Annotated in this window: 114 protein-coding genes and 1 riboswitch (2 of these 115 only partly in view); of the genes, 19 read left to right on the top strand and 95 right to left on the bottom strand. The window is 41.5% G+C overall.

Features of this window, described 5'->3' with window-relative positions:
- From mtnK to AC1DSK_RS01670, 5 genes are all read right to left on the bottom strand, one after another.
- Window positions 1-1,047 carry the 5' portion of an S-methyl-5-thioribose kinase gene (mtnK, locus tag AC1DSK_RS01690; RefSeq protein WP_477546464.1) on the bottom strand. Its footprint begins 168 nt before the window's first position, so 1,047 of the gene's 1,215 nt are visible here — the first part of the coding sequence; its start codon is at window positions 1,045-1,047; its stop codon lies beyond the left edge, outside the window.
- A gap of 390 nt (window positions 1,048-1,437) precedes the next feature.
- Complete coding sequence (locus AC1DSK_RS01685) at window positions 1,438-5,226, bottom strand: S8 family serine peptidase (protein ID WP_477546315.1); 3,789 nt, start codon at window positions 5,224-5,226, stop codon at window positions 1,438-1,440.
- 1,693 nt (window positions 5,227-6,919) lie between these two features.
- A complete protein-coding gene (locus AC1DSK_RS01680) occupies window positions 6,920-8,212 on the bottom strand; it encodes an efflux RND transporter periplasmic adaptor subunit (protein ID WP_477546314.1) in 1,293 nt (430 codons plus the stop codon).
- A complete protein-coding gene (locus AC1DSK_RS01675; protein WP_477598010.1) occupies window positions 8,209-8,898 on the bottom strand; it encodes a hypothetical protein in 690 nt (229 codons plus the stop codon). The genes AC1DSK_RS01680 and AC1DSK_RS01675 overlap by 4 nt, the downstream gene beginning before the upstream one ends.
- A 1,223-nt stretch (window positions 8,899-10,121) precedes the next feature.
- Window positions 10,122-10,556, bottom strand: a complete 435-nt coding sequence (locus tag AC1DSK_RS01670) for a hypothetical protein (RefSeq protein ID WP_016428233.1) — start codon at window positions 10,554-10,556, stop codon at window positions 10,122-10,124.
- A 632-nt stretch (window positions 10,557-11,188) separates the two neighbouring features.
- Between AC1DSK_RS01670 and AC1DSK_RS01665 the strand changes: the two genes are divergently transcribed.
- The 3 genes from AC1DSK_RS01665 (at window position 11,189) to AC1DSK_RS01655 (ending at window position 15,974) form a co-directional block, all read left to right on the top strand.
- Entirely contained in the window at window positions 11,189-11,446 is a 258-nt protein-coding gene (locus AC1DSK_RS01665) for a helix-turn-helix domain-containing protein (RefSeq protein ID WP_477546311.1), read from the top strand.
- A 248-nt stretch (window positions 11,447-11,694) separates the two neighbouring features.
- Window positions 11,695-13,245: an SWIM zinc finger family protein gene (locus AC1DSK_RS01660; RefSeq protein WP_477546310.1), complete on the top strand. Its 1,551-nt coding sequence runs from the start codon at window positions 11,695-11,697 to the stop codon at window positions 13,243-13,245.
- Window positions 13,242-15,974 (top strand): DEAD/DEAH box helicase, encoded by a 2,733-nt coding sequence (locus AC1DSK_RS01655; protein ID WP_477546463.1) that lies wholly within the window; start codon window positions 13,242-13,244, stop codon window positions 15,972-15,974. Before AC1DSK_RS01660 ends, AC1DSK_RS01655 begins: the two co-directional genes overlap by 4 nt.
- A gap of 581 nt (window positions 15,975-16,555) precedes the next feature.
- On the opposite strand, the gene AC1DSK_RS01650 is transcribed toward AC1DSK_RS01655, so the two are convergent.
- Window positions 16,556-16,699, bottom strand: coding sequence for a hypothetical protein (locus tag AC1DSK_RS01650; RefSeq protein WP_016428237.1), 144 nt, complete (start codon window positions 16,697-16,699; stop codon window positions 16,556-16,558).
- Window positions 16,700-16,774: 75 nt separating this feature from the next.
- A complete protein-coding gene (locus AC1DSK_RS01645; protein ID WP_477546309.1) occupies window positions 16,775-17,194 on the bottom strand; it encodes a single-stranded DNA-binding protein in 420 nt (139 codons plus the stop codon).
- Between the two features lie 264 nt (window positions 17,195-17,458).
- Here AC1DSK_RS01645 and AC1DSK_RS01640 point away from each other — a divergent pair, with 264 nt between their 5' ends.
- Window positions 17,459-17,896, top strand: coding sequence for a YwpF family protein (locus AC1DSK_RS01640; RefSeq protein WP_477546308.1), 438 nt, complete (start codon window positions 17,459-17,461; stop codon window positions 17,894-17,896).
- A gap of 119 nt (window positions 17,897-18,015) precedes the next feature.
- On the opposite strand, the gene AC1DSK_RS01635 is transcribed toward AC1DSK_RS01640, so the two are convergent.
- The 32 genes from AC1DSK_RS01635 to AC1DSK_RS01480 form a co-directional block, all read right to left on the bottom strand.
- A complete protein-coding gene (locus AC1DSK_RS01635) occupies window positions 18,016-18,357 on the bottom strand; it encodes a hypothetical protein (RefSeq protein ID WP_477546307.1) in 342 nt (113 codons plus the stop codon).
- 85 nt (window positions 18,358-18,442) lie between these two features.
- A complete protein-coding gene (locus tag AC1DSK_RS01630; RefSeq protein WP_477546306.1) occupies window positions 18,443-18,829 on the bottom strand; it encodes a hypothetical protein in 387 nt (128 codons plus the stop codon).
- Window positions 18,830-18,915: 86 nt separating this feature from the next.
- A complete protein-coding gene (fabZ, locus tag AC1DSK_RS01625; RefSeq protein WP_016428242.1) occupies window positions 18,916-19,359 on the bottom strand; it encodes a 3-hydroxyacyl-ACP dehydratase FabZ in 444 nt (147 codons plus the stop codon).
- Window positions 19,360-19,554: 195 nt separating this feature from the next.
- Window positions 19,555-19,854 carry a DNA-directed RNA polymerase subunit beta gene (locus tag AC1DSK_RS01620; RefSeq protein WP_477546305.1) on the bottom strand — a complete coding sequence of 100 codons (300 nt, stop codon included), beginning with the start codon at window positions 19,852-19,854 and terminating at the stop codon, window positions 19,555-19,557.
- A 53-nt stretch (window positions 19,855-19,907) separates the two neighbouring features.
- A complete protein-coding gene (gene mreB / locus AC1DSK_RS01615) occupies window positions 19,908-20,903 on the bottom strand; it encodes a rod shape-determining protein MreB (protein WP_477546304.1) in 996 nt (331 codons plus the stop codon).
- 182 nt (window positions 20,904-21,085) lie between these two features.
- Window positions 21,086-21,358: a sporulation transcriptional regulator SpoIIID gene (locus AC1DSK_RS01610; RefSeq protein WP_016428245.1), complete on the bottom strand. Its 273-nt coding sequence runs from the start codon at window positions 21,356-21,358 to the stop codon at window positions 21,086-21,088.
- Between the two features lie 55 nt (window positions 21,359-21,413).
- Window positions 21,414-22,067, bottom strand: a complete 654-nt coding sequence (locus AC1DSK_RS01605; protein ID WP_477546303.1) for a peptidoglycan DD-metalloendopeptidase family protein — start codon at window positions 22,065-22,067, stop codon at window positions 21,414-21,416.
- 34 nt (window positions 22,068-22,101) lie between these two features.
- Window positions 22,102-23,079, bottom strand: coding sequence for a stage II sporulation protein D (gene spoIID, locus AC1DSK_RS01600; protein ID WP_477598008.1), 978 nt, complete (start codon window positions 23,077-23,079; stop codon window positions 22,102-22,104).
- Between the two features lie 507 nt (window positions 23,080-23,586).
- Complete coding sequence (murA, locus tag AC1DSK_RS01595) at window positions 23,587-24,888, bottom strand: UDP-N-acetylglucosamine 1-carboxyvinyltransferase (RefSeq protein ID WP_477546301.1); 1,302 nt, start codon at window positions 24,886-24,888, stop codon at window positions 23,587-23,589.
- A gap of 370 nt (window positions 24,889-25,258) precedes the next feature.
- A complete protein-coding gene (locus AC1DSK_RS01590) occupies window positions 25,259-25,495 on the bottom strand; it encodes a DUF1146 family protein (protein ID WP_016428250.1) in 237 nt (78 codons plus the stop codon).
- Between the two features lie 319 nt (window positions 25,496-25,814).
- Window positions 25,815-26,222: a F0F1 ATP synthase subunit epsilon gene (locus tag AC1DSK_RS01585; protein ID WP_016428251.1), complete on the bottom strand. Its 408-nt coding sequence runs from the start codon at window positions 26,220-26,222 to the stop codon at window positions 25,815-25,817.
- 24 nt (window positions 26,223-26,246) lie between these two features.
- Window positions 26,247-27,662 (bottom strand): F0F1 ATP synthase subunit beta, encoded by a 1,416-nt coding sequence (gene atpD, locus AC1DSK_RS01580; protein ID WP_016428252.1) that lies wholly within the window; start codon window positions 27,660-27,662, stop codon window positions 26,247-26,249.
- A 30-nt stretch (window positions 27,663-27,692) separates the two neighbouring features.
- Window positions 27,693-28,550, bottom strand: coding sequence for an ATP synthase F1 subunit gamma (atpG, locus tag AC1DSK_RS01575; RefSeq protein ID WP_477530878.1), 858 nt, complete (start codon window positions 28,548-28,550; stop codon window positions 27,693-27,695).
- Window positions 28,551-28,592: 42 nt separating this feature from the next.
- Window positions 28,593-30,101: a F0F1 ATP synthase subunit alpha gene (atpA, locus tag AC1DSK_RS01570; RefSeq protein ID WP_016428254.1), complete on the bottom strand. Its 1,509-nt coding sequence runs from the start codon at window positions 30,099-30,101 to the stop codon at window positions 28,593-28,595.
- A 27-nt stretch (window positions 30,102-30,128) separates the two neighbouring features.
- A complete protein-coding gene (locus AC1DSK_RS01565) occupies window positions 30,129-30,665 on the bottom strand; it encodes a F0F1 ATP synthase subunit delta (RefSeq protein WP_477546300.1) in 537 nt (178 codons plus the stop codon).
- The gene (gene atpF / locus AC1DSK_RS01560) at window positions 30,662-31,195 is read right to left on the bottom strand and encodes a F0F1 ATP synthase subunit B (protein WP_016428256.1); all 534 of its coding nucleotides are present in this window, start codon (window positions 31,193-31,195) and stop codon (window positions 30,662-30,664) included. Before atpF ends, AC1DSK_RS01565 begins: the two co-directional genes overlap by 4 nt.
- A gap of 150 nt (window positions 31,196-31,345) precedes the next feature.
- On the bottom strand, window positions 31,346-31,570 hold the full coding sequence (gene atpE / locus AC1DSK_RS01555) for a F0F1 ATP synthase subunit C (RefSeq protein WP_477546299.1): 225 nt from the start codon (window positions 31,568-31,570) through the stop codon (window positions 31,346-31,348).
- Between the two features lie 59 nt (window positions 31,571-31,629).
- Window positions 31,630-32,340: a F0F1 ATP synthase subunit A gene (gene atpB / locus AC1DSK_RS01550; RefSeq protein WP_477546462.1), complete on the bottom strand. Its 711-nt coding sequence runs from the start codon at window positions 32,338-32,340 to the stop codon at window positions 31,630-31,632.
- 240 nt (window positions 32,341-32,580) lie between these two features.
- Window positions 32,581-32,793 (bottom strand): AtpZ/AtpI family protein, encoded by a 213-nt coding sequence (locus tag AC1DSK_RS01545; RefSeq protein WP_477546298.1) that lies wholly within the window; start codon window positions 32,791-32,793, stop codon window positions 32,581-32,583.
- Window positions 32,794-33,267: 474 nt separating this feature from the next.
- A complete protein-coding gene (gene wecB / locus AC1DSK_RS01540) occupies window positions 33,268-34,383 on the bottom strand; it encodes a non-hydrolyzing UDP-N-acetylglucosamine 2-epimerase (protein WP_477546297.1) in 1,116 nt (371 codons plus the stop codon).
- Window positions 34,384-34,402: 19 nt separating this feature from the next.
- On the bottom strand, window positions 34,403-35,032 hold the full coding sequence (upp, locus tag AC1DSK_RS01535; RefSeq protein ID WP_016428261.1) for a uracil phosphoribosyltransferase: 630 nt from the start codon (window positions 35,030-35,032) through the stop codon (window positions 34,403-34,405).
- A gap of 391 nt (window positions 35,033-35,423) precedes the next feature.
- The gene (locus AC1DSK_RS01530; RefSeq protein ID WP_477546296.1) at window positions 35,424-36,809 is read right to left on the bottom strand and encodes an amino acid permease; all 1,386 of its coding nucleotides are present in this window, start codon (window positions 36,807-36,809) and stop codon (window positions 35,424-35,426) included.
- Between the two features lie 398 nt (window positions 36,810-37,207).
- Complete coding sequence (gene glyA / locus AC1DSK_RS01525) at window positions 37,208-38,446, bottom strand: serine hydroxymethyltransferase (protein WP_016428263.1); 1,239 nt, start codon at window positions 38,444-38,446, stop codon at window positions 37,208-37,210.
- 21 nt (window positions 38,447-38,467) lie between these two features.
- A complete protein-coding gene (locus AC1DSK_RS01520; protein WP_477546295.1) occupies window positions 38,468-39,019 on the bottom strand; it encodes a TIGR01440 family protein in 552 nt (183 codons plus the stop codon).
- 14 nt (window positions 39,020-39,033) lie between these two features.
- Window positions 39,034-39,474, bottom strand: a complete 441-nt coding sequence (rpiB, locus tag AC1DSK_RS01515) for a ribose 5-phosphate isomerase B (RefSeq protein WP_016428265.1) — start codon at window positions 39,472-39,474, stop codon at window positions 39,034-39,036.
- A 419-nt stretch (window positions 39,475-39,893) separates the two neighbouring features.
- Window positions 39,894-40,337 (bottom strand): low molecular weight protein arginine phosphatase, encoded by a 444-nt coding sequence (locus AC1DSK_RS01510; RefSeq protein WP_016428266.1) that lies wholly within the window; start codon window positions 40,335-40,337, stop codon window positions 39,894-39,896.
- A gap of 9 nt (window positions 40,338-40,346) precedes the next feature.
- Window positions 40,347-40,838 carry a manganese efflux pump gene (locus tag AC1DSK_RS01505; protein WP_477546294.1) on the bottom strand — a complete coding sequence of 164 codons (492 nt, stop codon included), beginning with the start codon at window positions 40,836-40,838 and terminating at the stop codon, window positions 40,347-40,349.
- 57 nt (window positions 40,839-40,895) lie between these two features.
- On the bottom strand, window positions 40,896-41,930 hold the full coding sequence (locus AC1DSK_RS01500) for an L-threonylcarbamoyladenylate synthase (protein WP_477546293.1): 1,035 nt from the start codon (window positions 41,928-41,930) through the stop codon (window positions 40,896-40,898).
- 85 nt (window positions 41,931-42,015) lie between these two features.
- Window positions 42,016-42,588: a stage II sporulation protein R gene (locus AC1DSK_RS01495; protein WP_477598006.1), complete on the bottom strand. Its 573-nt coding sequence runs from the start codon at window positions 42,586-42,588 to the stop codon at window positions 42,016-42,018.
- Between the two features lie 44 nt (window positions 42,589-42,632).
- Complete coding sequence (prmC, locus tag AC1DSK_RS01490; protein ID WP_477546291.1) at window positions 42,633-43,499, bottom strand: peptide chain release factor N(5)-glutamine methyltransferase; 867 nt, start codon at window positions 43,497-43,499, stop codon at window positions 42,633-42,635.
- Entirely contained in the window at window positions 43,483-44,562 is a 1,080-nt protein-coding gene (prfA, locus tag AC1DSK_RS01485) for a peptide chain release factor 1 (RefSeq protein WP_477546290.1), read from the bottom strand. Before prfA ends, prmC begins: the two co-directional genes overlap by 17 nt.
- A 564-nt stretch (window positions 44,563-45,126) precedes the next feature.
- Entirely contained in the window at window positions 45,127-45,741 is a 615-nt protein-coding gene (locus AC1DSK_RS01480; protein ID WP_477546289.1) for a thymidine kinase, read from the bottom strand.
- 325 nt (window positions 45,742-46,066) lie between these two features.
- On the opposite strand from AC1DSK_RS01480, the gene AC1DSK_RS01475 reads away from it, so the two are divergent.
- Window positions 46,067-46,222, top strand: a complete 156-nt coding sequence (locus tag AC1DSK_RS01475; RefSeq protein WP_477546288.1) for a DUF1540 domain-containing protein — start codon at window positions 46,067-46,069, stop codon at window positions 46,220-46,222.
- A gap of 224 nt (window positions 46,223-46,446) precedes the next feature.
- On the opposite strand, the gene AC1DSK_RS01470 is transcribed toward AC1DSK_RS01475, so the two are convergent.
- The 11 genes from AC1DSK_RS01470 to AC1DSK_RS01420 form a co-directional block, all read right to left on the bottom strand.
- The gene (locus AC1DSK_RS01470) at window positions 46,447-47,448 is read right to left on the bottom strand and encodes a YeiH family protein (protein ID WP_477546287.1); all 1,002 of its coding nucleotides are present in this window, start codon (window positions 47,446-47,448) and stop codon (window positions 46,447-46,449) included.
- Between the two features lie 242 nt (window positions 47,449-47,690).
- Window positions 47,691-47,906, bottom strand: coding sequence for a 50S ribosomal protein L31 (rpmE, locus tag AC1DSK_RS01465; protein WP_016428276.1), 216 nt, complete (start codon window positions 47,904-47,906; stop codon window positions 47,691-47,693).
- Between the two features lie 181 nt (window positions 47,907-48,087).
- Window positions 48,088-49,371, bottom strand: coding sequence for a transcription termination factor Rho (gene rho / locus AC1DSK_RS01460; protein WP_016428277.1), 1,284 nt, complete (start codon window positions 49,369-49,371; stop codon window positions 48,088-48,090).
- Window positions 49,372-49,498: 127 nt separating this feature from the next.
- Window positions 49,499-50,467 carry a class II fructose-bisphosphatase gene (gene glpX, locus AC1DSK_RS01455; RefSeq protein ID WP_016428278.1) on the bottom strand — a complete coding sequence of 323 codons (969 nt, stop codon included), beginning with the start codon at window positions 50,465-50,467 and terminating at the stop codon, window positions 49,499-49,501.
- A gap of 86 nt (window positions 50,468-50,553) precedes the next feature.
- Window positions 50,554-51,849 (bottom strand): UDP-N-acetylglucosamine 1-carboxyvinyltransferase, encoded by a 1,296-nt coding sequence (locus AC1DSK_RS01450; protein WP_477546286.1) that lies wholly within the window; start codon window positions 51,847-51,849, stop codon window positions 50,554-50,556.
- A 32-nt stretch (window positions 51,850-51,881) separates the two neighbouring features.
- Entirely contained in the window at window positions 51,882-52,532 is a 651-nt protein-coding gene (gene fsa, locus AC1DSK_RS01445; RefSeq protein WP_269927676.1) for a fructose-6-phosphate aldolase, read from the bottom strand.
- A gap of 93 nt (window positions 52,533-52,625) precedes the next feature.
- Window positions 52,626-53,483 carry a class II fructose-bisphosphate aldolase gene (locus AC1DSK_RS01440; RefSeq protein ID WP_016428281.1) on the bottom strand — a complete coding sequence of 286 codons (858 nt, stop codon included), beginning with the start codon at window positions 53,481-53,483 and terminating at the stop codon, window positions 52,626-52,628.
- A 93-nt stretch (window positions 53,484-53,576) separates the two neighbouring features.
- Window positions 53,577-53,936: a response regulator gene (locus AC1DSK_RS01435; RefSeq protein ID WP_036659477.1), complete on the bottom strand. Its 360-nt coding sequence runs from the start codon at window positions 53,934-53,936 to the stop codon at window positions 53,577-53,579.
- Window positions 53,937-54,180: 244 nt separating this feature from the next.
- Window positions 54,181-55,776 carry a CTP synthase gene (locus tag AC1DSK_RS01430; protein ID WP_016428283.1) on the bottom strand — a complete coding sequence of 532 codons (1,596 nt, stop codon included), beginning with the start codon at window positions 55,774-55,776 and terminating at the stop codon, window positions 54,181-54,183.
- Between the two features lie 295 nt (window positions 55,777-56,071).
- Window positions 56,072-56,617, bottom strand: a complete 546-nt coding sequence (rpoE, locus tag AC1DSK_RS01425) for a DNA-directed RNA polymerase subunit delta (RefSeq protein ID WP_477546285.1) — start codon at window positions 56,615-56,617, stop codon at window positions 56,072-56,074.
- Window positions 56,618-56,683: 66 nt separating this feature from the next.
- A complete protein-coding gene (locus AC1DSK_RS01420) occupies window positions 56,684-56,848 on the bottom strand; it encodes a hypothetical protein (RefSeq protein ID WP_477546284.1) in 165 nt (54 codons plus the stop codon).
- 403 nt (window positions 56,849-57,251) lie between these two features.
- Between AC1DSK_RS01420 and AC1DSK_RS01415 the strand changes: the two genes are divergently transcribed.
- Window positions 57,252-58,739 carry a hypothetical protein gene (locus AC1DSK_RS01415; protein WP_477546283.1) on the top strand — a complete coding sequence of 496 codons (1,488 nt, stop codon included), beginning with the start codon at window positions 57,252-57,254 and terminating at the stop codon, window positions 58,737-58,739.
- 572 nt (window positions 58,740-59,311) lie between these two features.
- On the opposite strand, the gene icmF is transcribed toward AC1DSK_RS01415, so the two are convergent.
- From icmF to AC1DSK_RS01305, 22 genes are all read right to left on the bottom strand, one after another.
- Window positions 59,312-62,572 carry a fused isobutyryl-CoA mutase/GTPase IcmF gene (gene icmF / locus AC1DSK_RS01410; protein WP_477546282.1) on the bottom strand — a complete coding sequence of 1,087 codons (3,261 nt, stop codon included), beginning with the start codon at window positions 62,570-62,572 and terminating at the stop codon, window positions 59,312-59,314.
- The gene (locus AC1DSK_RS01405) at window positions 62,569-63,201 is read right to left on the bottom strand and encodes a TetR/AcrR family transcriptional regulator (RefSeq protein ID WP_477546281.1); all 633 of its coding nucleotides are present in this window, start codon (window positions 63,199-63,201) and stop codon (window positions 62,569-62,571) included. The genes icmF and AC1DSK_RS01405 overlap by 4 nt, the downstream gene beginning before the upstream one ends.
- Window positions 63,202-63,213: 12 nt before the next feature.
- Entirely contained in the window at window positions 63,214-64,353 is a 1,140-nt protein-coding gene (locus tag AC1DSK_RS01400; RefSeq protein WP_477546280.1) for an acyl-CoA dehydrogenase, read from the bottom strand.
- Between the two features lie 169 nt (window positions 64,354-64,522).
- Window positions 64,523-65,659: an acyl-CoA dehydrogenase gene (locus AC1DSK_RS01395; protein ID WP_477546279.1), complete on the bottom strand. Its 1,137-nt coding sequence runs from the start codon at window positions 65,657-65,659 to the stop codon at window positions 64,523-64,525.
- 12 nt (window positions 65,660-65,671) lie between these two features.
- Window positions 65,672-66,523 (bottom strand): 3-hydroxybutyryl-CoA dehydrogenase, encoded by an 852-nt coding sequence (locus AC1DSK_RS01390; protein WP_477546278.1) that lies wholly within the window; start codon window positions 66,521-66,523, stop codon window positions 65,672-65,674.
- A gap of 36 nt (window positions 66,524-66,559) precedes the next feature.
- Window positions 66,560-67,753 carry an acetyl-CoA C-acetyltransferase gene (locus AC1DSK_RS01385; RefSeq protein WP_477546277.1) on the bottom strand — a complete coding sequence of 398 codons (1,194 nt, stop codon included), beginning with the start codon at window positions 67,751-67,753 and terminating at the stop codon, window positions 66,560-66,562.
- A gap of 270 nt (window positions 67,754-68,023) precedes the next feature.
- Complete coding sequence (locus AC1DSK_RS01380; RefSeq protein WP_477546276.1) at window positions 68,024-70,171, bottom strand: (Fe-S)-binding protein; 2,148 nt, start codon at window positions 70,169-70,171, stop codon at window positions 68,024-68,026.
- 274 nt (window positions 70,172-70,445) lie between these two features.
- Window positions 70,446-71,126: a hypothetical protein gene (locus AC1DSK_RS01375; protein ID WP_477546275.1), complete on the bottom strand. Its 681-nt coding sequence runs from the start codon at window positions 71,124-71,126 to the stop codon at window positions 70,446-70,448.
- Entirely contained in the window at window positions 71,123-71,602 is a 480-nt protein-coding gene (locus AC1DSK_RS01370; protein ID WP_477546274.1) for an ECF transporter S component, read from the bottom strand. The genes AC1DSK_RS01375 and AC1DSK_RS01370 overlap by 4 nt, the downstream gene beginning before the upstream one ends.
- A 3-nt stretch (window positions 71,603-71,605) precedes the next feature.
- Complete coding sequence (locus AC1DSK_RS01365; protein ID WP_477546273.1) at window positions 71,606-72,196, bottom strand: cob(I)yrinic acid a,c-diamide adenosyltransferase; 591 nt, start codon at window positions 72,194-72,196, stop codon at window positions 71,606-71,608.
- A 32-nt stretch (window positions 72,197-72,228) separates the two neighbouring features.
- The gene (locus AC1DSK_RS01360; protein ID WP_477546272.1) at window positions 72,229-72,627 is read right to left on the bottom strand and encodes a bifunctional adenosylcobinamide kinase/adenosylcobinamide-phosphate guanylyltransferase; all 399 of its coding nucleotides are present in this window, start codon (window positions 72,625-72,627) and stop codon (window positions 72,229-72,231) included.
- Complete coding sequence (locus AC1DSK_RS01355) at window positions 72,567-73,175, bottom strand: histidine phosphatase family protein (RefSeq protein ID WP_477546271.1); 609 nt, start codon at window positions 73,173-73,175, stop codon at window positions 72,567-72,569. Before AC1DSK_RS01355 ends, AC1DSK_RS01360 begins: the two co-directional genes overlap by 61 nt.
- Window positions 73,148-73,903 (bottom strand): adenosylcobinamide-GDP ribazoletransferase, encoded by a 756-nt coding sequence (cobS, locus tag AC1DSK_RS01350; protein WP_477546270.1) that lies wholly within the window; start codon window positions 73,901-73,903, stop codon window positions 73,148-73,150. Before cobS ends, AC1DSK_RS01355 begins: the two co-directional genes overlap by 28 nt.
- The gene (locus AC1DSK_RS01345) at window positions 73,900-74,733 is read right to left on the bottom strand and encodes a cobyric acid synthase (protein ID WP_477546269.1); all 834 of its coding nucleotides are present in this window, start codon (window positions 74,731-74,733) and stop codon (window positions 73,900-73,902) included. The genes cobS and AC1DSK_RS01345 overlap by 4 nt, the downstream gene beginning before the upstream one ends.
- 12 nt (window positions 74,734-74,745) lie before the next feature.
- Entirely contained in the window at window positions 74,746-75,312 is a 567-nt protein-coding gene (locus tag AC1DSK_RS01340) for a bifunctional adenosylcobinamide kinase/adenosylcobinamide-phosphate guanylyltransferase (protein WP_477546268.1), read from the bottom strand.
- Window positions 75,294-76,364, bottom strand: a complete 1,071-nt coding sequence (locus AC1DSK_RS01335) for a pyridoxal phosphate-dependent aminotransferase (protein ID WP_477546267.1) — start codon at window positions 76,362-76,364, stop codon at window positions 75,294-75,296. The genes AC1DSK_RS01340 and AC1DSK_RS01335 overlap by 19 nt, the downstream gene beginning before the upstream one ends.
- A complete protein-coding gene (gene cbiB, locus AC1DSK_RS01330) occupies window positions 76,351-77,307 on the bottom strand; it encodes an adenosylcobinamide-phosphate synthase CbiB (RefSeq protein ID WP_477546266.1) in 957 nt (318 codons plus the stop codon). Before cbiB ends, AC1DSK_RS01335 begins: the two co-directional genes overlap by 14 nt.
- A gap of 2 nt (window positions 77,308-77,309) precedes the next feature.
- A complete protein-coding gene (locus AC1DSK_RS01325; RefSeq protein ID WP_477546265.1) occupies window positions 77,310-78,776 on the bottom strand; it encodes an adenosylcobinamide amidohydrolase in 1,467 nt (488 codons plus the stop codon).
- Between the two features lie 2 nt (window positions 78,777-78,778).
- On the bottom strand, window positions 78,779-79,774 hold the full coding sequence (locus AC1DSK_RS01320) for a FecCD family ABC transporter permease (RefSeq protein WP_477546264.1): 996 nt from the start codon (window positions 79,772-79,774) through the stop codon (window positions 78,779-78,781).
- Window positions 79,767-80,735: an ABC transporter substrate-binding protein gene (locus AC1DSK_RS01315; RefSeq protein WP_477546263.1), complete on the bottom strand. Its 969-nt coding sequence runs from the start codon at window positions 80,733-80,735 to the stop codon at window positions 79,767-79,769. The genes AC1DSK_RS01320 and AC1DSK_RS01315 overlap by 8 nt, the downstream gene beginning before the upstream one ends.
- Before the next feature lie 151 nt (window positions 80,736-80,886).
- A riboswitch (cobalamin riboswitch) is annotated at window positions 80,887-81,075 on the bottom strand.
- Between the two features lie 275 nt (window positions 81,076-81,350).
- The gene (gene argS, locus AC1DSK_RS01310; RefSeq protein WP_477546262.1) at window positions 81,351-83,018 is read right to left on the bottom strand and encodes an arginine--tRNA ligase; all 1,668 of its coding nucleotides are present in this window, start codon (window positions 83,016-83,018) and stop codon (window positions 81,351-81,353) included.
- Window positions 83,015-83,437 carry a YwiB family protein gene (locus AC1DSK_RS01305; RefSeq protein WP_477546261.1) on the bottom strand — a complete coding sequence of 141 codons (423 nt, stop codon included), beginning with the start codon at window positions 83,435-83,437 and terminating at the stop codon, window positions 83,015-83,017. Before AC1DSK_RS01305 ends, argS begins: the two co-directional genes overlap by 4 nt.
- Window positions 83,438-83,769: 332 nt before the next feature.
- On the opposite strand from AC1DSK_RS01305, the gene AC1DSK_RS01300 reads away from it, so the two are divergent.
- Window positions 83,770-84,861 (top strand): diguanylate cyclase, encoded by a 1,092-nt coding sequence (locus tag AC1DSK_RS01300; protein WP_477546260.1) that lies wholly within the window; start codon window positions 83,770-83,772, stop codon window positions 84,859-84,861.
- 209 nt (window positions 84,862-85,070) lie between these two features.
- Here the strand turns inward: AC1DSK_RS01300 and speB are convergent, their stop codons facing one another.
- Both speB and speE read right to left on the bottom strand, forming a co-directional pair.
- Window positions 85,071-85,943, bottom strand: a complete 873-nt coding sequence (gene speB, locus AC1DSK_RS01295; protein ID WP_477546259.1) for an agmatinase — start codon at window positions 85,941-85,943, stop codon at window positions 85,071-85,073.
- Between the two features lie 3 nt (window positions 85,944-85,946).
- Window positions 85,947-86,780 (bottom strand): spermidine synthase, encoded by an 834-nt coding sequence (gene speE, locus AC1DSK_RS01290; RefSeq protein ID WP_016428311.1) that lies wholly within the window; start codon window positions 86,778-86,780, stop codon window positions 85,947-85,949.
- A 287-nt stretch (window positions 86,781-87,067) separates the two neighbouring features.
- On the opposite strand from speE, the gene AC1DSK_RS01285 reads away from it, so the two are divergent.
- A complete protein-coding gene (locus AC1DSK_RS01285; protein ID WP_477546258.1) occupies window positions 87,068-89,185 on the top strand; it encodes a transglycosylase domain-containing protein in 2,118 nt (705 codons plus the stop codon).
- Between the two features lie 384 nt (window positions 89,186-89,569).
- Here the strand turns inward: AC1DSK_RS01285 and AC1DSK_RS01280 are convergent, their stop codons facing one another.
- Entirely contained in the window at window positions 89,570-90,085 is a 516-nt protein-coding gene (locus AC1DSK_RS01280) for a YwhD family protein (RefSeq protein ID WP_477546257.1), read from the bottom strand.
- A 67-nt stretch (window positions 90,086-90,152) separates the two neighbouring features.
- Between AC1DSK_RS01280 and AC1DSK_RS01275 the strand changes: the two genes are divergently transcribed.
- Window positions 90,153-90,338: a 2-hydroxymuconate tautomerase gene (locus AC1DSK_RS01275; protein WP_016428314.1), complete on the top strand. Its 186-nt coding sequence runs from the start codon at window positions 90,153-90,155 to the stop codon at window positions 90,336-90,338.
- A 151-nt stretch (window positions 90,339-90,489) separates the two neighbouring features.
- Here AC1DSK_RS01275 and AC1DSK_RS01270 read toward each other — a convergent pair whose 3' ends face one another.
- The 4 genes from AC1DSK_RS01270 to AC1DSK_RS01255 form a co-directional block, all read right to left on the bottom strand.
- Window positions 90,490-91,041 carry a GNAT family N-acetyltransferase gene (locus AC1DSK_RS01270; RefSeq protein WP_477546256.1) on the bottom strand — a complete coding sequence of 184 codons (552 nt, stop codon included), beginning with the start codon at window positions 91,039-91,041 and terminating at the stop codon, window positions 90,490-90,492.
- A gap of 127 nt (window positions 91,042-91,168) precedes the next feature.
- Window positions 91,169-91,672, bottom strand: a complete 504-nt coding sequence (locus AC1DSK_RS01265) for a YwgA family protein (RefSeq protein ID WP_477546255.1) — start codon at window positions 91,670-91,672, stop codon at window positions 91,169-91,171.
- A gap of 18 nt (window positions 91,673-91,690) precedes the next feature.
- A complete protein-coding gene (locus tag AC1DSK_RS01260; protein WP_477546254.1) occupies window positions 91,691-92,995 on the bottom strand; it encodes an HD domain-containing protein in 1,305 nt (434 codons plus the stop codon).
- 541 nt (window positions 92,996-93,536) lie between these two features.
- Window positions 93,537-93,761 (bottom strand): YuzB family protein, encoded by a 225-nt coding sequence (locus AC1DSK_RS01255; protein ID WP_477546253.1) that lies wholly within the window; start codon window positions 93,759-93,761, stop codon window positions 93,537-93,539.
- Between the two features lie 165 nt (window positions 93,762-93,926).
- Between AC1DSK_RS01255 and AC1DSK_RS01250 the strand changes: the two genes are divergently transcribed.
- Entirely contained in the window at window positions 93,927-94,559 is a 633-nt protein-coding gene (locus tag AC1DSK_RS01250; RefSeq protein ID WP_016428319.1) for an RsfA family transcriptional regulator, read from the top strand.
- A gap of 140 nt (window positions 94,560-94,699) precedes the next feature.
- Here AC1DSK_RS01250 and lipL read toward each other — a convergent pair whose 3' ends face one another.
- Window positions 94,700-95,548: an octanoyl-[GcvH]:protein N-octanoyltransferase gene (lipL, locus tag AC1DSK_RS01245; RefSeq protein WP_477546252.1), complete on the bottom strand. Its 849-nt coding sequence runs from the start codon at window positions 95,546-95,548 to the stop codon at window positions 94,700-94,702.
- Between the two features lie 2 nt (window positions 95,549-95,550).
- The gene (gene pta / locus AC1DSK_RS01240) at window positions 95,551-96,534 is read right to left on the bottom strand and encodes a phosphate acetyltransferase (protein ID WP_477546251.1); all 984 of its coding nucleotides are present in this window, start codon (window positions 96,532-96,534) and stop codon (window positions 95,551-95,553) included.
- Window positions 96,535-96,937: 403 nt separating this feature from the next.
- Between pta and hemQ the strand changes: the two genes are divergently transcribed.
- From hemQ to gerQ, 3 genes are all read left to right on the top strand, one after another.
- Window positions 96,938-97,687: a hydrogen peroxide-dependent heme synthase gene (gene hemQ, locus AC1DSK_RS01235; RefSeq protein ID WP_477546250.1), complete on the top strand. Its 750-nt coding sequence runs from the start codon at window positions 96,938-96,940 to the stop codon at window positions 97,685-97,687.
- A gap of 85 nt (window positions 97,688-97,772) precedes the next feature.
- Window positions 97,773-98,192 (top strand): cell wall hydrolase, encoded by a 420-nt coding sequence (locus AC1DSK_RS01230; protein ID WP_016428323.1) that lies wholly within the window; start codon window positions 97,773-97,775, stop codon window positions 98,190-98,192.
- 18 nt (window positions 98,193-98,210) lie between these two features.
- Window positions 98,211-98,591 carry a spore coat protein GerQ gene (gene gerQ, locus AC1DSK_RS01225; RefSeq protein ID WP_477546249.1) on the top strand — a complete coding sequence of 127 codons (381 nt, stop codon included), beginning with the start codon at window positions 98,211-98,213 and terminating at the stop codon, window positions 98,589-98,591.
- 252 nt (window positions 98,592-98,843) lie between these two features.
- Here the strand turns inward: gerQ and AC1DSK_RS01220 are convergent, their stop codons facing one another.
- The 4 genes from AC1DSK_RS01220 to AC1DSK_RS01205 form a co-directional block, all read right to left on the bottom strand.
- Window positions 98,844-99,224 (bottom strand): DUF423 domain-containing protein, encoded by a 381-nt coding sequence (locus AC1DSK_RS01220; protein WP_477546461.1) that lies wholly within the window; start codon window positions 99,222-99,224, stop codon window positions 98,844-98,846.
- A gap of 168 nt (window positions 99,225-99,392) precedes the next feature.
- Complete coding sequence (locus tag AC1DSK_RS01215; RefSeq protein WP_477546248.1) at window positions 99,393-99,680, bottom strand: YwdI family protein; 288 nt, start codon at window positions 99,678-99,680, stop codon at window positions 99,393-99,395.
- A gap of 57 nt (window positions 99,681-99,737) precedes the next feature.
- Window positions 99,738-100,412, bottom strand: coding sequence for a uracil-DNA glycosylase (locus AC1DSK_RS01210; protein ID WP_477546247.1), 675 nt, complete (start codon window positions 100,410-100,412; stop codon window positions 99,738-99,740).
- A 5-nt stretch (window positions 100,413-100,417) separates the two neighbouring features.
- Window positions 100,418-101,164, bottom strand: coding sequence for a DUF4230 domain-containing protein (locus AC1DSK_RS01205; protein ID WP_477546246.1), 747 nt, complete (start codon window positions 101,162-101,164; stop codon window positions 100,418-100,420).
- A gap of 116 nt (window positions 101,165-101,280) precedes the next feature.
- On the opposite strand from AC1DSK_RS01205, the gene AC1DSK_RS01200 reads away from it, so the two are divergent.
- Together AC1DSK_RS01200 and pdxK are read left to right on the top strand one after the other, a co-directional pair.
- Window positions 101,281-101,541, top strand: a complete 261-nt coding sequence (locus AC1DSK_RS01200; RefSeq protein WP_477546245.1) for a hypothetical protein — start codon at window positions 101,281-101,283, stop codon at window positions 101,539-101,541.
- A gap of 64 nt (window positions 101,542-101,605) precedes the next feature.
- Window positions 101,606-102,439, top strand: coding sequence for a pyridoxine/pyridoxal/pyridoxamine kinase (pdxK, locus tag AC1DSK_RS01195; protein ID WP_016428331.1), 834 nt, complete (start codon window positions 101,606-101,608; stop codon window positions 102,437-102,439).
- Between the two features lie 307 nt (window positions 102,440-102,746).
- Here pdxK and AC1DSK_RS01190 read toward each other — a convergent pair whose 3' ends face one another.
- The 6 genes from AC1DSK_RS01190 to AC1DSK_RS01165 all read right to left on the bottom strand — a co-directional run bounded on the left by AC1DSK_RS01190 (window position 102,747) and on the right by AC1DSK_RS01165 (window position 107,710).
- Entirely contained in the window at window positions 102,747-103,406 is a 660-nt protein-coding gene (locus AC1DSK_RS01190) for an anti-sigma factor (RefSeq protein ID WP_477546244.1), read from the bottom strand.
- A 59-nt stretch (window positions 103,407-103,465) separates the two neighbouring features.
- Complete coding sequence (locus tag AC1DSK_RS01185) at window positions 103,466-104,011, bottom strand: RNA polymerase sigma factor (RefSeq protein WP_477546243.1); 546 nt, start codon at window positions 104,009-104,011, stop codon at window positions 103,466-103,468.
- 96 nt (window positions 104,012-104,107) lie between these two features.
- Window positions 104,108-104,596 carry a COG4315 family predicted lipoprotein gene (locus AC1DSK_RS01180; protein ID WP_477546242.1) on the bottom strand — a complete coding sequence of 163 codons (489 nt, stop codon included), beginning with the start codon at window positions 104,594-104,596 and terminating at the stop codon, window positions 104,108-104,110.
- Window positions 104,597-104,635: 39 nt separating this feature from the next.
- Window positions 104,636-105,439: an extracellular solute-binding protein gene (locus AC1DSK_RS01175; RefSeq protein WP_477546241.1), complete on the bottom strand. Its 804-nt coding sequence runs from the start codon at window positions 105,437-105,439 to the stop codon at window positions 104,636-104,638.
- A 364-nt stretch (window positions 105,440-105,803) separates the two neighbouring features.
- The gene (locus AC1DSK_RS01170; protein WP_477546240.1) at window positions 105,804-106,826 is read right to left on the bottom strand and encodes an ABC transporter permease; all 1,023 of its coding nucleotides are present in this window, start codon (window positions 106,824-106,826) and stop codon (window positions 105,804-105,806) included.
- Window positions 106,823-107,710, bottom strand: a complete 888-nt coding sequence (locus AC1DSK_RS01165) for an ABC transporter permease subunit (RefSeq protein ID WP_477546239.1) — start codon at window positions 107,708-107,710, stop codon at window positions 106,823-106,825. The genes AC1DSK_RS01170 and AC1DSK_RS01165 overlap by 4 nt, the downstream gene beginning before the upstream one ends.
- Window positions 107,711-108,455: 745 nt before the next feature.
- Between AC1DSK_RS01165 and AC1DSK_RS01160 the strand changes: the two genes are divergently transcribed.
- The 3 genes from AC1DSK_RS01160 (at window position 108,456) to AC1DSK_RS01150 (ending at window position 111,058) form a co-directional block, all read left to right on the top strand.
- Window positions 108,456-108,806: a YojF family protein gene (locus AC1DSK_RS01160; protein ID WP_342542209.1), complete on the top strand. Its 351-nt coding sequence runs from the start codon at window positions 108,456-108,458 to the stop codon at window positions 108,804-108,806.
- 15 nt (window positions 108,807-108,821) lie between these two features.
- Window positions 108,822-109,517: a bacillithiol biosynthesis deacetylase BshB2 gene (gene bshB2, locus AC1DSK_RS01155; RefSeq protein ID WP_477546238.1), complete on the top strand. Its 696-nt coding sequence runs from the start codon at window positions 108,822-108,824 to the stop codon at window positions 109,515-109,517.
- 185 nt (window positions 109,518-109,702) lie between these two features.
- Window positions 109,703-111,058: a YjiH family protein gene (locus AC1DSK_RS01150; RefSeq protein ID WP_477546237.1), complete on the top strand. Its 1,356-nt coding sequence runs from the start codon at window positions 109,703-109,705 to the stop codon at window positions 111,056-111,058.
- 175 nt (window positions 111,059-111,233) lie between these two features.
- On the opposite strand, the gene AC1DSK_RS01145 is transcribed toward AC1DSK_RS01150, so the two are convergent.
- A complete protein-coding gene (locus AC1DSK_RS01145) occupies window positions 111,234-111,401 on the bottom strand; it encodes an AMP-binding enzyme (protein WP_477546236.1) in 168 nt (55 codons plus the stop codon).
- Between the two features lie 212 nt (window positions 111,402-111,613).
- The gene (locus AC1DSK_RS01140) at window positions 111,614-112,555 is read right to left on the bottom strand and encodes an L-threonine 3-dehydrogenase (RefSeq protein ID WP_477546235.1); all 942 of its coding nucleotides are present in this window, start codon (window positions 112,553-112,555) and stop codon (window positions 111,614-111,616) included.
- 234 nt (window positions 112,556-112,789) lie between these two features.
- Between AC1DSK_RS01140 and AC1DSK_RS01135 the strand changes: the two genes are divergently transcribed.
- Window positions 112,790-113,410, top strand: coding sequence for a hypothetical protein (locus AC1DSK_RS01135; RefSeq protein ID WP_477546234.1), 621 nt, complete (start codon window positions 112,790-112,792; stop codon window positions 113,408-113,410).
- A 166-nt stretch (window positions 113,411-113,576) separates the two neighbouring features.
- Here AC1DSK_RS01135 and AC1DSK_RS01130 read toward each other — a convergent pair whose 3' ends face one another.
- Window positions 113,577-114,281 (bottom strand): DNA alkylation repair protein, encoded by a 705-nt coding sequence (locus AC1DSK_RS01130; RefSeq protein ID WP_477546233.1) that lies wholly within the window; start codon window positions 114,279-114,281, stop codon window positions 113,577-113,579.
- Between the two features lie 99 nt (window positions 114,282-114,380).
- Window positions 114,381-115,343, bottom strand: the 3' portion of a protein-coding gene (locus tag AC1DSK_RS01125; protein WP_016428344.1) for a glycine C-acetyltransferase. It continues 228 nt past the right edge of the window; only the last 963 of its 1,191 coding nucleotides appear in the window; its start codon lies beyond the right edge, outside the window — the gene reads right to left on this strand; its stop codon occupies window positions 114,381-114,383.

Raw genomic sequence — 115,343 nt, 5'->3', positions numbered from 1 at the left:
TAAGCCCACGATGCGACGAGCTAGTTCAAGTCCAGCCATGCCTGCCGTATCTTTCAGGATATTTTGGAAGTAATGTTCTTTGAAATCTGCGTTTTTAGCGACGAGTTCCGTTGCGTGGTCGTCCCAAGCAGTGCGGAATTTCTTGTCGAATAAGTCCATTACGTCGAATAATGTATTTTCAACCCACTCAGTGAATTCTTTGTTTTGGTATGCACGACCGCGAGCGAATGCAAAAATCAGGTTGGCCATGACGTTACCGATATCGTAGCCCATAGGTCCGAAGAATGCGAACTCGGGATCGATGACTTTTGTGTCGTTCTGGTCGATGAAAATCGAGCCCGTATGTAAGTCCCCATGAATGAGTGATTGACTGTTGTTCATAAACTGGAACTTCAATTTCGCTACTTCCAAGTGAAGCGCTTCGTTTTCGTAAAGGTGCATCTGGACAAATTGTTCATTCCCCGGTGTCACTTCGTTACGGCTAAAGTTGTTGTGGAATGGCTCCGTGAACACGAGGTCTTCCGAAATTTCACAAAGCTCTGGATTCGTGAATTTTGCGACCAGTTCTTTCTTATCTTTATGGTTCAGGACAACGTCACTTGTGCGCAGCAATGTGTTCACGAGGAAGTCGGTGATATGTTCCGCGAAATGAGGGAACGTCTCGAAATTTGTCAGCGCTGTGCGCATGATTGTCAGATGCGACAAGTCCTCCATGACGCAGCAGCTCATCGTTTCATCCAACAGATAAATTTCGGGAACCAGTCCCGGTGCCAGCGTATGTTGCAGTTGAAGTGCTTCGGTCTCGATTTTGTTACGGCTAGTCGACAGGACGAATTCGTCTGAAATGCGTGCAGTCGTGCCCGCTTGTTTGACGATGACCGATTCTTTCGTTTCCTCGTTGAAGACGCGGTACACATAGTTCAAGTTGCCGTCACCAATTTCTTTGCAAGTAATCTGTTGTGCATTTTGGAATGACTCTATTTTGGCTTTCACATATTGAATGACGTCATCGGTATTCATCAGGAAGTATTGTTCAAAAGTATGCATAGGTGTTTGCATCTGCAACCGCTCCTTTGAAAATAGGTTTTTTTCTATCATAGCAAATTTCTTGTGAGAGTATTCTAGTTAATGAGAATTTGGTTGTATTTTCCCAACGGCCGGTGGGGGTTATGGCGATTTCGAGTGGGGTTATTACTAATTCGCTCTGCGTTATAGCGAATTCGGACAAATTTATAGCGGGTTGGCGGGGATATCTCGATTTCACAGGTGGATATCGAGAATTGGATGATGGATTCTTGATTTCGTAAGTGGATATCTCCATTTCATGGACATATATCTATAATTCATGTCTGTTTATCTAAAATTCACCTTTTACGTACAATTATGCACAAAACCCTTTCTCCTATTTAAAGAGAAAGGGTTTTGTAGCTAGTTCGGTTATTTTTTTTGTTTTGAAACTTTGATTGTTTGGGTTGCTTCATGGCCAACCAAGTCCACTACTTTCAACTCGAACGTGTTGTTGCCTTTTACCAATGGAAGTTCCACATCAACTGTTTGGCTGTAGCCGTTCATTGCATATGGTTCTGAAATTGGTTTGTAGAATACTTCACTGTCGTTTACATAAAGACGGATTTCATCGAAGTTGTCGCCGACTTTTACTTGGATGATCGGGTTAGCTTCGTTCGATTTTACCGTTTTAGGTACTTTTATCGCTGCTACTGTTGGTTTTGTCGTGTCCACGAAAATGCGGCGTGTGATGCCCATATCATTTCCGAACTCGTCGATTGCTTCCACATTGACTTGTTGCACACCGTCAGCCAGTGTAAGCGTGTGTGTAAAGTTTTTGCCGTCAAATGATGTCGGCGTTTGCCCATTTACTTTCAATGAAGCGATGTTGGAATCGTCTTCAACAGAACCTGCTACCACTACTTGTGATGTTTTATGGTGGCTGAAGAAATCAGGTGTGTTGATGAAGATTACTGGCTCAGTTGTTTCAGGCTCGTTCGGTGCTGACGTATCGTCATCAGACCCGCCGTCACCAGGTGTTGTTCCTGGTTCTTCGCCTGGTTTTTCCACGTCTTCTTTATAATCAGCACTTGTTGTTTTGATTGCAAAGGTTTGTTCTTTTACGTTCCCAGCAATATCCCAAACTTTAAGTGTGACTTTGTCGCCTTTTTTCACATTTTTCACTTCATATTCTTTTGCAAGTTCAGCAAGTTCTTCACGTTCAACACCGTTTACATATACTTCTACTCGATCAAGACCAATTCCAGCATCTTGGAGTGTGTTTGTCGAAATGATGTTTTTCTTTTGGTCGAATTTATATTTAGCTTCAGGTGCTTTCGTATCCACATAAATCGGGAACTCAACAGACTGCCATTCTGCACCCTCGAAATCAATTACACCACGCACTTGAATGAAGTACTGGCCATCCGCAGCGAGTTTGCCATTGATCATACCGTCCCATGCGTTAGCTGAATTTAACTTGTACGCAGGGTTTTTAGCTGAATCAATATAGTTTTTCGTCATGTTCGTTTCCGTACGGATTGTGCGAACTTTTTTACCGTTGGCATCCAATACGTTGACTTCCAGGTTTTTCGCATTGCGTATCAACGAGTAAACTGGAGTGGCTGAATCGATGTTACCATCGCCATTTGGAGAGAATGCAAATTTCGAAGGATCGAAGTTCTCACCTAATGATGGTCCTTTAATATAGTTCCCTTCTTCATCCACCAAACCTTGGTAGCCCCAGTAAGTAGATGATTCCCAAGCACTGCCGTCAAAAATTGATGCATCATCCCATGAACCGTTGAAGCCAAAGAACGGAACTGTCAAAGGTACATTTCCTGATGTTTCTTCGTTTGAATCTTCAAGTGTAACGAAACCGTCAATGAAGAATCCGTTTACGAATGTTTCGAAACCTGCCGTGTCTTTTAACAATGAAGCATCGACAGATACTTGGATTTCTGCTTCGCCATTTGCAGCGATTTCTACAGTTTTAGGGGCTTGAACATCCACTAAATCCGTCACGATATTTGAACCTGCAACGTTCGGTACAACTACGTCATATCCAGATTTTTTTAATGCATAGTCAGTTTGAAGCTGAACATCAAGATTGAAGTTTTTCGCTTCATCTGAGAAGTTTTTCGCCTTCAATGTGAATTTGAATTTGCCATCTTTGATTTCCTTCAAGGCTACTTTCGCTTCGCCTGTTGCTTTGTTTGTTACCATTACATCTGTTTCCAAAGCGTTTGCAAGCTGCATGATGCCAGCCCCTTGACGACGTGGTGATACATATTCTTTCATACCATCGTATTCAGCAAAAACTACTGGTTTAGCTGTGTTCATCATCAAGTTTTTCGCAAACTGCACGCGCTCCGAACCAGTTAGTCCGAACTCTTCATTCACTCGTTCCATCACTAACGCAGTACCGCCCGCTACGTGTGGAGCTGCCATTGACGTACCGCTCATCAAACCGTAAGAATCATTGTTTAAGGTCGAGAAGATATTTCCACCGGGAGCCGTGATTTCCGGTTTGAAGTCCAAGTTTGGTGTAGGACCCCAAGACGTGAATGAACTCATTTTGCCTGCAGTTGGACTTGGTGCATCGATATATTTTCCGTCAAACCCGACATTTACGACTTGCCCTGCGTCAAGACTAGCTTTCATTGCCAGTCCATCTGCTTGAAGTGTGGACATGAAAGGAATCTTGATGGCTGGATCAGATGCCATATTGATGGTACCTGCAGCGTTATTGTAAACGATGATTCCTTCAGCGCCCGCAGCTTGTGCATTCACTCCTTTTTCAACGAATGAAATTCCTCCGCGAGATACAAGTGCGAATTTGCCTTTTAAGTCTTTACCAGAGAAATCGGCAACTGTACCAAAACCTGCAAATTCGATTTCATATTGATCTTCCGGTAGGTCGTTCGGATCTTGGTCATTTGCAAGTAGGAATAATGAACGTCCTGCTTCCGCTCCATTAACTTCATATTTGAAACTAGAAGCTGTGATCATGTTATTTTCAAATGATGCTACACCAAATGAATCTTCAGAAACAGAAGGTGAACCAGTCAAACCGTAATCCTGGTTATTCGCCATTGGGTAGAATGTACCTGACCCAAACATATCCGAATTCCCAGCAGAAATTGCTACCAACAAACCGTTGTCTTGTGCGCGGGACACTGCTTGCTGTTCAGGACTTGTGTTATCGACATAACCTGCTGTCGAACCAAGTGACATGTTAATGACGTCTGCTCCAAGTTTAATTGCATCGTCCATCGCTTTTACGTAAATGTCTCCAAACGTTGATGGGTATAATGGATCGTTCCCGAACACTTTAAGTGCTAATAATTGAGCCTCCGGAGCTACCCCTTTAATTCCACCGTTTTCTTCGTCACCGTTTGCGCCAACTGTTCCTGAAACGTGCATACCGTGCATGGATGCATCCGGACCTAAATCACGGATTTCCTGGTTGCCGTCCATGTAGTTATAGCCATAAGGAACTTTATCTGTGAAGTATTTACCTGGCTCGATTTCTCCACCAGCTAACAATCCATTTACTTCATCTGCCGTAATGTCTTCATCCGTTTCTGTAGAAAGAACCATGTCGCGGTGGCTTGGATCGATACCTGTATCGATGACACCCACGACCATGCCTTCACCTTTGAACGAATATTTTTCCCATGCAAGTTGAGCTTGAACCAATTCTTTGGAATGAACCATATTCGGTTCTTCGCTTGGTCTTGTATATTCGTTCGTTTCATAGATGGCTTTTACGCCTTCCGTTTGTGCGATGCCCGCAACGTCGCCAGCTTCTACTTCAGCAGAGAAACCATTGAAGACTGCATTGAACTCTTCTTTAAACTGAACATTTTTGGCTTTATCTTTTACTTTATCTTTTACTTTCTTTTGATCTGCTTTGATTGCTGCTTCTACATTTTTTCGTTCCGACTTCGTAAGGTCTTTATAGAGCTTGCCTTTCTTTGTAGCAGTTTCAATTGCCGGTGCTTTTTCAAGTTCCACGATAATGCGAACTTTTTCGCTCGGGTTCTGAGGAACCGCTAAACGTTCTGGTATTTTCAACGCTGGTTTTTGCAAGTTAAGCGTCGGAATTTGTTTTGCTAATTGTGTCGCTGCTGTTGGAGCCGGCGCACCGAAAGATGCAGTGCTAAGTGCTAATGTGGTTGCAAGTGCAATAAACATACTTTTCTTTTTCATACTCAATCTAGTTTCCTCCCTAATTGTGTTTCTTCTATTTCTGACAAATATTTCAGAAACGTGACAATCTTGTCGAATTAATTAACAATTTGAAATTTAACATATATTAAGAACCTTGAAAACCTTATTTTATTTACCATAATTACTAAAATGATTACATTTTTTGTAATTTATAGTTTTTTAGATATATAGTTACTCATCCTTGAAACTTTAGTAGGTTATATGAATCTGTTAACTTTATTCAAGAGTAGGTCTTTTGGTTTTACGAATAACAATTTAGATAATTCTTTTTACTCATTTTTATTGATTGGTGGGGATTCTATATTTTTGAAGATGATGCGGGAATGTTGATTTACCAAGGGTAGAGTGGGGTTCCTTATTTTTTACTATTAGAAACAATCACTGAAAACTAGATTAGTATTCACGAATTCAATGATTGTTATAGCCAATTCATGAGTAGGTATAGCGAATTTGCGTGGATATCTAGCATTCATAATGAGATATCTCGATTTCATATTTGGATATCTGCATTTCGACAGTAGTTATCTGTAATTTGCCACTACTTATCTAAAATTCATCTTTTACGCACAATTCCCTTAGATCTGTATTTGGTGGCTGACGGCTGGCGCCTGCCACTTTTCTGTTAGTACCTCAAGGTGTCACTAACAGAAAAATTGCCAGTTGGGTGGTCAACTGGCAACACTAATATCGCATTTATTGTGATATCTGGAATTCGTGAGTGAATATCAAGATTTCAATGGAGGATATCTCGTTTTCGTGAATGGATATCTTTGTGTCGATAGTCGTTATCTATAATTCGTGACTACTTATCTAAAATTCATCTTTTACGCACAATTCCCTCAGATCTGTATTTGGTGACTGACGGCTTGCGCCTGCCACTTTTCTGTTAGTACCTCAAGGTGTCACTAACAGAAAAATTGCCAGTTGGGTGGTCAACTGGCAACACTAATATCGCATTTATTGTGATATCTGGAATTCGTGAGTGAATATCAAGAATTCAATGGAAGATATCTCGATTTCGTGGATGGATATCTTTGTGTCGATAGTCGTTATCTGGAATTCGCGACTACTCATCTAAAATTCATCTTTTACGCACAATTCCCTCAGATCTGTATTTGGTGGCTGAAGGCTGACGCCTGCCACTTTTCTGTTAGTACTTCAAGGTGTCACTAACAGAAAAATTGCCAGTTGGGGTGGTCAACTGGCACCACTAATATCGCATTTATTGTGATATCTGGAATTCGTGAGTGGATATCGAGAATTCAATGGAAGATATCTCGATTTCGTGGATGGATATCTTTGTGTCGACAGTTGTTATCTGTAATTCGCGACTACTTATCTAAAATTCATCTTTTACGCACAATTCATTCAGACCTGTATTTGGCGGCTGACGGCTTGCGCCTGCCACTATTCTGTTAGTACTTCAAGGTGTCACTAACAGAAAAATTGCCAGTTGGGTGGTCAACTGGCAACACTAATATCGCATTTATTGTGATATCTGGAATTCGTGAGTGGATATCAAGATTTCAATGGAAGATATCTCGATTTCGTGGATGGATATCTTTGTGTCGACAGTTGTTATCTGTAATTCGCGACTACTTATCTAAAATTCATCTTTTACGCACAATTCATTCGCAAACAAAAATGACCTCTTCCATCGCTGGGAGAGGTCATTTCTCTATCGTACTAAGTATTTAAGGTAGTTTTTCCATCCGAATGCTTTTACTGATTCCCATGAAGGTGAATCCATTGGCATTGGGTAGAAGATAGCTGGTGCATATCGGTAGTCGTTGATTTGTGGTTCGTATACAACGACTGACCCAGCTTTAAGTCCTTCGCTGATAATTGAGCGTGTTTTCAAGTCAAACGCGATGGGGACCGGTGTTTTTACTGCGTAGCCGTATTTATTAACGACATGTGCACTTGCTGACCCATCGAAGCGATTGTCTAACCAAGCGGTCTGAACAGAGACAGCTTTTTGTGCTTCGTTTATTAGCACCATAGCGTTCGTCTTGTTACCGAAAGGCAAGTCTGTGATTGGTTCTTTCGGTTGAATACGAACTTCATAGTATGCCAGCGGGTTCTTATGGTCTTTTGGATCGAGCGCTTTATAGGCAGTCAGAAATTCGGAGTCTTTAGCAGGAACTTGGGAAACTTCTGTTACCGTTCCTTCTATTGATCGATCGATTCCATCCGCTTGTAGGCGAACACGGTCGTTGACTTTCACGTCCTGCCATTGTTCATCTGTTGCATACGTAACAATGATTTTTTCGATGCTGTAAATTTCGATTGCCAAGCGATCATTGTTGTCTCGAATCGCGGATACTACGCCTTCTACCGGACTAAGGATGGCAGTCGCTCCTTCTTGAGCAAGCTGTGCATCGACGACTTGCAATTGCTGATTGACTTCAGATAGTTTTTGTTCCGCTTCAGCAATCGCTTGTGCGAAAGCACCATCTTGAGAAACGTCCACGCCGACATCAACATTTATACCAATATTAACCTTTTTATCATCGGTGTTTTCAGTGACGTTGTCTGTCGCGTTTTCTGTCGAATTACTTGAACTCTGCGCGGTCGCGCGGTCAGATTGTAAGGACTTTATTGTTGCGTTGGTTTCAGTCACTTGACGTTCAAGTGCTTCCTTTTCCGATTCCCATACTTCACGTTGCTCGTCAGCCGTTGATGTGTTAAGCGTAGCGAGTTCGTCTCCTGCTTTGACTACAGCACCTTCTTTGACCAACCAGTCTTGAATCGTATCTTCACTTTCCACATATACCGTTGTCGTGTCAAGCGGTGCAACAAGTGATTCTTTCGGTAAGGATTGTACAAAGTCCCCTGTTGCGAGACGTTCGTATTCATTTACGTACACATCTTTAGAAATTACGCTTTTTTCGCTGAACAAGAGAATCGCGTTGGCTGCAATGAACGTAGAAACTGCAATGGATATACCAATCGTTAACCATTTATTCATTTGACGGCACCTCCTTCAACAAAACGTCCGTACCATTCTTCGAGTGGAAGAATGCCAGCTGCCGAAGTAATGAGTGCCATACCGATATGTATTCCAATAATAATCAGTAAAATCATGCGCGGGTTCATATCCGTGAATGCACGGATGAATCGAACCTGTAATGCAATGATAAGGGCAGTAAAGATGGATAATTGATTAAAGAAAAATACCAGGAATGGATGATCGAACACCGTTGCTGCCAGTGGACCGAATGAAAACAGGGACACCGGAGTGGTTGCACCGGTCATCAGAAAGATGATAAACAGTAATGCTTTTTCAAGTAGCAGGATTCCTACCACATACAGTTGCAACACGGCCAGTTTAGGTAAATCAATGCCCGTGATGCGGTTCAATAGAAATGCAATGCCGAAAAAGTGAAAGGCCATATAAAGAACTGCCCATAGAATGATTCCGACAAGTGAGACAAGACGTGCCAGTGTATACAAGTCATTGCCACCAAATGCGTATACGGATGTAAGGTGCTGTGTGTTCATTCCCCACAGTTCTTGTGTAACAAATAAGAGTAATCCGAACAGACCAACCATCCATACGCGTTTTTTAAAATCGCGCATCGTGGCAGAATCGAGATTATCTATTAATTCTTGCTGGTTTGCTAGATATCGCCAAAATCGAAAGTCAAATATCATATTTTCAAAAATCCTTCCCGTAACTATCAGTAGCTATTAATCTTCCTTTACTTTACCAAAATTCGACATCAATTGTAACGTACGAAGGGTACAGATAAAGAAAAATTGGTGAAAAAGTTGTGGAGTTTGGAAAGAGATTCATAGGTTTATGCAGTTTTCCAGAAAATTTGTCATATGATTGTCATTTTTAGTTATTTTTGGAAACTACGAACAATATTTGCGCAACGTTAAAAGTGCGAGTACCCAAATTTGCTCACACTTTTAACGTCAATTTGATTAAAGATTTAGGCCCCCGCCTAAACAGGTCGACTGGTCATACAGCCCGAAAGCTTAAGTGCATGCGGTGTAGGAATGAGGTGAGATTTCCGCAACGCTATGTATACAATCATTCGTCCTCTATCTCCCCTTCCCCAAAAGGTTCAATAGCTTCATTTAAGTGTAAATGGCTATTGTCAAGATGGAAACCTTTGCCCCCAAATTTGAATTTTGCCCACCTACTAACCTTACAAAAATAAATTTTGTCTTCGAAAAGCGTCTCAAAATTGAATTTTATAAATTGAAAATCTGAAATTCACATGAAATTGAATAAATTTTCCCAACAAAACCTAAACTTTATATAACCTATCAAAGGAAAATTTCTACATATATTAACTTTATCGTATTTCCTGCGATACGTTTGGACAGGCAAGGCGCCATGCCGCTTCCATTAAATCAATTAGCAGAGAAAAAAGTAGAGAGGATGTGGTAGATGTGAAATTTAATAAAATTCTTGAATTAACTGCTGTCGATATATTGTTCGGCGTCATCGGCTCGAGTGTATCTGTCATAATATTGTATATGTTGACTTCAATTTAGGAGCGTGATGTATGTACAGGTACTACTAGAACCCTTCCCCGATCGTGTTATATTCGGAGAAGGGTTTTTAATTTTGCTTTTTAACAGTAGCGCAGCGAAAACCAATTTGCCCACTATCACTTCGTTTTCGGGGTTTTTCTTGTAGGAAATACTGGGTGGACTGGAATAAACATTGGTCGAAGAGGAATAAACGGGTTGTCAAACGGAATAAAGTGCACTCGCGAAGGAACAAACATATCATGAGAATGAAGAAATCAACACGAAAGGGAGTAAACATGAATCCCTAAAAAACCACATAAAAACACCTCCCTCATTTCATAGGCAGGTGTTTCTAACTTTTATTGATTTCCATGGTTATCCTCCAACGGTTAATGTGTCAATCGATCAAATAGACTTTGATCTCGCATTTGAAGTGCGTAGTCAATCATCCGGCTGCGATTTGCTTGCTCGAGTAACGAAATAAATTCGTTTGCCTCTTTTTTTACATCGCTGGCTGGTTCTCTGTCTTCCGGCTCGCCATGTTGTAATATGGTTTGCAAATGCATATGAATATCAGACACTAACAACAATTGATAGAGTGGTAAGCGGATGAAGCGATTGCCTTTTTGAAAGACGAAGACTTCGGATAAGTTTTCGACTTGGTACGTATTCATATTGACGATAATTTCTTTTCCTTCCACAGGAATGAAGTGAAATAGTTCGTCATCTTTTTTAATTGAGAAATATTGATAGGCAAATACCAGTTTCATCTTCTGGCCTTCCAATTTCGAATAAAATGGCTTCATAAGTTGTACGTGTAACATTGTGTTCCCCTCCTTTTTTATCAAAATATTCTGATTACTACTAGTGTATCACAATCCCGTATGTTTCGTGCATGACAAATCCGAAAAAAATGCTACCAGTATTAGGTAGCATCGACGTCTTTATTCCTTCTTTTTCTGTATGTGAAAAAAGCGATCGATTGCTTGTGATACTGAATAAAGAACCCGAGAAGTATGTTTTGGATGTTTGAAACGACTTCCGTTCCAAGGTGGTTTTCATTGTATGTAAATGAGCATTTATTGTTCAAAAAATCAATGTGCAAATCTTCAATTTCAAATGAATCAAAAGTCAGGCGTTCGATGAATGCCTTTCCAATTTTATTGGATACAATAATTGCAGCTTTCCGCTCCCCGTTTGGCGTAACGTAGAGAAAGTATTCTTGGTCTCTTTGTTTACATTTGGTACTCTTCAACCTTGGCAATACGATTTCATATGTTGGGCAAATGAGTCAACAACCTTTCCTGCTTTAATTTATCTTGAATTTGGTTCTTTTTTATTTAAATGGGATAATATATATTTAACGTTACTAAATATTCAGTTTTCAATAAAATGAATATTTCCATTATGAAACCACGTTTCAAAAATAGGATATCTACAACCAAAGGAGTTAAAATTGTCTACACTACCTGCAACTAAGGTGGTGTTGATTTTGCATGAACTTATTACAGAGTCACGAATTCTAGCTCAATTAACTCAAAAAGAAGCTGCAAAACTACTGAATATTTCAGCCAGCACGTTATCGCGTTATGAAACGAATCCACAGAGCATTTCTCTACCTGAATTTCGAGCGATGTGTGAACTCTATGGAATCCCAAGAGATATAAGCACGAGGTCATCTATCATTCATCCACAATTTCTCGTAAAAAATTGAGTGTAAAAGAATCGGTGGACGATTATGGTGATGAATCTTTGAACCCTGTCTACCATACATATAAAGCCGATCCTACTTTTTTTCAACTATTCCAGGAGTTTTATAGGAAACTAACTCCTGAAAAAGAAAAATTCAAAGAATTTTTGAAAGCCTATCTGCATTTAAAATCTTAAATCTTTCCTTTCACTTACGGTTTTCCGCGAAAAGCCGTATAATGAAAGGAAAGATTTTTTTTGGAGATGTTGTTGTTGAGCCATTCTTTATTTAATATTGCCGTACGCTACCAATCCCATATCCAACAATGGATGGAGACGATTTCGGAAGATTTGCATCCCTCCCTTCAAGAGGATGAGGAGCTTGTCCGACGTGCTTCGTTTTCAGTTCGTAACGGAGCGGTACGTGCGCTTTCATATGATCCGTACGAACATTTACTCGAAGCAAAAGTGCAAGATGTGAGTCCTTGCATTGTGACGCTTCATTTAGTCGACGAACAAGTTACGTGTTCTTGTCCAGAAAAACGTCTATGTCGTCATTGCTTAGCCGTTTTATTCAGTTTATATATGCAGAAGTTTTCTTTATCCGAGTGGCTCCAGGAATGGCGCTTGAAGAAGTCGGAGCAACTTTCGTTACTTGCCAATGAACGTACACCGGAAAGCTGGAACGCAATCGTTCAATCGACGTTCAATGCTGTTTCTGGTGATTGGTCTTGGAAAGAGCGATACTTTATCGACAACTCGATTATTCAAATGAAACAGAAATTGAAGAAGTTCATGCCTTTTGAACGTGAATGGCAACCTCTTTACGATGTCTATACCAAAACTATGCTGCTTCGTTTGTTGTTTGATGTCAGCGAAGATATGAATGAAAACATGTTCCGCGCTACCATCCAGACTGATATTGAAGATATCCAGCATCAGCTGCTGAATCTCTCGAGCAAACCACGTTTGTTCTCAGCTGATCCTTTTTATGATGCACTTGTGCTGCATGTTCGTCATATCGTTTATGAGTTGGAAACGATGGCTGATCTTCGTTTTAATTTGTTTCACGCATATTGGGTCATACTGTTAACGGAAAAAGGTCGTCGTGAACAAGAGTTTGCTTATTTACAGGAAAACAAAAGTCTAAATAACGACCTGTTTCGGGCTTTATTTTGCTTATTGCTAAAAAAACCGGATGAATTGAAACTCATTACGGACCGTATTCACCCAAGTGATATGCCAGAATGGATGCATTTGGCGAAACTTGCAAAAGAGCAGGAAGATCTGCCGTCGCTGACGATTATATTGCATGCGATGCGTCCACATATTTTTGATTATGTGAACAGTCATCTGTCTGCATGGAACCGTTCCGTGTTCGTTTCGAAATTATATGCGTTGTATAAATTCATCGAAATGCCGGATGCTGAACGTGAGCAGCTGTTCTGGCAATTTGGTTCATTTGGCGTCCGTGCCTATTCCGATTTCCTGATTGATCAACACCGATATAAAGATTGGGTGGCTCTGCATCACCGATTCGGGTCAACGCTCGATTATGCGGAATCATGTGGTATGAAGACTGTCCTCCAGGAAGCACCTGAAACAGTGTTGCCGCTTTATCATGTACTTGCACTGACCGAAGTGCGAGAGCGCAATCGCCATAACTATAAACAAGCCGTTCGCATTTGGAAAAAAATGAAATCGGCTGCGAAGAAAAGTGGCAAAACCGAATATTGGAACAGCTACGTAAGCGAACTTCAAGCGAAATATCGTCGATTGCGCGCTCTCCAAGAAGAGATACAGAAAGGAAACTTGCCTTTATGACTTCCCGTGTATCGCCCTTTATGAAAAATTTAATACTGTCATTCGATCAAATGGATGATGGATTTACAACCGTGCATGCCTACAATGATGAAGGCATGCGTTTATTTACGGAACAATGGATATCTTTTATCTCATTCCAACATGAACCCTCTTTTTACGGCTTGAATCATGATGAAGAAACTCGGTTTTCTTCACTTGAATTAGTGGAACTGTTCTCACCCATCGTTAAACACCCTTACGTGCACGTTAGTGGCTATGCACAGGAAGACGAGTTGACGATATCAACCATTCAACAAGCTGCAAACTTATGGAGTGCGCCAACTCTTTGGAATGATATTGAGTTTGAAGAAGGCTCACTAGTACTGACAACTGAAGAAGTCCCACCTGCTGCAAAAGTGATGCTTACTTCTGCCATTCAGCAGAAACTGTATGGCGCAGGGTTGACGTTATCGGATATTCCTACGTTACTTCCCTTTTTCAAACAAGGCGGTTGGCCTCTGCAAGCTCAAAGCGGACATTCTGATATCATTGTGGCACTGCGGCTTAGTGAGCCTGAATCCTTCTCGGATGAATGGCTATTGGAAACAGTGGTTCGCGGCAAGAAAAGTTCCGTTCACTGGACTCCCGCTTTTCGGAAGAAAGATTCTTCAATCGCTAATGCGCTACCTGATAAATGGAAAGTTCATGCTCCTTATGTGTATGAAACGCAATCCAATATGCTGGAATTAATGAATATGGAATCGGATGCGGATCGGTTTTTATCTAGTTCATTAAGTGATTTGGACGTCCGCCATTTCTTGCGTGACGATGCAGCACGCCTGCAAGCTCTTGGTTTTGAAGTGATTTTGCCAGGTTGGTTAAAAGCGGTGAAAGAATCCAAACTGCGCGTCAAGTCGAATGCCAAGACCGCTTCGTTTAAAACAACAGCCGGTCTGAATGAAATTTTAACTTTTGATTGGCACTTCTCGTTAAATGGTCAAGCGATTACTGAAGATCAATTCAAACAAATGGTTGAAGAAAATCGTGAGTACATACGTGCCGGTAACGAATGGTTCCGCATCGATTCACACTGGATGCATGAAATCCGCCAGTTGATGGAACAAACGGAAGCTGAAGACTGGACCGTGAAAGAATTATTGTTCCGTGAACTGCCTGAAGCACTCGTACTAGATGAAGATAATTTGGAAGAAGAGGACGATCCTTTATTCCAGTTCGAACTGAATCAATCCCTTCAAAAGTATTTGGAGCAGCTACAGGATAAGAAAGGTCTGCCTACTACGACTGTTTCCCCTCATTTGTTGACGGAACTGCGTCCTTATCAGCAACAGGGCTTTGACTGGCTTGTGTTTATGCGTGAACAAGGATTCGGCGTATGTTTAGCGGATGATATGGGTCTCGGAAAAACAGTACAGCTGATTACGTACTTGCTCCATGTACATCGCACAAATCAAACGGATAAGCCATCGTTTATCATTTGCCCTACTTCCGTTTTAGGAAACTGGCAAAAAGAGCTGGCACGATTTGCGCCTGATTTAGACGTCCATGTGCATTACGGGCAAACACGTTCCAAAGATGAATCTCTGGCTACTGAACTCATTTCCATGAAACCGGATGTCGTATTGACGACTTTTGGTACGGCTTCTCAGGATGCTGAAGCGTTAAGTGAAATCGAATGGGCCAGTGTGACTCTGGATGAAGCTCAGAACATCAAAAACATGCACACGAAGCAAAGTCGTGCGATTCGTAAGTTACGCGGTGAACATCATTTGGCATTGACAGGAACACCAGTTGAAAATCGTTTGTCTGAGTTATGGGCCATTTTCGATTTCATTTATAAAGGCTATTTAGGTAGCTTCCGTAAGTTCCAGGATAACTTTATTGCACCCATAGAACGCGATGAGTCGGAAAATCATAAACAAAAACTTCGAAACAAAATCCGTCCTTTCTTGTTGAGACGTACGAAGCAGGATCCAGACTTGCTGTTGAACCTGCCGGACAAACAAGAACAGCGTGAGTATTGCCCATTGACGACGGAGCAAGCAGCACTCTATGAAAGCTTGATTCAGGAGACGCTGTTCAAACTCGAAACATTGACCGGCTTTGAGAAAAAAGGACTTATTTTAAAAATGTTGAGCAAGCTGAAGCAATTGTGTAATCACCCAGCCCTTTATCTGAAGGAGGGGTTTGGTGAAGCGGAGTATATGATGGAGCGTTCTGAAAAACTGGCGCGCATCGTCACTTTGGCAGCAGAAATTGCCGCTCGTGGTGAGCAATGTCTCATTTTCACCCAGTACATTGGAATGGGTCATCTGCTGCAGCATTGCTTAAGCGAGCTGCACGGCATCGATCCGCCCTTCTTAACTGGCAGTATGCCAAAAGCACAGCGTGACCGTCTGGTTGAAGCCTTCCAGGAAAAAGAATTCCCTGTGTTTATTTTGTCACTGAAAGCTGGCGGAACGGGACTTAACTTAACTGCTGCCAATCATGTATTGCATGCCGATCGTTGGTGGAATCCAGCGGTTGAAAATCAAGCAACTGACCGTGCCTACCGCATTGGTCAAACGCGTTTTGTCCATGTGCATAAATTCGTGACAATTGGTACGATTGAAGAGAAAATCGACAAATTGCTAGCTGATAAACAAGCGTTGTCGGAAGACTTGATCCAATCCAGCCAGTGGATTACTGAACTAGCGGATGATGATTTAAAAGAACTTCTTACATTAGGTTAACGTTTATATGGATGCCTGCCGGATTCCCGGCAGGCATTTTATTTTTTAAAAATTAGACTCGGCTCCCTTTCCGCGTACGAACTTGCTAGCCTCCTCGGGCCAACAGGATGTTTGCTAATAAACGGTGGATGCGCCTGTTCCATTTGCAACGTCGTAGTAGGTATATCATGACCTGCTGCGCTTTTCTATATGTCTAGTTCCGCAGGTCAGTCCGTACCTCCATTTCACTGTCTCATTCGAAAACAGGTTTTCGAGTCGCCTACTTCTGCGGTTACTCGTCGCAAAGGGAACCTTAGTTTCAACGTCGGAGTCGGTCTATCTTGGCCAGCTACACTTTTCTTATGTCCAGCTTCAAGCACCAGCTCACACCTAAGCTTGGGCCCACAGGATGTGGGTCATGAAGGCGTTCGGACACGATGTCCGGATCTTAGCCTCCCCTCCCAAATTCATGCGAAAGCGTGCTTTCGCTTCTTGCCTTCCAGCGGCTGTGTTGAGCAAGAGTGGTGCTTTCCGCTTTTCTATGTACAAGACCGACCGTGCTTCACGCGGCCGGTTTCCTCTCTTGCCAATCTAGTAAAATCTTATTTGCCCACTACGCGTAATGCGGGTTCGGTTAATTTGTGTTCGAGCACTTGAATTCGCTCATTCAAATTCGCAATCATACGAATTAGTTGTTCCATATGTAGTTCCATTCGAATGAGATGATCAGATGATGAAGCTTTCATTGGGTGAATTCCTTTCTCTTGGATTGAGAAATCTTGTGTACTAACCAACGGTGCGGTCTACCGTGGAAAACAAAGTTACACAACCGGTAATTCTTTGTGCTCTTCCTCAGAGAATATAAAGTCTTCTTTCGCTTGCGACTCTTTATTCATATGAGGAATTTCTGAAGATTGTCCTGCTTTCGGTTTCGTTTGTAAAAATTGAACTTCTTCAACGATGACTTCGGTTACGAAGACACGATTGCCATCTTCTTTTTGGTAGGATCTCGAGTGGATATGTCCACTGATTCCTACAAGCGAGCCTTTTCCACAATACTTCACTGTGTGTTCAGCAAGTTTCCCCCATACAGTACATAATACAAAATCTGCTTCATCCGATTTTGCGCTTTTGTAAGTACGTTGTACAGCCAACACGAAACTTGCTTGCACCCTTCCTTCAGACAATTGCCGGAATACTGGATCTTTTGTCATGCGGCCAATCATCCCGATTTGATTCATTTATTCACCTCCTTTCAGGTTACTGAATTTATTGTACAAAGCACATTTAATTGTGTGCAAAGGTCCAAAAATTAATTTTGCCCTCTTTTGAGCCTGTAAAAATTTAATTTTGCAAGTACCACATATTAACAAAGGCCTTCTTATACCATGTGGCTCTAAGTGTGAAGCATTTCTTTAAAATGCGGTTTTGGCTAGTTCTCTAAGATTTTTGAAGTCTATGATATAATAGAGTCAATTAAACTTTTCGGAAAGGCTGTGAGCTTATTGAAAACCTTTAAAATGTTGTCTATGACATTGGTTCAAGGGGACCAAACCATTGCGATTCCTCTCGTAGATGGCATCATCATCAATCAAGAAAACAGCCACCGATCATGGATATTAGAAATGTATGTCGATAAAAAAGACAGTACGATATTTGAGCAATACAATGGTTCTGGGGAATTGGTTGAAGTGAAAGTCGTCATTTCGTATCCTGAAAATGAACCTGCAAGCTTTGAAGTTGCAGTATATGCTGTCAAAGAAATTGGAGATTATGTTTCGGTACTGTTGAAAGGGATGTTAATTCGCACCCGTCGTAAGTATGCCTTGCAACTTTTGACAGAACTCGTCCAAGATGGATTAACAGGTGAAAATCTTATTACTCGCTTTGAAAACGATATGCGACAACGACCTCATTTAAAAAAAGACTCGGCTGAAGTTTAGCCGAGTCTTTTTTGTATTTTTTTAAAGCGTGCCCAATTCGCATCTTAGCTTCAGAAACTCAATCAAATTTTCGATTCATTTCGTCCGGGAAAGACATTCGGGCTTCTTCAAATACAGCATTATTCGTCTTTGTTATCCGCGTCACGTCTATCCATGTCATCTTCAAGGATTTCTTCTTGATCTGTATTCGCGTCTTTCATCATGTCTTTATCATTATCTTTGTTTTGATCTTCGTTTGTTGGATCCACATGATTTTTACCTTCAGTACCAGGCACTAAATCTTGGGTATCTTCACGTACGTCATTTACGTCGTCCTTTACGTTGTCATTTACGTCATTTACGTTGTCCTTTACATCGTTTTCCATTGGGGTTTCGTTTCCTGGTACTTTGTCTTTATTCATGTTACATCCGACAAGTAAAAGTGCACTCATCCCAAAGACCATCGTTGCTTTTTTCCACATAAAAAATTCCCTCCTTTCCGGCAATTGTTCACCACAATTAATGTGATTCACTGTAGGTTGCCCGGGAAAGGAAGGAACTATCCGACTATGCGTTTTGTTTTTCTTTTAAAATGGATTCGACGTATGCCGCTTCCGCTTTACACGCATAATCATAATGAGTGTTGAGTTGTTCTTGCATGATTTCAATTTTTGCAACTTGTTCTTCAGACGGTGGCTCATTCAAAATTTTATCAATCGCTTGATTCATTTTTTTGGCAATTTCTTCGTGAAATGCTGGATCTTGCTTACATTCTTCAGAAATCTTGTCTTCCCATGTTGCACTTTCACTTATATATATACGCCAAGCTTGAATGAAGTCTTCCATACTGAAACGATTTTCCGACCATTCAATCGAAGCCATATAATGTTCAAAAACGGTTTTGATGGAGCGTGTAATGCTACTTTTTACTCCGGTTGGTAATTCTTTATACATGAAGCGGAAAACCTCCTACTTGAAAGGCTACACCGTCTGTTTTATTATTCCCTCAGACGATTAGCATTAAACATGTTGAATAGTGATTATTCTTTTTCAACAATTGGTCCAAGTGCAAATAAAATATCTGTTTCGCACGCGATTTCGCCGTCTACTGTCGCGATGGCATGACCTTTGCCCATTGCCCCGCGAAGTTTTACGAATTCCACTTCCAAGCGAAGTTGATCGCCAGGTACGACTTGTCGTTTGAAACGGCAGTTATCTACGCCTGTCAAAAATGCAAGACGTCCTTTGTTTTCTTCTTTGTTCAATAACGCTACTCCACCTACTTGTGCCAATGCTTCGATAATTAAAACACCTGGCATTACAGGATATCCCGGGAAATGCCCATTGAAGAAATCTTCGTTAATTGAAACGTTTTTCAGACCAACTGCACGTTTGCCGTCTTCAATTTCAGTAATTCGATCGACCAATAAAAATGGATAACGATGTGGTAAAATTGCTTGAATTTGTTGAGCTGATAATGTCACTGTAAAACCTCCATAAGAAAAGCGTAAAGCGCCACTTCAGATCGACTCCGACAGTGGAAGAAACGCATCGAAAATCTGTTTTCGAATTGTTTCGGTATAAAGGCTAGTGTCCCACATCCTGTGTACCTAACCGGAGGTGCGAGCTGGCGCTTGTAGCTAGACAATATTTTTACTAAAGACGTGCAAAGAGTCGATTTACTTCTCTTTCCCGTTTAAAATGTCCAAAATGTGTTGCCATGTTTCCCACTTAAGTGCATCTTTTGGTTCACCATCTCCGATGTAACCATAGCCAATAACTAATCCTGCTGCAATTGCAGCAACGACAAGAGCTAAAACCAAAATAATACGAAGCCAAATCGGGAAAAGACGTATTTGAACCCACCAAGTTTTCTTTTGACCCTTAGCTTCGGCTTTTTCAGCTTTGTGCTGTTTTCGGTTAGAAGCAACTGGCTGCGTTTTTACCTGTTGTTGTTCGTCTTTTACTTCATTCGTCATTCGCCGTTCTCCTTATCGTCCATCAATTGTGCATGTATATTTGTTGGTAATCTTTACAGTCGAGTGGAAGCTTTGCCAATATTGTTCAGTAAAATACCTGTACCGATGGCTACACAGTCCATTGGGTTTTCGGCTATTAAAACCGGAACTTTCAATTCCTGTGCAAGCAAGAAATCAATGCCGTGCATCAGTGCGCCGCCACCTGTTAAAATCACGCCACGGTCGATAATATCTGCAGATAATTCTGGAGGTGTCTTTTCCAGAACATTTTTCGAAGCCTGCACGATCATGGCAATGGATTCTCGCAAACATTTTTCGATTTCCTCAGAAGTGATTAGAATAGTTCGTGGCAAGCCTGTAACCATATCTCGGCCGCGGATTTCCATTTCTTCATTGCGTCCACCAGCAAATACCGTACCGATTCTTATTTTAATATCTTCAGACGTACGTTCGCCAATCAATAACTTATATTCGCGTTTTATGTACTGTAAAATATCATTATCAAACACATCGCCGGCTACTTTAATCGATTCGGACGTTACAATGTCACCCATCGAAAGGACCGCGATATCTGTTGTTCCCCCACCAATATCAACGACCATATTTCCGCTTGGCTGGAAAATATCCATGCCCGCTCCAATCGCCGCCACTTTTGGTTCTTCTTCGAGGAAAACTTTTTTGCCGCCAGATTTCTCCGCCGCTTCACGAATCGCTTTTTGTTCCACACTTGTGATATTCGTTGGGCAACAAATTAAGATACGTGGCTTTGATAAAAATCCTTTTACATCCAGTTTATTAATAAAGTGTTTTAGCATCGCTTCAGTCACATCAAAATCAGCGATTACTCCGTCTTTTAGCGGACGAATCGCCACTATATTTCCGGGAGTACGCCCTACCATTTTACGTGCCTCTTCGCCTACTGCCAACACACGTTTCGTTTTGCGATCCATTGCTACTACTGAAGGCTCGTTTAATACAATGCCTTTACCTTTTACATGTATTAAAACGTTAGCCGTTCCAAGGTCAATTCCAATATCTTTAGCAAACATGAACCTTGTTTCCCCTTCCTACAAATCCCATAATAGTTGACTTTCTCTATCTTTGTCTCTACTAACTGACTATTCTATCATAGAGAGCAAATAATTACATCTTTTTTCAGTAAATAGTCCTGTTCTGAAAACGAACTTCGGTGTTCTTTTACCACATGAAAAAACGCCATGACGAGTAATCGTCATGACGTTTCTTCTGTGTGTTCCTCTTTAAGTTTCCACATCTGTTTCGTTGCTTCCCCGCCCCGGATATGTCGAATCGACTTATGATAGGCAAGGATTTCACTAACTTCTTTGGCCAGTGCTTCATTTACTAGTTTTAAACGTTCTGTTAAATCTTTGTGCACCGTGCTTTTCGAGTAGCCCGTTTTCTTTGCAACCGCGCGTACCGTTAAGCCCGTTTCATGCACCAATACGCCAAGCTCTAGGCAACGTTTCCGGATCTGTTCGTGCAAGACCGCATCCTTCCGTACCGAACGTTTCCTATACCGTATGCCTTAAAGTTGGGAATTAGAACGCTAAGTACGTACGTGGATTAATTGCTTCTCCATTGTCATACACTTCAAACTGTAAATGAACACCAGCTGTTGGGTTGAATTCATTTTCAGTAGCAGTTGCCATAGGTTGACCTTGTTGTACATGGTCACCGGCTTTCACTGAAATTTCTTTTACGGAACGGTATTGTGTAAGTAGGCCGTCTTCATGTTCTAGAACGATTTCGTCCCCAAGGAATGGATCAAGATTTACTTCTTTTACTGTACCACTCATTGCGGCTAAAATTTCAAACGGTTCGCCTTCAATTGAGATGGTCACACCGCTACTTGTTTCGTAAGTTTGGTTGAATACAAGAAGAGAATTTTCTTGTGATTCGTCCGTTGCAGTAGGATCATAGAAATCTTGCAGAATTGTCATTTGGTCAAGCATCGCTTCGTCAAATGGGAATTTCATTGACTCTTTTTGAGACGTTACAGCAACTTCTTTTGCTCCCGTGTCTTCAGTTCGTGGACCTTTTGCGACATTATCAGAATCAATAAACGCATTGTACCCCCAGATCATGCCGACAAATAGCAGCGAAAACCCTACGTAAATCGCTGGCCATAGCCACGTTTGTTTTTTACTTGGTTTTTTTGGTAGAGAAGGATTATTAGATTTTTCCTCTCGCATATTCATCACCTCTGATGCTAGTGTTGTCAGCGATTCAAGGTTTTAAACATCCTGGTTGAATAGATTGGAAATTTTTTATTTCCGTCTTCGGATAGTAGTGTTTCAAAATCTCCTCTACCTTACTCCCTTCCTGCGCCATAGCGTTTGCTCCGTATTGACTCATCCCGACTCCATGCCCGTATCCTTTCGTTGATACGGTGATAAGATTTGGATTGGATGCATCAATTTCGAAATCCGTTGAGGGGAGCCCTAAAATATCCCTTATTTCACGGCCTGTCCATTCGTGCTGTGTGGTCGTCATTTGTTTGACTCGTTGTGATTCATTTGGCGTCAGCACCAGTGTCTTGAAGTGATCGGCTGTCCAATTAAAGCCGAATGCTTCGTTCCATTCTTTCAGGGTGAATGTTTTCGTGTTGTTGAACTTCGGAGATATGGTATCCCCCAGGCTATCCGTGATGACTAAATATGGAATGTCGTTGCCACTATACCCTTTCGCGCTTTCCGTTTTCCCATTGCTCGTGGAGAAAAACATGGCTGTGATGAGTTCATTGTTATAGGTAAGAATTTGTGAGGCAGTTTCCGTGATTGCTTGTGCGATGTTTGGAGGGGATATGCGTTCACTCGGTGAGATGAACGCTTGGTGTGAAGTAGTTGGTTTAATAGATTTTGAACCAAAATTGGTTGTTTTGAGTGCGAATGTTCGTGCGGCAATTGCTTGCGCTTTTAAGGCCTCTAGCTTGAACGTAGCTGGCATTTCTGCTTGTACGACACCTTTGATATAGTCCTCTAATGGAAACGGCTCAGCATGCCCTTCCACGCGAATTAGTATAGGTTCACAAGCTACAACATTGTCGGTTTCGGGTTCGGGTGCTGACACTTGCCCTTGTTGCGGTAGTTTCTTAATTATTTGCAGTGGCAGGAGGAATAAACAGAGACAGGTGATGACAATGGCTAAGTATCTCATGGTGGAATATATGATGATAGAGTAAAGAATATGAATTACAGAGAGCATTAGAATTTATCTGAATTAATGGGAATAAATCTAGATTTCAAAATGGGTTTCTTCATATGGTATGTCGAGACCTCCCATCAGCAGCGCAGCGTAAACAAAACCATTTTACACTTCTAAGGATAATTTTTAAAAGTAACTGGGTGAAATGGAATAGTGCGAAAGGGAATAAAATACTCGCGAGAGGGATTAAACGTATCCTTAATAGGAACAAATCTTGAAAGGGAAAAAAATTCCCTCCCGTTAATATTGCCACACTTCTAACAGGAGCAAAGCGTAAATAAACCAACTTGCCCCCTCCCACTTCATTCTGAGAGGTATTACTGTTACGGATTAATATAAACAAAGTGAGCTTCCCGAATAGGAACAAATAAAAAAGGAATGGCATAAACTAAATATCCCCCTACCCCCTCTTCCCAAAACTGAGTATTAACGGGAATAAAATTTTCCACAAAAAAACCGACATCTTGGGTATAAGATGTCGGTTTTTGGAATAGGATAGGATAGGGATTAAACGGTTTGTTGCATTACTATTTCATCAGAAGATTCAGATGAAACGCGTTCAATGTCTGCTCCAAGTGCTTGTAGTTTCAAGTGGAAGTTCACATATCCACGGTCAAGATGGTAAAGTTCCGTAACGCGTGTTACGCCTTCTGAAGCCAAGCCCGCTAAAATTAATGCTGCAGCTGCACGTAGGTCAGTTGCTGCCACTTCTGCGCCTTGAAGTTCAGATGGTCCTTGCATAATAACCGAGCGACCTTCAATTTTTACGTTCCCGTTCATGCGACGGAATTCTTCTACGTGCATAAAGCGGTTTTCAAATACCGTTTCAGTCAACATTCCCGAGCCAGTTGCCGTTAACATCAATGCCATCATTTGTGATTGCATGTCAGTCGGGAAGCCAGGATGCGGCATTGTTTTAATATCCACTGATTTCAATGTTTCAGTTGCACGGATACGAAGTCCGTCTTCTTCTTCATTGATATGAACACCCATTTCTTCCATTTTGGAAATTAACGCTGCCATATGCTCAGGAACTGCGTTTTCGATTGTTACATCACCTTTTGTGATGGCAGCTGCCACCATGAATGTACCTGCTTCAATACGGTCAGGAATGATATGGTGAAGTGTACCTTCTAATTCCTCTACACCCTCGATGCGAATCGTGTCGGTACCAGCCCCGATAACACGTCCACCCATTTCGTTGATGAAGTTCGCCAAATCTACAATTTCCGGCTCTCTTGCAGCATTTTCAAGAATTGTCGTTCCTTCTGCCAATGCTGCTGCCGTCATGATGTTTTCAGTTGCGCCAACACTTGGGAAGTCCATATAAATTTTAGCACCTTTTAGGCGACCTTCTGTTCTTGCCTCAACAAATCCATGACCAAATGAGATTTCAGCGCCCATCGCTTCAAAACCTTTTAAATGCTGATCGATTGGACGAGAACCGATTGCACAACCCCCTGGAAGTGCTACACGCGCAAAGCCGTTACGAGCTAAAATCGGTCCCATTACTAAGATCGATGCACGCATTTTACGAACGTATTCGAATTGAGCTTCACTTGATAATGCAGCTGAAGAATCGATAATGACTTCGTTTTGTTTTGGGAAATATTGCACTGTTGCACCTAAACTTTTCAATACTTCATTTATCGTGTAAACATCTGCTAAGTTCGCTACGTCACGAATGATGTTTTTTCCTTTTGATGCTAAAAGAGCTGCTGCCAATACCGGTAGTACCGCATTTTTTGCACCCTCTACTCTTACTTTCCCTGTTAACCTATGGCCGCCTCTTACAATAATTTTATCCAATGTTGACCCTCCATGTTTTATATAATGATTTTTCTCTATGTGTCGATTTAACTCGTATGATGTCATTTATTAGGAATAAAAACATTACTCATATTACAGACATTTCTCGTATAACACAAGTACCCATTCCCTCATTTTTTGTGAACTTTTTGACAAGTAACTGTTTTATATGATACGTAAGTCACAAGTTCTTTGTGTCGGTCAAAATGGAACTCTTTTAAACTCTTTTTTGTTAAGTTATTCTACCTACTAATTCCCTTCGACACTAGGATTAAACCATCCTTCGACAATTTATTTCCCGGGTAATATTTGTTCTCTCCATGGCCATAGCTACGAAACTCGTTCATCTTTATGGACATAAAGAGACTCTTTATGAAAAGAGGAACGGAATCTGTTTCGACCAAGTCGACATGTGCAGAAAGAAGTTCGACACTGAAGAACCGATTGCAATGCTCAAAAGGATGTATAGTAGTTGCACTTGAAAAACATGTTGCTTTTTGACAACTTTTTCGATCATGACAGCACGAAGTGCAAAGAATGTAATTCCGATAAAAAATGTATGCGATAAAATGCCAAGGATTGCTTGTTGCCCAATTTGTGTATACATGGTGATTGCTCCTTTTTGTTTGAAAAGTGGTCGAATTAAGTAAGGAAAACACTTTTGTTAAGATGTTGTCTGGCAGCATACGAACGAATGTGAAAAATTAAGTTAATAAACTTATCACGTTCGAATTGTGTAGAAAAATGAAATTGGAGATTGAAAACCCATTTCCAGAAATACATTCGTTACATTCAGATATAACATTGAGCATTGTAAATAAACAACAATGAATCCTCTATATCGATCTGTGAAATAGAGAGACCCCCACCTATCAAATAAAAAAACGAGTCGAGGAGAATACTACTCCTCGACTCGCCATCTTTTATTAGATGTTACCCTCATTAACGTTGATACGATTCATTGCGCGTTTCAATGATAGTTCCGCACGTTTGAAATCGACGTCGTCTTGTTTTGATAAGTTCAGACGTTCTTCAGCACGTTTCATTGCTTCTTTCGCACGATTGATATCAATTGTGCTAGCTACTTCAGCTGATGGAGCTAGAATGGATACTTGGTCAGGTCGGACTTCCAAGAAACCGCCGCTTACTGCTACGATTTCAGTTGTTCCTTCCTTTTTCAGACGAATGGCACCCACTTTAAGTGGAGCAACCATTGGAATGTGTCCAGGTAGCACACCAATTTCACCAGTTGTTGTAGAGGCAATGATCATGTTGACTTCAGAATCGTATACCGGGCCGTCGGGAGTGACAATATTGACTTTGATGGTCTTCATTTTTTCCCCTCCTGGTCCCTGTTATTAAACTTCAACGCCCATGCTTTTCGCTTTTTCAATAACCTCTTCAATGCGTCCAACTAAACGGAATGCATCTTCAGGTAGGTGATCATATTTACCATCAAGAATTTGTCTGAATCCTTGAACTGTTTCTTTAACCGGTACGTATGAACCTTTTTGGCCAGTGAATTGCTCAGCTACGTGGAAGTTTTGAGATAAGTAGAACTGAATACGACGAGCACGGTTAACCGTTAACTTGTCATCATCAGATAACTCATCCATACCAAGAATCGCAATGATATCTTGAAGTTCTTTGTAGCGTTGAAGTGTTGATTGTACTTGACGAGCAACTGAGTAGTGCTCTTCGCCAACGATTTCAGGTGACAATGCACGAGAAGTTGAAGCCAAAGGATCTACCGCTGGGTAAATACCCATCTCAGAAAGTTTACGTTCTAAGTTTGTTGTTGCATCTAAGTGAGCAAATGTTGTTGCTGGAGCTGGATCCGTATAGTCATCGGCAGGTACGTAAATCGCTTGAATCGATGTTACAGAACCTACGTTAGTAGACGTGATACGCTCTTGCAATTGACCCATTTCAGTAGCAAGTGTTGGTTGGTAACCAACGGCTGATGGCATACGACCTAGAAGGGCTGATACCTCAGAACCTGCTTGAGTGAAACGGAAGATATTATCGATGAACAATAGTACGTCTGCACCTTGCTCATCACGGAAATACTCAGCCATTGTCAAACCAGTCAAGGCAACACGCATACGTGCACCAGGCGGCTCGTTCATTTGACCGAATACCATTGCTGTTTTCTTGATTACGCCAGAATCGCTCATCTCGTGGAATAAGTCATTTCCTTCACGCGTACGCTCACCAACACCTGCGAATACCGAGATACCGCCGTGTTCTTGTGCGATGTTATTGATTAATTCTTGAATAAGTACAGTTTTACCTACACCGGCACCACCGAAAAGACCGATTTTACCACCTTTGATATAAGGAGCTAATAAGTCTACTACTTTGATTCCTGTTTCAAGAATTTCAACTTCCGTTGAAAGGTGTTCGAACGTTGGTGCAAGACGGTGAATCGGGTCACGGCGTAATTCAGCCGGGATCTCTTCGCCTAAGTCAATTACTTCACCAAGTACGTTGAATACACGACCTAATGTGATGTCACCAACTGGAACTGTAATTGCTGATCCAGCGTCTGTAACTTCCGCACCACGTTTCAAGCCATCTGTAGATGACATAGCTACTGTACGGACAGAGTCGTCACCAAGGTGTAACGCAACTTCAAGAGTTAACGTTGTTGGCTCTTGGTTTGGACGTTCAATCGCAACTGTCAATGCGTTATAGATTGCTGGTAACTGGCCGTTGTTGAACTTAACGTCAACAACTGGACCCATTACTTGAAGAACGTGTCCTATGTTCATACTTGTTCCCTCCTGTCTTACTTACTTCTTCTATTCTAGAGCCGCTACGCCGCCGACGATTTCCGTAATTTCTTGGGTAATCGCAGCTTGACGTGCACGGTTGAATTGTAATGTCAATGAACTGATTAGTTCACTTGCGTTATCGGTTGCGCTCTTCATTGCTGTCATACGTGCAGCATGTTCACTTGCTTTGCCGTCTAGTAAAGCACCGTAGATCAAGCTTTCCGCATATTGTGGAAGCAGTACTTCAAGAATTGCTTCGCCTGAAGGCTCGAATTCATATGAAGCAGCCGTGCTTGTCATAGCGATGTCCGTTAACGGAAGCACCTTTTTCTCTGTAACGTCTTGTTGAATGGCGCTAACAAAATGGTTGTAGTACATATAAAGTTCATCATACATACCTTCTGTGAACATACCAACAGCCTTGCGCGCTATTTCCTTAATATCAGCAAATGAAGGCTGATCCGGTAAACCGACTGCACTTTCAATTACTGTAATGCCGCGTTTCGTGAAGAAATCACGACCGATACGTCCAACTGCAAAGACTACAAATTGATCATTTGATGTGTGACGTTCACGAATTGCATTCGTTACAGCACGTAACACGTTACTGTTGTATGCACCCGCAAGTCCACGGTCAGCAGTGATGACGAGGTAAGCAGTTTTCGCTACTGGACGAGATTTGAGCATTGCATGCCCATTATCGCTAGTTCCTGAAGCGATTGCTCCTACGACATCTTCAATTTTCGCCATGTAAGGAACGAATGATTTCGCATTCAATTCTGCACGGTTCAATTTCGAAGCCGACACCATTTGCATCGCTTTTGTAATCTGGCTCGTTTTCTTTGTCGATGTTATTCGGCTTTTAATGTCGCGTAATGATGCCACTGGTATTTCACCACCTTATCGTTTTTTATTCATCCAAAAAGATTACTCTGATTTAGCAAATGTCTTTTTAAACGCTGAGATCGCGTTTACTAAGTCTTCGTCAGCAGGAAGATCTTTTGTTGTACGGATGTGATCTAAAACGTTTGTGTGGTTTGAATCTAACCAGCTGTGCAATTCGTTCTCGAAACGAACGATATCTTGAACTGGAATATCATCTAAGTGACCACGTGTAAGAGCGTAAAGAATAATAACTTGTTTTTCAACCTTAAGCGGTTTGTTCAAGTCTTGTTTCAATACTTCTACTGTACGTGCACCACGGTTTAATTTGGATTGAGTTATTTTATCAAGGTCAGAACCGAATTGAGCGAATGCTTCAAGTTCACGGAATGCAGCTAAGTCAAGACGTAGTGTACCCGCAACTTTTTTCATGGCTTTAATTTGAGCTGAACCACCAACACGTGATACTGAAAGACCCGCGTTGATTGCTGGACGAACACCTGAGAAGAATAGGTCAGATTGTAAGAAGATCTGTCCATCCGTAATCGAAATTACGTTTGTTGGAATATAAGCAGAGATATCTCCAGCTTGTGTCTCAACGAATGGAAGAGCTGTAATTGACCCTGAACCAAGTGTTTCATTCAACTTAGCAGCACGCTCTAACAAGCGGCTATGTAAGTAGAATACATCCCCTGGATATGCTTCACGACCCGGAGGACGACGAAGTAATAATGAAAGTTCGCGGTAAGCAGCAGCTTGTTTAGATAAATCATCATAAACAATTAGTACATGCTTGCCATCAAACATGAATTCTTCCGCCATTGTAATACCTGTGTAAGGAGCTAGGTACAATAATGGAGCTGGTTGAGATGCTGATGCAGTAACAACGATTGTGTATTCTAATGCGCCGTTTTTACGAAGCGTTTCAACTACGTTACGAACAGTCGATTCTTTTTGACCGATTGCTACGTAAATACAAATCATGTTTTGGTCAGCTTGGTTAAGGATTGTATCGATCGCAACAGCTGTTTTACCTGTTTGACGGTCACCGATGATTAACTCACGTTGACCACGGCCGATTGGCACTAGTGCGTCAATCGCTTTGATCCCAGTTTGCAATGGTTCATGAACCGATTTACGGGCCATAACACCTTGTGCTGGGCTTTCGATTGGACGAGTTTTTGTTGTGTTGATTGGGCCTAAGCCATCAACTGGTTGGCCTAGTGGATTGACAACACGGCCAATCAATTCTGGTCCAACTGGTACTTCCATAATACGGCCTGTACGACGTACTTCATCGCCTTCTTTGATATCTGCATATGGTCCTAGAATAACGATACCTACGTTGTTCGCTTCTAAGTTTTGTGCCATACCCATAACACCGGTAGAGAATTCCAATAACTCTCCAGCCATGACGTTGTCGAGACCATGAGCACGAGCGATACCATCACCAATTTGGATAACTGTACCAACATCGCTAACTTTCATCTCAGATTGATAATTTTCAATCTGCTGTTTAATCAAGACACTGATTTCTTCAGCTTTGATGCTCATGTATGTCACCTCTTTCGTTTCATAATATTAACCAATAAGTTGTTTTTTCAAGCGGTCTAGCTTAGCGCTTACGCTGCTATCGAAAATACGATTCCCGATTTGAAGACGAATGCCACCAATCAATGATGGATCAATTTCGTTTTCAATGCGTAAAGATTGTACCCCTACTTTGTGTGCAAATGCAGACGAAATCGCCGCACGCTCATCATCAGTCAAAGGACGTGTAGAGAATACTTTCGCGTCAGCAATACCTTGTGCTTCGTTTGAAAGTGTTTCAAATTCAGTAGCTACTGTCACTACTTCATTGATTCGTTTACGGTCAATCAACACTTGCAGTGTATTCACTACGAATGGATTAGCTTTACCGAATAACTCACGAATCAACTCTTTTTTACGGTCTAAAGAAAGCTTTGGAGAAGCAAGCATAACCTGCAATTCACGATTTTCTTTAAATACCACTTTCACTTCACGGAAATCTTCTTCCACGTGAGCTAGTTGGTTATGTTGTTGTGCTAGTTGAAACAATGCTAGGGCATAACGTTTCGCTGCAGTTGATTGACTCACACTACATCGCCTGCCTTCGCAATCGTTTCTTCGATTAACGCACGGTTATCTTCTTCAGAAATTTGTTTTCCAAGAACTTTAGATGCTGCAAGAACAGATAGAGATACAACTTCTTCGCGTACTGCTGCGATAGCTTTTTCTTTTTCTGTTTCAATCTCACGGACAGCTGATTCTTTCAAACGGCCTGCTTCAGCGCGTGCAGTTGTGATGATTTCTTCACGTTGTGCATCGCCTTGTTGCTTCGCGTTTTCAACAATCGCTTGTGCTTCTGTGCGTGCTTCTTTTAATAAGGCACGTTGTTCTTCAAGTAATTGATGTGATTCTTGGCGGCTTTTTTCAGCTGCTTCGATTTCACTAACAATTAACTCTTCACGTTGCTTCATTACTCCCATCAACGGACCCCATGCGAATTTCTTCAATAGGACCATTAAAAGGATGAAAACGATTAAAGTAGCAAAAATGTCACCAGTGTTAAGTGCTTTTACAGCATGTTCTGTAGTGGCATTTAGGACGAGGTAATCCAAAAACACGATTGTTTCACTCCCTTCAAGAGCTTCAAGTCTTTATCTGAATCTAAACAGATGGATTTTCTATGTTTAAAAACGACCAATATTCATAAGAGAATGACGAAGAATCGTCAAAGATCAACTTCGCCATTACCATTTGTGAGTATATATATATTATTTATTTAAAACGATGAACGCGATAACTACTGCGATGATAGGAAGGGCTTCTACTAATGCAACCCCGATGTACATTGTTGTTTGTAATAATCCACGTGCTTCAGGTTGGCGAGCCATACCTTCGATTGTTTTTGATACGATTAATCCGTTACCGATACCTGCTCCTAGAGCTCCTAAACCGATTGCGATTGCTGCTGCTAATACTCCAATTGAACCTTCCATGTGTGTGTTGCCTCCTTGAAATTTGTTTTTTCTTTGTTCAAGTATTGAACAAGTTATACTTAATGATCATGACTCACTTTGTGAGACATATAAACCATTGTTAAAATGACGAAGATGAACGATTGAATCGTTCCGACGAAAATCGAGAAACCTTGCCAAGCTAATGTTGGAATCAATGCTCCTGCAAAACCAAAAATACTTGCGCCACCAATACCTGCTAGTAACCCTAGCAATACTTCCCCTGCATAAATGTTCCCGTAAAGTCGAAGACCAAGTGTCACCGTATTGGCGAACTCTTCTACAATCTTAAGGGGCAGAAGGAACGGTAGAGGTTTTAAGAAATCTTTTCCGTACTCGGAAAGACCTTTTAACTTGATGCCATAGTAATGAGTTAATATCATGACCATAACCGCTAACGTCATCGTTACGATTGGATCTGCGGTTGGAGATTTCCACCACAATTCACCATTGATAACGATTGAAAATGGTAGACCTAACATGTTCGCTACAAAGATGAACATGATAAGAGTAATACCTAGAACATGGAATCGTCCACCTGTATTCCAGTCCATATTGCTTTTGATAATCCCTTTTACGAAGTCCATTAACCACTCCATAAAATTTTGCATACCAGTTGGCTTTAAACTTAAGTTCCGAGTAGAAACTACTGCGATTAATAGAACGATAAGTGCCGTTACTGTTAGCATCATAACGTTTGATAGGTTGAACGTAAGCCCAAGCCATACCACCGTCGGGTTCTCATGATGCACGTGCATTCACCTCTCTTTCACAATTCGGTATAGAGTTTTTCATGTATATAATCCTGTCCACTATTAATAGAAGACAATCGAGATTACTAAATTCATGCTTCTTCCTGATTTCGACATTCTTCATGTCAAACCGAAAGAAATTGTTGCAAAGGGTGTTTAAACGGAAAGTTGTTTCTATGTATGGTCTTACTGTTGAAACTGTTATATGAGTTTCTTCCTATACATAAATAACGGTCTAAATCATGATTCACTCTTTCGAATGGTCAAGATCATGGCTGTTACACCGACTGCAAGGCCAATGAACAGAAAAAGCACTAAAAATATCGGGGTGGTGTCTATTTTGTCATCGAGCCACATTCCAGTGAAAACTCCTATTAAAATAGAACCAACAAGTTGTGAGAGAATAGCTGAATAAAGGGCCATTTCTTGTAAAGGACGTCTCGTTTGACGCATGGTGATCCTCACGTTTTTGCATGACTTTGTAAAAATCGCGAATCTGATAGAAAGCAGATACGACAAGGTTTCAACGTGAATTATACACATGAAAGCCCTCTCATTCATACCCTTTGTAAGCATACAATAGGGGTAAAATGATGTCAATTGATTCCCGTGAAAAACTTCACAAAGTCGCCTCAATCGACATATTGTCGACAAATTTGCAAACAGCAGGCTGAGTTGTTATGAAATAACTCTATTTTGGTGCTGGTGCAGATTGGTTAGTAGTGGTTATCTCGAGGTTATCTCGTATTCGAAGAAGGTTATCTGCATTTTGTGTGGTGATATCTTCAATTCGAGTAGCGTTATCTAGATTTCACCTACGTTTATCTAGAATTCGGACAACTATATCTAAAATTCACGTTTTCGGATTCAATTCCCTAACAATGTCATAGTGAAAGGGACTGCCGAGGCTGTCCCTTTTCCTTTTTGCTACTTATTTAAATAGACTTTCAGCGCTTCAACGATTCGACTTGATGCTTCACCGTCACCATACGGGTTGGATGCATGAGACATTGATGCATAAGCTTCTTCGTTCGTAAGCAATTCTTTTGCTAAACCATAAATTGTTTCTTCGTCCGTACCCGCTAGCTTCAATGTTCCTGCCGCGATTCCTTCTGGACGTTCAGTCGTATCGCGCAATACAAGAACCGGTTTCCCTAAAGAAGGTGCTTCTTCCTGCACGCCGCCTGAATCAGTCAATATAATGAAAGAACGTGCTGCGAAGTTATGGAAATCGAGTACTTCTAGAGGCTCGATCAAGTGAATACGTGGATCATTTCCAAGGACTTCATTTGCTACTTCACGTACAGCAGGGTTCATATGAACTGGGTAGACAACTTGTACGTCGTCATGTTCTTCAATCAAACGTTTGATTGCACGGAACATGTTGCGCATCGGTTCACCCAAGTTTTCACGACGGTGTGCCGTCAATAAAATCATGCGGTCTGAGCCGATTTGTTCCAGTACAGGATGCGAGTACTCTTCGCGAACCGTTGTTTTCAACGCGTCAATCGCCGTGTTGCCTGTTACGACAATGCGATCTTCCGGTTTGTTTTCACGGCGAAGGTTATCTGCAGATACTTCCGTCGGTGAGAAATGAAGGTCTGCCATAACACCAGTTAATTGGCGGTTCATTTCCTCAGGGTATGGTGAGTATTTATTAAATGTACGAAGTCCCGCTTCTACGTGACCAACTGCGATTTGGTTATAGAAAGCTGCTAAGCTTGCAATGAAAGTCGTTGTCGTATCGCCATGTACCAAGACGATGTCCGGCTTCGCTTCTTTCATGACTGCATCCAATCCTTCAAGTCCACGTGTTGTCACGTCGATTAAAGTTTGTCGGTCTTTCATAATGTTCAAATCGAAGTCGGGTGTGATGCCGAATGTGTCCAATACTTGGTCAAGCATTTGGCGATGTTGCGCCGTTACCGTCACGATGGATTCGATTTCGTCTGTATGTTTTTCTAGTTCCAATACGAGTGGTGCCATTTTAATTGCTTCTGGGCGTGTCCCAAAAATCGTCATGACTTTCCATTTTTTCGTCAAGGTCAAAGCACTTCCTTACTTATTTTGTTCCGAACAAACGGTCACCTGCATCGCCAAGTCCTGGCACGATGTAACCGTGGTCGTCCAATTTTTCGTCAAGGGCAGCAATGTAGATATCAACATCAGGGTGCGCTTGTTGAAGAACCTCTACACCTTCTGGAGCAGCGATTAAGCACATAAATTTAATGCTTTTTGCACCGCGGTTTTTCAAAGCATTGATTGCAACAAGTGCAGATCCACCCGTTGCAAGCATTGGGTCAACTAATATAAAATCACGCTCTTCAACGTCCGCTGGGAGCTTCACATAATATTCGATAGGCTGTAAAGTTTCTGGATCACGGTATAAGCCAATGTGTCCGACTTTAGCCGCTGGGATTAATGTTAAAATACCGTCTACCATACCGATACCGGCACGCAAAATTGGCACGATGCCTAATTTTTTACCAGATAAAACTTTTGCTTTAGCTGTTGTTACTGGAGTTTCTACTTCAACATCATCAAGAGGCATATCGCGTGTAATTTCAAAAGCCATCAATGTTGCTACTTCATCTACCAATTCGCGAAATTCTTTCGTACCCGTCTTCTTGTCACGGATGTATGTTAATTTATGTTGGATCAATGGATGATCAAATACGTATACTTTTCCCATTTTGTCCTCTCCTTTACGTTCAAACTTTATCTATTATAGCAGAAAAAAACGGTTACGCTCGACTCCCTTCATATTTACATTTTTAAGAAAGTTTCGTTTATATGACAAGATGATTGATTGAAAGGTTCCTTTCCGATTGGAGAGGAGTGTTTATTCCCTCTCATTTTGATTTGTTCCCTTTCGCATTTATTCCTTTTCGCACCATGTTTGTTCCCTTTCATCCAGTTATCCCCACAAAAACACCCCGAACACGAAGTGTGAGGGGCTAATAAGTTTGGTGGTACTTTCCCAAAATCTACGGAAGACCATCTTGTTCACATCATGTCTGTCAAAAAAATAAGAAAAGCACCACAGACTTATCGTCCATGGTGCCTTAAAATTCCACACTAGTTTACTTCGAGTGATGGGCTCGGTTCTTTTTGTGGAACCCTTTTCCATAATAATAAACTGTTAAGAAAACTAGCCATAGTGGCCCAACAACAAGTGCGATCCTTGTGTCCGGGGAATATGCCATTACAACGATAACAAACACTAGGAAAGCAAGTGCAATATAAGATGTGATCGGGAAGAAAGGAACTTTGTATTTCAGTTTTGCTTTCTCCGCCGGTCTTAGTCTCTTACGGAATTGGATTTGAGAAACCAAAATAATCCCCCACGTCCAGATAGCACCGAAAGTTGCGATGCTCGTTACCCATGTAAATACTTTAGCCGGCACTATATAATTCAAAATTACCCCAACCAATAAAACCGTTGCTGTTGCAATAACGGCTTTTCCTGGGACACCGTTTCTTGTTAGGTTTGCAAATTTCTTTGGAGCTTCACCGTGTTCTGCCAAGTTAAACAACATTCTTCCCGTACTGAAAATCCCACTGTTACAAGAAGATAGTGCTGCTGTCAAAATAACGAAGTTGATGATACCAGCTGCGCCCGGAATACCGATTTGTTCAAATGCCATTACAAACGGGCTTCCTTTTGATCCGATTTCCTCCCATGGATAAATGGACATGATGACAAATAGTGCCCCTACATAGAAAATTAGAATGCGCCAGAAAACCGAATCAATCGCTCTTGCAAGCGATTTCTCTGGATTTTTGACTTCTCCAGCTGTTACACCAATCATTTCAATTCCAAGGAAAGCAAACATAACCATTTGCAGAGATAATAAAAGCCCTTCAATTCCGTTCGGGAAGAAGCCCCCGTGTTCCCATAAATTACTGATACCGGTTGCGATGCCCCCGTTACCAATACCAAATACGATCATGCCTGCCCCAATAAAGATCATCGCGATAATCGTGACGATTTTAATTAAAGCAAACCAGAACTCCAATTCACCATACGCTTTGACTGCTAAAAAGTTAATCGAAGCCATTGCAACTAATGCTGCTAAAGCCCAGATCCATCGCGGCGTGTCTGGATACCAGTATTCCATATAAATACCAACAGCCGTGATTTCGGCCATACAAGTTACGACCCATAAGAACCAATAATTCCATCCAGTTATGTATCCTGCCAACGGTCCTAAGTAATCACGTGCGTATTTACTAAACGAACCCGCTACTGGTTTGTGAATAGCCATTTCCCCAAGTGCTCTCATAATAAAGAACATCATCATCCCGGCGAATGCATATCCAAATAAAATACTCGGTCCTGCTAACTTTATTGCCGTTGCAGACCCAAGAAACAGCCCTACTCCGATGGCTGCTCCTAAAGACATCAGTGTTATATGCCTTTCTTCAAGCCCCCGTTGAAGACCTTTTGGTTGCGTCTTGCCTTTCATATTGAAATCCCCCTTAGTTCTTCTGTACTTCGTGATGAAAAATAGTTTTTCAATTTATAATACTCTTTTAAAATAAGTATTATATAAATATAAAACATTTCTAATAGTTTGACTAGTTACATATGTGCTAGTAGTAAGCGACGATTTTACTATTCAAAATAGATGAATTTGCTCCCAACACTAAATTTTGGTAATTATTTTCCAATCTTTACTATCTTGAAGTAATGGTAGGAATACCCCAATATCACTCGGCTAAACATTATTCTATCCAAAATAATTTCTAATATTGAATTACTATTATAGTATTTCAATATTAGAAATGGAATGATTTTCCATAAAAAAGAAGGGCTTCTCCAAATGGGAGAAGTCCTTCAATAATTATGCATAAATCAATTCTTCTATACCTGATAAAGAGGGAACTTAGAAGTAAGTTCTGCTACTCGTTCAGCCGCTTCTTTATGAACTGCTTCGTCTTCATGGTTTTTCAATAATTTCGACATGATTGACGCGATTTCTTTCATTTCTGGTTCTTTGAAACCACGAGATGTTACAGCTGGTGTTCCAATTCGGATACCTGAAGTAACGAATGGGCTTTCTTTATCGAAAGGAATCGTATTTTTGTTCACTGTAATGCCAACCTCGTCCAATAACTTTTCTGCTACTTTACCAGTTAAGTTCAAAGACTTTAAGTTAACGAGCAGTAAGTGATTGTCCGTGCCGCCTGAAACAACATCAATGCCTTCATCAATTAAGCAGTTAGATAATGCTTTCGCATTTTTGACCACTTGTTGAATATACGTTTTGAATTCAGGTTGTTGTGCTTCTCCAAATGCTACTGCTTTCGAAGCGATTACATGCATCAATGGACCACCTTGAATCCCTGGGAAAATTGTTTTATCAATTTTCTTCGCAAATTCTTCGGTTGTAAGAATCAAGCCACCACGTGGACCACGAAGTGTTTTGTGTGTCGTTGACGTTACAAAATGAGCATGAGGTACTGGATTTGGATGCTCTCCAGCTGCTACTAAGCCAGCAATGTGAGCCATATCAACCATTAAGTACGCTCCGACTTCATCTGCAATTTCACGGAATTTAGCAAAATCAAGTGTACGTGAATACGCGCTTGCTCCAGCAACAATCATTTTTGGTTTATGTTGCAAGGCTTTTTCGCGCACATCCGAGTAATCGATTGTTTCAGTCATTTCGTCCACACCGTATTCAACGAATTTATATTGAATCCCGCTGAAGTTGACTGAAGAACCATGAGTCAAGTGACCGCCATGGGATAAATTCATTCCCAAAACCGTGTCGCCTTGCTCAAGTACAGTCATGTAAACCGCCATATTTGCTTGAGAGCCAGAATGTGGTTGCACGTTAGCATGTTCCGCTCCAAATATTTCTTTCAAACGGTCACGCGCAATGTTTTCCACTACGTCTACGTGTTCACAGCCACCATAATATCGTTTTCCTGGGTAGCCTTCTGCATATTTATTCGTTAATACAGATCCTTGAGCTTCCATTACTGCTTCTGAAACAAAGTTTTCAGATGCAATTAATTCGATATTCCCTTGTTGACGTGTTTTTTCAGCAGTCATTGCTTCAAAAATGGCTTTGTCTTGCTCAGCAATCTTCTTCATGTGTCCATATCCCCTTTATGTCTACTTGATTTTATATACTGCTCGCTCTCCGCCGATGAGTTTCGGACGGGTAGTAGCGAGTGTGACAATCGCTTCACCAATTTGTTTTACAGATGTTCGGATCGGCACTGCTACAGGTTTGATGTGCATGCCGATCAAAGTTTGTCCAATATCGATGCCACCATGGGCTTTTACTTGCTCGACCACAACCGGATCATTGAAATGTGTATAGGCGTAGGCAGACATGGAACCTCCCGCTTTTTGAACTGGAATGACATTTACCGGTTCTAGACCGTAGGTATGTGCCGTTTGTCTTTCCATCGTTAGCGCTCGGTTAATATGTTCGCATCCTTGAAAAGCTAAATGAATCTCATGCTTGTTTGCAAATGCTTGCAACGGTTCGAATAAGCTTTCCGCCACTTCAAGCCCTCCTGCCGAGCCAATTCGTTTTCCAACAATCTCAGAGGTCGAGCAACCGATAACAATGATTTGCCCTGGTGTGAACGTGACTTGTGTCGCAAACTCACTGAGCAATTGTTCGAGTTGCGGCTGCCACATTGTGTGTGCATCCATATGACCAAACTCCTCTATTTGTTTTCGAGTTCTGAAAGTTTTGCGACGCGACGTTCGTGACGTCCACCTTCAAATTCGCTTTCCAACCATGTTTTCACAATTTCACGAGCCAGGCCGCCACCAATTACGCGTTCGCCCATTGCTAATATATTGGAATCATTATGGCCACGTGTCGCTTTTGCGCTGAACACATCATGAACCAATGCACAACGGATTCCTTTGATTTTATTGGCTGCAATTGACATGCCAATACCTGTACCGCAAATTAAGATGCCTCGGTCAAATTTCCCAGTAGCAACCCCCTCTGAAACAGGTCCTGCATAGTCCGGATAATCGACTGAATCGCTCGTTTGTGGACCGAAATCCTGATATGTGTGTCCCAGTTCGTCAAGTAAAGAAGTAATTTCTTTACGCAAAGTATTGCCCCCGTGATCGGAAGATATCGCGATATTCATTTCAGTCCCTCATTTCTATTCATATTCGCTTTTATCTTACCATCTTTACTAAGAAAAGCGCAAAGTGCCTTTCTAGCCATTCTTTGATTTGGGTTATCTTGAATTCATAAGGGGATATGGAGGAATCAGAGGTGGTTTTCTTTATTTCATTGGCGCATATCTCCATTTCGAAGTTGTTTATCTAGAAATGAAGCCTGCCGTCTCCTTAAGTTAACTTGCCAACGAGACTTGTTTGAGCGATAAATCTCTAGACTGATCGATAAACAAGCCAGTTTGAGCGTTAAATTTTTCACAAACGGAAAAGACAGCAACAAACTGTCTCACAAGTCTACTTGTTGTGAGATATCACTTCTTCAAAACAGGAGCGTAGCGAAAACAAAACTATTAAAATAAAAACAGCTCCCAATCATTAAGAGCCGTCATTGTTCTTCATTTAATTTTGAATGTAATTCATTCGTCAGTTGAGTGAGCTCCTGGAAAGTTTGACGGTACATGTACACGTCACCGCCAAATGGATCGGACACGTCGTGGGAACCGTATGGGCGTACGTATTCTTTCAAGGTGAATATTTTGTCTGCAGCAAAAGGAAAAGCCTGCATGATTAGTTGCTTATGTGCAGAGGTCATGGTCAATACAAGGTCTGCCCAGCGTACATCCTCTCCACTTACCTGACGGGAATAGTGTGTGAAATCAATGCCAGCTTCACGAATAACTTGTTTGGCATTTTCCGAAATGTCACCATCGTCCATTGCATAGATTCCTGCTGAACGTACGTGCATTCCTTCTTTATTATGAGATTGGAATATTGCTTCCGCCATCGGACTGCGGCAAGTATTTCCAGTACATATGAAATAGATGTTCACGTGAATCCCTCATTTATTTAGCAAAGTGAGCAATCCCATCAACATGAGACATACTCCTGATATGCGTGTTAGCAATGGTCCTTTGATCAGTTTGCTTTTTAGCGCAACATATGAAAACGCTAAAGCGAAAAAGCCGGCACTGAATAAGAAAAACCACTTTTGTAATTGAAGCATACCAAAAGAAAGGCTAACTGAAAAGGTATCAATGCTGACAACAATGGCAAGAAAAATGGGGGGAATGAGTGTAGATTTTGGTTTTTGTTGATATAAGCATAAATGAACACCTGTAAGAAATAAAAGAATACTGGAGATGAGACGTCCACCTTCAACGATGAACGAGGTAATCCACTCTCCTGCTAGAAACCCGATGAGCGGGAAAATCATATGTAAAATTCCTGTCCAAATGGAAAGGATGAGCGGGAAGCGGATTTTTGGTAATACACTATAAAGTGCGACGACATCCAGTGCGGTAAGTAGCCCCGCAAGCATTTCTGTAGACAATGAAAAAATCTCCCCCCTCTATTGCATTGCTTCTAGCATATGCAAAAAAGGAAGAGATTAGGAGTGCCACCAGTTGCCATCGGCTGCTTTTTCCAAACGATTGAAAATGGCTGCACCAACACCTGTTTTTTCAGGTACCGTAACGAGTATCATATCAGCCGTTGTTTCATCGCACGAACGTAAATGCGCGTATAAATGTTGTGCAGAAGTTTCGAGATTTTGTTGATCGCCGAGCGAAAAGAACCAGTCTGCCCCGCCTTGACTGAATTCGTCTGTAGCGAGTAAAGCAACTTTTTGCTGTTTCATATGTATGGTCTGAATGGCTTTCTTTACCGCGTTCACATCTGGTTGAATTAAATACACTGGCGCATCAGGTGCGTAATGTGCATATTTCATGCCAGGTGCCCGTGGTACGGATGCTCCATCCACTTTGGTTGTTTCTGGTTCAATTACTTCGCCAATAACTTCCCGTAGCATGTGCGCTGTAACGCCGCCTGGACGCAGGATCACGGGTGGATCAACAGTAAAATCCACAACGGTTGATTCAAGTCCGATTCCGGTAGCCCCTCCATCTAAGATGAGAGGAATTCGTCCGTTCAAATCTTTCTCCACATGCAGAGCAGTCGTTGGGCTTGGTTTTCCGCTGCGGTTTGCACTTGGTGCGGCAACGGGGTAATTAAGCATGGTCAGTAATTCCAGTGCAACTGGATGATCAGGCATGCGTAACCCTACTGTTGATAAGCCAGCGGTTACATTCGGAGCGAAAGTATTTGGTTTTGCATCTAAAATCAGTGTTAATGGACCTGGCCAAAACGCTTTGATGCACGCATCTGCTTTTTCTGGAACAGTAGTGACGTATTTTAAGATGTCGTAAGCTTTACCAACATGAACAATCAATGGGTTATCGGAAGGTCTGCCTTTTGCCTCGAAGATTTTCGCGACTGCTTGTTCATCCGTAGCAATGGCTCCCAAACCGTAAACTGTTTCAGTAGGAAATGCGACAACTTCACCAGCCATTAATTTTTCCACAGCTTGTGAATAAACTTCGATTTTATTCACATCGTTATCCACAATGAGTTTTTTCGTTTCCATGCGATATTTCTCCTTTCTATGAGGATAATGTTTTAGTTATGCACATGTTGTTGATAACTAGGTGTGTAAATGTGTATAACTCTTATCAAAACTTACTTTTTATCCACTCCCATGTCCAAAACTTCACGGGCTCTTCTTCTATCACTTCTTCTTCTTCTTCTTGAAAACATACCTTTGGAAATAATGCGCACCACCAGTTGTCACCTTTGCCACTTCCAATTTTCACAACAAGTGATTGGTGAAAATCTTGTGCATAAAAGTAAGTGCCATCTGTTTTTGGTGGAATCAATGCTTTTGCCAAGCTGATATGGATTGCCTGTTTTGTGATATCTTGTGCTTTTAACGTGATTTCCGCAGATAGCTCATTCAATTCTTTTTCAAGTTGTGCCGTTGTTTGAACGCTGGCAGCTGCTTTTTCAAGAAGTGGTTGAATTTCTTGCTGAATTAACGATTTGATCTGTTGATCTTCGCTTGTGTTGCTGTTTGCCACAATTCTTATTTGAATAGCGTCTGCTGGTACTGCCTCGGCTGCACCGCTAATAACTGGCAATAAAAATAGTAATGTTTGAATGAGTAAGAGCGACAGGATGAGTTCAATCCATGGAGACCGCTTCGTTTGCTGTTCTTCGTTTCTGAAAATCTCGTAATCTTGTATCACTGTTCATTCCCCCTTGACATCATTGTGGACAAGGTGTTGATAGTTTATTCACGAATCTCACAAAAAATCATTCTTTCTTTTCCGTTTATATCTTTTACTATATCAACTTGAGCAGTTGGAAACGATTTTTGGAAGAAAGATTGGACAGCGGGACCTTGCGCATAGCCGATTTCCAGGCCAATCAGTGCAGGTCGATTAATGATAGCAGGGAGTTCTTCAGCTAATCTTTTATATAACTGTAGACCTTCCTCATCAGCAAAAAGAGCACTATGAGGTTCATAGTTTAATACAGTATCTGATAGAGTCGTAGCTTCTTCGTGTGCAATATAGGGAGGGTTCGATAATACGATATCCCACATTTCATTCGCAATAGGAGCGGTTAAATCACCAAGCTTGAATGTGATGTCTGCATCAAGTTCAGCTGCGTTTGCTTGTGCCACTTTCAGTGCCTGTGGGGATAAATCGGTTGCTGTGACTTGTAAAGCAGGAACTTCAGCCTTCATTGTAATGGCGATTGCCCCACTGCCTGTCCCAATATCCGCAAGATTTAACTCCGTTTTATTGTTGAACAAACGCTTTATACGGGCAGTCGTTTCCACAATAAGTTCTTCCGTCTCAGGGCGTGGAATAAGAACATGTTCATTGACAGAGAACGTTCGACCATAAAATTCTTCCGACCCGATAATGTATTGAACAGGCTTTCCGTCTTTATGCTGTTCAATGAGTGACCAATACTGATTGAATTGGATGTCTGAAATTTCTTCACGCATATCCATGAGTAACTGGACGTGTGTTTTATTTAAAACATGTTGTAGCAACATACGCGCGACTGGTTCTTCTCGACCGTTTTCTATTAAAAAAGACGAGGCTCGCGCGAGAGCCTCGTATACATATTTACACATTGGTTTCATTCATGCGCTCAAGTCTCTCGGATTGGTCCGTCATTATGAGAACATTCACGATTTCATCGAGTTTACCTTCCATGATTTGATCCAATTTTTGAATGGTCAATCCAACTCGGTGGTCGGTCACGCGATTTTGTGGATAGTTGTATGTGCGAATGCGTTCTGAGCGGTCTCCTGAACCAACTGCAGATTTACGGACAGCGTCATACTCAGCCTGTGCCTCTTGACGGAATTTATCTGCAACACGTGCGCGAAGAACCGTCATGGCTTTAGCTTTGTTTTTAATTTGTGATTTTTCATCTTGGCAAGTTACTACTGTGCCAGTCGGAATATGTGTTAGACGAACAGCTGACATTGTTGTATTAACGGACTGACCGCCGGCACCTGAAGATGCATACGTATCTGTACGAATATCATTTTCATGAATTTCTACATCTACTTCTTCAACTTCTGGAAGACATGCAACGGTTGCTGTCGAGGTATGAATGCGTCCACCAGACTCCGTTTCAGGAACACGTTGAACACGGTGAGCACCGTTTTCATATTTCATTTTCGAGTACGCTCCGTTACCGTTAATCATGAAGATCACTTCTTTATAGCCACCAATTCCAGTAGGAGAAGCATCCATAATTTCAATTTTCCAGCCTTGCGTGTCTGCGTAGCGGCTGTACATGCGGAATAAGTTCCCTGCAAATAGAGCAGCTTCGTCTCCACCGGCAGCTCCACGAATTTCCATGATTACGTTCTTTTCATCATTCGGGTCTTTCGGAATCAATAACAGTTTCAAACGTTCTTCCAGCTCTTCAATTTGAGCCGCCAATTCGTTCATTTCTTCTTTCACCATTTCACGCATATCTGCATCGAGCTTATCGTCAAGCATGGCTCTCGCATCAGCATGCTGCTCTTTTACTTGTTTGTATTCACGGTATGCATTGACCGTATCTTGTAAGTCCGACTGTTCTTTCGAAAGCGTACGTAGTTTATTCATATCATTAACAATCTCAGGGTCACTGAGCAATTCATTTAAGCGGTCATATCGGTCTTCTACCGATTGTAAGCGATCAAACATACTTTCACCTCATCCGTTCATGTGATTAACAGTATAATTATATAGAAAAAGAGGCGAAATTGCCACTACAGCTTAGCTGGATATAACGTAAAGGAATCTGCTCCCTTTCCACGGACGAACCGGCGAGCCTCCTCGCGGGGTCTCTCCAACCCGTTTTTCCGCAGGAAAGAATTGGGACAACGCTGATTTGTCCCTATTCTTTGCGACGAAGCTAGCGTAGCGATGCAGGAGCAGATGTTTTTCGCAGATTCCTTTACTATCCAAACTCAAAATAATTAAGTATAAGCTACGTAAAAGAATTCTGTTGATATTGAAAAACAAACGAAAGAGTATTTTCGTCTAGTCTGCCGCAAGAAAGAATATGGTCAAAGGTAGTTTGACCATATTCTTTGAGACGAGTAACCGCAGGAGCAATCTTCTTTGCGACGAGTAACCGCAGGAGCACCACTTCGAAGAGTGAGATTCACAATTTAGTTTTCATACTTGTGGGCTCATGCGAACATGCGGCCAGCACAAAAGAACAGTATTGTTTTACAAAGCCAAAAAGAAAAAGAGCAGCAATCGCTACTCTTTCTCGTACACTAATGAAGTTTGATGAGTAACGCCTGCTGGTACTTCGTGGTGGTGACGGCAACGGGGTTCGTAAGCTTCTGTTGCTCCAATCAAAATAATTGGATCCTCATAGCCAGCTGGCTCTCCGTTAATAAGGCGTTGCGTTCGACTTGCAGGTGAACCGCACACTTGGCAAACAGCCTGCAATTTCGTTACTTGTTCAGCACCTGCCATTAGTTTTGGCATTGGTCCAAATGGTTCCCCTCGGAAATCTTGATCCAGACCGGCAACAATAACGCGGAATCCATGATTCGCTAGACGTTCCACGACATCTACAATTCCTTCGTCAAAGAATTGGGCTTCATCGATTCCAATGACATCATATTCATCTGAAATATTCGCCCATATATCTTTTGATCGCTCAACTGGCATTGCAATCACTTTCGTGCCATTGTGGCTTACGACTTCTTCTTCACTGTAACGATTATCTATACGTGGTTTGAACACGGCAATTTTTTGTTTCGCAAATTGCACGCGTCGTACACGACGAATTAATTCTTCTGATTTCCCAGAAAACATACTTCCGCAAATGACTTCTACCCAGCCAGTTTGTGACATCACGTACATGGAAGTCACTCCTTTCAAAAACTCTCTATTCCCTATCATACAGAAAATCATGTTGCATTTCCCGTCTTTTTTTTCGTAAAGTTATGTGATAAAGAGGAAAATATTTATTCTAAAATATCAGTCATCATTCTATCAATTGTCTTCTCAAATAGAAACACCCACTAAGCATCAGCGTGTGGCGCAATTCAAAGGTTTTAAAAACGGGGCTATCCACGCCTTTTGCTTAACTTTTAATACATACAGTAAGAATATCACTACACTTATATAAAAAAAGTATCAGTCACCTCAAATTTGCTAATAATAACAAAATAGGAGGTGTGATACTATGGCTCAAGGTGTTCTGTGTGAAGTAAATAACTGTAAACATTGGGATTCTGGAAACAAATGTAAAGCGGATTCTATTTATGTAGTCAGTCATAAGGGCAAAAAGGCATCCAATAGTGAAGAAACGGATTGCAAAACATTTGTAACAAAAGCTTAAACTTTTGAGGGTAACCATCATTTTGGTTGCCCTTTAATATTTATAGTAATGATGATGATAATTATCTTTTTCATTCAAGTTTATGAAATTTTTTTCTATCTGCTTTGAAAAAGAATGGAGTGAAAATATTTTATTTCAGCTGTGTTATGCTGAGGTACCCCAAGAGGAACTCAAAAACGGCACATCCTTGAATTTGCTGGGCATGGCCGTTTTTTTATGTAAGCTTACAATAAAATAAAAATCAATAATAGAGCAAATACAATCTGGAATAGACCGATTCCCCCGGCATAAGCTGATAACTTCCAGCCGTGAAGTGTAAGGTCTTTTATTTTCACACTCATTCCAATCCCCGCCAAAGCGATGATTTCCAAATAGTTTCCGAACCCCTTAATTGAATGTGTAACTGTTGCAGGGAAATATAAAATACTATTCAAACAACATAATATGAAAAAGCCCCCGACATACCATGGAACGATTGTACGCCATTGAAATGACTCCTGCGTTTTTGGATGTTCTCCATTATTAAGTTTGATCTGTTTCAAAACAAAAACAACAGCTACCAGAAAGATAATTCGACTGATTTTAAAGACGGCTGCTTGATCCTTTACCGCTTCACCAACAATGCTCCCACTAGCTACTACTTGTCCAACAGATTGTAATGTTCCACCTATTAATGCAGACGACTGCAATACATCGTTATGAAAAATCGCACTTGTTATCACTGGTAACAAGATCATCAAAACCGTACCCAGCAGATTGACAATCGTAATAGAAACAGCCACATCAGATTCTTTAGCCTGGATAGCTGGTGCAGTCGACGCAATCGCAGATGAACCACAGACCGCATTTCCACTTGCCATCAGCAAACCAAAATCTTCACCGAATCGCAGTTTCTTTCCTAACCAAATAACAAACATAATCGTTCCTGCCATTTGAATGAGAATATAAGCAAGACCTAACATTCCAATTTCAAATAATGAATTGAATGTTAAGGTTGCTCCTAATAAAACAATGGAAAAGTACAGTAAAGTACTTCCCGAAAACTTTTCCCCCGGCTTTAATATGGAATAAGAACCTATTTTTAAATTACCAATTAATATGCCAATTAGTATTGCAAATAAACCACTCCCTAAATTAGGGAAAAATCTTCCGAGTGCTATACCTATCATTGCAATTGCAATACAAACCAGTAGTCCAGGTAAAATGTAAACAATTTTTCTCGTCATTTCTCTACCTCACCAAATAGTTTTCTTCCGTTCACGCCCAAAGATTATTTTAACATAGATTTCCACTTGATCTATTTTGGGAACAGTCTAGAATAATACAAACAACAGTAAGATTGTATTCCTTTATCAACTAAGGAGTACTTAGTTGAAGAACCGACTGCCTCTATAGGGTAGCTTTTCTCACCTTAAATAAAATAAAAAATACCCGCATAGAGTCGAAGCTCTAAGCGGGTATTTTGTGATTATTCGTTGATTTCTTCTTTAAGACCGTATTTTTTGTTGAAACGATCAACACGGCCATCCGCTGCTGCGAATTTCTGACGGCCAGTATAGAATGGATGACATTCTGAGCAAAACTCAACTTTGATGTCTTCTTTTACTGATCCTGTTTCGAACGAGTTACCACATGAACATGTAACTGTAGCTGTTTTGTAATCGGGATGAATTCCTGGTTTCATCTTAAATCTCCTCTCGCCCTGAACCATCTGGAACAGAGTGGGTTATTTAACTGTCACCTTACACGACCCGTTCAGTTCAGCCGTATATGTCACAGAGTATGGTAAATCTACCGAACTAAATTATAGCAAAAAGGACTTACGAAATCAACCCTTTTGTTTAAATAAGGAACTACACTTTATCTTATAGCAGTCCCTTGCCACCACGATGAGCTTTCATATCGTCATTGAGCTGGTTGAAGAAATCTTCGTTTGATTTCGATTGACGCAATTTTTTTAGGAAGCGTTCGCCGAAATCGTGCGAATCCGAAAATGTTTTGCGAATTGCCCATAGTTTTTCGAGTTGATTTGAAGGAATAAGTAGTTCTTCTTTTCGTGTTCCCGAGCGACGGATGTCGAGTGCCGGGAAAATACGACGCTCTGCCAAATTGCGGTCTAGGTGAAGCTCCAAGTTTCCTGTTCCTTTAAATTCTTCGTAAATCACTTCATCCATACGTGATCCTGTATCAACTAGAGCTGTTGCAAGAATTGTTAAGCTTCCGCCTTCTTCAATGTTACGTGCTGCACCGAAGAAACGTTTTGGACGATGGAATGCAGCAGGGTCAATACCACCAGATAATGTACGACCACTTGGTGGAATCACTAAGTTGTATGCACGAGCCAGTCGTGTAATAGAGTCCATCAGGATGATGACGTCACGTTTGTGTTCAACTAAACGCATCGCACGATCAAGAACCAATTCCGCAACTTTTACGTGATTTTCTGGTACTTCGTCAAACGTTGAGCTTACAACATCGGCATTCACAGAACGCTCGATATCCGTAACTTCCTCTGGACGTTCGTCAATTAGCAAGACAATCAGTTCTGCATCCGGATAGTTTGTCGTAATCGAGTTTGCCACTTCTTTTAGTAACATCGTTTTACCCGCTTTTGGCGGTGCCACGATTAAGCCACGTTGACCGAATCCGACAGGTGCTACTAAATCCATGATGCGGGTTGATAGTTTGTTTGACTCTGTTTCAAGCTTGATGTGACGATCTGGATATAACGGTGTGAGTGCCGGGAAATGCACACGTTCTTTTGCAGAATCCGGGTCTTCACCATTTACTAATTCTACGTGCAATAGGCCATAGTATCGTTCATTTTCTTTTGGTGGGCGTACTTTTCCTGTTACTTTATCTCCGTTACGTAAGTCGAAACGGCGAATTTGAGATGCGGAAATATAGATATCTTCTGAACTTGGAGAATAGTTGATGGGGCGCAAGAAACCGAACCCTTCAGATTGAATAATTTCCAGGACACCTTCCATGAAGAAGTAGCCTTCTTGTTCTGCGCGTGTTTTTAATATCGCAAAAATAAGTTCTTTTTTCGTTAGTTTGCTGTAGTACGAGATTTTGAACTGGCGTGCAAGTGCATACAGTTCTTTTAACGTCATACTTTCTAGTTCAGCAATCTTTAAGGTTGTCATAAAATGGCACCACTCTTTTACATATTTTGTTGTGTCGATTCAAGTTGAAGGTAGGATTGGTTCTGCAATGAATTGATTTTAGTAGAAGATGCCCGGCCAAGTTATGGCCAGGCACATATTTTTGAAGTTAGTCTTCCATCATAAGATGAGGTTTTTTCTTCAAGCTGTGACGCCCTTCTACGAAACGGACTGTGCCTGATTTCGCACGCATAACTAATGAATGAGACTCTGCATATGATCCCTTGAATTGTACACCACGCAGAAGTTCTCCATCCGTTACCCCCGTTGCCGCAAAGATTGCGTCGTCACCTTTTACAAGGTCTTCCATACGGAATACACGGTTTACATCAAGTCCCATACGGATACAACGTTGTAATTCTTGTTCGTTGGTAGGAACTAATTTACCTTGTATTTCGCCACCTAGACATTTCAAGCCAACTGCAGCAATAACGCCCTCTGGCGCTCCGCCCAGTCCAAATAAAATATCTACGCCTGTTTCATCGAATGCTGTGTTGATTGCACCTGCAACGTCGCCATCATTGATCAATTTAATTCGAGCACCTGATGCACGAATCTCATCAATGATTTTTTGGTGACGTGGGCGGTTTAAAATCGTTGCCACAACGTCTTCGATGTCTTTGTTTTTAGCACGGGCAACCGCACGTAAGTTATCTGTTACAGAAGCGTTGATGTCCACTTGACCTCTTGCTTCAGGTCCTACTGCCAATTTGTCCATATACATATCCGGTGCATTCAGCAGGTTGCCTCTGTCTGCGATTGCAAGAACTGCAAGCGCATTCCATCCGCCTGAAGCCACGATATTCGTTCCCTCGAGAGGGTCAACTGCGATATCCACTTCCGGACCGCCAATGCCAAGACCTAGTTCTTCACCGATATATAGCATCGGTGCTTCATCCATTTCACCTTCGCCTATTACGACGACCCCTTGCATCGGGATAGAGTTAAAAACGTTTCGCATAGCTGTAGTCGCTGCGTCATCCGCTTCATTTTTCAAACCTCGGCCCATCCAACGTGCCGAAGCGATTGCTGCTGCTTCTGTTACACGCACTAACTCCATTGATAAACTGCGTTCCATTTTGTGTGTTCCTCCCGTTATCCGGTCATTTATTTGCGTCATTCTTCCACTTGTCATTGTACCATACGTGACAAGTGGTCAGATTTCTATTTTTCGTTGTCTTCTGTGTTGGAATGTTCGTGTTCATCTTCGATAGTTTCGCGGCGAATATCCGCACCGAGCCCATGCAATTTATCAATTAAAGAGCTGTATCCTCTTTCGATATGATAAATATCGCGAATTTCAGTTTCTCCTTCGGCAATCAATCCAGCCAATACCAAGGCTGCTCCTGCACGCAAATCTGATGCGCGAACTGAAGCGGATTCCAATTTCGTCGGACCTGAAATAATCGCTGTACGCCCTTCTACACGTGCACTGGCATTCATGCGTTTCAACTCATCGATATGTTTGAAACGGGCTGAATAAATGGTGTCTGTAATGACCGATGAACCTTTGGCCTGAGTCATTAAAAGAGAGAACGGTTGCTGTAAATCCGTTGGGAAACCAGGATACACCAGTGTTTTCACATCCACTGCCTGTAAGTTCTCTGATTTCGGAATGAAGATACTTTCTTCGCCTTCTTCGATCTTAACGCCCATTTCCCGCAGTTTTGCAGTCAGCGCTTCAACATGGAATGGGATGACATTGTCAATTGTAACACCATCACCAGCCACTGCAGCCATAATCATGAATGTTCCTGCTTCAATTCGATCGGGGATAATCGTGTGGTTCGTCCCATGAAGTTCATCAACACCATCGATTCGAATGACGTTCGTTCCTGCACCCTTGATTTTCGCTCCCATGTTTGTTAACAAAGTCGCTACATCAATGATTTCAGGTTCTTTCGCAGCATTTTCAATGGTCGTTTGCCCTTTAGCCATTACGGCAGCCAGCATGATGTTGATGGTGGCACCAACACTGACAACGTCTAAATAAATTTTAGCTCCACGTAATTCATCCGCACGCAAATAAATGGCACCATGTTCGTTCGTCACTTTGGCACCAAGCGCCTCAAAGCCTTTGATGTGTTGATCGATCGGACGAGGTCCTAAGAAACAGCCTCCTGGCAAGCCAATGACCGCTTTTTTAAAGCGACCTAGCATGGCACCCATCAAGTAATAGGATGCTCGAAGTTTTTTAACGTTGCCGTTTGGCAAAGGCATGCCTTGCATTTTAGTAGGATCAATGTTCATTGTGCCGTCGTCGAAAGATACATCCCCACCGATTTCCTCTAGCAACTCTTTCAGTGTCCAAGCATCCGAGATTTCCGGTAATCCTTCAATCGTGACAGGAGAATTGGCTAAAATGGATGCCGGTATTAAAGCAACTGCGCTGTTTTTGGCACCGCTCACTTTAATTGTTCCTTGTAAACGTTTTTGCCCATTAATTTTATACACTTCCATGTAATTCACCTACAATCAATTCAAGAGTTAACTTATTCTGCACTTAAACGGTTATTCCAATCCGCTAAAAATGCATCAATTCCTTTATCCGTTAATGGATGTTTGAACATTTGTTTCATTACGTTTATCGGCATTGTTCCAATGTGTGCTCCGTGAAGCGCAGCGTCTGTCACGTGTTGTGGATGACGAATTGATGCAGCAATGATTTCTGTATCAATATTGTGCAATTCAAAAATTTGTGCGATCGTACCGACTAAATCCATGCCGTTATGACCGATATCGTCCAAACGCCCAAGGAATGGTGATACATAAGTTGCTCCAGCACGTGCTGCAAGCAAAGCTTGGTTTGCGCTGAAAATCAACGTGATATTTGTTTTAATGCCTTCTTTTGAAAATACTGAACATGCTGCCAGACCGTCTGGTGTCATTGGTAATTTCACTGTGATATTTGGTGCAATTGCCGCTAGTTCACGACCTTCTTTAATCATTCCTTCAGCATCCAAAGCAATTACTTCTGCACTGACTGAACCATCTACTAGTGAAGTGATTTCACGTAAACGATCGTGGAAAGAAATATTTTCTTTTGCCACAAGTGATGGATTTGTAGTTACGCCTGACAAAATACCCCAAGCGTGTGCTTCTTTAATTTCTTCAAAGTTTGCTGTATCGATAAAAAATTTCATTTTTAGTTGCCTCCATATGATGGAAAAAGAGGAGAAGGCCGTTTTCGACACTTCTCCTTACATTCTCTGATTGTTTTATTTATGCTATTTTATTTATGCTTTTCCAGAACTTCCGAAATCGCGCATTTTTCCTTGTACAGTGTTTTTGATTGCGTCACGAGCAGGAATTAAGTATTTACGTGGATCGTAAACATCCGCATCGCTATTCAAGAAATCACGAATTGCTTTTGTAGCTGCAATTTGATTTTCAGTATTAACATTGATTTTCGCTGTTCCCAGTGAAATCGAACGTTGAATATCTTTTACAGGAATTCCGGTTCCACCGTGCAATACAAGTGGAAGATCTGATAATTTCGAGATTTCTTCCATTTCAGCAAAACCTAAATTCGGTTCTCCTTTGTAAGGACCATGAACAGAACCCAGCGCAGGTGCCAAGCAATCGATATCAGTGCGTGAAACCAGTTCAGCACATTCTTTTGGATCTGCATAAATGACGCCTTCTGCGATAATATCATCTTCTTGTCCACCCACAGTTCCAAGCTCAGCTTCAACAGACACACCATGAGCGTGTGCATATTCCACTACTTGAGACGTGGTTGAAATGTTTTCTTCTAATGGATGATGTGATGCATCAATCATGACTGATGTGAATCCAGCATCAATTGCTTCTTTACATTTTTCAAAACTTGAACCATGGTCTAAATGAATCGCTACAGGAACCGTAATCTTATAGTCGTGCATCAATCCTTTAACCATGTGAACAACGGTTGTGAAACCGCCCATATATTTAGCTGCCCCTTCAGAAACGCCTAAGATTACTGGGGATTTTTCTGCTTCTGCTGCTTGTAAAATGGCTTGCGTGAACTCCAAGTTGTTGATATTGAATTGTCCGATTGCATAGCCTTCTTTTTTCCCTTTGATCATCATGTCTTTCATCGATACTAAAGCCATTGAGGAATCCTCCGTTTCATGAATAGGAAATATTGCTTTTAACCATCTTTTATAATAACAAAAACAGGCAGTGTTTGCCACTGCCTGCTTATGTCAGTCTTTTAACATTCCGTTTACAGCATCGCGCACTTCATAAATATCAAAGGGCTTTGTAAAATAATGTGAAGCACCCAAATCCATTGCTTCTTTGATTAAATCAAGTTCCCCATATGCCGTCATCATGACGACCGGCAAGTCAGGAGTGCGCGCTTTGATACGTTTCAAAATTTCTATTCCATCCATCCCCGGTATCTTCATATCTAGGAGCACACCGTCTGGCTTAACTCTCTCAGCTAGTTCTAATGCTTCAATTCCATTCGCAGCCAAAAATGTCGTGTAACCTTCACGTTTAAACACTTCATTTAATAACAAACGAATCCCCTGTTGATCATCCACAATCAGTAACTGTTTCATAAAAACGTTCCCCTTTGCTTGCACTGGTACTATTTCTAATAATTCTACAATCTTTTCCATAATCCTGCATAAAAAAGATATTTTTCAATAATAATTTGCTTTTATGAAGGAGAAAATGTAATCCCTTTATTATAATACAGGATATTCCATAACTGTAGTGCCCTTTTTAAAAAAATATCTAATTTTATCCATCAATAGCAAAAGCCCGTTCCTTCATTTTCAAAGGAACGGACTTTCGGTTAAATTATTCCCCTACTGCCGCTTTGATGAACTCGCGGAATAGTGGTTGTGGACGTTGTGGACGCGAGATAAATTCTGGGTGGAACTGAGATGCGACGAAGAATGGGTGATTTGGAATTTCAATCACTTCAATTAATCGACCATCTGGGCTCGTACCAGAGAAAATGAAGCCAGCTGCTTCAAATTGCTCGCGGTATTCGTTGTTGAACTCGTAACGGTGACGGTGACGTTCGTACACTAACTCTTGTCCGTAAGCTTCATATGCTTTTGAACCAGGAATTAGTTTACATGGTTGAAGTCCTAAACGCAGTGTACCACCTAAATCTTCAATATCTTTTTGTTCTGGTAACAAATCGATAATCGGGTATGGTGTAGCAGGATTTAATTCAGCAGAATGAGCGTCTTTTAAATCAAGAATGTTACGTGCAAATTCAACTGTTGCCAATTGCATTCCTAAACAAATACCAAGGAACGGTACGTTGTTTTCACGTGCATAAGCAGTTGCAGCAATTTTCCCTTCAACTCCTCGGTCACCGAAGCCACCTGGAACCAATACGCCGTCTACATCGCTTAACCATTCTGCAACGTTTTCTTCGTTTACGTGCTCAGCGTTAATCCATTTCACTTCAATGTCCGCATCGAATGCAAAACCTGCATGTTTCATAGCTTCTACAACTGAGATGTACGCATCTTGTAATTCTACATATTTACCAACTAAGCCAATACGAACTTTTTTCGACAAATTTTTCACACGGTCAACTAAAGCTGTCCAATCCGTCATATCCGCTTCAGGCGCATTAATGCCGAAGTGATCTAGGACGATTTGGTCCATATGCTGTTCTTGAAGAGCTAACGGTACTTCATATAAAGACTCAGCATCACGCGCTTCAATTACTTCGCTCGCTTTAATGTCACAGAATAACGCAATTTTATCTTTCATATCTTGTGGTACTTCATGTTCGGTACGCACCACGATGATGTTTGGCTGAATCCCTAAACTGCGCAATTCTTTTACGCTATGTTGCGTTGGTTTTGTTTTCATCTCACCTGCAGCACGGATGTAAGGAATTAACGTACAGTGAATGTACATAACATTTTCTGCACCGAAGTCGCCTTTCATTTGGCGGATTGCTTCTAGGAATGGCAGTGACTCGATGTCCCCTACTGTTCCACCGATTTCAGTGATGACCACGTCTGCATGTGTTTCTTTTGCAGAACGAACTAAACGTTCTTTAATTTCATTCGTGATATGTGGAATAACTTGTACAGTTCCGCCCAAGTAGTCGCCACGACGTTCTTTTTTCAAGACCGCAGAATATACTTTCCCTGTTGTTACGTTTGAGAATTTGCTGACGTTAATGTCAATGAAACGCTCGTAGTGACCAAGATCCAAGTCTGCTTCGGCACCGTCGTCCGTCACGTAAACTTCCCCATGTTGGTACGGGCTCATTGTACCTGGGTCTACGTTAATGTATGGATCGAATTTTTGAATCGCTACGTTAAGTCCACGATTCTTCAGTAAACGGCCGAGTGAAGCCGCGGTAATTCCCTTACCAAGTGAAGAAACTACGCCACCTGTTACGAAAATATATTTAGTCAAAGATAACTCCTCCTATTATGGTGTATTTGAAATGAAGTTGGGTGAGGCGTGCTGTTAAAAAGTTCAAGATCGTTTCAAGCTTCGGCTCGATTGTAAGTTTTGAAACTTAGTAAAAACGAGTTTTCATGCTATTTTCGACAACTCTGAACTAATGTTGCGCTTTACACTTGTAAAAACAAAAAAAGCGCCCTCCCTGCAGTGTTTGCAGGGGGAGCGCATTATATAAGCGTTCAATCTCCCTTTTAGGGAGCCCAAGTAAAAGAGTAATCTGAATGACCAAAGAAGTCAAGGGTTATTATACTTCTTCTTCTTCTTCTTCCTCATCATCTTCGTCCACGATTTCAAATTCATCGTCTGTATCAAGAAGTTCTTCAGCAGCCACTTCTTCGATTTCTTCTTCATCGTCGTCCTCGTCCAAGTCGAAGTCTTCTTCTTCGCCATCTACGTCTTCAACAAATTCATCGAAGTCCTCTTCGAATGCGATTTCATCATCATCTGAATCATCTTCAAGATCATCTTCATCCACATCAGCTTTTGCTTTTTTCTTGCGAACTTTTACAGTAGGTGCTGTTTCTTCTTCAATTTGTTCAACAGGGTACCACTCGCGTAGACCCCAACGGTTTTCAGAAATCGCCAGGAAGCGACCATCGATGTTCATATCTGTATAGTACTGAAGCATACGTTCTTTCATTTGAGCTTCAGTAAATTTATTTAATTTTTTGATTTCATCTAGTAATTCTTGTAAAGTCAGAGATTCGTGTTTTTCTTCCAATATTGCATATCCCAAATCGATAAACGATTCTTCACTTAGTTGTTCTGTTGTCATTTCACGAAATTTCAAATCGTGCACGTCCTTTCTACATACGTTGGCATAATAACCATTATATACAAACCTCATTGAAATATGCTACCGTGATTTGTTGTTTTTTGTTTCCCTTATCTTATTCCACCCGTAATAAAACAAGTAAATCGATAATATCAGTAAGGGAATCGACCCCATTTGCTTGTTATACAAGAAAAATGTCCCGATAAGGCATGCCAAAATCACGACAATATGTATGCTTTTTTTCATTGTGACATCCTCCCTATTCCTCTTGTTCTATTATACCCAATTAAGTTAATAAGTTTATCTTTTTAAAATGGGATTTATGAATATTTTTAATTTTGGAATTGTAAACTTTTATTTGTACTTTTTTAATAAGAGTGGAAAACGGCTCTCATATAACATTACCTTTAAAAAAGAGTTTATGTTCATGAGACTCACAATTATGCATTTTCTTACTAGTTGGCTCATACGTAACCTGCGGCTCTAGCGCAAATGTATGATAAATAGTTATATTTTTCGAATAAGCCCAATTGTTAATATTTATCCGATTGGAAAACTATGCCATACTAGTAGGAAATACATCTTTGATGCAAAGGACCCTATGATGACCAGAAAACTCAAATTATACACCTTAGGACTCCTACTCCTATTGATAGGTTCCCAATACTGGGTTAACTTGAATGAGCAAAAAGCGCCACCTTCTCCTGAATGGAGCCGATCATTTCCTACTGATGAACAGGCAAGTGATTATATAAAGCTTCAAAGTGTACCGACTGAAAATGGCTATGCAGTCAGCTTGCTTAATTTTAGACAACTGGATTTATATGAATGTTCATTGACTATGGATTGTGAGAAGGCATGGTCGAATTCAGATTTAAATGCCAAGAAAAATACATGGAGCGATGGTAAAACTTCTTATACTATCGTTGAAGATTCGCTAATCTACTCTACTGAATACGGTAATAATGAAATGATTGCTGACCAGATTGAGGATTTCACAAAGTCCGACGATACGCTTGTTTATTGGACAACTGATCAAAAAGTGTTCGTTCAGCAAGGTGATGGTGCGGTGATGCCTTTCACCACTGAGAAGCCAGTTTTCACAGTCAAAGTTTTGGATGATCATATTTTCATCGTGACTCGTGACGTTCTCACTAACCGGTTCACGCTTTACGAAGCTGGCAGTGAATTGGAAGAATTGTTCCAGTTCACCACGAATTCAAGTGAAATCATACAATCGATGACGCTTTTCTCGAAGCCAAACAATCTTTTCGGTATGCTGTTGGATATAGAAATCAATTCCGGTGGTTCTCGACAAAAGTCTATAAGAACGGCCACGTTTGAGTTAACGGAGCAAGAGACGCCTTCTTTCTCACAACTTGCTTTTTTCGATAAGAATACCGGAATCAAACTAACAGATGTCCGTTTTCCAAGTATTTTTCTGACCGAAGCCGATACATATATTTCTTTCACCGCTTCGCATTATGATTCAACTGGCAAAAAAGTGAATCAGGCTTATGTTGGACTTGCTGACAATGAACGCATTGAAGCGGCAGCTGCAACGAAAATTGGAGATCTTTATACCAATCCAATCTTACTTAATGTAGATACCCTTGCTTATTTCCAGTCAAACGGAACCGTCCAAAAACTCATGTATTCTTCAACTACGGAAGAAAAACGTGCACAGAGTTTAGACGGTCTGGAAGGCGACAATAAAGAAGCACTTTATGCCATGTTAACGATCTTGTTTAACGGCTTCGTGATGATGTTGCTGTCTTTCGCCTGGCTTGTTCCGGCACTAAGTATTGGCTATGGCGCACTTGCTTTACTTCATAAATTGCGTAGATCCAATGCCTACTTCATAGCCTTATTAGTGAATACAGTCGCTTTGGTTGTCAGCCAACTTGTCTTGTTCGCAACCGTCTTCAATCCGGAAAAAATCGTTCAGAAAGCTCCTTATTTAACGGAGCTCTGGCAAGTATCGGCAGTAATTATTGTGGCAGGAATAGTATGTTTATTGCCAGTTTTCCTTTCGCGTACAAAAGTATCGGAAGACAATGGTAATACGCTGATATTGTATACGACAGCAGTTAATTTCATGATTTTATTCTTCCTGATCGGCCCGTATTTTTTATAGGTTATAGGCGATGGTTATAGGTATGATTTATACGAGTTAAATGAAAATCCCGCTTCCCTGGCGTTGTGCCACGGCGGGATTTCATATATAGCAAGCTTCTGTCACAGAAAAGAGCCAATGCAGCGATTTAGCGAAATGGCTCCCATTCAGGTCTAAAAGATTAATGGTTTTGTTTTCGCTGCGCTCCTGTTTGAAAGAAGTGATTTCTTACAGCTAGTATACTTGGGAGTGAAACGGTTTTGTGCGGTCTTTTTAGTTTGTGAAAAATTTATCGCTCAAACTGTGTTGTTTATGGCTCAAATTAGCGATTTATCGCCCAGACTAGAAATTTATCAATCAAACTGAAGAGTTTATCGCTCAAACACGTCTCACTTCCTAGTAAACTTGGAGAAACGTATAGGACCCTTCTCTCACAGAAAAGAGCCAATGCAGCGATTTAGCGAAATGGCTCCCATTCAGGTTTAAGAATTTATGGTTTTTTTCGCTGCGCTCCTGTTGGGTCGCCGTAACACCCTATTCTTCATATTCCCAAACAGAAAAGCGACCCACCAATGTGGGTCGCTTGTTTCGGTTTACATATTACGACGGTATTGTCCGCCTACTTCGTATAAAGCATTAGTAATTTGACCAAGTGAGGCCACTTTTACTGTGTCCATCAGCTGTTCGAAGATGTTGCCGCCTGTTACTGCTACTTCTTTCAGGCGTTTCAGCGCAGCTTCTGCTTCTGCAGAATTGAGTTTTTGGAAGGCACGCAAGTTGAGAATTTGCGTTTCTTTTTCCTCTGTTGTTGCACGGGCAATTTCCATGTTGTCAATGCTTTCCGCTGACGGCGGGTTTGGGTTCAAGTATGTGTTCACACCGATAATCGGTAGTTCTCCCGTATGTTTCAGCATTTCGTAATGCATGGATTCTTCCTGGATTTTTCCACGTTGGTACTGTGTTTCCATGGCACCAAGTACGCCACCACGATCGTTGATTCGATCAAATTCAGAAAGTACCGCTTCTTCCACTAAGTCGGTCATTTCTTCAATAATAAATGCACCTTGTAGCGGGTTTTCATTTTTCGCAAGACCGTGTTCTTTTGTAATGATCATTTGAATCGCCATTGCACGACGAACAGATTCTTCCGTTGGTGTTGTAATCGCTTCGTCATAAGCATTTGTGTGAAGTGAGTTACAGTTATCCTGCAACGCCATCAATGCTTGAAGTGTTGTACGGATATCGTTGAAATCGATTTCTTGTGCATGCAAGCTTCGACCTGAAGTTTGTACATGGTACTTCAATTTTTGACTACGGTCATTGGCACCGTATTTATCACGCATTACAACTGCCCAAATACGACGAGCCACACGGCCGATTACTGTATATTCAGGATCCAAACCATTCGAGAAGAAGAATGATAAGTTTGGTGCGAAATCATCAATGTTCATTCCGCGGCTCAAGTAATACTCAACATATGTGAAGCCGTTTGCAAGCGTAAACGCCAATTGCGAAATCGGGTTCGCTCCAGCTTCTGCAATATGGTAGCCAGAAATCGATACAGAATAATAATTGCGTACTTTTGAATCGATAAAGTACTGTTGGATATCGCCCATCATGCGAAGTGCGAATTCCGTTGAGAAAATACATGTATTTTGCCCTTGGTCTTCTTTTAAAATATCCGCTTGAACAGTCCCACGAACGACTTGCATTGTTTTTTCACGTACTTCGGTGAATTCTTCAACCGTTAGCGTACGACCCAATTTTTCTTCGTTCAACTTCACTTGCTGGTCAATTGCCGTGTTCATGAACATCGCCAAAATGATTGGAGCAGGTCCATTGATTGTCATTGACACAGAAGTAGAAGGTGCGCATAAATCAAAGCCATCGTATAGTTTCTTCATATCATCTAGTGTACAAATACTAACGCCTGATTCTCCGACTTTCCCGAAAATATCCGGACGCTCATCTGGGTCTTCTCCGTAAAGAGTTACCGAATCGAAAGCTGTTGATAAACGTTTCGCATCGTCATCTTTTGATAAGTAATGGAAACGGCGGTTTGTACGTTCCGGTGTTCCTTCACCAGCAAACTGACGTTTTGGATCTTCCCCTTCACGTTTGAATGGGAATACGCCCGCTGTATATGGGAATGAACCTGGTACGTTTTCTTTATAAACCCAGCGTAAAATTTCACCGTAATCCATGAACTTCGGCAATACGACTTTCGGAATTTTCAGACCACTAAGGCTTTCTGTACGTAAGATCGTACGGATTTCTTTGTCACGTACTTGAGTAACGAATTCATCACCAGCATATGCTTCTTTGAGCGCTTTCCAGTTGTCTAAAATGCGTTTTGATTCCGCAGTCAATTCGTCGCGAACGCCTTGCGCAAGTGAAGTCAATGACTCGACTAATGCATCGTTCGGTGCTTTTTCGTTAACCGCTACAATCGCACCTTCTAATTGGAACAAACGACGTGCAAATTCCACTTGTTGATCGGACTTTTTGTGGTAGCCACGTACCGCATCCGTGATTTCGCGCAAGTAGTAACGACGGTCATTCGGAATAATAACGTTTTGCTTTTGCGTTTTCACAAATTGCTCATACGACGTTTCCCAGTTCGTTCCGCAAACTTCATTTACGCGTGACACTAAAGCTGCGAATAATGAGTTCGTGCCTTTATCGTTGAATTGACTAGCAATCGTGCCGTAAACAGGCATTGTATCAATACTAGCATCCCATAAGCCGCGGCTACGTTGATATTGTTTTTGTACTTGGCGAAGCGCGTCTTCAGAACCTTTGCGCTCGTATTTATTGATGACAATCAAGTCAGCGTAATCAATCATATCGATTTTTTCAAGTTGAGAAGGAGCTCCGAATTCACTTGTCATGACGTACATAGAAACGTCTGCTACGTTTGTGATTTCTGCATCCCCTTGCCCGATTCCACTCGTTTCCACGATGATTAAATCGTAGCCAGCCACTCTGACAACATCCAGTACGTCGCCAATGGCACCTGATAATTCAGTACGAGAACCACGTGTTGCCAAACTCCGCATGAAGACACGTTTGTTGAAGATTGCATTCATACGAATACGGTCGCCAAGCAATGCCCCACCTGTTTTTTGTTTTGTCGGATCAATAGATAGAACCGCAATTTTTTTATCCGGTAATTCCGATAAGAAACGACGAATCAATTCATCCGTCAAAGAAGATTTACCAGCTCCACCTGTACCTGTGATCCCGAGTACTGGCGTTCCTTTAGAAAGTCCGCGCGCTTTTTCTACTAATGCTTTTGCTTCCGCATTTTCGTTGTTTGCGCCATCTTCTGCCACACTGATTAAATGTGCCAACACTTCAGGATGGTCTGTATCCACTTGAGCCAATTGCTCTACAGCGTTCTTTGCTTCAACAGCTTTATCACAGTCTTCTACCATGCGATTGATCATACCTTGAAGACCTAGTGTTCGGCCGTCTTCTGGTGAGAAAATCCACGCGATGCCGTAATCATGAAGTTCCTTGATTTCTTTTGGAATGATTACACCACCACCACCGCCGTAAATGCGGATATGTGGAGCTCCTCTTTCAGCAAGTAAATCGTACATGTATTTAAAATATTCAACATGTCCACCTTGATAAGATGAAATCGCAATACCGTGCGCATCTTCTTGAATTGCTGCGTTCACGACTTCTTCCACCGAGCGGTTGTGCCCTAAATGAATGACTTCAGCACCTGTTGATTGTAGGATGCGACGCATAATGTTGATTGACGCATCATGCCCATCAAATAGACTTGAAGCCGTCACGAAACGTACGTGGTTTTTTGGACGATAAATTTCCACTGTTGCTGTCATGCTGTTCCCCCATTCCCTTGTATCCCTTGTAAGAAAAATGTTGTTTGCTGATCAATGAACTGTTCGATGGTAAGATCACGGTGAGCCCAACGTCTGAAAGACCACATCTGACCTTGAACCACGATATGGTGCGCTGCCAATTTCACGGCATCTTGAGACAGTTGAAGTTCCCCTGATTTGCGGCAAGCGTGAAGGATGTCTTCAAAGATGGCCACCATCTCGAGTTCTTTTTTCAATACATATTGCAGTGCATCTTTTGGCAGAGATTTTGATTCCTGGTACATAACCATGAATTCATCCTGCATTTCATCAATAAGCAAGTAATAGTGACGGATGGCTGTTTTCAAGCCATCCAGTGTACCGGCTTGCGTTGGAAAAGCTGTAAGACGTTCCTGCACTTTTTCGTAAATGCTATCACACACTAAATACAACACGTCTTCTTTCGTACGGATGTATTCATAAAGTGTGCCGATGCTGAATCCTGCTTCTTTTGCGATTTCACGAGTCGTGGTGCGATGAAAGCCCTTTTGTTTAAAGAGCGCGACAGCTCCATGAATCATTTGATTCCGGCGTTTAGAAATTAGGCTTTCATCTTTCACGGACGACTGGACTTCGCGCTTGGGCTTCATTTGCGTCACGACTTACTTCGTCAACATACGAGAAATAACAAGACGTTGAATTTCTTGAGTTCCCTCGTAGATTTGTGTGATTTTCGCGTCGCGCATGTAACGTTCCACTGGATAGTCTTTCGTATATCCGTAGCCACCGAATACTTGAACAGCTTCCACTGTTACTTTCATCGCTGTATCCCCTGCCATTAATTTCGCCATCGCTGATTCTTTCCCATACGAATGACCGTTTGATTCCAACCAAGCTGCTTGGTACGTCAATAAACGTGAAGCTTCGATTGATGTTGCCATGTCAGCCAATTTGAAAGATACCCCTTGGTTCGCTGCGATTGGTTTACCGAATTGAACGCGTTCTTTCGCATATTCTACTGAAGCGTCGAGTGCACCTTGAGCGATACCTACAGCTTGTGCTGCAATTCCGTTACGTCCGCCATCAAGCGTCTTCATTGCGATGATGAATCCTTCGCCTTCTTCACCTAGCAAGTTTTCTTTCGGGATGCGGCAGTTGTCGAAAATGATTTCCGTTGTTGGTGATGAACGGATGCCGAGTTTCTTTTCTTTCTTCCCAACTGAGAAGCCTTCGAAATCAGCTTCAACGATGAATGCACTTGTACCTTTATGTTTTGAAGTTGGATCCGTCACAGCAAATACTACATAAATGTCAGCAATTCCACCGTTTGTGATGAAGATTTTCGAACCATTCAACACATAGTGATCGCCATCGAGTTTAGCGGTTGTTTTCATGCCGCCAGCATCAGAACCTGAACCAGCTTCTGTTAAACCGTAGCCGCCAATTTTTGTTCCTTCAGCCATTGGACGAAGGTATTTTTGTTTTTGTTCTTCGTTACCGTATTTGAAAATCGGCCATCCAGCTAAAGATGTATGAGCTGAAAGCGTTACACCCGTTGATGCACAAACTCGTGAAAGTTCTTCAACAGCGATACAGTAAGCAAGGTAATCCGAACCGATTCCGCCGTACTCTTCAGGCCAAGGAATCCCTGTTAATCCAAGCTCAGCCATTTTGTCGAAAATCTCACGGTCAAAGCGTTCTTCTTCATCACGCTCTGCAGCAGTTGGTGCTACTTCTTTCGTCGCGAAGTCACGCACCATTTTACGAATCATTTCATGTTCTTCTGTTAGTTTGAAGTTCATTTTCTATTCCCCTTTTCGTGAAATTAATATATAAGATTTGTTAACTATAAGTTGATTTTTTATCAAAACGAGGGAATCTGCTCCCTTTCCGACTAGTAACCGCAGGAGCACAAGCTTGTCGTAGATTCCTTTACTATCAACAAAATAATCGCCAATATTTTAGTAGTCTTTATTTCAGTAAGTGCTTCCCGATTACTAGTCGCTGGATTTCAGATGTGCCTTCGTAAATTTCGGTTACTTTTGCGTCACGGAAATAGCGTTCTACTGGATAGTCTTCTGTGTAGCCATAACCACCAAATACTTGAACTGCTTCGATGGATGTTTCCACTGCGGTTTTAGAAGCGAATAGTTTTGCCATTGACGCTTCTTTTCCACAATTTATGCCGCGTGAACGTAAATCTGCTGCGCGATAGACAAGTAGTTTTGAAGCTTCAACAGCTGTTGCCATATCAGCTAATTTAAATCCAACGCCTTGTTGTGCTGCTATCGGTTTACCAAATTGAACGCGCTCTTTTGCATATCCAACTGCAGCCTCATATGCTGCTTCCGCAATCCCTAATGCCTGTGCTGCGATACCGATTCGACCGACATCCAAGTTTGCCAAGGCAATTTTAAAGCCTTCGCCTTCTTGACCTAATAAGTTTTCAACCGGAACTCTCATATCTTCAAATGTTAGCTGAACTGTACGTGAGCCGTGCAAGCCCATTTTGTGTTCATCTTTACCGATAATCAAGCCCGGTGTGTCTTTATCGACGATGAAAGCAGATATCCCTCTTGAACCTTGCGTCGCATCCGTTGAAGCAAACACAATATAAACGTCAGCTTCTCCACCGTTTGTGATGAAAACTTTTGAACCGTTAATTTTATAATGTTCCCCATCTTTAACTGCTTTTGTTTTCATAGAGCCTACGTCTGATCCTGCTGATGGTTCAGTTAAGCAAAATGCTCCTAAATATTCTCCAGCCGCTAATTTCGGAATATACTTTTGTTTTTGCTCTTCGTTACCGAAATACAAAATCGGATTCGTCCCAACAGATGTATGAACTGATAAGATAACGCCAATTACAGCACTCACTTTTGATAATTCATGAATCGCAATTATGTAGCTTGTAAAGTCCATTTCAGATCCACCGTACTGTTCTGGAATGGTGATTCCCATCAAGCCTAACTCCGCCATTTTATTTAAAACTTCACGTGGAAATTCACCTTGTTCCATTCTTTCAATGAATGGTTGGATTTCCGTTTTTGCAAAGTCACGTACCATATTGCGCATCATTAATTGTTCTTCTGTAAATTTCAATTCCATTGATGAAACCCCCTATTCGTACTCGTAAAAACCGCGACCTGTTTTCTTACCTAACCAGCCAGCTTTTACATATTTTCGAAGCAATGGACACGGACGATATTTACTGTCGCCGAAGCCGTCATGCAGGATTTCCATAATGTACAAACAAGTATCAAGACCAATGAAATCAGCTAATTGCAGAGGTCCCATTGGATGATTCATTCCAAGTTTCATGACATCGTCAATGGCTTCTTTCGTAGCCACACCTTCGTACAATGTATAAATCGCTTCGTTGATCATTGGCATAAGAATGCGGTTAGAAACGAATCCTGGGAAGTCGTTTACTTCAACAGGCACTTTATTGAGTTTTTTCGTCATTTCCTCAATGCTTGTGTAAACTTCGTCCGTAGTTGCAAGTCCACGAATGATTTCAACCAGTTTCATAACTGGTACCGGATTCATGAAGTGCATACCGATTACTTGTGCCGGACGGTTTGTCGCTGCAGCGATTTCCGTGATTGGTAGGGATGATGTATTTGAAGCCAAAATTGCATGCTTCGGTGTAATTTCATCAAGTTGTTTGAAAATCTTTTGTTTGATTTCCATGTTTTCGACCGCCGCTTCAATCACTAAATCAACGTCCGATGCATCATTTAAGTCTAGTGACTTTGTGATACGAGAAAGTACTTGCTCCTTCTCACCTTCTGTCATGCGTCCTTTTTCAACATTACGTGATAAGTTCTTCGTGATTGTCATAAGACCGCGTTGGAAAAATTCTTCTTTCATGTCATTCAGTTTTACGTCGAAGCCAGCTTGTGCACACACTTGTGCAATTCCTGACCCCATTTGACCTGCTCCGATTACGAGTACTTTTTGAATTGTCATCTTGTTGTCCTCCTCTATACGTTCACACTGTTTAAATTAAGCTTTAGGAACTTCAATCATGATGGCATCGCCTTGACCGCCACCAGAACAAATAGCTGCGATTCCGATTCCGCCACCGCGGCGTTTCAACTCGTAAGCCAAAGTTAAGATAATACGAGCTCCACTCGCTCCGATTGGGTGTCCAAGTGCTACTGCTCCACCATTTACATTGACTTTCGTTTCATCCAGGTTCGCGATTTGTGAAGATGCCAAAGCTACTGCTGCAAATGCTTCGTTGATTTCGAACAAGTCTATGTCTTCTATTGATTTGCCTGTTTTTTCTAAGATTGCATTGATAACAAGACCCGGTGTTTGTGGGAAGTTTTCTGGCTCAATTGCAACTTCCGCGTGACCTATGACGTAAGCAAGAGGTGTCTTGCCTTCCGCCTTCGCTTTATCTTCGCTCATCAACACAAGTGCCGCAGCTCCATCATTTACGCCAGGTGCGTTACCTGCTGTGATGCTACCCTCTTTGCCAAATACCGGTTTTAATTTTGATAAAGAGTCGACTGATGTATCACGACGGGGTGCTTCGTCTTGTTCAATTTTCAACGTGTCACCTTTACGTTGTGGAACTTCCACTGGCGTAATTTCTTCAGCGAATGTTCCGTTGTCGATTGCTTTCAACGCTAAATCATGACTGCGGAATGACCATGCATCTTGCGCTTCGCGAGACAACTCGAATTGCTCAGCTGTTGTATTGCCGTAGGTGCCCATGTGTACACGCTTCGGGTTGAATGAACATGAAAGTCCGTCATATATCATGCCGTCTACCATTTGTGCATCGCCCATGCGTAACCCAAATCGACCTTTAGGCAAATAATACGGAGCGTTTGACATGGATTCCATGCCGCCTGCAACGATTGTTTCTTCTTCACCTAAACGGATTAATTGATCTGCTAACGTTACTGCGCGCATACCTGATGCACACACTTTGTTGATTGTTTCTGTTTTAACGCTCCAAGGAAGGCCTGCTTTTGTAGCTGCCTGACGAGAAGGAATTTGCCCTTGCCCAGCTTGCAAAACCGTACCCATGATGACTTCATCCACTGATTCTGGTGCAACGCCTGCACGGTTCAATGCTTCTTTGATGGCTACTCCACCTAAATCGCTTGCAGTAAGTGAAGCGAGTGCGCCTCCCATTTTCCCGAATGCTGTACGTGCGCCATCTAAAATAACTGTTTTTGTCATGATTGTTGCCTCCTTTGAATGTATACGCTTACAGTTTTGTTTTTTTAAAGAATTGCGATAATTTATTGTGTGGATCTGTTGGTTATTTTTGGTTTCGTCCATTCGTGATGAGTTTCTGTCCATTCGGCTTTTTCTGGATATCGTCGCAAATAAAAAACTCTTCGAGTTTTTTATTGACTGAACGCTCGCTCGACTTTACTTCAAACAAAAAGGGAGTGCTACGACTCCCTCTTTGATTTTATTGTATCGAATATTTACTAATTTATCAATCTATTGAAGGATTGGTTCTTCTTCTTCCACTTCTACTGGAGGCATGTAGTCTCCAAGTACAGAACGTTCTAGTAATTCGGCGATGTCGTATGTGCCTACTGTTTCTTCTACTTCTTTAGCTTTCGTTCCATCGGATAGCATTGTTAAGCAGTAAGGACATCCGGATGAAATCATGGTTGGGTTGACGGCAATTGCTTGCTCTGTTCGTGCAACGTTTACACGATTACCAACATGTTCTTCCATCCACATCATGCCGCCTCCTGCTCCACAGCACATACCTGTTTCGCGATTACGTTCCATTTCCACAAGCTTCACGCCTGGTATTGCACGCAAGATTTCACGTGGTGGATCGTAGACATCATTGTAGCGGCCTAAGTAACATGAATCGTGGAACGTGATCGTTTCATTGATAGCATGTTGAGGTTTCAAGCGTCCTTGTTGTACTAAATCAAACAACATTTCAGTATGGTGAAGGACTTCTCCATTCCATCCGAAGTCTGGGTATTCGTTTTTAAAGATATTGTATGCATGCGGATCGATTGTGACAATCTTCGTTACGCCTGCTTTTTCGAACTCGGAAATATTTGATCCAGCAAGTTCCTGGAATAAGAATTCATTTCCTAAACGACGTGGTGTATCGCCAGAGTTCTTTTCTTTGTTTCCTAGAATAGCGAATTTCACGCCTGCTTCGTTCATTAAACGAGCGAAGGCCAAGGCGATTTTTTGTGAACGGTTGTCAAATGAACCCATCGAGCCCACCCAGAACAAGTATTCAAATTCTTCGCCAGCTTTAGAAACTTCTTTCACTGTTGGAATGTGCACGTCTGGACGTGCTTCACGCCAGTTTTCTTTTTCTTTACGGTTAAGCCCCCATGGATTTCCTTGGCGTTCGATGTTTGTCATCGCACGTTGAGCATCTCCGTCCATACGGCCTTCTGTCATGACTAAGTAACGGCGAAGGTCAATGATGTGCGATACGTGTTCGATCATAACTGGACATTGGTCTTCACAGTTACGACAAGTAGTACACGCCCAAAGCTCTTCTTCTGTAATAACGTCCCCGATCAATGCCGGGTTATAAATATCTTCGATGACTGCTCCATCCACACGAGCTGCCACTGCCAATTGATTTCCTTGCGTATTGGCGAAGGCCATTGCAGGAACCCATGGTTTTTGTTGCGTCAATACAGCACCTGTATTTGTTAAATGGTTACGTAGTTTTGTAATTAAGTCCATCGGTGAAAGCATTTTGCCTGTTCCTGTAGCTGGACACATATTCGTACAACGTCCACATTCTACACAAGCATATAAGTCGATCAACTGCTTTTGTGATAAGTCTTGAATTTTACCAACACCGAATGACGCTTCCTCTTCCGATTCTTCATCTTCAGCTTCTTCAAAATTAATTGGACGAAGTTTTCCGACGTTATCCGTACGGTTGAAGTACGTATTTGCAGGTCCTGTAATCAAGTGGAAATGCTTCGATTGAGGCACGTACACTAAGAATGTAAGCAGGAATAGCAAGTGAACCCACCACATGATATAGAAAATCGTAATGGCAGCTGTTTCAGGCAGGAATCCAAAAATAGTTGCGATAGAAGATGCAACTGGCTCCGCCCATGTCGCTGCGTGATCATGCCAGATCATACCCATGCCGTTTCCGACTAATACGGAAACCATCAAACCGCCGATGAATATAAGAACTAGTCCTGATTTCCATCCACGTTTCAAACGCACCAATTTTTCTATGTAGCGACGGTAGAATGCCCACACGACCGCAACAAGAATCATCAGTGTGACGATTTCCTGGAAGAATGTGAATGCAGGATACAATGGCCCTAAAGGTAAATGTGACCCAGGCTTCAAGCCTTTCCAGATGAAATCGATTGCCCCAAATTGTACAAGAAGAAATCCGTAGAAGAACATCACATGGATGATTCCGCTTTTCTTATCCTTCAATAATTTCTTTTGACCAAATACATTGACCATGATTTTTCGCATACGCTCTTTGAAGTTATCTTCAAACTCCTCTTTCTTGCCGAGTTTGATGTATTCATAGCGTGTCTTCAGCAAATAAGTAAAAAGACCAACTGCGTAAGCGGTTACAACTAAGAATAAAAACCAGTTTGCAATTAATAACGGGTTCATCGCTCTCTCCCCTTCCCTTTGTTAAACAATAGTTAATCTTTCTAATGACATAGTTTAGTAGATTGATGGATTATTGTCGATGTTAAGTTACAGTTTAAAACTGAATGAGCATTCAGTCAATAGGAAATATTAGAAGTTTTCAGTGAAATGAATATCCTCCAAATCTAAAAATGAGGTGTCACCATTCATTAGCAGAACATACAAAGTAGCTATTTCTTAGCTTTCTCTTGCGAAAAACTGGAAAGAAAAAAATCCTTCAGCTGTGTCTGAAGGATTAATGCTTTATCGTTAATTCTCTCAATTCATTACCAAAATGAATTGATGCTCGCTCGATTGATTCTTTTTTGACACCAACTAAAACGACAGTACAAGGTCCGGCTGACTTTTTGACATCAACATCCGAATGAACAAATAGTTTATCATTGGCAAACAGAATCCTGACCTCTTCCTGAATCCCTTTTGATCCGACTGGCCAGATAGACGTCACAAAACCATCATCTATTGCTAACTTCACTTTTTTCAAGTCAGCTATGACTTTAGAATTCTCAAGTACTTCATTACCCACAAAGGGTTGGCCATAAATAAACCAAGTAACATCACTCTTAAAAACTTCTCTGCAATGACCAATCATTGTAACTGACATAGCGGATTGTAAAAGGTCCATATTGGTTTCACTACTGCCTGTTACTAAAATACGCTCTAAATCTAAGTCTTTCAGGATTCGATTAACACCTTGAACATAACCTTGCCATGCAGCTTCACCTGAAAAGTTGTGGATAATTACAGATTCCACTTGGGCATTTGCAGCCCACTGTTCGAGTAATGCTACACGAGCTGCAAAATAACTGACGACATCATTTGGTGCAAATACAAGATCGGCTTGTTTTTCACCTATACCTCCAGAGTTATCAGTTGTAACGACAAATCCGTTAGCCAATTTCAGCGCATTTCTCATTTAACAACGACTCTCTGGTATAGTCGCTTCATTACTGGTTCTAATAAAAATGCAATGACTGCATTTAAACATGAAGCAAGTAATAATGATGGCACAGCTCCATAGAAAAAAGCAGGACTAATCAAAAAGTAAAATGGTAGCGGAGCAATTACGCTATTAGCTAAAATGAAAAAAAGCCATTTCCATCTAACCCATCCTTTTTGATGAAGAACTGCAAAAATCCACAGTATCCCAAACATTTCTACTGCAATTAATGCATGAAATGGTCCTAATGGCATTCCTATTGATAAAGCAGACACTAAATGACCGACCGAAGCAGCTATTCCTGAAAATACAGGTGGTAAAATTGCAATGGAAACTAAAGCAGGCACTGCGTCTAAAGCTGCCGAACCGATTCCCACAGGTAATTTGACGAGCGCACCAATCGCACATAAAGTTGCAACCATAGCGGTTACTGTTATTAAACGAACATTCATCGATTATTCCTCCACTTTTTTCGCTCGTCCACCATTTCTAAAAACTTTTGCAGAACGCACGTATTCGTTGTCTGGTACGTTGACCCGAGAGTTGGCTACTCGTGAAGCAGCAAATAAATAGTCTGACAAGCGATTCAAATAACGTTGCACTACATTAGGTATGTCTTCTTCTACTTTCATCAATGTCACCATTTGTCTTTCAGCACGACGTGTTACAGTTCTCGCGATATGCAGAGTTGCGGCAGCTGGAGATCCTCCTGGTAAAATAAATCGTTCGAGCATTGGCGGTTCTTCCATTAGTTCATCAATTCGTTTCTCTAATACTTCTACTGGCTCTTGTGTCATTTTATATGTTCGATTTGGCTTGACGTTTGCTAAATCTCCGCCACAATCGAATAATTCATTTTGAATTGCTTCTAAGTCTGTAAGCAAGTCCTTGAAAATGGTTGGATCTAGTTCTGTCATTGCTTTGCCAATAAACGAATTCACTTCATCAATTGTTCCATAAGTTTCAACTCGTGGATCATCTTTATCTGCGCGTGCCCCTATTAAACTTGTTTGTCCTTTGTCTCCAGTTCGAGTATATATTCTCAACTTGATTGTCCCCCTTGAAGTGATTTAAAGAGCTATTTTAATGATTCTGTTAAGCCATACCAAATACGTGTAACGTTTGTTGCTTCCTTGAAAATCTGTTGGCATAACCTGCCACATCGATCTCGAAGTTCACGTGTTTCGGCTTCGATTGGTACTATTCCACGTCCGTTTTCTGTCACAATCACTATGACATCACTTTGTGCGCGATATGTATTTAATGTTTTCATGAAATCTTGAATTACCCGTTCTTCTGGATTGTTTATATGATGCTCAACAAAAGCTTCCACCCCAGCAAGAACGACTGTCTGAGCATTCGCTTTTGGCAAGTCCTTATTATCTGCACATTCAATCCATTGCACTTCTTGTTCAACTACGAGTTGTCTGACATACGCTCGCTTGCCGTTATACGCTCCACCGATATAGACTTGCATCTTCTTTCCTCCTCAAAGCTTTTACGACTGTCCCAGTGTAATGTCCATTTGTCCCCGTGTTTGACATCCCTTGACCAAAAATCACGCACATCAGGTGCAAACTTATGGAGCACAAAACGAATAGGTCCACCATGTGTTACTACAACTGGATGATTGCAAGGAATACTTTTTAGACCAATTAGAACGCGTGTAGCCATCTGGTGTAAAAACTCACCGTTTGGAGGGGATATCTCATCTGGATTAGACACCCACTTTTGATAGTTGGCATCTTCCTTTAAGTCCTCATAAGTCTTTAGCTCCCAGTCACCAAAGGACATCTCACGAAAATCTGGTGAACTTTGGTAGGATGATTTAGGATAAAAAATGGAAGCCGTTTGATGGCACCGTTTTAGGTCACTTCCGTAAATAATCTCCGGGGACAAAATCCCTTGAATATCTACATATGACAACTGGTTAATTGATTCGTCACTCCAACCGATGTAACGTCTTTCAACATTCGCTAAGGTAGGCAGATGCCGTATTAAAGTAAGACGAAAATCAACAGCCATAATATCACTTCCATCCCTTCAACGAAAGCACCTGAGACATCTCCCGTGACTCCTCCGAAATGTTTTTTCGTCCAAAGTTTATATGCATGTGCACAAATGAATAGTGCAACTAAAGTGGTGATGGCAACTAACACATCTCCTCCAACAATAACGATAAATCCAACAGCTATAGCAATCGAGATCCAGATGGCTATGAGTAACGCTTGACTGTGAAAACGTTTTTTAAAGAAAGCTGCCAATCCTTTATCCTTTGCTTCAGGTGTAATTAGAAAGTAGCAAACCATTGTTGCTCTCGCTAAAAACGGGATAACCACTAACCACTCCCACTTCATCCCGTTTTGCGTAATTATTTCTGCAAGCAATACGATTTTTCCCACAATAAGAAATAGTAAAGCCATAGTGCCAAAAGCACCTATCCGTGGATCGTCTAATATTTCATGGCGTTTATCTTGGTTACGATAAGAAAAAAAGGCATCACTCGTATCAGCAAATCCATCCAGATGCAGTCCACCTGAAAGCACAATACCGATTAACACGATGGTAAATGCTAAAAAAAGAGGACTTACATCAAAATACAACCAAACAATTGAAGTGATCAGTCCGAATGCTCCCCCTATCCAGGGGAGAGTGGCAAACATCATCGTTATTGAGTTCCGATTCATATTCAGCTCTTTATTAATTGGGATAATGGTAAAAAATTGTAGAGCAAGCAATACCCCGTGGATCATGGGAGCTTCACCAAATTCTTTATTTTTTCCCAATCTAAATGGGATGCAACATGAAGAGCCCATTCATCATATTTATCTTCACCAGACTTGTTTGCAATTGAATCATGTTGAGTAATATAAGAATCTTCCTCTTCAATTTCGTGGTTATCCATAAATGGAATAACGCCGAGAACTGGAATTTTTGTGTAGGACTCAATAAATGTTACCCCCTCCTGAAACAATTCCTTATCTCCACGAAACTTATTAATAATGATCCCCTTTACTCTATTCCGATGATTTGAAGACAATAATTCCAGAGTTCCAACGATTGTTGCAAAAACTCCACCACGTTCAATATCAGCAACAAGCAATACTGGCACATCTGCTAAATCAGCGATTTTCATATTGACAAGTTCTCGGTCAGTTAAGTTTACTTCTACTGGACTTCCCGCTCCTTCTAACACAACTACATCATAGTTCTCACTCACAAACGAAAGCGATTGTTTGATAACTGTCAAACCATGATCATAAAAAGATTCACGATAAGCTACCCCGGACATTTCCTCCACTTTTCCACCTAACAACCATACTTCAGAAGACATATGTCCAGAGGGCTTTAATAAAATAGGGTTCATTTGTGGAAGAGGTTGAACTTTTGCCGCTTCTGCCTGTGCAAATTGAGCGGTACTGATTTCTAATCCATTACCTATTTTTGTAGAAAAGGTCGACATATTTTGAGATTTAAATGGTGCTACATGAAAACCCTCATTTGCAAATAACCGGCAAAGTGCTGTACAGATCATGCTCTTTCCGACGTTAGAAGCTGTCCCTTGTATCATAATACCGTTCATATGTATTCCCCCTTACTTCCACTTCTTTGCTAGTCCATATGTAAGTTCATATGCATAATCACTCTCTTTGACGAGCCACTGGTGGAGCATTCCCAGCCATTGCTGATACATTACTACATCTGGAATTTTCGACATAGGCTCATCTAATACTTCATTGGAAATGACGACTACGGTTGTCCCGTTTTTTAGCAATGAATTAATCGTTTCATGGAAACGTCTCTCTTTTTCATGCATACAGTTTTCACGTTTAAAACAAGGGTCATCCATTGCCCATCCTTCGTACAATTCATTGGCTAACCACGTAGTGATGCAGTCAATCAGAACCCCGTCACCAGGTCGGATGGATGGCAGAATTTCTTCTATTTGACGAGGTTTTTCAATTGTCAGCCAGTTGTTTTTATAGTCTTTCCGATCCTGTTGATGGCGTTTGATGCGCTGTTCCATTTCACTGTCGTTGGCAACGCCAGTCGCGAGATAGATTAGTCGCGAACACGAGCGATTCATTAGCCATTCTTCAGCAAAACCCGTTTTTCCACTTCGTACACCGCCAGAGATAAATGTTAGCGTGCCTCGAACCATACTGTTAACTCCTTTTTAAGGATTTCCATATCTTCTACGGTCTTCATACCAATTCTGTACCAATGCCCGTCAAGTCCTTGAAAATTCTCGGTATGTCTTAAAACCAACCCTTGTCTTAAAAAGTATTGGAAAAATTCACTGTCTGGTTGTTGTAACTTAAACAATAAAAAGTTGGCTTGTGATTGTGTTACTTCGCAACCTTTTGCTTTTAGAAAAGCACTCATGTCGAGCAGCATGTTTTTGCTATGGAGAATTGATTTCTGCCGGAACTCTTCATCTTTTAATACGAGAGAACCAATTTCAGTTGCTATCCTATTCACATTCCAATGTGGTGCCAGTTGTTGAATTTCTTTGACTATGGAAGGAGCTGTTGCCATGTATCCTAGCCTTAGACCAGGCATTGCGTACATTTTTGTCATTGAGCGAACAATAATCAAATGACTAAAATTCATGTCAGAAATTAATGATGATTGTTCTGAAATGAAATCAATGAAGGCTTCGTCCAACACGATGTCACAATTTACTTTTTTCGCGTATTCTACTAAATCCACTAACACTTTGCGTTTTGGCAATGTGCCAGTTGGGTTATTCGGCGTACATAAGTAAAGGACATCGGCTTGATGCATATGCATTTTCATTTCATCAATCGGGTATTCACCCGTAACGATATTAGTCATGTGCAAGTTGACAATTTCCACATCGCGTGCTCTTAAAGTCGTTTCATATTCAGAGAAAGTTGGGTGAACGATTATTGCTAGCTTGCCTCTGTACCTTTGTGCAAGCAATGAAAATATCTCCGCGGCTCCATTTGCAACGAAAATGGAGTAAGGCGAGATGTTGTGATACTCAGCGATTGCTGTTCGAAAAGGTTCACCAAGTGGATCTGGATACCCCATCATAAACGGTTGGAATTTGTACCAGTCAGTTTGTATTGAGGTAGGGGGACCGAAAGGATTGACGTTTTCACTAAAGTCTATCATTCGTTCGGGAGGATTAATTCCCAAACTTTTATATAGATGATGTGGATTTGCACCATGGTTAGGTAATGCCACTTAAAACACCCCCGATAACCATCATCATTACCCAAAACAGAAATATAGCGACATGCATTTGACGGATTGTATATAAAATATGAATTACTCGAAGCGGGTTTTCTGAAATTCCCATACGTGGACGGTTAGAAGGAATTCCTTTATACATATTAAGCCCCCCCAGTTGCACGCCAAGTTGATAGGCAGTCGCAGCTTCCAAGTACCCACTATTTGGGCTTGGATGCTTTTTGGCATCTTTCCACCAATTAGCTAATCGTGTGCGAAGGGTTTGTTTACTGAAATTTTTTGTCCATGTAAGGATGATATAGCCTGTGACTCTGCTCGGAATATAGTTCAACACATCATCCATTTTGGCAGAAGCATAACCAAAGTCTTGAAACTTCTCATTTTCGTGACCCACCATCGAATCTAAGGTATTTACTGCTTTATATAACCAAAGCCCAGGTGCCCCGAAAAGAAATGCAAAGAAAAGTGGAGCTGTTATCCCGTCACTCGTATTTTCCGAGACAGTTTCTACCACAGCTCGTGTAATTTCTGACTCGGATAACTTTTCAGTATCGCGACCGACAATCCATGATAGTTTCATTCTAGCTTCTTTCAAGTCACCATTAACTAGTGGTTGATAAACGGACATCGCTGCGTCTTTCAAGCTTTTTTGGGCAAACCCTATTGCACACAATATACTTTCAACAACGATTCCAAAAACAAAGTGAATCTCGTATGCTGTGAACACCAAGGCAAATACGCTAGCGAATGTAACCGCAACAACCGATATCAAAAGGATTATACCTTTGATTTTACGATGACGGCCTTTATTCAACAAAGTAGTTAATTTTGTTATTAATCTACCAATCCATCGAACCGGGTGTGTCCAATTGGGTGGATCGCCTATTATTCGATCAAGGAGTAAGCCAAAAGTAAGCGCGATGATATGAGCAGACATACTTACATTCCTTTCGCTACTTTATAACGTTTGATAGCTAGTGTAGTACACTCAAAAACGCCTCGCCCAATGCATTTCCCTAGCTCTGTAATAGGTCCAGCATACGGTAAAAGTTCCCCTTTTTGAGTAGCCGCTATAAGTAAACTGTCCGTGGATGTTCCAGTTGCAAGTGTATTTGTTATAGAGTCTCTTACATCTTCGTTTTGAAGAGCTTTTGTTTTTGCTTCTGTCGCTGTAATCATGGCTTGAATGAATGCTTCGTCAGATAATTTCCCATTCACAATTATCCAGGTATTAATCGTGCCAACATAAAGTTCATCTTCGCGTTCAAATGCTTTTGACACATCCACTGCATTTCCTACGCCCGCTGTAACGGCAATGATAATGGATCCGAAAGTTCCATCATACTCTTCAATGACCACATGTTTCGTTTGAACAGCCGTCATCATTCCCACTGTATCTGTTGTCGGAAATCCTTGTGCTTGCAGATAATCAAACATCTCGTTTGTGCTATCATCACATTCATAATCAGCTTTCACATGACGATTAACAAACGTACGGTACCAACCAAACCCTGGATTTACAACTGCTGATGATACTGTTTTTAATGGGAAGTTTGCTTGCATGACCACATACTCATTTGACACTGAAAAATGGTCTTTCTTAATGATGTGCTCTTCCTGCAATTCACTCAAATTTGGCAATAATGTAATTTGTGGTTTCGGTTGTTCTGGATGTGGGTGGCTTCTTACCCGAGCTTTGTAGACACTTTCTAGCTGTTTTTGTTTTAGTACCGCATGCGGTTCACCAATTATTTTCACTTCTCCATCTTCCATTAATAACAACCGGTCGCAATACAAGGAAGCTAAATTTATGTCATGAAATACTGAGATAATTGTTAATCCATTCTTAGTGGCTTGCATTCTAATCGTGTCCAACAATTGTTGTTGATGTGCAATGTCTAAATGGTTTGTTGGCTCATCCAGTAATAACACTTTTGCTTGCTGTGCAAGTGCTTGCGCCACAAAAACACGTTGTTGTTCTCCTCCAGAAAGCTGATCGAGATAGACATGCTCATACATTTTCACGTCGGTTAGCTGCATTGCATCTTGAATTGCTTGCTCATCTTTCTCAGACCAAGATGAAAAGAATCCACTTTGATGAGGATATCTCCCAAGAGAAATCGTGTCTCGCGCTGTATATGAAAAAGCATGTGCGTGTAATTGAGGTAACACAGCCATATGCTTAGCGAGTTCTTTTGTAGTATATGTTTCGATTGGTTTGCTACCTAATTTGACCGTACCTGCTGTCAAAGGAAGTACACCACTAATGATTTTCAGTAGGGTCGACTTTCCACTCCCATTTGGACCTAATATCCCAAGAACTTCCCCTTTAACAACATGAAAAGAAACGTCTTTTACAACCGGTGAGTCGTGATAACCACCTGTTAATCCTTCGACTTTTAGCATGATTACGCACCCACCTTTCTTCGTTGTTTCCAAAAAATAAACGCAAACACTGGTGCACCAATAAAGGCTGTAATTACGCCTATTGGTAGCTCAGACGGTGAAATTATGGTTCGTGACACTAAGTCACAAATAATGAGTAATGAAGCACCATTTATAAATGATAAGGGTAATACATGACGATGATCCGATCCCCACAACATACGTGTCATATGTGGAACGACGAGACCAACAAAGCCAATGGTTCCAGAAACCGATACCGCAGCACCAGTTAAAATCGAACCTCCTGTTAAAATCATCATTTTACGTCGTTTCACATTTACACCTAAATGCATGGCACGTTCCTCGCCAAAAACTAATGCATTAAGCTCGCGTCGATTTAGCCATAATAGTAAAAAACCGATCGTCATAAACGGTAATGCCATTGTGACATAGGGCCAACCTCGCATTGACACACTACCAAGCAACCAGCCAATAATTTGACGGAGCTCTTCACCTGAAAGTGAAATCATAAGAGAGATGACAGATCCCAAAAATGCACTAAATATTATTCCTGTGAGAATGATCGTTTCCATCTTCATCGCGCGGTCTATGAGCTTGGCAAAACTCATAACAGCAACCATCGTTAAAAAAGCGCCGAGCATACTGAAGACTGGCAATGTGAACAAGCCTAGAAAGGGTACAGAAATTCCGAAAAAGAGTGTCACCACGGCGCCAACTGAGGCACCGGACGACACTCCTAACGTATATGGATCCGCTAATGGATTTTTCAACAATCCTTGGAAAGCTGCTCCCGCTATAGCAAGTGATGCACCAACTAAACCAGCTAGCACAACACGAGGTATGCGAATATTCCAAAGTATGTTTGATGCAGCTTCATCCATGTCAGGATTCCACAAGACTTGCATAGGAATCGAAACCGATCCAGCCGTTACCCCAACCAGCACAGCAGCAATCAGTACGAATACAGAAGCTACATAGGCAAACCAGGTTTTATTCACTGAAGACCTCAGGATGAATTGCTTTTGCCAATTCTAATAAGCCTTCTGTTAAACGAGGACCTTGACGACTTGTCGTATCAGCATCCACATCTATTACAGCCTTGTTTTTCACAGCTGTAACTGTACCAAAGCCTTCACGAGTCAAAACTTGCTCCGCTGCATCTGGTACATAATTTCCGTAAGTTGTTAATATTACATCCGGATTACGCTTTACAATTTCTTCAGGGTCCATCATGATCCAACCTTCTAGATCTGATGCAATATTTTCCGCGTTCAATATTTCGATCATTTCGTTCATAAACGTGTTATTACCTGCTGTATAAATTTCTGGAGCTGGAGATATTTCCGCAAATACTTTTTTCTTCGTTTCAATGTTTGAAGCCTTTTCTTGAATCGTTGCTACTTCATCCTTCATTGTTTGTACCATTTCTTCAGCTTCTTTAATCTTACCTGTCGCTTGGCCAATAGTAGCCATCGTGTCATACACTTCATCAAAACTTACTGCAGATTTCACAACATACACGTTTAACCCTGCATCACGCAATTGTTTAATTCCAGCGTCACCTACTCCGAGACCTGATTCATGTGCAAGTACTAAATCTGGATTTAAAGAAATAATTTTTTCTACATTAAATTCTTGTCCACCAATTTTTTCTTTAGAAGCAACTTCTTCTGGGTAGTTATCGTAATCCGAAACTCCAACTACTTCTTCTTCTAAGCCAAGAGCATACAAAATTTCTGTATTGCTTGGAATCATTGAAACGATTGCTTTTGGTGCTTCTTCCAATGTAATTTCATTATCAGTGACATCCTTAATTGTTAGAGGAAATTGGGAAGCCTCTTGTCCAACTTCTGTTTCAGTTGTTTTGCTGTCTGCAGGTTTTGCTTCTTCCTGCCCACATGCTGTTAATAATATCGCTGCAAGCGCAGTTGCGAGCCATAATTGCCAAATCTTTTTCATTGTTGATTTCCTCCTTGATGTTTATGTTTATGTTTATGTTTTTGGACACAAAAAAATCCTCCGCTTTTTGTCGGAAGATGGTTGGTTGAATTTAGGCTTTTGCTAAAATGAGCACGAGCTGATTCACACCATTCCTATCCTCGTAGGGTTGCGGGTGTTGCGCACGTAGGCAGGTCTCCTGGCTTGTGATCAGTGGTTGGCGCGTCTTCCCAAAGCTAAGTTTGCTTCAGTGACTTGATGCGCTTCCTCTCACATACAGTGGCGGGACCGCGTCGGATTTGAACCGACTTCCCTTTTAACTCTGCGATTGAAGCAGAGCACCTTCGTGTTGGGGCTATGTAATTCATTTTTCATTATACAGGATTTCTGATGGGTGTCGAGAAGGTTTTTGTGGGTGACTCGGATTGCGTGAAATTGAAGATTTCTCCATTTCGCGGGTGGATATTTGGAATTCAAGTTGCGTTATCTGCATTTCATAAGGCTTTATCTCGAATTCGAATTCGTTTATCTAGATTTCGCATTCACTTATCTGCATTTCGTTAAATTTGCATGCGGTGCCGGGGGCAAAAAAAGCCATTCCACATCTTTCGAGTGAAATGGCTTTGGTTATTAGAATTACATTTTTTCAGGTGCACTTACACCAATCAGACGTAAGGCATTTGCGATGGTTGTGCGGACTGCCGTAATAAGGGCTAGACGTGCACGTGTCATGTCTTCGTTCGTTGCATCCAATACTTTTTCTGCATTGTAGAAGCTATGGAAGGTTGCTGCAAGTTCTTGGATGTATGTTGCAACGCGGTGTGGTGAGCGGATTTTCGCTGCATCAGCTACAACTTGCGGGAAGTCACCCATTTTCTTCAGAACATCTATTTCTTTTTCAGCTTGCAATAAATCCAATTGAGCATCCGAAGCACTGAATCCTTGCTCTTCAGCAGAACGTAAAATCGAGCTGATACGCGCGTGCGCATACTGTGCATAATACACAGGATTTTCATTTGATTGTGAGACAGCTAAATCCAAATCGAAGTCCATATGTGAATCGCCAGAACGCATTGCGAAGAAGTAACGAACGGCATCCAAACCAACTTCTTCAACAAGTTCACGCATCGTAACGGCTTTACCAGTACGTTTACTCATCTTCATTTTTTCGCCGTCTTTATACAATTGAACCATTTGAATAATGCTTACTTCAAGCGTATCGCGATCATAACCAAGTGCTTGGATTGCCGCTTTCATACGTGGGATGTAACCATGGTGGTCCGCTCCCCAAATGTTGATTAATTTATCAAAACCGCGTGCAATTTTGTCTTCATGATACGCAACATCAGGTGTTAAGTAAGTGAATGAACCATCGTTTTTAATAAGTACACGATCTTTGTCATCGCCAAATGTTGTCGAACGGAACCAAGTTGCGCCTTCTTCTTCAAATACGTGACCATTCGCACGTAATTTATCCAAAGCGACTTCAATCTTGCCGTTTTCATATAGAGAAGTTTCTGAATACCACTCATCAAAGTTAACGCGGAAATCGGCTAAATCTTTTTGAAGTTTTGCAAGTTCCACTTTTAGTCCATGTGAACGGAAGAATGAAAAGCGTTCTTCAGCAGATTTCTGAAGCAATGCATCGCCATGCTCGCTTGCCATCTCTTTTGCGATATCAATGATATCTTGACCGTGATAGCCATCTTCAGGCATGTCAGCATCTTGACCCAATGCTTGCTTGTAGCGCGCTTCCAATGAATGTGCCAAGTTGTTGATTTGGTTCCCGGCGTCATTGATATAGTATTCACGTGACACGTCATAGCCTGCAAGATCCAATACATTACATAATGAATCTCCGACTGATGCACCGCGGGCATGCCCTAAATGCAAATCACCTGTTGGATTCGCCGAAACGAACTCCACTTGAATTTTTTCACCAGCGCCAGCTTTTGAACGGCCATAATCAGCACCTTGTTCCAAGACAGCTTTCACCACGTCCGCCAAGTAATCTTTGCGAATTGAGATGTTCATAAATCCTGGACCGGCAATTTCGATTTTCTCGATGACTGTGCCAGTTGTATCAAGGTTTTCCAAAATAGCTTCAGCAATAGCACGAGGTGGCTTCTTCGCAAGCTTCGTCAGCTGCATCGCAATGTTTGTAGCATAATCACCATTCGCTTTATCACGTGGGGATTCTAAATGAATGCCAGGCATTCCTTCCGAATCAGTTAATTCGGCTTTCAATATAGCTTTCTGTAATGCTTCTTTAATGGATTGTTGAACTTGTTCTACTGCGTTCATTGCGATCCCTCCGTGTAATGAAATTCAAGTGTGTATTCGCCAACGGGTTGCCCGCTCACGTCTAAATCATATTGAACGACAAAATGGCCGTCGTGTTCATTTTGTTCAAACGTCATCTGCCGTGTATTGGTTGTCACCATCAACATGCCATATTCGCTATCGTAACTGCCTGTCTGCTCTGAGTCCTTAATAAAAGGGAGACGCATATTAATTCCGCCGCTTCGCAGTACCAGGGCTTCGTTTTCACCCATTTTGACAGTGGTGTTCACATCTTTGTCTTCTTGAACTTCCGCATATTTTAAATAGGCAGTCTCATCTTCTTCAATCAAAGTGCCAGTTGCCCATAATTCATAGATTTCCGGTTCTTCATTAGGTTGCCGGATGGTCGTTTTCAACCTTACTTTTACTTTTGTATTCATAACAAGTCCACCCGCTTCCTTGTGATTTTGTTTAATTTACTTACCAATAATAGGATTCTACATTTTTCTATGTCTAGCTTCAAGCGCCTGGCCGCACCTAAGCTTCAGTTCCTCAGGCGAAAGTGAACTTTCGCATCGGACCTTCCAGCGCCGGCGTCGACCTAAAACGGCGCTTTACGCTTTTCTATAACCTTTTTATTATAAGTGATTTATATACTTTATTTCAAATGTCGTTTTAAAGGACATCACTATTGTAATAATTTGTTAAATTTACTCAATCGTTTTTTTAGGTATGTTATACTAACGCTAGAATTTCTCACGGAGGAAAAGTCATGCTTTTCGAATTACTTATTAACTTTTGTATTTTATTCACTTTCGCCGTTTTGTCCTATTGGCCATTCCAAGATGCTGTGCGATCGAATTTCCCTTTCCCGAAAACACATCCTTATATCATTGGAATTATTGCTGGATTGGCTGGTTTTATCTTGATGGAATCCGCTGTCAATCTGTCTGATTCGATTATACTTGATGCAAGACACGTAGTAATTGTGATTTCCGGAATTTTTGGCGGACCGATTGCTCCTATCATCAGCGGACTGATTATTGGTGTGACACGGATGTTTATCTTGGAGGAATTCACTACGACTGGAATTCTTGCAGGATTGAACATTATCCTCATGGGAATTGTGATTGGGGCGTTCAGTTTTAAATATAGGATGACATTTAGAAATGCTCATCTTTATTTTTATTATGCAACTGCTCAAACTGCTCTTTTAATCGTCTATATCATGTATCCAGCATTGAAAAATGTTCACGAAGTCCTGTACTATATCATTTACTCGGCATTTTCATTCTTTACTGTGCTGTTCATTTTAATCGAATTAAACGAGCATTTTAAGAAAATCCGTCATACTGAATTATTATCAGAGACCGATTATCTGACAGGTCTTTATAATAATCGCAAATTCCATCAGCTGACACATTCTTACATTACAGAATCAACCAAGCCTTTCAGCATGATTTCCATCGATATCGATTCTTTCAAAAAAGTGAATGATATTTACGGTCATCCAGCGGGCGATGAAATATTAAAGGAACTTGGCAAGCGTCTAAAGGATATCGTTTCGGAAAATGAGGGATACGTTACACGAAATGGCGGCGAACAATTTGCCGTATTGATTGCTAATTCCCCTCCTGCAATGGGACTTTATCTAGGTGAACGCATACGTTCCTGTGTGGCAAGCACCCCATTCCTCGTTTCAGATAACCTGGAAGTTTCAATTTCGGTATCCGTGGGAGTCAGTTCCTATCCGGATAATGGCTCAACGATTCAGGAACTTTATAGTGCTGCTGATTCAGCTATGTATGAGGCGAAAGCGAACGGACGTAATCGCGTCTTTCATTTCACAAATAAAAAAGCGTGATGCTTCTCAGAAATGAGAGCATCACGCTTTTATTATTGTCTAGCGCCAAGCGCCAGCTCGCACCTCCGCTTGGGCCCACAGGGTGTGGGTCATGAAGGCGTTCCGACACGAGGTCGGGAACTTAGCCTTCCTATGTGCCTGCGGTTACTCGGCACAAAGTAAACTTTGCTTCCAACGTCGGAGTCAAGCTAGAGTGGCGCTTTACGCATTTATTTTACCCAGCCTAAAAGCATTTCACGGATTAGTTTGCTTGCTGTGTTTGCAGTTTGTTCAGATGAATCGTAAATTGGCGCTACTTCCACTAAGTCGAAACCAACGACGTTTACGTCTGAACCTGCAATCGCATGGATAGAAGCCAGTAATTCACGAGATGTAATACCTCCGCAGTCGACTGTTCCAGTACCTGGAGCGTGTGCAGGATCAAGTACATCAATGTCGATTGTTACGTATACTGGACGTCCTGCCAATGTTGGCAACACTTCTTTTAACGGCTCAAGCACTTCAAATTTTGAAATGTGCATGCCGTTTTCTTTTGCCCATACAAACTCTTCTTTCATGCCTGAACGAATACCGAATGAGTAAACATTTTTTGGACCGATGTGATCGGCGATTTTACGAATTGGTGTGGAGTGTGAAAGTGCTTCTCCTTCGTAGGATTCACGTAAATCTGTATGTGCGTCCATGTGAATGATTGCCAAATCCGGATATTTTGCAGCGACAGCTTTCATAACTGGCCAAGACACTAAGTGCTCGCCACCCATTCCGACTGGAACTTTTCCGTCAGCTAACAATTTTGTCACGAACGTTTCGATTTCGTCCAAACTTTTTTGCGGGTTCCCGAAAGGTAACGGAATATCCCCTGCATCGAAGTAATTTACTTCGTCAAGGTCACGATCCAAATACGGACTGTATTCTTCAAGGCCGATTGACACTTCACGAATACGTTGTGGACCGAATCGTGAACCTGGACGGTAGGAAACTGTCCAGTCCATCGGCATGCCGTAAATGACAGCTTGTGATTCGTCGTAATTTGGATGACTTTTAATAAACACATTGCCAGAATAGGATTCATCAAATCTCATTAATTATTCCCCCGCTAAATCTTTCACGAACTTCGGTAACACGAATGCTGCTTTATGCAATTCTTTCGTGTAGTATTTCGTGTCGATTTCGTGGAAACGTGCATCTTCTACTGTCAAAGGATCGTATTTTTTCGATCCAAGTGTGAAGCACCAAAGACCACTTGGGTACGTAGGGATGTTTGCCGTATATAAACGAGTGATAGGGAAAATTTCTTTCACGTCTTTTTGAACTTGCTTGATTAAATCTGGTGTGAACCAAGGGTTGTCCGACTGTGCAACGAAAATCCCATCTTCTTTTAGCGCTTTTGAAATGCCTGCATAGAAGCCTTTTGTGAACAAGTTCACTGCTGGACCTACAGGTTCTGTTGAATCTACCATGATGACATCGTACTGGTTCTCGGATTCAGCAATGTGCATGAAACCGTCTCCTACTTGTACATCGACACGTGGGTTTTCCAATTCTGATGCGATTGTTGGTAAATATTTTTTCGAGTACTCAATAACTTTGCCATCGATGTCTACAAGTGTCGCTTTTTTCACTTGTGGGTGTTTCATGATTTCACGAATTACCCCACCGTCTCCGCCGCCGACAACTAAAACGTTCTCAGGGTTTGGATGTGTGAATAAAGGCACGTGTGCCACCATTTCATGGTATACGAATTCGTCTTTTTCCGAAGTCATTACCATGCCGTCCAGGAATAACATATTGCCCCATTCAGCCGTTTCCGCCATTTCGAGCAATTGGAAATCCGTTTGCTCCGTATGCAAGGTACGGTTCACCTTCATCGTAATGCCAAAGTTCTCGGTTTGTTTTTCTGTAAACCAAAATCCAGCCATAATGCATTCTCCTTTACTTACGAGGTTAGTGGATCCGTTCCCGGCATGTAGCGAAAGTGAACGCGGTCTGCCGAAAAACAAATACAGAAAAAGTATAGATGTTTTTGACAAAAGTGCAACTATTATTTCTTAACAGTTCTATTTTTGATTTGGAAACAGAATCATTTAGCTTGCTAAAAATGATATACCACTCGTTTTTGCATTTGTCATTTTCTCTATTCATGCGTTTAATCCTCCCATGAATTTACCATACTACTAAAAAGTATGGATGAACGGAGTGAAAGCAATTGCGACGAGCTGACTTACAACAAAAAAAACGAAAGCACCAAAAGCTTCGATCCGTTATCTGGTACTCCATTGTGTCAATCAGTGCATTGTGCACCATTCTTTTGGCATTACGTATTTATGCACAAATTCTTGGTCCACCATCTCTTGCCGTCCCTCAAGCAACCGTGTTTTTAGATCGCAACGGCCATTCCATCGGGGACCGTTTTGCCGAGCAAAGGCGCTACTGGGTGAAGTTAGAGGAGATGTCCCCTTTTATAAGTGACGCCATTTTGGCAGTTGAAGATCAGGAATTTTACGAGCATCATGGTTTCGATTACACACGGATTGCGACGGCTTTATTAAAAGACGTAAAAGCCATGAAAAAAGTGGAGGGTGCGAGTACCATTACTCAGCAGTATGCCCGAAATCTATATTTAACCCATGATAAAACTTGGTCTCGTAAAGCGAAAGAAGCTCTGTTTGCTTACCGCATGGAAACCTTTTATGAGAAAGATGAATTGTTGGAAGGTTATTTAAACACGGTGTACTTCGGTCATGGCATGTACGGAGTGGAAGCCGCAAGCCGCTTTTATTTTGGCAAGCCAAGTAAGGACCTGACGCTGGCTGAATCAGCTTTGCTCATTTCGATTCCAAAAGGGCCGAGTATTTATTCACCGTTGATCAATGAAGAGAACGCCTACAAACGCCAAAACATAGTCCTTGGCTTAATGGAATCACAGGATATGGTATCAACAGAAGCCGTGCGACGTGCACGTGATGAGCAAATTGTTTTAAAAAATGAGGAATGGAAGGCAACTAAATCGGTAGCACCTTACTTCCTCGACGAAGCATGGGCTGAAGCGGATCGTATTTTAGCCAAAAAAGGACGCGCCATCGCTGAAGGTGGCTGGACAATCGAAACCACGTTGAACACCCAACATCAAAAAGTCGCAGAAGAAGTAGTCGCTGACTGGATGCCGAAAGACAGCCTGGAAGTAGGATTTGTCAGTATGGAACCTGAAACAGGTTATGTAACGGCATTAATCGGTGGGCGCTCTTATTCGGAAAGTTCATTTAACCGTGTGACTCAGGCAAAACGTCAACCTGGATCCACCATCAAACCACTGTTATATGCAGCGGCTCTTGAAGAAGGGTTCTCCCCTTTGACATTCCTTGAGAGCGAGCGCACCATTTTCACGTATGACAATGGCCGTTCACAATACGAGCCTAAAAATGTTAACGGCGAGTTTGCGAATCATCCGATTTCATTGGCACAGGCAATAGCCATTTCAGATAATATATATGCCGTAAAAACACTTGAGAAGGTAGGCTATAAACCGTTTGAATCGTTATTAAAGCGTTTAGGCGTTGAAACGTCCGTGCAGGAAACGCCAGCAATGGCACTCGGCACGTCCGAAGTGACGTTAAAAGACTTGACGGGCGCTTTTAATAAAATAGCGAATGGCGGCATCGATCAACCGTTTCGTACCGTGCTATCAATTAGAGACAGTCATGGCGAAGTCGTTTTTGAAGCAGACCCGCATGAACGGGATGATGATGACCGTGTCATGTCAGCTCAAGATGCGTTTATTTTAACGCACTTAATGACCGGCATGTTTGACCCCGTTTTCAACGATTATGCGCCGGCAACCGGATTGTCGATTCGCGGAAAACAAACGCGACCATATGCAGCCAAATCGGGAACGACGATTTCCGATCAAGTACTCGTTGGATATACCCCAACTTTAACAACGGGTGTTTGGAATGGATATGACGCCAACAAGCAGCTCCAGCTAGCAGAAGATAAACAAGCAACGAAAAATATATGGATTGATTTCATGGAGCGAGTTCATCAAGGCGTAACCGCCGAACCATTCTTGCCTCCTAAAGGTGTTACCGGTGTCATTGTGGATATCGAAACTGGCGGTCTGGCAGTTTCAGCCTGTACGAAACAGCGCTTAATCTATGTGAAAAAAGAAGACATACCAAAGCGGCTTTGCACCGATCCTAAGCTACAGAAACAATTGTTGGAAGACGTGAAAACAAATGAGGATGCCGATGAAGTTATTGAAATGGATAGCGACGATCCATGGTCACTGTTCCCGTTTTCTTTCTTCAGAAACGATGATGACGATTAAGGTTTATTCCCTTTCAATCAGAGTAAATTTCTTTTCAGCCATTTTCCCCCAACAAAAATACCCCTCGAATGAACTTTTCGAGGGGACCAATAAGGCTTTTCCAATATCTATTAAAAACAAATAAAAAAGCTTTCTCTTTCTCGGAAATGATAATCCGATGAAACAGAAAGCTTTTTTCTTGGTTGGCGCTGACATGAGAAACATGAGGCATTTGGCTTGGGTTTGACACAAATGTCTCACGGCGCTCATGTACAGACGCGTTTCCAATTGTCCTAGCTCACTTTTTGTCAGCTATGTTTCAAGTGTACTTTCTTTTTTCGACATATTCAACCATTGAACAGAGGTGCATGAAAATGTCACATTTTGTACAACTGTTTGACAATATTAGGAATTCAATTCATGATGAAGTTTTTCTTCACTACGTGCCCACATTTCTGGGTTATGCGATTGTAAAAAGTCCCGCAATATTTCCTTAGATGAATCGTCCATATGGTCAACAATGATATGACGTTTCATTGATTTGTCCATCCTGTTTACGTGGTCAGCCAGAATCTTGAATCCTCTGCGCTTTTCACGGTTGATGACCATTTCACATCCGGTCACACCTGCATAGTAGGGTCCTGTTGCTTTGTGGTCAATGGTAACCCATACAAGCCAAAATAATTTGCCACCTTCAGAATCTTCACGATTCGTTGTGAATTTGATCCCGCGTTCCGTATCGCTTCTTGCATGCATGGCACCAATTTCAACTTTGGCGGTTTTTTCTTCAACGTCAATGATGACCGGTGATACATGTTCAAGTGTCAAAGAACCTACACCGAAACCACCGTGACCATCTGTTGGATCATTTTTTATGATTGTGAATCCCAGCTTTTGTTTTGGTTTTTCTTCATTTGTCATACGCTAGTCCCCTCCGTTCTGTTATTATAACGAATAGATAAACTTTTGTGAAAGAGGAGGAACTCCAGTGCCATACGTAACTGTCAAAATGCTTGAAGGTCGCACAGACGATCAAAAACGCGCGCTTGTAGAAAAAGTAACCGCTGCTGTTGCTGAAACAACAAATGCTCCTGTTGAAAACGTAGTTGTCTTTATCGAAGATATGCCAAAAAATCATTACGCAGTAGCTGGAAAGCTGTTTAGCGATAAATAAGTAAATAATGCGGATTCCCGCTTTATTATGATTGACCTAAGCTGATTACATTAGACCATGTAATCAGCTTTTTCATTGGCCAATTTATGTGCGTAAACGTTTGGGTTAACCGACAAAGTGATTAAATTAAAGGCCATTATTTTTATAAGTTTCAAATCTGGGAAGCGACCTTATATTCTGTTTTATTAATACTATAATATAGGCACGTGACTTCTTTTCCATCTAACCTTTCCAATATCAATTTTTTATTGAATTTGTGTTGGAATCCACATTTCTCATTGACCCTTTTAGAGTTATGATTGAAATCATAATGACCGCACCAAATGATATCTAGGTTTAATTCTTCAAATCCGTAGTTAAGCAAGCCATTTACAGCTTCAGGGACAAATCCATTCCCCCAATAATTAGGATTTAAGACATATCCTATTTCTTTTTGACTTAAGTGTGATAATACTTTATCTGGCTTTCTGTCATGAAGTCCTATTCCGCCGATCACCTTATTTTCAGAAATAAGTTCTATTGCGTACGTATCTTTACTTGCAATAAACATTTGAATAATATCTTTGCTTTCTTCCTCATCTTTATGAGGTTTCCAACCTGCATTTGGTCCAACCAAATCACTTTTTGCATACTCATATAAATCTTTATAGTCGGTCTCTTTCCATTCTCTCAATAATAATCTTTTGGTAAAAATTCTTTGCATATTATTACCCCTTTTCGCTTTTTACAATTATAGGATAAAACCCTATTAAAAGGTGCATTTTTAGAAAAAGAAAAAGCAGAGCGAATTCATATGTGAATTGCTCTGCTTTTATATGTTTTCATATGTGTTACTGAATACACATTTGAAGATTCTTGATAAAGTCAAAGGCCTCTTCAATTTCTGTTTCAGTAAAATTCAATTTCCCTTTAACGACATGCAATTTCTCTACTTGTTCTGTGCGTTCTAGATGGTCGAAGTATAACAAAGTTGAGACCATTTCAAGAAAGCGTGAACTTTTATCATTCAAGCGCTCTATACATAAATCGAGCTTTGGATGATTGCCATCCACTGTTGATAAAAACTGGCTTCCTTCTTCGGTACATGCGTACGTATATTGCACGTACGACCCTTTGTCTTCTTTTTTCTCAGACAAGAACGACATATTGCATAATTCCTCTACACGTAAAGTCAGCTCTTCTGAATAAGGCCCATACATGTGGAATTGGTATTTTTCCTGGAATGGAAAGTTCATTTTCTTCGCAATGTACACCATTTTTTGGAGCTTCTTACGCCCTGTTACTTCTCCAGCCAGCGTGATGAACTGGACAATTTTCGCATGTTCCTCTAACAATTAAGGCAACCTCCTATTCTATGCTTGTCCGTAAAGCAACTCTAAAATTTTCTTCTTCACGGCTTTTTTCTTAGTATCTTTTGTCAATAAATCTTCTGGGAAATACAATTTATGATCCGTTCTTCGTTTGCCTGAAATGGCTTCAACGATTTCAGAAGACCTCGATAGCTCACGTAGTTCGTTGTTTGGCATCAATAAATGAATCGGCACACGTTCGCCTTCCTCACCTGGTCGATAAAAATCATATGGCAAGTCTGATGACGAATCGAATACTAAATAGTAAGCAGGGCTGATGCCCGCTTTATTAAACAATTTCTCTAGTTCAGCCAGTTTCCTGTAATCCTTTGCCGGGTCAAATTCAATATATTGGAATAAACGACGATTCACAAAGCGGTCGCATAGATCAGCGAGAATTTCATCTTCTTCGTGCACCCATTCCTGGAAGTACGTCATAACAATGCCTTCGTCGAGTGCAATGTAATCAGCCAATGTAAATGTTTGATCAAAGAACGTCTTGAAATGACGCGGTTCATACGCGAAAGTGTAACCACTCTCACTCAGTTCTTTGGCACGGTGAAGTGCTTTCGTTAGAATTACTTCCGCACTGCGGGACACCGGATGGAAATACACTTGCCAGTACATTTGATAGCGACTCATGATGTAATCTTCTACCGCATGCATGCCGCTTTGTTTAATGACGACCTGATCTTCGCGCGGGCGCATGACACGTAAAATACGCTCCATATCAAAATGCCCGTAACTTACGCCTGTATAATACGCATCACGTTGTAAATAATCCATGCGATCTGCATCGATCTGGCTTGAAATTAAACTTACCGCTTGTTTATTGCCGTATGTTTTGGCAATGACATCGGACACATGTTGGGGAAATTCCGGAGCCACACGTTTTAGTATTTCATTTACTTCGGTGTCTCCAAGCAAAATAGCCTGCGTGAATTTCTCATGGTCCAGATCAAACACATGTTCAAACGCATGTGAAAATGGACCATGACCGAGATCATGAAGAAGTGCTGCACAAAGAACCACCAGCCTCTCAGATTCATCCCATTCAGGTCGGCCTGTAAATATATCATCAATGATGCGTCTTACAACTTCGTAAACGCCCAGTGAGTGGTTGAAGCGGCTATGTTCAGCCCCGTGGAAAACGAGATACGTCGTGCCGAGTTGTTTGATACGGCGCAATCTCTGAAATTCTCTCGCGCCAATCAAATCCCAAATCACTTGATCGCGGACATGTATGTATCGGTGTACCGGGTCTTTAAATACTTTTTCTTCAGCCAACTTTTGCGTTGCATAACTCACATGGACACCTCTTCTCAGGAAAAAATACTTGAAATTATTATAAGACTTTTTTTAACAATCCTGTTATTTATCGTACATTTGCGCTCGCCTTTTGTTCCGCATGAGCCAACAAGTATGAAAACCACATACTTGTGGGTCTCACGCTTCACGCTCTTGCGGCATGCTAGGCGCAAATGCACTCTTCGCTATATTTAATTTAACAGTTTGAGTTAGCGTAGCTTTTATATAGATTTATTAAACGATTTATGGATTATATGGGAATCTGCGACACTCCGGCGGAAAACGGGCAGGCAAGACCCCACAGCGAGGCAAAATGAACGAAGGCTAAGAACGCCACCTCGTGTGGCAACGCCTTTGATCAACATCCTATTGGCCCGAGGAGGCTTGCCAGTTCGTCCGCGGAAAGGGAGCAAATTCCCGCTAATTTTTATACAAATTAAATTGAAAGTTAACTATGTCTATTATAAAGAAAAAGCCACCTTCAGGGAAGGCAGCGAAAGTATGAATAGATATTTTTAAACTTTTAATCGAAGTAGCGAGATTATGCCTTTAGCTTGGCGCGTACCTTATCCATTAATTCGTCTTCAGAAAGCGCTGCTACAGGTCGGTTGTTTACAAACGCGAATGTTTTTTTACGTCCTGGACCGCAGTAAGACTGACACGCAATATCAATCGATGCGTTAGGATCGATTTCTTCTAACTTAGGAATTAATGTTTTTAAATTTACGGCCTGACAATCATCGCAAACTCTGAATTCGTTTGCCATTTGCCAACAACCCTTTCTTTTTGAGAGTAAAAGTCTACAGGTCATTGTATCTCATTTTTCCATACTGATTCAAGTGTATCTAAATGTTGAATGAATAAAACCTGCGAATCTTGTACAAGCTTGAAGTAGAACATCAAAACTATTAACAATTCAGGAGGGACATTTATGGTAAAAATTAGACAAGATGCTTGGTTAGATGAAAATGATGAATTATTGGCAGAAACCGTGCTGCGACACGTTCGCGAAGGAAGTACGCAATTAAATGCATTTGAAGAAGCAGGAGATGCCTTGAATCGAACAGCGGCGGCTTGCGGATTTCGTTGGAATGCAGTTGTAAGAAGAGAATACGAGAAAGACTTGCGTGAAGCAAAAAAAGATCGCAAGCAAAAAATGCGTGTGCTTGGGAAAGAATACCGTCGCAGAGGGCAATCTCTGTTTCTCGTAGGCAGCGAAGAACAACCACAGGAACGCGTCCAAATTCCGTTATCGGCACTATCACTTGACGTGGTCATCGCCTACTTGTTACGTCTGCAACAAAATGGCACTGGCGAAGGCGAATCTCATCGCTGGCGCGCACTACTATCTCATTCTCAAGAAAAAATCAAGCAATTAGAACGTGATATCGCGAGATTGGAAAATGAGAACTCAACGATTCGCGAAGATTACGAACAGTTTGTTCACATCATGAACCGGGCTCGCCGTTTAGTGACTTTGAATGATGATGCTGAAAACATCTCACCTGTATTCCAAATGGAACGCAATGGTAATTTAGTAGCGAAAGAACCACCAATCAACTGATTGGTGGTTTTCTGTTTTTGTAGTGTTCTATCAAGTGTCTATTCACGGTTTGTTGACTCTATCGTTTCCTATTTCCAGTCAGTACATCAAAAAAACTACTACAGCGAATAGTCATGGACGTTCATATATATCTAGTAGGCTTATGCCTCTATTTTAGTCAACATTTTTTGATTACGTTCAACGACTCGGGTTAAGTAATACATATATAAATCCGTTTCGTCTGGCTGCAGTGATTGCATGTGAACATTTCGCATCAAATGGTTCATTAATCGTTGCGCATGTATGACTGTATCTTGAACGGTGACAGTTTCTCCAATGATTTCGCTGACCGAAGCCATAACTTCTGGCACAATCATCGGATAAACAAATTTAGTTTGTTCACCTTTCAATCCAGCTTCGTAAAAGTCACGAATCAAAGCTGCCCGCTCTGCTCCGCTCCCTTCAATACATAAATAAATTTGAACCGCTATTCCATGACGTAATCGTCTTTGTGAAATGCCAGCGAATTTCTTGCCCCCCACACTCAAATCATAAGAACCTGGACAGTAAGAACCTACAATTTCATATGCCTCTATCGAATCAGCTATTTGCGGAAACAGATGGCGAACGAATTCAAGCATGATATCGTATCCCGCATTGATATCTATTGCATTATTCTTTTCAGAAACAACGATCGAGATATTCAGAACCCCACTGTCTAACACAACGGCAAGTCCACCCGAGTTTCGGACGATGGATTGAAAACCATGTTCCTGCAATACATCACGCCCATCTCCGATATGAGGTAGGCGGTGATCCTGAATCCCGAGAACTACTGTATTTTCGTGTACCCACGTTCGGATGGTCGGAAGGGATTCGCCTTTTCCAACTCGTTCACACAACATATCGTCCGCTGCAAACGATTCAAGAGCGGATTTCGATCTGCCGCTCATGGACTGATCCCAAAATCGCCATTCTTTATTTACAAATAAGTCATTAAACCCAGACATCTTTATTCCCCTGCCATAACGCTTTGAGCTGCGGTAATTAATACTAATTTATACACATCATCAGACGAACAGCCGCGAGATAAGTCATTCACGGGCATATTCAATCCTTGTAATATCGGACCAATCGCTTCAAATCCGCCAAGTCTTTCCGTTAGTTTGTAGCCAATATTCCCTGCTTCAAGTGAAGGGAAAACAAAAACATTCGCATCACCTTGAATACTTGAACCGGGTGCTTTCTTCTTCGCCACTGCAGGTACAAATGCTGCGTCAAATTGAAATTCTCCATCAATATTGACTGAAGGTGCTTTTTCTTTCGCAAGCTTCGTGGCTTCGACTACTTTTTGGGTTTCTGGTGAAACGGCAGACCCTTTTGTAGAGAAGGACAGCATCGCTACTTTTGGCTCGATTCCGAACGCTTTTGCCGTTTTGGCACTTTCCACAGCGATTTCAGCTAAGTCTTCACTTGTTGGTGCAATCGTAATGGCACAGTCAGCAAATATATAACGCTCGTCCCCACGCACCATAATAAATGCCCCACTTGTTTTGGACACGCCAGGTTTTGTTTTGATAATTTGCAATGCAGGGCGTACTGTTTCAGCTGTCGTATGCGCTGCACCGCTTACCAAGCCATGGGCATAACCTGTGTAAACAAGCATTGTGCCAAATGAATTAACGTCTTTCAGTTGAATGCGCGCTTGTTCTGGCGAAGATTTACCATTACGGCGTTCCACGAATTTCTCAATGAGTTCATCAAGCTTTTCGAAATGAACAGGATCGATTACTTCGATTCCCGTCAAATCAATCCCAGCTTGCGTCGCTGCTACTTTCACCAAATCATGTGAACCCACTATAATGGGCGTCACCATTCCTTCGTTATGCAATTTAATTGCGGCTTGAAGTATACGCTCGTCCGTTCCTTCAGGTAAAACAATTCTAATCTGCTTATCGGTAATGTTTTTTTTGATTTCTTCAAATAAGTTCGTCACACGGCATCCGTCCTTTCGGCATGTTAAGGTTGTTTTTTAGTAAAGTTAATTGTGTTTCTTCGCTTATGCTGGTTTCTAGCTGCGCAGGGTAGACCTCACCTAAGCTTAGGCCCACAGGATGTGGGTCATGAAGGCGTTCCGACACGATGTCGGGATTTTAGCCTTCCTTCCATTTCTCATGCGAATGCAGGCATTCGAACCGGTTGCTCCTGCGGTTACTCGTCGCAAAGAAAATCTTCTCTCCAGCGCCGGAGTCGGTCTTACATACCCTGCTCCGCTTTTCTTCATAATAACACGAATTTGTCATATCTCATCATGTGTGAATGGTGAGAATATAGGTTTCTTAAAGGCTTTATGCTAAACTTAACTTGAATATTTAATTAGATGAAGGAGTGTCCCATACATGAATGAAGCAGCGCAAACTTTAGATGGTTGGTACGCATTACATGATTTTCGCACGATGGATTGGACATCTTGGAAACAATTATCAACTGAGGATCGTACAGCAGCTGTAAATGAGTTTTTAGGATTTTTAGAAGAATTAAATGTTGCACATGAAGCGAAAACTGGTAGCCACGCTTTCTACACAGTTATTGGTCAAAAAGCCGATTTCATGCTGATGACATTACGCGAAACGATGGATGAGCTTCAACAAATTGAAGCGAAATTCAACAAATTAACAATTGCTGAATACACTGTTCCTTCGTATTCTTACGTTTCTGTTGTTGAGCTTTCAAACTACTTGGCAGGCGAATCCAATGAAGATCCTTATCAAAATCCGCATGTTCGTAGTCGCCTATATCCAGAACTTCCACGTTCTCAATATGTTTGTTTCTACCCAATGGACAAGCGTCGTGAAGGCAATGACAACTGGTATATGCTATCGATGGAAGACCGTAAATCGATGATGCGCAGCCATGGCATGATTGGCCGTGGATACGCTGGAAAAGTGAAACAAATCATCAGTGGTTCTATCGGATTTGACGACTTTGAATGGGGTGTTACGTTGTTCTCGGATGACGTCCTTCAATTCAAAAAGTTAATTTACGAAATGCGTTTTGACGAAGTGAGTGCACGTTTCGGTGAGTTTGGCTCATTCTTCGTGGGAACATTGCTTGATGCAGACAAAACAACAGAATTTTTAACTGTATAAAACACCGGGCTACGCAAAAATGCGTAGCCTTTTTTGTTCTAAATTCCCAAGTGCTACGTATAATAAGTTGCGAGGAGGTTGTGCTGTGGCGGTAATCCAGGCAACTGAAAAAGATATTGAAACTCTTGCCCGTTTAATGCGTGCAGAGGCAGAGGGTGAAGGCAAGGAAGGAATGCTTATGGTCGGTAACGTCGGTGTGAATCGAGTGCTTGCGACTTGTCTCGATTTCAATGACATTCGCAACGTGCAGCAAATGGTTTTTCAGAGTCCAGGTGGATTTGAAGCGACGACCAAATCTTATTTCTACCAACGTGCCCGTGAACAAGACAAGGCACTTGCCCGTCGTGTGATTGCTGGTGAACGTTTCCACCCTGCTACACGTTCTTTATGGTTTTTCGAACCACCGGGGGGATGTCCTCCCACATGGTATAACCAACCGAACACAGGTCGTTATAAATCTCATTGCTTCTTTTCGCCTAGCCCCTCCGATTGCCCAAATCTTTAAAATGGAAAGGATGATTTCTTGGTACAATATTATTGGAATCCTGCTTATGCTCAACCAATGCAACAACCGCAACAACAAATGATGCCTCAACAACAAATGATGCCCCAGCAACAAATGCAACCTTCTACATTACCCGCAGGAGGACGCCCAACTTCTCCACCGGCTGGTGAAGAATCCTACATCGAAAACATTTTACGTTTAAACAAAGGCAAACTTGCGACTGTCTATTTAACATTCGAAAACAATCGTGAATGGAATGCCAAAGTTGTGAAAGGCATCATCGAAGCAGCAGGCCGTGATCATTTAATTGTCAGTGAGCCGGGGACAGGAAAACGTTATTTAATTCCATTGATTTATTTGGATTACGTAACGTTTGATGAAGAAATCAATTACTTTTAATCTTCGGTGAAAGAAAGTGGAACTAGGTCTCTAACTTGGAACTTATTTTTCAAATATTCATTTGCTCATCAAAAATCCCCTTCCACTTTGTTTTGTGAAAGGGCATTTTGATGTTCACGGAATATGTTTATCAGGCGACCATTTTTCCATTTGTTCTTCCAATTTGATTCTGAAATAGACCGTTTCGTCAGTATTTTCGTTACAATTTTTATCCAACAAAAAAACGCCCTTCACTTGGAAGGACGCAAAATTTCAATTCATATGTTTGACTGCAGAGACAATCACGAGTACCCAGGCTGCAAGGAATGCTACGCCTCCGATTGGTGTGATGGCACCCAAAATGCCGATGCCACTTAGACTCAATACATAAAGTGAGCCAGAGAAAATCACGATGCCGGCTAACATTAAGTAACCTGCCCAGCTAAGCTGTGGCACATTCCCAATGATATTCGTGCTCATCAAAATCCCGATAATGATTAGTCCAATCGCATGATACATCTGGTATTGGACTGCTGTTTCCCAAATCGCTAAGTACTTTTCAGATAGTTTTTCTTTCAGTGCATGTGCACCGAAAGCTCCAAAAGCAACGGCCAAAAATGCATTTATGGCACCTGCGATGATAAAAAATGGCATAATTATTCCTTCTTTCATATGTGGTGTTTAAATGTCCGCAATTACTAGCTGTCGGATCTCTTCAATGCTTGCGGCTCAGCTGCTCACGTATAAAATATACGTTCCGCTGCCCACAGATCCGTTGATCTCCCCGACTCTTTTTGTACTCTTTATAAATTTCTTATTCAGTTAAAAATCAAATAAAGAATCACCGTTCGCGTCGTCTTCCTTCATGCGTTCGCCAGCTGAAATGGAAGGTACAGATGAAGTGGATTGGACCGTGTGCACTGGTTGAACTGGTTGTGCATATTGAATCGGCATGACTTGTGGTTTGACTTCAGGCTGTTCACTTAATGCAACATTACATAAAGCTCGAATCGCGACCAAGGATTCACGGATGCTTTGCTCGTCACCTTTACCTTTTGCCACTGCGACATGTTTCTCGATTTCGGTGACAACTCGACTTAATGGAATCACGTTCGGTCACTCTCCTTTTACTGATTGTTCTTGTCAGACTACACTTTACCATGAAATCTACTTCAAACAAAAGTCTATCGGGTCTAATCCCCATTGTGATAGTTGTTCATTTATTTTGGAATAGGGTTTACTACCGAAAAACCCTCGATGGGCACTGAGGGGGCTTGGGTGAACGGATTCAATAATGGCATGCTTGGACGTATCAATTAGCTTTCGTTTCAATTGCGCAGGTCTTCCCCATAACACAAATACCACTGGCTCTTCTCTCAAAGAAAGTTTGCGGATAACTTCATCCGTAAAGAGTTCCCACCCTTGTCCTTTATGTGAATGTGCAGCACCTGCTCGCACGGTGAGAACCGTGTTTAACATGAAAACGCCTTGCCTTGCCCATTTCGTCAACATGCCATCTGGCGGAATCTCGCATCCAAGGTCTTCATGAAGTTCTTTTAACATATTTCGTAAACTCGGAGGATGCTTGATCCCTGGTTTGACAGAAAAGCTCATGCCGTGGGCTTGTCCCGGGCCATGATAAGGATCTTGCCCGACAATCACCACTTTAACATCGGTAAAAGAAGTTTCTTTAAAAGCGTTCCACATTTCATCCATTGGTGGATAAACGGTTTCATGTTCATATTGGTCTTTCAAAAACTCCCGTAATTTCAAGTAGTACGGTTGGTCGAATTCATGTTCAAGTACTTGTTGCCAGTCGTTTTCAAATATCTCTTTTTCCAAGATACTCACTCCTCAAATTCAACGGTTACATCATACCCCACCAACGAAAACATTTCAGAAACCGACCGTGCGGCATTTTTTTCCGCCTTTTGCAACACTCCTTGTTCCGTCGTTTCTTTCTTCATCAATTCTTCCGCTTCAGTTGCCAATTCGTAAGCTTCGGTAATATCCGCTTTCTCGCGGAACAACCCTTCAGATGAAAACACTTTGACTTGATCGAATAAAATTTCAGGTCCACCTAAAAATTCTGCTTTTGGCAAAGTTAGTGTTGCTGTTTTAGCTTCTTCATCTAGCACAATATCTCCAGCTTCGACTTTAGAGAAATCAATACCTGCCTTCACTGACCCAGGAATAACGACCAATAACTGACTTTTCGTCCCTGGTAGGTCGAGGCCGATTTCTTGTCCGAAAATCTTATTGTCCTGTCTCTCAATCATAACTTTCGTGTAAGCCTCTGCTGTTGCGAGTTCATTTATCGATTGAATTTGCTCCAAAAAAGCCCCTTTATTTTCCGTGAACGTACTGCCTTTAATCATCCAAAAAGTGATAAATGGAACTGCAATAATCAGTACAATCATCACTGTAATGAACCACAGCATTTTCCGTTTCCACATGGACTTAAAAAGTGAGCCAGGTTGCCAAAACCCAGATGAACGTGGCTGAACACTTTCCAGCGTAACGGCTGTTTCGTCCTGAGCTTTTAATTCTTCAAGCAATCTTTCAATATCCTTAATTCGCTGATCTTTTGACATCGTTCTCCCCGTTTCTACTATATTAGTCAATAATTCTAGTACGTTTACGATAATGGAAAATTTCAAATTGTACAACCTTGAGGCGAATGATAGGATATTTTTAGAGGTGATGTGAAATGGCGGATTACCAGTGGCGAGAGAAAATGCGAAACGTGGAGCGTTCGACAAAAGAAAAAAGCCAAGTGCCCGAACGTGCAAAATCACTTGGGTTTGGTTGCTTTACTATCGGAATGTTGCTTGTTGTATTGTTATTTGCTTTTATTAGTTTCGGACTCCTTTCACAGAATTACTGGATTGCCGGAGGATTTTCGCTGATTTTCACGATTGGATTAGCCTTTATTTCCATCCAACTACTGCGGGCGGATAAGCTCCAATAATTGAATTATTGTGAGTTTTTGGTACGATAGAACACAGAAACTTATTGAAAAGAGGAATCCATTCATGTCTTTGAAAAAAACATTAACCATCGCTGGTTCTGATACTTCTGGTGGTGCAGGCATACAAGCAGATTTAAAAACATTCCAAGAGCACGGTACTTACGGCATGAATGCCCTGACAGTTATCGTGACTATGGATCCTGATAAAGGCTGGAGCCACGGAATTCATCCGATTCCTGTTGAAACATTACAAGCACAGTTGAAAACAGCTCTTTCTACTGGCGTCGATGCCATCAAAACAGGGATGCTGCCAACTGTTGACATTATTAAAACAGCAGCGGAAGCAATCGATCGCTCTGGTTTAGAAAAAGTAGTTATTGACCCGGTTCTTGTGTGTAAAGGTGAAGACGAAGCCCTTTTCCCTGAAAATGTGGAAGCAATGGTCTCATCATTATTGCCTCGTGCATTAGTTGTCACTCCTAACTTGTTTGAAGCTGGACAACTTTCAGGTCTTGGAACATTAACAACAATTGACGATATGAAACGTGCTGCTGAAAAGATTCATGAAGCAGGCGCTACAAATGTAGTCATTAAAGGCGGCAAGCAGTTGAAGCATGAAAAAGCCGTTGATTTATTCTTTGATGGTTCAACATTTACTCTACTTGAATCAGAAAAAACAGACACGTCTTACAATCACGGAGCTGGTTGTACATTCGCAGCTGCAGTGACAGCAAACTTAGCAAACGGTCTTCCAGTAAATGAAGCTGTTTTGGAAGCGAAGAAATTCGTATCCGCTGCAATCGCTAACGGCTGGAAATTAAACGAATACGTTGGTCCGGTTATGCACGGAGCTAAAAACCGTTTCGGCGCACCAGAAGTTACAACTTCAGAAATTTAAATATCAAACTATCCACTCTTTCTTTATGAAAGAGTGGCTTTTTTATGGAGTTTTTGTGGTTTGTTGGAAAAATGAACACTTTAGTTGGAAAAATCGCAGGTTTAGTTGGAATAGGTTACTTGTAGAAGTGAAACCTGTATCTTTAGAATAAAGTTTGATTAATAATAACGCATGAACCTGCTTTATTGCGGCAAATCTAAAGAATCCATTTTGAGTTTGATCAATTTTTGGGTAAGTTTCTTGAACATTGGCATCAATATAAGGTTTGCCAGATATTTAAAATGTAACGGTCCTTTTCTGTTACCATCTATGACCCGGCTATTTTTTCTCCCCTTGGCTGGCTGCTATTGGCGTCCGGTTCGACGGTGATGCCGATTTGATCAAAAGTCTGCCCTTCGGCGAGCTGGTAGGTCAGTATTCCGGATCCGTTTTCGTCCGGCTTGAATATGCCGCTATTTTCCCTCGTACCGTTTTTCAGCAACCAAACCTGGTAAACCTGTGAACCTTCGACGTCGGGTAATTCGTGAACCTGCACCACCAAATTTTTCTCTGATCCCTGCTGGACAATATATGCGATGCCGTTTGTTCCCGGGTGACTTTGATTGGCTGCTTTTAAGGGAATGCCCGTTAAAATCTCAATGGGTATATTTTCGGCATGGCGACTTTTTTCCTGTACATTCGCTATTCCAAGACCAATAATCGCGAGCAACAAGACGGCCACGATACTGGTTGAAACTGGAGTGAAATGGCTTTTTAGCATCATGGCGAGTTTGCTCATCTTAGCCATTAATGTTTCAGTACCGCTTTTCGTTTTGTGATCAAAAACAAACCCCATCACCTCGCCTTTTAGCGATTCAGGCACCTCGATTTCGGTATAATCAAATGGCATAGCATGCCAGGCCTGGGACAATTCCTGATATTCTTTCTTACACTCTGTACAATTCTTTAAATGTTCAACAAAGGACATGCGTTCGCTCTCCTTGAGCTCATTTGCTATATATGGAATTATATGTTCACAATCCCTTCTCATTTGATATCCTCCAATTCCAGATGCTTCCTCAAACCTTTAAGAGCTTGGTGCAGCCTACTTTTAATCGTGCCGAGCGGCTCTTGTTCCAGCTTGGCGATCTCTGAAAGAGAATACCCTTTCCAATAAAGCAAATCGATTAATTTTCTTTGCGCCGTCGGCAATTTGTTTTTCGCCATCACAATATCATTCGTATTTACTCGTTGCTCGATTGCATTGGCAAGGTCGGCGATCTCTTCATGCTCCTCTTGATAGTGCTGAGTATGCCTCTTCTCTTTTCGGTGGTAGTCAATGCAAATATTGCGAGTAATCGTGAGGAGCCAATTTACAAAGTTGCCTTGAGCGGGATCGTAATGGCTGTTTGTTGTCCATAGCCTCAAAAATACCACCTGAATAATCTCTTTCGTCTTTTCCTCATTCCTATTACAAAACTTCATAACGAAGCCGTAAACAAGCTTTATATATCGATCATAAAGCTCCTCTAATGCGTGACCGTGTTTTTCGTTTATCAATCTCATTAATTCCGCATCGTAATTTTCTTTCATATGGCACTCCCTGCTAATGGAAAAAAATATATTGCCATTATACTATTTTAAAAATAAGGATGGGAACGACTGCGACTGATCGTTCCCTGGACAGGCTTATTCAAATTCTGTTTCGCTATTTACAACAAACCATACATCTTTTACTCCTTGTCCGTTTACATCCCCTTCTTGCTGGTCTTTTGCAAAATAATAGAGAGGATAGCCTTTGTACGTGACCTGCTTCTCCCCGTTGTCTTCTCTTGTGATCGTATCGAAATCCTTTTTGTCAAAACCTTCCGGGACGGCGAAATCCTCTTGGGTAAATGCCGGCCAGATTGCTAGGCAGTCTCCGCTGCAATTGCTTTTTCCTGCTTCGTCCTTTTTAAAGTAATACAGGGCCATTCCCTGTGGATCCGCCAGGTACTCTCCAGCTTTCTCATTCTCCAAAAGCTGAAGGCTGTTAGCCGGGTCTTGTTCCGATTTAGATTGTTCCGTTTGGGCTTGATCGGGTTGATCCGTCTCTGTTTTTTCCTCAGTGCTATTTCCGCAGGCAGCCAAAGCAAAAATAATCGAAAGTATCGTGAGCGTAAAAATTCCTTTTTTCATGTTTGTTCCTCCAAGTTTTTTAGATTTTAAGGCTTACCTTTACTTCCAGCCCCATTTTTGAAAAATTTGGTGAGATTCTTCCGTTTTTAAATAATCAATAAATTGCTGTGCCTCTTTTTTCTGATCGGTGATTTTCGTCAGGACGATCGGCGTTCCACGATAGAGCTTTTCTTCTTCGGGCAGTTCGACCAGGTCGGTCACATCCTCGAGTCGGTAATGCCACGATTCATAGGTAATCCAGGCGTCCAGGCTGGAATTCGATTTCCATCGTTCAATGGCTTCGGCACTCGACTTTACAGAAAGGTTAATATTTTGGGAAATGCCTTCGATCAGCCCTTTTCTGCCTGCCATGTCTTCCCACAGGCCAAGCTGGCCAGCCCCATTCACATCGATTATTTTTACTCCCTTTTTCGTTAAATCCTCCAGGCTTTCAATCTTCTTAGGATTTCCTTTCCTCACCAATATTCCTGCAGCACGCGGGTAAAGCTCCGTACGTGATGTAGTGTCGATCATTTCGGGATGGTTAAAGATGAAGTCCTGCAGCATATATTCGGAGCCACCGAAAATAATATCTGCATCTTGCTTTGCCTGGCTTATCCAATTGCCTTCTGGTCCAGCTGTTACTTCCACCTTGATTCCCGTTTCAGCTGAAAAATGTTCAGCAGCTTCCTTGATCGGTCCAAGTGGTCCGCCTGGTCCGTACACCCGGATGACATGATCACTTTGGCTGGAATTTGGTGTCGCCTGGGATGTCGGCTTCGGGTCCATATTTGCATAGGCTGACAATCCGGTAGCCGTAATGACAAAGAGCAGTAAAGCTGATAGAAATACGGTCTTCTTCATGATTCTCCCTCCATTTTATATATATTTTTTAACGGTACTATCAAAGGAAACGAAGGGAGACCGTAAACGGTTTGATTATAATTGCAAAATAGTTAGAAAGTTTCATAAATCTATTGAAAATTAGTCTGGTGAAGAATAAAGGTATACCTCAGGTGTTAAGGAAGTACCGTTTTTTTCAACAAGTTTTTTTAATAAGCGCAATAATCATCGCGGCACTTACAGGGGATGATACTCTGTTGGATTAGTTACATTACGGAGACCTAAACACCCTAAATTACCCCTATTTCCGCTTCGCTCCTGTTTATAACCAAAAACACCACACCGACTGCTTGGATTCCAGCAAACGTTGTGGTGTTCATTATTATCATTTAGCGGTCTTTTGAAGTAAATTCATTTTTTCTTTGAGCTGTTGTTGGTTCCACTCGATGGTTTCGTCTGAAACAAAGGCCATTCGCTTGCGTTTCGGCAATTTGACTTGACCGTTCGTTGCCCGAGTATAGCCTTCAATCATGGCTGCGATCGCCAAAATAACGAGGGCAAAGCTGATGGCTGGACCCAGGGGCAACCAAGGAGCGCCTTGCAGGTAGCGGAAAGAGTTACCGAAAAGCCCTGCCCATTCGTATGAAATGGATCTAGGGGGATCGCCGAACATGGCGTCATAGTCAACGTCTGTTCCACCTAAAAACAATTGAAGCATCCCTAAATGGGCAAAGACGATCAGCGATTCCACCACTTGTTGTCCGTAAAGAACCAACAATTTTTCACGCATTTGGGGGAATAAGTGACGGATGATCAGACGTCTGCGACTGGCTCCCAATGTACGTGCCGCCAATATATATTCCTGGTGGTACAGTAAGTTGGCTTCATTGCCTACCAATGCTGCCACAATCGGAACCGTCATGAAAGCCATAATGACGACCTGAATGACTAACCTTTCTGTAATGGTCGTCGAGAATCCTTCTGGCGGCATCCAAAGAACTGGTGACAACAATAGCACGGCAAATATGGTCATGGGTACATAATGAATCGGATCAATTAATCCATTAATCCATGAGCGCTGACGTTGCAAATAAGTCCCAAGTGCAAAGCCTAATGGAATGGCAATCAACATTCGCAAAAATGCCACTGCCATGGCTGCAATAATCGTATATTTGGCACCAATCATGATTTTTGCCAACATATCGTAGCCAAATTGGTCCGTTCCGAGCGGATGCATCCATTTTGGTGAAATGGGTGGACCTTCAACTGCACGACCATTTTCTTCAATGAAAAACGTTTGCTTCGGAACACTTCCGAAAATCCATTCAAACACAAAACTGCCAACTAAAAAGAAAGCGATGATGCTGAATCCAATGAGAAATAAAGGTTGTCTCCAAACGGATTTCATCCAACAGCACCTCCTCTTTTTAATCGATGAATAAAGTACCATTCCCCAAGGCTATACAAAAGGAAAATTGGCAGGAAGAAACTTATGATTGTCACTAAGAACAATGTGCCGCTCAAGTTTTCATACATGTACAACATAACGCCAGGAATATTGAACATCAGTTCGAGAATGAAGAGATTGGATAGCATAAACCACATCGTTTTTTTCGATTGGAAAAACACACTGATGATGGCATTGCGGAAAATGTGCATGAATAAGATGAATGCTTTTCCGAAGCCTAAAGATTTTGCCAGTTCAACATACATGTTCCGCTCTTCTGCTTCGAATGTCAGCATGCTCAATCGGTACAATTGAATCATCGGTAAAATCATCAGACATAGAACCGGTAGCCAATATATGCGATCGTCACCAATCACTGCAATTTTGGACACGAGTACCCCTGTATTCTGGAAAATAATTACGACAAGCAATTGGGCAAGCACGATGATTAGTATGTCAGGCATTGATTCCAGGAAATAAAAGAAAAGTTTGACACGTGCGCGTGCCTTTTCGCGCAATAGCATCGTGATGAAAGTGCCGATTAATGCGAACGCCACAGCTACAACCAGTGCCAAAAATAATATTTGAAGTGAATAAGTGATATTTTCCAGAAGCTGTGGGAATATTGGGACTTCCCGTATTTCGCCACGCCCAACGAAATGGGCCACACTTAACTCACTAATATTCATTAGAGATGTTGCATGCAATTGAATCGTTTCTATGTATTCTTTCCATAATAATTCCCCTTGCTGTAAGCCGGCAATCAGCACAGGTGCTCCACTTATGAGCAAAATACTCACCAATGCAGCTACGAGCTGGATAACCCACTTGAGAAATCCTTTCATATTACCTTCCTCCTGTTCTCTAAAAAATCAGATAGTTTAATAATACCATATTTTTCTATTTCGTGGAACGAAGAAATTTTAGACGAGCCTAATTCTTTCACGATTGTCTTCGTTCCTCTTATCAGACGAAACTTTCTGTCCAGTTTCGAATCCCATCCCGCACCTAAGCTTGGGCCCACAGGATGTGGGGCATGAAGGCGTCCGACACGATGTCGGGATTTTGCCTTCCATCCTTTAAACATGCAAAAGCAGGCTTTCGATTCAAGACTTCCGGCGCCGGTGTCGAGCCTTCGAGGGCTTCTCCACATTTCTTTCTGTCCAGCTCCAAACGCCAGCACGCACCTTCGCTTCAGAAACTCAATCGAAAACAAGTTTTCGTTTCGTTTCTTCCACCGTCGGAGTCGGGCTAGAGTGGCGTTTTCCGCTTTTCTTACTGTCTAGCTCCAAACGCCAGCACGCACCTTCGCTTCAGAATCTCAATCGAAAACAAGTTTTCGTTTCTTCCACCGTCGGAGTCGGGCTAGAGTGCGCTTTCCGCTTTTCTTTCTGTCCAGCTCCAAACGCCAGCCCGCACCTCCGCTTCAGAAACTCAATCGAAAACAAGTTTTCGTTTCGTTTCTTCCACCGTCGGAGTCGGGCTAGAGTGGCGTTTTCCGCTTTTCCATGAGCATGCTAATCGCATTAATCAGCAGAATTCACTATACTTATATGTAGATGTTTTGTTGTTAAGAGGGGGATAATAAAAGTGGACGTAGTACATGTAGCAAAGTTACAGGAATTGTTAAATTCCTTTGCAGATAAAGATGTTTATCTTCATTTGGAAACGACGAATGGTGCTTATGCATCTCATTTTGACGAGACTGTGTTTAATGCAGGGGCATTCATACGTAATATTGTCGTGAAGTATGAATTAGGAAAAGTCGCAGGTGACAGCCCTCACCGTGTTGGCTTAAAATTGCCGCATGGCTGGGTGTATGCACAGGGGATCACTCATTTTGAATTGGATGAGTACGGTCGTTTGTTGATGGCTGGACATGATCAATCAGGAAAATTGGCAGTTGCGCTTCAAATCAGCGAAACGCCATTTACGTATTAAGAAGGAGGAAATCATATGACTTTAACACAAGAAAGACACGTACTCGTTGTATTTCCTCACCCAGATGACGAAGCATTTGGCGTTTCCGGTACCATCTCCATGTATATCAAACAGGGAACTCCGGTTACATATGCTTGTTTAACATTAGGCGAGATGGGACGTAATTTAGGAAATCCACCTTTCGCGACGCGTGAGTCTTTACCACATATCCGTAAAGATGAATTGATTGCTTCCGCACAAGCGATGGGCTTGACCGATTTACGCATGATGGGTTTGCGGGATAAGACTGTAGAGTTTGAAGATGATGAAAAAATGACTCAAATGATGACGAAGCTTATTGAAGAAACTAACCCATCACTCATCATTACGTTTTATCCGAACTACGCAGTGCATCCAGATCATGAAGCGACGGCTCGTGCGGTCGTACGTGCTGTTCGCCGTATGGATGAGAATCTGCGTCCGAAATTGTATGCGGTGGCGTTTGCAAATAATACAAAGGATGATCTTGGAGAACCTGATGTCGTTCATGATATTCAGGAAGTACGAGATCAAAAGATGGGCGCAATGCGTGCACATATTTCCCAGACAGCTTGGATGTTGGCGGAAATGGAGAAGCGCTTGGCAGAAGGAGAACCTGAAGCTGAGAACTGGTTTACCTATGAGCGGTTCTATAATTACCGCTGGCATGAAGACTTTGAAGAAACATTCTAACTCTACAAGTAAATGATTATTTCCTAATGAAATCCTGGAGATTCCACATAATATGGGTCTTTCAGGATTTTTACTGTTTAAGTTGTGAAATTATTAGGAATAAATACACATGTGGACTTTTTGAGCCTTGGAAAGTATCATTACTAGAGAAGTTGAATAATTATACATCTTAGGAGGACTCATTTTTGAAGAAGTTTTCACTTTCCACATGGTTATTGTTTCTAATACCTTCAATTATTGGAATATTATTATTCATGATTCCATTCAAAATCGAGGGCGAATGGAAGATTCCTGTAGCCATATTGGCAAATATGGTCGCTGGAGTAGTAGAACCAATCATGCCTTGGACCGTTACCGTTGTCATGATTTTGGCAGCGATAGGATCGCTCGTTTATCAATTTAAAAAAGATATGAAGCTAGAAGATCAAACATTTTTTGAAAAGTTATTCCAAGTGAATTGGTTCTGGACAATCGTCCGTGTCATTGGGGCAATTTTTGCTGTCATGGTCGTTGCGAATATCGGACCAGAAGCAATAAGAAGTGAAGATACTGGTGGAATGTTACTGTCACCTACTGGTTTACTATCATTCTTATTCACCATTTTCTTATTTGCAGGACTTCTTTTACCTCTACTCTTAAACTTCGGATTACTTGAGTTCTTTGGTACCATGATGGTAAAAATAATGCGTCCTCTATTCAAATTACCTGGCCGTTCTTCGATTGACGCGCTTGCTTCTTGGATTGGCGATGGCACAATTGGTGTTTTATTGACAAGTAAGCAGTATGAAGATGGTTTTTATACGAAAAAAGAAGCAGCAATCATTGGAACTACGTTCTCAGTGGTGTCGATCACTTTCTCGATTGTCGTTCTTGAAGAGCTTGGACTGGGTAGCTATTTCCTTCCATTTTATGCGACAGTTCTTGGAGCTGGAGTTGTTTTGGCATTCATCATGCCTCGAATTTACCCTTTATCACGCAAACCTGAAGAATACGTAGATGGACGTCCATACGATGAGCATGCAGAAACATTGCCTGAGGGCTATAATGTTGTAAGTCATGGGCTGGAAAACGCTTTGACAACGGCAGATAAAAACCGTTCATTCACTAAATTCATGTCCGACGGCTTAAAAAACGTATTGGATATGTGGATGGGTGTCGCACCAGTCGTGATGGCATTTGGTACGATTGCGTTGATGCTTGCGACTTACACAGATATATTTGTTTGGTTAGGCAAACCGTTTGAACCGTTATTAATGGTTCTTGGTGTTCCCGAAGCTGCAGAAGCTGCACAAACAATGGTCGTTGGTTTTGCAGACATGTTCCTCCCAGCTATTTTGGGCGGACAAATGATTGAATCTGAAATGACCCGCTTCGTTATTGCGGCAACATCGGTTACTCAGTTGATCTACATGTCTGAAGTCGGCGGATTGTTACTTGGTTCAAAAATCCCTGTCAACTTCCTGGATTTGATTGTGATTTTCTTGTTGCGCACTGTGATTGCATTACCTATCATCGCAGGTGTCGCTCATTTATTGTTCTAAATTAAATTAAGCTGTCTCCAATGCCGCAATATCGCGGAGTTGGAGACAGCTTTTTTCGTTTTTCTAAACATCCGGCCCAATTGGAAATCACAAACATTTCCTTGGATTATCGTTTTGCAATCTGGCAAATTACTATTTAAGCAATAACTTGCCCATTAAATGATTCACGTAGTTTTTATTTTAAAATATTTCCTGATGCATTTCTTGGCAATACATCGGCATAGAAAAATGTCTTCCGCACTTTGTAGCCGGCAAGTCTTTCTTTGCAATAGCTTAGGAGTTCTTCTTCAGTTTTAGAAACAATCATTGCCGCGACCATTTCTCCCCACTTCTCGTCAGGCATACCAATATTGGATTTTCAAACAACTTCAAAGCGAGAAGGGTCAAACAGTTCGTTTACGTACTCTATCTTATTTTTAGGCTGCCATGCACGTTATGGTCAAGTATATGATCGATATAGAAATATCTAATCGTGTTTTGTTCCATCGACTTTTTTTATAACGAAAAAGCTGATGTTTCCTTTTAACAGGAAACATCAGCTTTTCTAAATTCGTTTTATTTTTTCGCTAACTTCGCCAGCATGTCCGCTGTCATTGTGTCTAAATCATATTGTGCTTTGAAGCCCCATTCGTTTTTAGCTGCAGTTGCATCAATGCTATCCGGCCAGCTGTTGGCAATTTCCTGACGCACTGGATCTACATCATAAGATAATTCGAACGTAGGAATGTGCTTGCGAATCGATGCTGCAATTTCTTCAGGTTCAAAGCTCATAGCCGTAACGTTGAAGGCATTGCGATGCTGAAGTTTCGATGCATCCGCTTCCATTAAATCGACGATTGCTTGTAGTGCATCTGGCATATACATCATATCCATATATGTACCTTGTTCGATGTACGACGTGTATTTCCCTTCAGCCAATGCTTTGTAATATATATCTACTGCATAGTCTGTCGTTCCGCCACCTGGAGGCGTAACATATGAAATCAACCCAGGGAATCGGACACCACGCGTATCTACCCCGAATTTTTGGAAATAGTAATCACATAGCAATTCACCTGACACTTTGTTCACGCCGTACATGGTGGTTGGACGTTGCAATGTATCTTGTGGCGTATTTTTCTTCGGTGTTGAAGGGCCAAATGCTCCGATAGAACTTGGGGTAAAGAATTGAAGTCCTAGTTCGCGAGATGTTTCAAGTGCATTCACCAAACCGCCCATATTTAAATTCCAGGCAAGTAACGGCTTAGCCTCAGCAGTAGCTGATAGCAATGCTGCCATGTGCATCATTGTATCTGCGCCGAAATCCTTCGCTAGCGTGTGCATACGTTCTGCATCCATTACGTCCAGCAATTCAAACGGCCCGTTTTCTACAACCGGCGAATCTGTTTTGCGGATATCTGTTGCCAAAACATTATCTGCCCCATAAATTTCACGTAGTTTTGTAATTAGTTCCGATCCAATTTGACCTAGAGCACCGGTTATCATAATTTTTTTCAATTGAATTTCCTCCTCTTCAAATAAACACTTGTATTTTTCAGGAATACATATTATTTCAATACAATGTTGATATGATTACATTTTAATCAGTATTCATTATAGTGTGTTCATCATGAAAGTACAATACACATCATTGGTAAGTGTTTTTTCGCTGACCCCTTCCAATTCCCCCATTCTGTCCATTCAGTTCTTATCAATCGTTTGGTATAGTAATAGAAAAAAGGAAGTTTTATTATGAATATCAAATCACTGGCCATTACATACAGTTTGATTTTTATCGTGACACTCATTCTGTCCTTTCTACAATTCCCATTTTGGGCAATTTTATTGATTGTTTTTTTTACCATCATTGTCCCCTCTATATTGTGGCCACTCCATGCCATTTACTGGTCTAATGATCTGAATAGAATCGAAAAGTTTTTGCAAAAAAACAGTAAAAAGCCCGTGTTTGCCTTTCCTCTTGCTTTGGCCCATGGGAACCGGCAAGAAGTCGAAGAGAGCCTGCAGACCATCTTAACTAAGTACAAACAGCCCTCAATGCAGCAAGTCTATACGACTATTCTGGACATATTCCTCAGTGACTATGATGCTGCTCGAATCAGCGCAGAAAAAATCAAGAAAAAGTCATTGCGTACCTATTATTTAGCTAATATAGCCGCTAAAAGAGGGAATATAGAAGAAGTGATGCCTTATATAGGATCGTTCGAAAAACCTTGGATGAACCACGTCATGAACTCATTCATCGCTCATCATGAAGGGAACGAGACTTTGGCAAAAACCGAACATCAAAAAGCGATTGACTCGTCACGTGGTTTACAAAAATATGTTGTCGTCCACTCACACAAGCATATGTAACTTTGATTTGCCCACGCGAAACGTTCATTCGCGTGGGTTTTTTTGTGAAAATTAGAAGGTAAATGATTGTTGAAACGAAGAAATTCTATTGAAACCCATCATTCAGCTTTCAACAAAAAACCTCGACGCATCTTACCACGTCGAGGTCCATCTAGTTTTCTAACTCTTAACATCTCACTGTTTTTTTCTTTTTTGGTTCACCACGCGCAATAACTTTTTCGATGTAATCGAAAGCAAGTGGGACTTTACAGGCGGTGCCTCCCATATCCACATGTACTTTGCCGATTTCAGTTGCCACATGTTGAGCATCTTCCCGTAATTCCGGTACGTATCCACCAACGGAGATAACAAAAGCATTCATATTGTAACGTACCCGGTTCGGTGCCTGGTGAATGCCTACTCTTATTACTTCCAGCAATCGAGATATTTCCTGCAAGTCTAACTCACCTGCTCCTGCATAGGTCAAGTAGTTCGTATATGTGCTCCACCCCGCACAAGCAATCATTTCATTGTCGGATTGCATCCACTCTCTAGCTAGTTCCAGAGCAAACTGGCTTTCAGACGCTACCCAAGCGACCGAGTATTCAGATAGCATAGACCAATAGGCTGCCTCCACCCAATTTTGTAATTGATCTTTCGTCATCAGTTTTGGATCGATTGCTAGGGCCGCCAAGTACATGGCATCCGAAACTCCTGAGTCGTATAACTTCAATGCCAACTCCTGATCTTTCTTCACATGCTTCAAGATTTTCTTCATGTCTCCTACCTTGACTCCGTAAAGTTCACCAGTCGCTCCATGATTGACAAATGTCTTCTTTGTTTGCTCCGTACCAACTTCCTTTAGATAATTCATTACTTCTTCATATGTCACAAGCCCATCCCCCATCACCGAGTAATTTTCTATAGATAATTCATCACTTCCTATAAAAAAACACCCGAACGCTTTTACACATTCGAGTGTTCATCTTTATTACTTAATTACACCAAGTTCTTTACCGACTTTTTCATAGATGGCAAGTGCATCATCCAACATTTCTTTCGTATGGACTGCAGTAGGCATGTTACGAACACGGCCTGTCCCTTTTTGTACAGTTGGGAAGACAATCGCTTTCGCATAAACTCCTTCTTCAAACAGTCGTTTGGAGAATTGTTGCGTCAGTTTTTCATCGCCGATGATACAAGGAGTAATCGGCGTTTCAGAAGCACCGATATCGAATCCTAATTTCTTAAGACCTGCTTTTAAATAATCGCCATTATCCCAAAGCTTGTCGTGAAGCTCTGTTGAGTCGATAATCATTTGCAATGCTGCCGTAATTGCCGCAACATCACCTGGTGGCACGGCTGTTGAGAATAGGAATGGACGTGAACGAACTTTCAACCAATCGATTAATGATTGTTTACCAGCAACATATCCGCCTACTACACCCACGGCTTTAGATAATGTTCCCATTTGGAAGTCGATATCTTTTTCCAATCCGAAATGTTTAACTGTTCCTTTTCCTTTACCAGTAACACCTGATCCGTGTGCATCATCAACGTATGTGATCAAATCGAATTCCTTCGCGATTTCCACGATTTCCGGAAGTTTCGCAATGTCTCCATCCATCGAGAATACGCCGTCCGTGATCACCATGACTTTATTATAAAGACCTGATTCTTGTGCTTCTTTTGCTTTCGCACGTAAATCTTCCATATCAGAGTGCTTAAACGCAATGATTTTGGCTTTCGATAGTCGGCAGCCGTCAATAATGGACGCATGGTTCAACTGATCTGAAAGAATGGCGTCATTTTTATCCATAACAGCTGAAATAGCAGCCATGTTACAGTTGAAGCCTGATTGATAAGAAATTGCCGCTTCTGTTCCTTTGAATTCCGCCAGCTTTTCTTCTAACTTCACATGAAGGTCAAGTGTTCCATTAATCGAGCGGACTGC

It is taken from the genome of Paenisporosarcina sp. P4_B8 (assembly GCF_056402175.1).
Note: the sequence above shows the minus strand (reverse complement) of the source record. Positions and strands in the feature narration are given on the sequence as shown.

Excerpts from the sequence above, each read along its gene's own strand:
- speB (WP_477546259.1), bottom strand. The coding sequence starts at position 85,943 with ATGAGATTTGATGAATCCTATTCTGGCAATGTGTTTATTAAAAGTCAT.
- AC1DSK_RS01620 (WP_477546305.1), bottom strand. The coding sequence starts at position 19,854 with ATGACGAATGAAGTAAAAGACGAACAACAACAGGTAAAAACGCAGCCA.
- AC1DSK_RS01190 (WP_477546244.1), bottom strand. The coding sequence starts at position 103,406 with ATGTCCTTTGTTGAACATTTAAAGAATTGTACAGAGTGTAAGAAAGAA.
- atpA (WP_016428254.1), bottom strand. The coding sequence starts at position 30,101 with ATGAGCATCAAAGCTGAAGAAATCAGTGTCTTGATTAAACAGCAGATT.
- AC1DSK_RS01220 (WP_477546461.1), bottom strand. The coding sequence starts at position 99,224 with ATGCCATTTTTTATCATCGCAGGTGCCATAAATGCATTTTTGGCCGTT.
- cbiB (WP_477546266.1), bottom strand. The coding sequence starts at position 77,307 with ATGTCTGCTCATATCATCGCGCTTACTTTTGGCTTACTCCTTGATCGA.
- atpD (WP_016428252.1), bottom strand. The coding sequence starts at position 27,662 with ATGAACATAGGACACGTTCTTCAAGTAATGGGTCCAGTTGTTGACGTT.
- AC1DSK_RS01390 (WP_477546278.1), bottom strand. The coding sequence starts at position 66,523 with ATGACAATTCAAAAAGTACTCGTAATCGGAGCAGGTCAAATGGGGTCA.
- fsa (WP_269927676.1), bottom strand. The coding sequence starts at position 52,532 with ATGAAATTTTTTATCGATACAGCAAACTTTGAAGAAATTAAAGAAGCA.
- AC1DSK_RS01400 (WP_477546280.1), bottom strand. The coding sequence starts at position 64,353 with ATGAACTTCAAACTAACAGAAGAACATGAAATGATTCGTAAAATGGTG.
- speE (WP_016428311.1), bottom strand. The coding sequence starts at position 86,780 with ATGGCTGGATTTTGGTTTACAGAAAAACAAACCGAGAACTTTGGCATT.
- AC1DSK_RS01180 (WP_477546242.1), bottom strand. The coding sequence starts at position 104,596 with ATGAAAAAAGGAATTTTTACGCTCACGATACTTTCGATTATTTTTGCT.
- AC1DSK_RS01380 (WP_477546276.1), bottom strand. The coding sequence starts at position 70,171 with ATGAACCCGTTATTAATTGCAAACTGGTTTTTATTCTTAGTTGTAACC.
- cobS (WP_477546270.1), bottom strand. The coding sequence starts at position 73,903 with ATGATCCACGGGGTATTGCTTGCTCTACAATTTTTTACCATTATCCCA.
- AC1DSK_RS01655 (WP_477546463.1), top strand. The coding sequence starts at position 13,242 with ATGACTTCCCGTGTATCGCCCTTTATGAAAAATTTAATACTGTCATTC.
- spoIID (WP_477598008.1), bottom strand. The coding sequence starts at position 23,079 with ATGCTCTCTGTAATTCATATTCTTTACTCTATCATCATATATTCCACC.
- AC1DSK_RS01590 (WP_016428250.1), bottom strand. The coding sequence starts at position 25,495 with ATGTATACACAAATTGGGCAACAAGCAATCCTTGGCATTTTATCGCAT.
- AC1DSK_RS01585 (WP_016428251.1), bottom strand. The coding sequence starts at position 26,222 with ATGAAGACCATCAAAGTCAATATTGTCACTCCCGACGGCCCGGTATAC.
- AC1DSK_RS01165 (WP_477546239.1), bottom strand. The coding sequence starts at position 107,710 with ATGAAAGGATTTCTCAAGTGGGTTATCCAGCTCGTAGCTGCATTGGTG.
- hemQ (WP_477546250.1), top strand. The coding sequence starts at position 96,938 with ATGAATGAAGCAGCGCAAACTTTAGATGGTTGGTACGCATTACATGAT.
- AC1DSK_RS01475 (WP_477546288.1), top strand. The coding sequence starts at position 46,067 with ATGGCTCAAGGTGTTCTGTGTGAAGTAAATAACTGTAAACATTGGGAT.
- AC1DSK_RS01470 (WP_477546287.1), bottom strand. The coding sequence starts at position 47,448 with ATGACGAGAAAAATTGTTTACATTTTACCTGGACTACTGGTTTGTATT.
- atpE (WP_477546299.1), bottom strand. The coding sequence starts at position 31,570 with ATGGAAGGTTCAATTGGAGTATTAGCAGCAGCAATCGCAATCGGTTTA.
- AC1DSK_RS01355 (WP_477546271.1), bottom strand. The coding sequence starts at position 73,175 with ATGGCTGTTGATTTTCGTCTTACTTTAATACGGCATCTGCCTACCTTA.
- AC1DSK_RS01375 (WP_477546275.1), bottom strand. The coding sequence starts at position 71,126 with ATGAGAAATGCGCTGAAATTGGCTAACGGATTTGTCGTTACAACTGAT.
- AC1DSK_RS01435 (WP_036659477.1), bottom strand. The coding sequence starts at position 53,936 with ATGAAACAGTTACTGATTGTGGATGATCAACAGGGGATTCGTTTGTTA.
- AC1DSK_RS01340 (WP_477546268.1), bottom strand. The coding sequence starts at position 75,312 with ATGGTTCGAGGCACGCTAACATTTATCTCTGGCGGTGTACGAAGTGGA.
- rpmE (WP_016428276.1), bottom strand. The coding sequence starts at position 47,906 with ATGAAACCAGGAATTCATCCCGATTACAAAACAGCTACAGTTACATGT.
- AC1DSK_RS01500 (WP_477546293.1), bottom strand. The coding sequence starts at position 41,930 with ATGGAAACGAAAAAACTCATTGTGGATAACGATGTGAATAAAATCGAA.
- AC1DSK_RS01520 (WP_477546295.1), bottom strand. The coding sequence starts at position 39,019 with ATGGATGCACACACAATGTGGCAGCCGCAACTCGAACAATTGCTCAGT.
- AC1DSK_RS01145 (WP_477546236.1), bottom strand. The coding sequence starts at position 111,401 with ATGCCTGACGAGAAGTGGGGAGAAATGGTCGCGGCAATGATTGTTTCT.
- AC1DSK_RS01670 (WP_016428233.1), bottom strand. The coding sequence starts at position 10,556 with ATGTTACACGTACAACTTATGAAGCCATTTTATTCGAAATTGGAAGGC.
- AC1DSK_RS01175 (WP_477546241.1), bottom strand. The coding sequence starts at position 105,439 with ATGAAGAAGACCGTATTTCTATCAGCTTTACTGCTCTTTGTCATTACG.
- AC1DSK_RS01370 (WP_477546274.1), bottom strand. The coding sequence starts at position 71,602 with ATGAATGTTCGTTTAATAACAGTAACCGCTATGGTTGCAACTTTATGT.
- rpiB (WP_016428265.1), bottom strand. The coding sequence starts at position 39,474 with ATGAATATCGCGATATCTTCCGATCACGGGGGCAATACTTTGCGTAAA.
- AC1DSK_RS01345 (WP_477546269.1), bottom strand. The coding sequence starts at position 74,733 with ATGAACGGTATTATGATACAAGGGACAGCTTCTAACGTCGGAAAGAGC.
- mreB (WP_477546304.1), bottom strand. The coding sequence starts at position 20,903 with ATGTTTGCTAAAGATATTGGAATTGACCTTGGAACGGCTAACGTTTTA.
- AC1DSK_RS01480 (WP_477546289.1), bottom strand. The coding sequence starts at position 45,741 with ATGTACGTGATGTCACAAACTGGCTGGGTAGAAGTCATTTGCGGAAGT.
- AC1DSK_RS01635 (WP_477546307.1), bottom strand. The coding sequence starts at position 18,357 with ATGTGGAAAAAAGCAACGATGGTCTTTGGGATGAGTGCACTTTTACTT.
- AC1DSK_RS01250 (WP_016428319.1), top strand. The coding sequence starts at position 93,927 with ATGGTAAAAATTAGACAAGATGCTTGGTTAGATGAAAATGATGAATTA.
- glyA (WP_016428263.1), bottom strand. The coding sequence starts at position 38,446 with ATGAAGAAGATTGCTGAGCAAGACAAAGCCATTTTTGAAGCAATGACT.
- AC1DSK_RS01305 (WP_477546261.1), bottom strand. The coding sequence starts at position 83,437 with ATGAATACAAAAGTAAAAGTAAGGTTGAAAACGACCATCCGGCAACCT.
- rho (WP_016428277.1), bottom strand. The coding sequence starts at position 49,371 with ATGACAACCTTAAAGATTGCTGAACTAGAAAGTATGACGTTAAAAGAA.
- AC1DSK_RS01450 (WP_477546286.1), bottom strand. The coding sequence starts at position 51,849 with ATGGAAGTGTATAAAATTAATGGGCAAAAACGTTTACAAGGAACAATT.
- AC1DSK_RS01270 (WP_477546256.1), bottom strand. The coding sequence starts at position 91,041 with ATGCAAAGAATTTTTACCAAAAGATTATTATTGAGAGAATGGAAAGAG.
- pdxK (WP_016428331.1), top strand. The coding sequence starts at position 101,606 with ATGTCTTTGAAAAAAACATTAACCATCGCTGGTTCTGATACTTCTGGT.
- AC1DSK_RS01135 (WP_477546234.1), top strand. The coding sequence starts at position 112,790 with ATGAATATCAAATCACTGGCCATTACATACAGTTTGATTTTTATCGTG.
- AC1DSK_RS01385 (WP_477546277.1), bottom strand. The coding sequence starts at position 67,753 with ATGACAAAAACAGTTATTTTAGATGGCGCACGTACAGCATTCGGGAAA.
- icmF (WP_477546282.1), bottom strand. The coding sequence starts at position 62,572 with ATGACAGCAACAGTGGAAATTTATCGTCCAAAAAACCACGTACGTTTC.
- bshB2 (WP_477546238.1), top strand. The coding sequence starts at position 108,822 with ATGACTTTAACACAAGAAAGACACGTACTCGTTGTATTTCCTCACCCA.
- AC1DSK_RS01545 (WP_477546298.1), bottom strand. The coding sequence starts at position 32,793 with ATGCGTCAAACGAGACGTCCTTTACAAGAAATGGCCCTTTATTCAGCT.
- glpX (WP_016428278.1), bottom strand. The coding sequence starts at position 50,467 with ATGGAACGCAGTTTATCAATGGAGTTAGTGCGTGTAACAGAAGCAGCA.
- AC1DSK_RS01405 (WP_477546281.1), bottom strand. The coding sequence starts at position 63,201 with ATGAAGCCCAAGCGCGAAGTCCAGTCGTCCGTGAAAGATGAAAGCCTA.
- AC1DSK_RS01360 (WP_477546272.1), bottom strand. The coding sequence starts at position 72,627 with ATGCAAGTCTATATCGGTGGAGCGTATAACGGCAAGCGAGCGTATGTC.
- AC1DSK_RS01440 (WP_016428281.1), bottom strand. The coding sequence starts at position 53,483 with ATGGCTTTAGTATCGATGAAAGACATGATGATCAAAGGGAAAAAAGAA.
- AC1DSK_RS01650 (WP_016428237.1), bottom strand. The coding sequence starts at position 16,699 with ATGAAAGCTTCATCATCTGATCATCTCATTCGAATGGAACTACATATG.
- AC1DSK_RS01255 (WP_477546253.1), bottom strand. The coding sequence starts at position 93,761 with ATGGCAAACGAATTCAGAGTTTGCGATGATTGTCAGGCCGTAAATTTA.
- AC1DSK_RS01200 (WP_477546245.1), top strand. The coding sequence starts at position 101,281 with ATGGCGGATTACCAGTGGCGAGAGAAAATGCGAAACGTGGAGCGTTCG.
- prfA (WP_477546290.1), bottom strand. The coding sequence starts at position 44,562 with ATGTTTGATCGCTTACAATCGGTAGAAGACCGATATGACCGCTTAAAT.
- AC1DSK_RS01315 (WP_477546263.1), bottom strand. The coding sequence starts at position 80,735 with ATGAAAAAGATTTGGCAATTATGGCTCGCAACTGCGCTTGCAGCGATA.
- AC1DSK_RS01675 (WP_477598010.1), bottom strand. The coding sequence starts at position 8,898 with ATGATATTTGACTTTCGATTTTGGCGATATCTAGCAAACCAGCAAGAA.
- prmC (WP_477546291.1), bottom strand. The coding sequence starts at position 43,499 with ATGAAACCAATGTGTAAATATGTATACGAGGCTCTCGCGCGAGCCTCG.
- AC1DSK_RS01630 (WP_477546306.1), bottom strand. The coding sequence starts at position 18,829 with ATGTATAAAGAATTACCAACCGGAGTAAAAAGTAGCATTACACGCTCC.
- AC1DSK_RS01280 (WP_477546257.1), bottom strand. The coding sequence starts at position 90,085 with ATGACAAATGAAGAAAAACCAAAACAAAAGCTGGGATTCACAATCATA.
- AC1DSK_RS01680 (WP_477546314.1), bottom strand. The coding sequence starts at position 8,212 with ATGAATAAATGGTTAACGATTGGTATATCCATTGCAGTTTCTACGTTC.
- AC1DSK_RS01530 (WP_477546296.1), bottom strand. The coding sequence starts at position 36,809 with ATGAAAGGCAAGACGCAACCAAAAGGTCTTCAACGGGGGCTTGAAGAA.
- AC1DSK_RS01325 (WP_477546265.1), bottom strand. The coding sequence starts at position 78,776 with ATGCTAAAAGTCGAAGGATTAACAGGTGGTTATCACGACTCACCGGTT.
- AC1DSK_RS01605 (WP_477546303.1), bottom strand. The coding sequence starts at position 22,067 with ATGCGAGAGGAAAAATCTAATAATCCTTCTCTACCAAAAAAACCAAGT.
- AC1DSK_RS01170 (WP_477546240.1), bottom strand. The coding sequence starts at position 106,826 with ATGAAATCCGTTTGGAGACAACCTTTATTTCTCATTGGATTCAGCATC.
- AC1DSK_RS01420 (WP_477546284.1), bottom strand. The coding sequence starts at position 56,848 with ATGAAAAAAAGCATACATATTGTCGTGATTTTGGCATGCCTTATCGGG.
- upp (WP_016428261.1), bottom strand. The coding sequence starts at position 35,032 with ATGGGAAAAGTATACGTATTTGATCATCCATTGATCCAACATAAATTA.
- AC1DSK_RS01395 (WP_477546279.1), bottom strand. The coding sequence starts at position 65,659 with ATGGAATTGAAATTTACAGAAGAACAATTAATGATGCGCAATATGGTA.
- lipL (WP_477546252.1), bottom strand. The coding sequence starts at position 95,548 with ATGTCTGGGTTTAATGACTTATTTGTAAATAAAGAATGGCGATTTTGG.
- argS (WP_477546262.1), bottom strand. The coding sequence starts at position 83,018 with ATGAACGCAGTAGAACAAGTTCAACAATCCATTAAAGAAGCATTACAG.
- AC1DSK_RS01185 (WP_477546243.1), bottom strand. The coding sequence starts at position 104,011 with ATGAAAGAAAATTACGATGCGGAATTAATGAGATTGATAAACGAAAAA.
- AC1DSK_RS01300 (WP_477546260.1), top strand. The coding sequence starts at position 83,770 with ATGCTTTTCGAATTACTTATTAACTTTTGTATTTTATTCACTTTCGCC.
- AC1DSK_RS01645 (WP_477546309.1), bottom strand. The coding sequence starts at position 17,194 with ATGAATCAAATCGGGATGATTGGCCGCATGACAAAAGATCCAGTATTC.
- AC1DSK_RS01205 (WP_477546246.1), bottom strand. The coding sequence starts at position 101,164 with ATGTCAAAAGATCAGCGAATTAAGGATATTGAAAGATTGCTTGAAGAA.